Genomic DNA, 112,380 nt, shown 5'->3' with positions numbered 1-112,380 from the left:
GCAAGCTGGTCTGCGACGCCTACGGCATTCCGGTGCCGAAGGAGGGCGTGGCCAGGTCGGCGGGTGAGGCCGGCAAAATGGCCTCCTCGATGGGCTTCCCGGTGGTGATGAAGATCGTCTCGCCGGACATTCTCCACAAGACCGAAGCTGGCGGCGTCATCGTCGGCCTCAAGACGGCCGAGGATGCCGAGAAGGCCTACGAGACCATTCTCTCCAACGCCAAGAAGCACAAGTCCGATGCCAAGATCGAGGGCGTCCAGGTGCAGCAGATGCTGGCCGGCGGCACCGAAGTCATCGTCGGCTCGATCACCGACGGCTCGTTCGGCAAGCTGGTCGCCTTCGGCCTCGGCGGCGTGCTGGTCGAAGTCTTGAAGGACATCACCTTCCGCCTCGCACCCGCGACCAAGGAAGACGCGCTCTCGATGCTCGACGGCATCCAGGCGCATGAGATTTTGAAGGGCGTTCGCGGCGGCGAGGCGGTGAACCGTACTGCGCTCGCCGATGTCATCGTCAAGGTTTCGCAGCTCGTCACCGATTTCCCTGAAATCGTCGAGCTCGATCTCAACCCGGTGTTCGCGACGGCCAAGGACGCGATCGCCGCCGACGTGCGTATCGTCGTCGACTTCGCCTATGTGCCCAAGCCGAAGCCGCGCCCGACCGAAGAGATCGTCGCGGCCATGAGCCGCATCATGCAGCCGAAGGCGGTCGCCGTGGTCGGCGCCTCCGCCGAGGACGGCAAGATCGGCAACTCCGTGATGAAGAACCTCATCAACGGCGGCTACAAGGGCGACATCTATCCGATCCATCCCAAGGCCGCCGAGATCCTCGGCTACAAGGCCTACAAGAGCGTCAAGGACGTTTCGGGTGTGATCGACACGGCCGTGTTCGCGATCCCCGCGAAGTTCGTGGCGGCGGCGCTCACCGAATGCGGCGAGAAGAAAATCCCGGGTGCGGTGCTGATTCCGTCGGGCTTCGCTGAAGCCGGCGCGCCGGAGCTTCAGGCCGAGATCGTCGAGGTCGGCAAGAAGTACGACATCCGCCTGATGGGGCCGAACATTTACGGCTTCTATTATACGCCGGCCAATCTCTGCGCGACCTTCTGCACGGCTTACGACGTCAAGGGCCACGCGGCGCTGTCGTCGCAGTCGGGCGGCATCGGCATGGCCATCATCGGCTTCTCGCGCTCGGCGAAGATGGGCGTCTCGGCGATCGTCGGCCTCGGCAACAAGTCCGATATCGACGAGGACGATCTGCTCGCCTTTTTCGAGCAGGATCCGAACACGAACCTGATCGCCCAGCACTGCGAAGACCTCAAGGACGGCCGCGCCTTCGCGGAAGCCGCCAAGCGCGTCTCCAAGAAGAAGCCGGTCATCGTGCTCAAGGCCGGCCGCACCTCGGCCGGCGCAAAGGCGGCCTCGTCGCATACCGGCGCGCTCGCCGGTAACGACAAGATCTACGAGGACGTCCTGGCGCAGTCCGGCGTGATCCGGGCCCGCTCGCTGCGGCAGCTGCTCGAATTCGCCCGTGGCGTGCCGGTGCTGCCGACGCCGAAGGGCGAGAACGTACTGATCATCACCGGCGCCGGCGGCTCTGGCGTGCTGCTGTCGGACTCCTGCGTCGACAACGGCCTGTCGCTGATGTCGATGCCGCCGGATCTGGATGCGGCCTTCCGCAAGTTCATCCCGCCGTTCGGTGCGGCCGGAAATCCTGTGGATATCACCGGCGGCGAGCCGCCGATCACCTACGTCAACACGGTGAAGCTTGGCCTGTCGGATGAGCGGATCCATTCGCTGATCCTCGGCTACTGGCACACCATCGTCACGCCGCCGATGGTGTTCGCCCGCAACATGGTCGAGGTGAAGAAGGAGATGGAGGCCAAGGGCTTCGTGAAGCCGATCGTCGCCTCGCTCGCCGGCGACGTCGAGGTCGAGGAAGCGGCCGAATATCTCTACCAGAACGGCATCCCGGCCTACGCCTATTCCACCGAGCTGCCGGTCGAGGTGCTCGGCGCCAAGTACAAGTGGGCGCGCGGGGCAGGGCTGCTCTGAGACGACGAAGACGCTTCGGTATGATCCGGAGCGGGTGGTTATTCACCTCTCCCCGCGCGCGGGGAGAGGTCGAATTGCGAAGCAATTCGGGTGAGGGGACTCTCCCCGAGTCTAACTGTCACCGTCCTTGCGGAGACTCCCCCTCACCCTGACCCTCTCCCCGCAAGCGGGAGAGGGAAATAAGAATAGGGCGAGGGAGAACGGTCAGGTCGCGATGAGCAAGAACGTGATCCGGCGCAAATCGCTCGAGCCTCGATCGCCATCGGAGGCCGACCACGACGCGCGCGATGGTGGCGTGCAGTCCGTCGACCGCGCGCTGTCGATCCTCGAAACGCTGGCCGAAGACGACGAAGGCTACCGCCTCAGCGACCTCGCCGTGCGCACCGGCCTGTCGGCCTCGACCGTGCACCGCCTGCTGGCGACGCTGGAGAGCCGCCGCTTCGTGCAGTTCGACCGCGCCCAGTCCAAATGGCATGTCGGCGTGCGCAGCTTCACGGTCGGCGCGAGCTTTGCCCGGCGGCGTAATTTCTCCACGCAGGCGATTCCTTACTTGCGCAAGCTGCGCGATCTCACCCGCGAGACCGCCAATCTCGCTGTCGTCGACGACGAGTTCATCATCGTGCTGACCCGCATGGAGAGCCGCGAGATCATGCGCTCGCTGACCCAGGTCGGCGGCCGCGTCGCCATGGTGACGTCAGGCGTCGGCAAGGCAGTGCTCGCGACTTATTCGGACGAGGACGTCGGCGCGGTCATCCGCCATCACGGCATGCCTCGCCTGACCGAGAAGTCGATCGTGCGGCCGGGCGATCTGTTCAAGGAGCTCGAGAAGATCCGCAAGCAGGGTTTTGCGCTCGACGATGAAGAAGCTTGTATGGGCCTGCGCTGTATTGCCGCAGTGGTCTACAACGACTGCGCCGAGCCGCTCGCGGCGATTTCCGTCTCGGGCATGACCAGCCGCCTGACCGACGACAGATTGCCGGAAATCGGCCAAATCGTGCGCGAAGTCGCCGGCGAATTGACCGTCGCGCTCGGCGGGGTGATGCCGAAGTCTGGCTAACAAGGAACCGGGCCTGTCGCTGGACAGCATCGGCCGTTTTGGCTGATATGCGACCAAACGACACAATGCGGCAACCGATCAACGACGTCCGCACGAGCCCGGAGAATACCCTCATGTTTCAATTTCCCGCGCGCCTTGTCGGCGCAGCCGTCGCGTTGACCCTTGCGGCAGCTACGCCGGCCTTCGCCCAGCCGCTGGAGCTCAAGCTGATGGCGCCGGCGGCCCCGGGCGGGGGCTGGGACCAGACCGCGCGCTCGATGCAGCAGGCGCTGGTTGCCGCGGGCGTCGCGCGCAGCGTGCAGGTCACCAACGTTCCCGGCGCCGGCGGCAGCATCGGCATCGCGCAGTTCGTCAACGGCGCCAAGGGCGATGGCAACCAGCTGATGGTCAACGGCTTCGTCATGGTGGGCGCGCTCGCCATGAACAAATCGCCTGTCACGCTCGAGCAGGTGACGCCGATCGCACGCCTCACCGAGGAAATCCAGGTGATCGTGGTGCCGGCGAATTCGCCGATCAAGACCGCGCAGGATCTCGCCGCCGCGGTGAAAGCCGATATCGCCAAGGTGACCTTCGCCGGCGGCTCGGCCGGCGGCGTCGACCATGTCATGGCCGCGTTGTTCGCGGGCGCAGTCGGCGCCGACGCGAAGAAGATCAACTACATCCCGTTCTCCGGCGGCGGCGAATCGCTGGCGGCAATCCTCGGCGGCAAGGTCACCGCGGGCATTTCGGGGCTGAGCGAATATGACGGGCAGATCAAGTCCGGCAAGCTGCGCGCGATCGGCGTGACCTCGGAGAAGCGCATCGCGGGCAGCGACATCCCGACCTTTAGGGAGCAAGGCATCGACCTCGTGATCGCCAATTGGCGTTCGGTGGTCGCGCCTCCCGGCATCACGCCGGAGCAGCGCAAGACGCTGAGCGATGCGGTCGAGAAGATGGTGAAGTCGGACGCCTGGAAGGAGATCCTCAAGCAGAAGGGCTGGGAGGATGCCTATCTCGGCGGCGACGCCTTCGCCGACTTCCTGAAGAAGGAAACCGTGCGCGTCACCGACGTGCTGAAATCGGTCGGCCTGGTCAAGTCATGACCTCAGGCGATCCCGCCCAGCCGCGGCGCGTCGATCGCGCCGGCATCGTCATCGCTGTATTGCTCGCAGGTCTCGCCGCGGTGCTGGTCTGGGACGCGCGCGGGCTGCAATCCACTGCGATGTACGGGATGGGACCGGAGGCGATGCCGGTCGTGGTCGCCACCGGCCTTGGGCTGCTCGCGATCGGAAATTTCATCGACGCGCTACGCGGCAATCTGCCGGTGCGCGAGAGCGCCGATCCCGTGCCTGTGATTCTGATCCTGGTTGGCCTTGCGCTCCTCATTGCCATCATCGGCTTCGGCGGCGGCTTCATCCTGGCGACGTCAGCGCTGTTCGTGACGACGTCGGCAGCTTTCGGGCGCCGTGCCATCCTCGTCGACAGCATCATTGCCCTCGTGATGTCGACCCTCATCTATCTCGCGTTCGACCGGCTGTTGACGCTGAGCCTTCCGACCGGCCCGCTGGAGCGACTGCTGTGATGGACACCTTTGCCGCGCTGGCCCACGGCATGGCGGTCGCCGTCCAGCCGATGAACCTGCTCTATGCGCTGATCGGCGTGTTCCTCGGTACGGCCGTCGGCGTGCTACCCGGCATCGGCCCGGCCCTGACGGTCGCGCTGCTGCTGCCGGTGACCTACAAGCTCGACCCCGGCGGCTCGCTGATCATGTTTGCCGGCATCTATTATGGCGGCATGTATGGCGGATCGACCACCGCGATCCTGATCAACACGCCCGGCGAGAGTGCCTCGATGGCGACCGCGCTCGAAGGCAACAAGATGGCCAAGGCCGGCCGCGGCGGGCCGGCGCTTGCGACATCCGCGATCGGCTCCTTCGTCGCCGGCACCATCGCCACCATCGGGCTCGCGTTCCTCGCGCCGTGGCTGGTCGATTTCGCCGTGCGCTTCGGCCCCGAGGACTATTTCGCGCTGATGTGCGTCGCCTTCGTCACTGTGTCGGCGACCTTCGGCGATTCTCCGATCCGCGGCCTGACCAGCTTGTTCATCGGCCTGACGCTCGGCCTCGTCGGCATCGACAAGCTGACGGGGCAGGCGCGGCTTGCCTTCGGCGTCCCCGAGCTGCTCGACGGCGTCGAGGTGACCACGCTTGCGGTCGGTCTGTTCGCGGTGGGCGAGGCGCTCTACGTCGCATCGCGCCGCCACCACACCGAGGAAAAGCTCGAGCCGGTGCGCGGCTCGCTGTGGATGACCAAGGAAGACTGGAGGCGCTCGTGGAAGCCGTGGCTGCGCGGCACCATGTTCGGCTTCCCGATCGGCGCGCTGCCCGCGGGCGGCGCGGAGATTCCGACCTTTCTGTCCTATTCCACCGAGAAGCGGCTCACAAAACATCCGGAAGAATTCGGCAAGGGCGCGATCGAAGGCGTCGCGGGACCGGAGGCCGCCAACAACGCCTCCGCCGCCGGCACGCTGGTGCCGCTGCTCACGCTGGGATTGCCGACCTCGGCGACGGCCGCGATGATGCTGGCGGGGTTCCAGCAGTACGGCCTCAACCCGGGGCCGCTACTGTTTGCCGAGCGGCCTGACCTCGTGTGGGGCCTGATCGCCAGTCTCTTCATCGCCAATTGCATGTTGCTGGTGCTCAATCTGCCGCTGGTCGGACTGTGGGTGCGGTTGCTCGCGATCCCGCAGCCTTGGCTTTATGCCGGCATTCTCGTGTTCGCGACCATGGGCACCATCGCCGCAAAGCCCTCGGTGGTCGAATTGTCGATGCTGGCCGGCTTCGGCGTGCTCGGTTTCCTGATGCGCCGGTTCGACTTTCCGATCGCGCCCGTCGTCGTCGGCCTGATCCTCGGTCCGATCGCCGAGAGCCAGCTGCGCCGTGCGCTCGCGATCAGCCTCGGCGATCCCATGACGTTGCTCCAGAGCCCGATCTCGGCGACGCTGCTCGGCATCGCGCTGGTTGCGCTGCTGGCCCCGTTCGTGCTGAAGGGGATGGGGCGCTTCAAGGCGAACGAGGACTAGCCGTCCCGGCGCGAGCGTCCTCTAATGCTGCGTCCAGCTCGTTGAGGAAACGCCATGCCGTCGGAACTTCGCTCGCCCCGTCTCGCCGTCCTGATCGATGCCGACAACGCCTCTGCGAAGATCGCGGATGGGCTGTTCGAGGAGATTGCCAAGATCGGCGAGGCCAGCGTCCGCCGCATCTATGGCGACTTCTCCAATGCACGGTCCAGGGGCTGGGCCGACATTCTGTCGAAGCACGCCATCATCCCGCAGCAGCAATTCGCCTATACGACGGGAAAGAATGCCTCCGACATAACCCTGGTGATCGACGCCATGGACCTGCTTCACAGCGGCCGGTTCGACGGCTTCTGCCTGGTCTCCTCCGACAGCGACTTTACCCGTCTGGCCGCCCGCATCCGTGAGCAGGGCGTCGACGTGTTCGGGTTCGGCGAGCAGAAGACGCCGGAGAGCTTCAGGCAGGCCTGCCGAAGGTTCGTCTACACCGAGAACCTGGTCTCCGTCCCGGCGACCACCCAGGATGCCGCCTCAAGATCGACGTCGCTTCAGCCGCCCGATGCAGCCACGCCCATCATCAAGAAGGTCATCACCCAGATGGAGAGCGAAGACGGCTGGGTCGCGCTCGGCGAAGTCGGCCGGCAGCTCGCCAATCTGGCGTCCGATTTCGATCCGAGAACGTTCGGGTTCCGCAAGCTGAGTGACCTCGTACGCAAGACGAATTCGTTTGAGATCGATGAGCCAAAGGGCCGGTCGATGCGAATTCGCGTGAAGCCCGCTGCCGCCGCACCGCCGAGAAGGCGGAACCCGCGCAGGCCCGCAAGGGCGGGGACGACGGGCAGTTCGGCGCCTAAGGCGTAAGCAGGGTCTGCCGTTATATTTGCGCTTGCCCGCTATAGCGCAGGGCGTAACCATCGCTGGGCCGTAACGCCACGCGAGGGTCCCGATGACCAGACTTACCCGCTTCGCCGTCGCACCGCTGCATTCGATGACCCGGTGTCTGGCCGATGTCGCCTCCGCGCGCGTCGCACCGGATCTCGTGGTCACGGGGGCCCGGGTGCTTTCGACCTATTCCGAGCGCATCCATCCCGGTCGGGAGGTCTGGATCACCGGTGGCCGCGTCGCAGCGGTGAAACCGGCCGGGGCGGCGAAGAAGGTCTGGGGCGGGGTGCCACTTTACGACGCCGCCGGCGGCATCATCGCGCCGGGGCTGGTCGATCCGCACATCCACATCGAATCCTCCATGGTGACGGCCTGCGCCTATGCCGAGGCTGCGCTCCTCAACGGCACCACCACGATCTTCTGCGACAGCCACGAGATCGGCAACGTCATGGATGTCGCCGGTGTCGAGGCGATGCTGGAGGACGCGCGCGAGGCGCCGCTCTCGATCTTTTTGACGGTGCCGAGCACGGTGCCGGCCACGTCGGCGGAACTGGAGACCGCGGGCGGCGACCTCACGCCGGACAAGATCGCCGGCCTGTTCGACCGCTGGCCCGAAGCGGTCGCGCTCGGCGAGAAGATGGATTTCGTGCCTGTCACGATGGGCGACGAGCGCAGTCATGCCATCCTTGCCGCTGCCTTGAAGCGGGGACGGCCGGTGTCCGGACACGTTTACGGCCGTGAATTCGTCGCGGCCTATGCGGCGTCCGGCGTCACCGACACCCATGAGGCGATCGATCGCGACATCGCCGACGATCTGCTCGACGCCGGCGTCTGGGTTTTTCTGCGCGGCGGTCCGCCGACCACGCCCTGGCACTCGCTGCCGCAGGCGATCCGCACCATCACCGAGCTCGGTGCGTCGCACAAGCGTACGGCCGTGTGCACCGACGACCGTGATGCCGACGATCTTCTGCTGTTCGGTCTCGACTGGGTGGTGCGCGAGGCCGTAAAGGCCGGCATGTCGCCCGAACAGGCCTGGTCGATGGGCTCGCTGCATGGCGCCACACGCTTCGGCATGGAGGGCGATATCGGCGGGCTCGGCGGCGGCCGCCGCGCCGATCTCGTGCTGATGGACGATCAGCTCAGACCGCAATGCACCTGGTATGGCGGCGAGCTGGTGGTCGAGCACGGCAAGATTACGCCGCGGCTCGATCAGGCGCTGTCGCAACGCTATCAATATCCGAAGGCGGCCTATGCGACCGTAAAGCTTCCGGAGAAGGTCAAGCTGACGCCGGAATTGCCGGCGAAGGCGTGTACCGTCAATGCCATCAAGACCGCGCTGCCGGGCATTACGCTGATCCATGAGAAGGTCGCGATCGAGCCGACAAAGGATTGGCCGTCGCTGTTTGAGCGCTACGGCCTGTGCTTCGTCACGGTGGTCGAGCGCCACGGCAAGTCGGCCGGCAATGTCGCTTACGGCGTGCTGAAGGATTTCGGCCTGAAGCGCGGGGCGGTCGCCTCCAGCGTCGGGCACGACAGCCACAACATCATCGTCGCCGGCACCAACGAGGGCGACATGCAGGCGGCGATATCAGCCATCAAGGCGGAGCAGGGCGGTGTTTGCGTCGTCGCCGACGGCAAGGTGAGGGCGCTGGTTCCGCTGCCGATCGCCGGCCTGCTCTCCGACAGACGGGTCACCGAGGTCGCCGAAGCGGTCAAGGTGCTGAAGAAGGAATGGGCGGAAGCCGGCTGCACCATCCCCTACATGGGCTTCAATTTGATTCCGCTATCGGTCATTCCGGAAATTCGCATCACCGACAAGGGTCTCGTGCTGGTGCCGCAGATGGAGCTGGCGCCGCTGTTCGAGTGAGCGGCTTTCACGCCGATGTCGATCTAACCGTTTGAGACCGCCACGGTTTTTCCGCGGCTGCCGCATCGTGGAAAATAAAATCGATCTCGTTGAGATCGCATCTTGCACGCCTGATGATCGCACTCGCTGACGCAACTCAAGCGAGGTCCGATATGGCGAAGATGCGAGCCGTCGATGCTGCCGTGCGAATTCTGGAAAAGGAAGGCATCTCGACTGCCTTCGGCGTTCCCGGGGCCGCGATCAATCCGCTGTACTCGGCGCTGAAGAAGCGCGGGTCGATCCGCCACATTCTCGCGCGCCATGTCGAGGGCGCCTCGCATATGGCCGAGGGCTATACGCGGGCGAAGGCCGGCAATATCGGCGTCTGCATCGGCACGTCGGGTCCGGCCGGCACCGACATGATTACCGGGCTATATTCGGCGATCGCCGATTCCATTCCGATCCTCTGTATCACCGGGCAGGCGCCGCGCGCACGGCTCTACAAGGAGGACTTCCAGGCCGTCGACATCGAGTCGATTGCAAAGCCCGTGACCAAATGGGCTGTGACCGTGCGCGAGCCGGCGCTGGTGCCGCGTGTGTTCAGCCAGGCCTTTCACATCATGCGCTCGGGCCGGCCGGGTCCGGTGCTGATCGACATGCCGCTCGACGTGCAGGTCGCCGAGATCGAGTTCGACGACGAGACCTATGAGCCGCTGTCGGTCTACAAGCCCACCGCGACGCGCAAGCAGGTCGAGAAGGCGCTGGAGATGCTCAATGCCGCCGAGCGCCCGCTGATCGTCGCCGGTGGTGGTATCATCAACGCCGACGCCTCGGACCTGCTGGTGGAATTCGCCGAGATCGCCAACGTGCCGGTCGTGCCGACGCTGATGGCGTGGGGTGCGATCCCCGACGACCACGTGCTGATGGCCGGCATGGTCGGCCTTCAGACCAGCCACCGCTATGGCAATGCGACCATGCTGGAATCCGACTTCGTACTCGGCATCGGCAACCGCTGGGCCAACCGTCACACCGGCTCGGTCGAGACCTACACCAAGGGCCGCACCTTCGTGCATGTCGACATCGAGCCGACCCAGATCGGGCGCGTTTTCAATCCCGATCTCGGCATCGTCTCGGACGCCAAGGCCGCGCTCGAGCTCTTCGTCACCGTCGCCAGGGAGTGGCGTCGGTCAGGCAGGCTCCGCGAGCGCCAGGCGTGGCCCGCGGCCTGCCGCGATCGCAAGAAGACGATGCTGCGCAAGAGCCATTTCGACAACGTCCCGATCAAGCCGCAGCGCGTCTATGAGGAGATGAACAAGGCCTTCGGCCGCGACACCACCTATGTCACCGTGATCGGCTTGTCGCAGATCGCAGGCGCGCAGTTCTTGGGCGTCTACAAGCCGCGCAACTGGATCAATGCCGGGCAAGCCGGCCCGCTCGGCTGGACGCTGCCTGCCGCGCTCGGGGTGCGTGCGGCATGCCCGGATCGCGAGATCGTCGCGCTGTCCGGCGATTACGACTTCCAGTTCCTGATCGAGGAGCTCGCGGTCGGCGCGCAGTTCAATCTGCCCTACATCCACGTCGTCGTGAACAATTCCTATCTCGGCCTGATCCGCCAGGCCCAGCGCGGCTTCGACATGGATTATCACGTCCAGCTCTCCTTCGAGAACGTCAACGCACCGGAGCTCGGTGGCTACGGCGTCGACCATGTCGCGGTCGCCGAAGGCCTCGGCTGCAAGGCGATCCGCGTCACCGATCCCAAGGATACGCAGGCGGCGTTTGCGACCGCGCGTGAACTGATGGCGAAGCACCGCGTGCCCGTCGTGGTCGAGTTCATTCTCGAACGCGTCACCAACATCGCGATGGGCACGGAGATCGACAACATCGTCGAGTTCGAGGAGGTGCTGGATCTGCCGCTCGACGAGGTCGAGACCAAGCGGCCCGGCGTGCTGCAGCCGGCGGAATAGGGGAGAGCATCATGCCGAAATTTGCCGCCAACCTCACCATGCTCTTCAACGAGATGCCGTTTCCCGACCGCTTTGCCGCGGCGAAAGCGGCGGGCTTCTCCGGGGTCGAGTATCTCTTCCCGTACGATTTCGACAAGGCGCTGCTGCGCGAGCAGCTCGAAGCTCACGGGCTGACGCAGGTGCTGCACAACCTTCCCGCGGGCAACTGGGCAGCGGGCGAGCGCGGCATCGCGATCCTGCCCGATCGCGTCAGTGAATTTCGCGACGGCGTGTTCCGGGCCATCGACTACGCCAAGGCGCTCGATTGCGAGCAGCTCAACTGCCTCGTCGGCATCGCGCCTGCCGATGCCGACCCGCGCGAGCTCAACGAAACGCTGGTTGGCAACCTTCGCTTTGCCGCCTCGACGCTGGCGCGCGAGAACATCAAGCTCCTGGTCGAGCCGATCAACACGCTCGACATTCCCGGCTTCTACCTCAACGGCACCGAGCAGGCGGTTCAGCTGATCTCCGAGGTGCGGTCGAACAATCTGTTCATCCAGTACGACATCTACCACATGCAGATCATGGAGGGCGATCTCGCCCGGACCATGCAGGAATATCTCCCGCAGATCGCCCATATCCAGCTCGCCGACAATCCCGGTCGCCATGAGCCCGGCACCGGTGAGATCAACTACCCCTTCCTGTTCCGCCACCTCGACGCGATCGGCTATCGCGGCTGGATCGGCTGCGAATACAAGCCGCGCACCACGACGCTGGAAGGCCTGTCCTGGCACGCCGCGCAGACATTTGAGACCTGAGGAAACGTAGACATGATCGACATCGGCTTCATCGGACTTGGCACCATGGGACGGCCGATGGCCGGCCACCTTCTGGCCGCGGGCCATCGCGTGCTCCTGCATGACGTCGCGCCGGTCGCGCCTGAGCTGATTTCCGCGGGCGGCATCGCCTGCAAATCGGCGAAGGAAGTCGCGGAGGAGGCGGATGCGGTCATCATCATGGTGCCCGACACCCCGCACGTGGAGGCGGTGCTGTTCGGCAAGGACGGCGTCGCGAGCGGCATCTCCAAGGGCAAGATCGTCGTCGACATGAGCTCGATCTCGCCGCTGGCGACCAAGGAGTTCGCGAAGAAGATCGAGGCGCTCGGCGCGGACTATCTCGACGCGCCGGTGTCGGGCGGGGAGGTCGGGGCGAAAGCAGCGAGCCTCACCATCATGGTCGGCGGCCCGGAGCGGGCCTTTGGCACCATGAAGGCGATCTTCGACAAGATGGGCAAGAACGTCACGCATGTCGGCGCCAATGGCGATGGCCAGACGACGAAGGTCGCCAACCAGATCATCGTCGCACTGACGATTGAGGCGGTGAGCGAAGCGCTGCTGTTCGCATCCAAGGCGGGGGCCAATCCCGTTCTCGTGCGCAAGGCGTTGATGGGCGGTTTTGCATCGTCGCGGATTCTCGAAGTGCATGGCGAGCGCATGGTGAAGCGCAATTTCGAGCCGGGTTTCCGCATCGAGCTGCACCAGAAGGATCTCAACCTCGCGCTGGAAGGTGCGCGCGCGCTCGGCCTGTCGCTGCCGAGCACGGCATTGGCGCAGCAATTGTTCTCGTCCTGCGCCGCGCATGGCGGCAAGGCCTGGGATCATTCCGCGATGGTGCGGGCACTGGAACTGATGGCGGGACACGAGATCGCCGCAGCGTAAGTGTTACGCAGTAACACTCTCCAGATTTGGCCTGTCTTTCGTCGTGCGGGAACCGGAACAATGGTCCGACCCCGCGGTTGAAGGCGCAGAACAATCACTGGAGAGTGTGGACATGAAGACCCGTCTTGCGATTTCGCTGGCTGCCGTGTCGCTGCTGGCGTCGAGTGCAGCCTTGGCCCAGTCGACGACCGAACAGGGCGCTAGGGACGGCGCGCGTGCGGGTGGCGACATCGGCGGACCGATCGGCGCGATGGTCGGCGGCACCGTTGGTGCGGCCGTCGGCGCCGGTCTCGAAATTCCGAATGCCGTGCTCGGCGGAATCCCGCGCGACGATTCCGTCGTGATCCACGAGCGCGTCATCGTCGGCGAGCCGCTGCCCCCGACCGTGGTGCTGCGCCCCGTGCCGAACTACACCGAGTATCGCTACGCGGTCGTGAACGATCGCCGCGTCATCGTCGAACCGCGCACGCGCCGCGTCGTCAAGATCATCGACTGATCGATCAGAGCGTGAAGGCTTTGAAGAGCCGGGCCCTGCGGAGCGTCACTCCGCGGGGCCCTAGTTCGTCAGGGCCGAATTGGCGCGGAAGCGCGCCATGATCCAATCGGTGACGGCGGCGAGCGCAAAGCCGATGCAGGCGGTGCCGGCATCGACAAGAAAATCGTCCAGCCGTGCATGCCGTCCCGGTGCCCAGAACTGCATCAGCTCGAGCACGCCGATCAGGACCACCGCGACGGCCGCGACAGCCCAGCGGCGATTCCGGTAGGCGAGGCCGAAGGCCAGTCCGACCAGGATGAAGGCGAGGGCGTGCTCGCCGTCCTGGCCGAGATCGGAATGGGGCCGCAGGCCGGGCGGGCCGAGGGTTGCGAAAGTGACGGCGGCCGCGAGCAGCCAGGCAAAAAAGCGAATAAAAATGGGCATCCGGTGCCGATAGCACGGATTTGCAACGGCCTGTTGCGGGGCAGGGATCAGATCGCCGTGTAGTTAATGACGAAACGTTAAAGTGGCTCGCGCACGCCGAGGCCGTGCATGAAGCGTTCCCGGATCTGAACGGGATCCCTGCGGGTGGTACCCACGCCCGGCTTGTCGTCGATGCGGACCGCGATCAGGCTCGGCTCGGAGGCGGACAGGGCCTCGTCGACCAGCCGCTCGAAATCCTCCTCGTCCGCGGCCCAGGCGCTGTTGGCAAGTCCCGAGCCGGAGGCGATCGCGACGATGTCAGCCACACTCGCGGCCGGCGTCGGCTGCGCACCGGTGATCTGGTAGATGCCGTTGTCCATCACGATCATGATGAGGTTCTTCGGCCTCAACGCCGCAATCGTCGCGAGCGCGCCGAGCTGCATCAGCAGCGAGCCGTCGCCTTCGAGCGCGAAGACTCGGCGATCGGGCTGGGCCAGCGCGACGCCTAATGCGATCGGGAAAGCCAGCCCCATGCTGCCGAGCATGTAGAAGTTCTGCGGGCGATGGCCGGCGGCCCAGAGATCGAAATTGGTGTTGCCGATGCCGCCGATCACCGCTTCCTCGTGCTTGAGCCTGGCGATCAGGCGCGAGGTGACATCGAAGCGGTTCATGACCTTGGTGTTGCGGTTGTCCAAATCTGTGCTCATTCTGGCCGGCCTCACTTGTCGAAAACCTTGCCGCCGGTGAGCAGCGGGTTGAGGATCAGCGCCACCGGCGCCTGCGTGGTCACGGCCTGCTTGATCGAGCGGTCGGCGATGAATTCGAGCTCGTCGAGCCGGGTGATGGTGTGGTGCTCCAGCGCGAGTGAATCCAGCACCGGGCGCATGGTCCGGCAGACCAGCGATTGCCCGTAATTGAACTCGCCAAGCGTGCCGCGCTCGGAGACGAACATGATCAGCGGGATCTGGTAGGGCACCGCGAGCGAGGCCAGCACGTTGGCGAGCGTGGCGAAGCCGGAGGTCTGCATCAGCACCGCGCCGCGCCGTCCGCCCATCCAGGCGCCGGAGACGATGCCGACGGCCTCTTCCTCGCGGGCGGTGGCAAAGGTGGTGAAGAAGGGGTCGGCGTGCAGGTTCTTGATCAGCGGCGTCAGCACGCGGTCGGGCACGTAAGGGATCAGGCTGATCTCGTTCCGCTTCAGGGTCTGCAGGACGATGCCGTGCCAGCTCCTGTCGCTGACGCCTTGTGCCGCCTGGGGCGAGGTCTGCTGTTCCGCAAGCGCCATTGCGTTCTCCCTTGAGCCGCGCATGCTTCTTGGTTCTGGTCGTCGCGGCGGTCTGCCGAACTTGACGCAGGCAGCGGGATTGTCAACATGTCCGGGCCAGCACCGTGATCTGCGCCAGACGGCCTGCCGTGGCCGGCACCGCCATGTCATAAGCGGCGATAATGCAAAAACGGGAGGAACGCATGGACGGAGCGCGGGGTGCGCTGGCCTTGCGGGTCTCCTTGAGAGAGCCGGAAGGGTCCTGATGTCCGTCAATAGCAAGCGCGTCTTCTACGTCAAATACCTGGCCAATCCGATCTATATCGACATCCTGAAGGCGCGGTCCGACGTCCGGCTCGATCGCATCGAGAACGAGAGCCCCGAAGATTTCTACGCCCCGATCCTGAACGCGGCGCATGTTTACCAGATCGGCGCCGCCCGCGACGAGCTTGCTCCGCATTTCCATGTCGATGCCGCCTTCCTGAAGCGCACGCCGAACCTGTTGCTGGTCTCCAGCAATGGCGCGGGCTTCGACCCTGTCGACGTCGAGGCCTGCACCGATGCGGGCGTGCTGGTCGTCAACCAGTCCGGTGGCAACGCGCATTCCGTCGCCGAGCATGCGCTGGCGATGATGCTGACGCTGTCCAAGCGCATCATCCAGTCCGACCGCAAGCTCCGCAGGGAGGCCAACGTCAACCGCAACGAGCTCGTCGGCAACGAGGTCGAGCACAAGACCGTGGGCATCATCGGCCTCGGCAATGTCGGCCGCCGCATTGCCGCGCTGTGCAAGGGCCTGCTCGGCATGACGGTGCTGGCCTATGACCCGTATTTGTCGGCCGAGGTGATGGCCGAGCGGGGCGGGGAGAAGGTCGAGCTCGACGAGCTGCTGCGCCGCGCCGATTTCGTCTCGATCTCCTGTCCGCTCGACAAGAAAAGCCGCAACATGATCAGCACGCGCGAATTCGCGCTGATGCAGCCGCACGCCTATTTCATCACCACGGCGCGCGGCTTCATCCACGACGAGGATGCGCTGCTCCAGGCGCTCCGCGACAAGCGCATTGCCGGTGCCGGCCTCGACGTCTGGTCGAAGGAGCCGCCGCCGCCCGAGCATCCGCTGCTCCAGTTCGACAACGTGCTGGCGAGCCCGCACACCGCAGGCGTGACGATCGAGGCGCGCCAGAACATGGGCCGCATCGCCGCCGAGCAGGTGCTGGACACGCTCGACGGCAAACGCCCGCCGCGCATCATCAATCCCGAGGTCTGGCCGCGCTACGCCGAGCGCTTCAAGCAGGCGTTCGGCGTGACGCCGGGGTAGGAACGTGCGAACCCCGATCGCGCTCCGATCGTTGGTTACGAGGATGCAAATAGAAAGCTGCGGATTTTACTGATGGCGTGAATGAACGCGTATCACTTGTCCTGTAGTTGAAAGTCCATGAGCATATTTTCGATTGCGACATCAGGACTTTCCGCGGCGAGTTTGCGTGTGAACGTGGCCGCGAGCAACATCGCCAATGTGCGCACGACCGGCCCGCTACCCGCTTCAAGCGGATCGAGCACATCGGCCGGTGCGGGCGGCTCGAGCATTGGCCCGACATTTCCAGCGGCCTATGTGCCGTTGCGCGTCGATCAGGTCTCCCAATCGAGCGGCTCGACGCCAGGCGGTACGGTCGCGACCGTGTCGACGGTTTCGCCGAGCTATGCCGCACAATCCGACCCCAGCGCTCCCTTCGCAAACGAGGACGGCCTGGTCGCCGCGCCGAACGTCGATCTCGCCAGCGAGTTCGTTCAAATGGCGGCCGCCAAGTACAGCTTCATCGCCAATGCGAAGGTCATTCAAGCCTACGCCGAGACAGAACAGACCCTCCTCGATATCAAGACGTGATCGCTGACGGATTGTATCGACGCCTGCGTTGGCGACGGGAACCGTCACCGATCTTGATCCGCGTCAAAATCTCCTTTCCCGGTTCAGGCTAAATGGGATTAAAGTGCCGCCGGGGCACGCTGGCGCAGGCAGGAGGTCCCATGTCAACTTATGTCGTCAGGTTCATGAAGGACGTGCTCGGCCAGTACGGCCGGCAGATCGAGGTTTGCCAGGGCACGCTCGAAATCGACGCCACCGACGAGGACGAAGCAAGGGAGCGGGCGAAGGCGCGGTTTTGCAAGGACCAGGCGCTGCATCACTGGTCGCTGCATGCCGACCGGATCCAGGTCAAGCCGGCTGACTTTCCCTCGTAAGGTTTAACGGCCCGGTGCCGGTAGCGTCGGCGGAGCGGTGACGCCCGCGCCGAGCGATCGCTGCACCATGACGGTGTCCGACCAGCGGCCGTGGCGATAGGCGACGCCGCAGAGCAGGCCGGCGCGCGCGAAGCCGAATTTTTCGTGCAGCGCCAGCGAGGGCGCGTTGTCGGCATCGATATAGCCGATCATCTGGCGGAAGCCGGCCGCCGCGCACGCATCGATCATTCCCTGGAGCAGCAGCCGTCCGACGCCGCGACCAAGATGCTCGTGGTGGACGTAGATCGAGTGCTTGGCGGTGTAGCGGTAGGCCGGGCGCTTGCGGAACAGCACGGCATAGGCATAGCCGACCACCTCGCCGCGATAGGTCGCGACCAGATGCGGCAGGCGGGTCTGCTTCAGGTTCTTGCGGCGGTCGCGCAGATCGTCCGGTTCGGGCGCGCCGGTTCCCTCGACATCGCGCGGCACCCCATTGCGGACGTGATGGCGGTAGATCGCCAGCATCGCCTCGACATCGCTCTCCCGTGAGGGGCGGACCAGAACCGGTTCGTCATCTGTACGCGCAATCGCTGTTTCGTTCATCGGCACCTACTCGGCAACGACGTAAGTATAGAGGCCGATGCGGCCCTGTGCATCGATCTCCTTGTAGACGCCTTGGATTTCCACATCGAACCCCGGGAACGTGTTGAAGCAGGTTTCGAACATCTTGAGATAATCCACCATGGGCTTGGCCCGCTCCGTCAGCCGTTCGCCGGGCACGATGGTGGCGATGCCGGGCGGGTAGACCACGAAGGGCGTGGTGGCGATGCGGCCCGCGATCGCCTCGATCGGCAAATAGTCGACGTCGTTCTTGAACAGATAGCGCGCGGCATCGCGGGGCGACATCGCGATCTCGGGCATGTGCTCGGGCATGAACTGCCGGGCCTGGAGGGCGCTGACATCGGCGGCGCGGAAGAAGCGGTGCATCTCGCCGCAGAGATCGCGCAGCCGCACACCGGCATAGCGCGCCTGACGCCGCTGGTAAAATTCGGGGATGACGTCGGCCAGCAACGCGTTGTCGTCATGCAGCCTTTTGAATGCGACAAGCCCGGAGATCAGCGTGCCGGCCTTGCTCGCCTCGACGCCGGGGGTGAGCAGGAAGAGCAGGGAGTTGAGGTCGTTCTTCTCAGGGACGATGCGGTTTTCGCGCAAATACTGCGCGACCACAGGCGCGGGAATGCCGTGCTCGGCATAGGCGCCGGTGGTGCGATCGAAGCCGGGCGTCAGCAGCGTCAGCTTGTTCGGGTCGGTCATGGCAAAGCCTTCCGCAAGGTCCGGGAAGCCGTGCCAGTTGGTATCCGGCGAGAGCTGCCACAGCGCGGGGTTGGTGGCGAGCTCGTCGGTGGAGAGGGTCTCCCAGGCGACGTTGTGCGCGGCGCCGGGGCGGCTGACGTCGGGAATGGTGACGCGATCGGGAACAAAGGGCTCGAAGAACCAGCGGCGATCCGGATTTTGCTCCTTCTCCTCGAACTCCCGGCGCATGGCGCGGATCTTCTTGCGCAGCTCGATGCCGAGCCGGATCGTGTCGTCCCACAGCACCTCGCCCGAGCGGCCCTTCATCATCTGCGCGCCGACGTCGAGGGAGGCGAACAGCGGGTAGAACGGCGAGGTCGAGGCGTGCTGCATGAAGCTCTCGTTGAAGCGGCGGTGTTCGACGCGCCGCTTCTGGCCGCGGATATGGCGGTCCTTGATGTGGATTTGGGAGGCCTGCGAGAAGCTTGCGAGCTGCTTGTGGGTGGATTGCGTCGCGATGATGCCGGGCGCTTCGGGAGAAAGGTTCGCCAGCCCCATGGCAAAGCGGCCGGCATAGAGCGGGTGGAACTTCATGAAGCCGGCCCAGGCCTCGTCGAACAGGATGTATTCGCAGAGATGGCCGATGCGCTTCAGGATCATCTCGGCGCTGTGGATCGAGCCGTCATAGGTGCACTGCTCGACGACGGCGACGCGGAACGGCCGCTCCTTGCGCCAGGCGTCCTTGTCCGTCACCAGCGGATGGTTCCGGATCGCCTCGCGCAGGGCCTTTTCGTCGAGCATGTCCCAGCGCATCGGGCCGATCAGGCCCCAGGCATTGCGGATGGTCGGCACGTAGATCGGGATGCCGCCATTGATCATCAGCGCGCCGTGATGGGCGGCCTTGTGATTGTTGCGGTCGAACAGCACGAGGTCGCCGTCGGTGACGAGGGCGCCGAGCGCGACCTTGTTCGAGGTCGAGGTGCCGTTGAGCACGAAATAGGTCTTTTCCGCACCAAAAATCTGGGCGGCTTCCTTCTGCGCCCTCAGCGCGGGACCCTCATGGGTGAGGAGGTCGCCGAGGTCGAGCACGGAATTGTCGAGGTCGTCGCGGAACACGGATTCGCCGAGATGCTCGACGAAGACCCGGCCGATCGGACTGCGGTTGTAGAACACGCCGCCATTGTGACCCGGACAGGTCCAGAGCTGGTTGCCTTCCTCGGCGTAGTCGACCAGCGCGCCGAAGAACGGCGTCTTCAGCGTCTCGGCATATTGCTTGAGCCGGCTGATCAAATTCTTGGCGATGAAGGTCGGCGTCTCCTCGGAGAGGAAGACATAGCCGTCGATGAAGTCGAGCACCTCGACCGGCAAATCCTCGAAGCGCTTGCGCCGGATCAGGAGGATGATCGGGAAGTCGAGGCCGCGGCGCCGCATCAGGTTGATCAGCGCCGAGGTCTTCCCCTCGAGGCCCTTCTTGCCCCAGTCCACCACCATGCAGCCGATCGCGGCGTCGGTCTGTACCGCGATCTCCGCGTCCTCCAGTCTGCGGGCCCTCACGACCTCGAAGCCGGAGCGCTGGATCTCCTCGATAATCTGGTTGAAGCGGATGCCTTCCAGATCGTCGGCGTCGAACACAGGTGCGGCGAACAGGAAGTTGAAGCGCTTGAAATAATCCATGGTGTGTCCCGAATCTACAGAGACTGGCAGGTCTCTGCACTTTCGATGACAGTTCTATGACAATCGCCCGATCCAGCGGGGATCGTGTGACGGGCGATCAATCCAGCAACTTGTCCAGCGTGATCGGGAAGCGCCGGATGCGCTTACCGGTGGCGTGATAGACTGCGTTCGCGATTGCCGCAGGCACGCCGACGATGCCGATTTCACCGATGCCCTTGACGCCCAGCTTGTTGATCCGGTCGTCGGGTTCGTCGACGAAGATGACGTCGATGTCGTGAACGTCGGCATTCACGGGAATGTGGTACTCGGCGATGTTCGCGTTCATGATCCGGCCGAAGCGGTGATCCATCACCGTCTCCTCGTGCAGTGCCATTCCGATGCCCCAGACCACGCCGCCCATGATCTGGCTGCGGCCGGTCTTGGTATTGAGGATCCGTCCGGCTGCGACCGCGCTCACGACGCGCGTGACGCGGATGACGCCTAGTTCTTCGTCAACCTTGACCTCGGCGAAGACCGCCGAATGGGTGTTGCGCGCGTGCGACTTGTCCTGCGCGAAATGATTGAGCTTCTGCTTCTCGATCCGCTCGAGCTTGCCGTGGCGCATCGCATCGGCGATCGAGACGGCACAAGCCTTGTCGCCGGCCTTGGCGATCGTGCCGTCGACAAGGATCACGTCGGGCGCATCGACGCCGCCGAGGGGCGAGGCGGGCATCGCCTTGGCGAGCCGTGCGAGCTCCTGGCGAATGTCTTCGGCCGCGCCCAGCACGGCGTGCGCGGCCGACGCCGCCATCCAGGAACCGCCTTCGACAGGGGCCTGCGGCAAGGTCGAGTCGGCAAGCTTCACGTCGATATTCTCGATCGGCAGCCCGAGGGCGTCGGCGGCCACCTGTGCCACGATGGTGTAGGTGCCGGTGCCGATATCGGAGGCGGCGCAGGATACTTCGGCATGGCCGTTCGACGTCAGCACGATGCGGACGGCGGCCGGCATCTGAAGCGCCTCCCACACCCCCGTCGCCATGCCCCAGCCGACCAGCTCCTTGCCGTCGCGCGTGGAGCGCGGCGCAGGATTGCGCCGGCCCCAGCCGAACGCTTCCGCGCCGCGGGCGTAGCATTCGCGCAGCTGCTTGCTGGTGTAGGGCAGGTCTTCGCTCTGGTCGCGGTCCGAATAGCACTTCAATCGCAGCTCGATCGGATCGAGCTTGAGCGCGACGGCCAATTCGTCCATGGCGCATTCGAGCGCGCAGACGCCGGAGGCGGCGCCGGGTGCGCGCATGTCGCAGGGTGTGGAGAGGTCGAGATCGACGAGCTTGTGGGAGAAGAGGCTGTTCGGGCTCTTGTACAGCTGTTCCGCCCAGCCGGTGTCATTGCGCGAAAAATCCTCGTAGCGCGAAGTCACGGCAGTGGCCTCGTGCGTGACGGCATCGAGCGTGCCGTCGGGCCTTGCGCCGAGCGCGACACGCTCAATGGTCATCGGCCGGTAGCCGAGCCCGTACATCTGCTGCCGTGTCAGCACGACACGGACGGATCGCTTGAGTTCGAGCGCGGCAAGCGTCGCCAGCACCACCTGGTATTGCGGCCGCAATCCGGAGCCGAAGGCACCGCCGACATAGGGCGAGACCACGCGGAGATCATCGTGCCTCTTGTTGAACACACTGCATAGATATTTGTGGACGTTCTGGACACCTTGCGTCTTGTCATAGACGGTAAGCCTGCCGCTGCCGTCGCGGACCACCGTGGTCGCATAGAGCTCCATCGGGTTATGGTGCTCGGTCGGCAGGACATAATCCGCCTGGTGCCGCACAGCGGCCCCAGCCAGCGCCGCGGCGGCGTCGCCGCGCGGCCTGTGCGGCCGATCCACTTTGCCGGCTTTGCCATGTTCGGATTCGAGATCGGTTGCAAATGCCTCCCGGTCGTATTCAACGCGCACGCGGGTCGCAGCGAATTTAGCGGTTTCCCAGTCATCCGCCACGACGAGCGCGATGGGCTGGCCGTTGAACCAGATCCTGTCGTCATAGAGCGGGCGGAAGGGCGAGCCTTTCTCCGGCGCCACCTCGTCCTTCCAGGCATCGTCATTGTCGGCGAGGGGCGGACGATGCGCATGCGTGAGCACGTCGACCACGCCCTTCACTTGCAGCGCGTCGCTGGCGTCGAGGCGAGCGATACGTCCGCGCGGAATCGTGGCCTCGACAACGAAGCCATGGAGGAGGCCGTCTGCCGGGAATTCGCCGGCATATTTGGCGGCTCCGGTGACCTTGGCGCGGCCATCGACGCGGGACGTTGGCGTTCCGACATAGGCGTTCATCGGTCCCTCACGCGATTTTCTTGTGAGCCTGTGATTGTGGCGTGGCGCTCGCGGCCTGTATCAGCGTACGCACGATGGCGCGGCGTGCGAGCTCGATCTTGAAGCGGTTATGTGCGCGGGCCGTTGCCCCGTGCAGCAGCAGATCGGCCGCGCGCGAGAAGTGGTCCGGCGTCGCTGCCTGGCCGCGCAACGCCGCTTCGACCTCAAGGCTGCGCCAGGGCTTGTGAGCCACGCCGCCGAGCGCCAGGCGGGCTTCGCTGATCGCGTTGCCATCCAGTTCGAGCGCGGCCGCGACCGAGACCAAAGCAAAAGCATAGGACAGCCGGTCGCGGATTTTCAGATAGCTGTAGTTACGGGCAAAGCCATGCTTGGGAAGTTCGACGGCCGCGATGATCTCGCCGGTGCCGAGATTTGTGTCGACATGGGGCTTGTCCTCCGGGAGCCGATGGAAATCGGTCAATGCGATTGTGCGCCGGCCGGAGGGACCTGCGATGTGCACGAGCGCACCGAGCGCGGCAAGTGCTACGCTCATGTCGGACGGGTTGGTCGCGATGCAGGACGCGCTCGTACCGAGGATTGCGTGGTTGCGGTTGAGGCCGTCGATTGCCGAGCAGCCGCTGCCGGGCTCTCGCTTGTTGCAGGGCGTCGCCGTGTCATAAAAGTAGGCGCAGCGCGTGCGCTGCATCAGGTTGCCGCCAACGGAGGCCATATTGCGCAATTGAGCGGAAGCGCCGGCGAGGATGGCGGCGGCGAGCAGGGGATAACGCTGCTCGACAAGCGGATGGTAAGCGAGGTCTGAATTCGGTACCAAGGCGCCGATGCGCAGGCCTCCGTCGGCCGTCTCCTCGATGTCGCGGAGCGGCAGGCGGGAGATGTCGATCAGCCGGGAGGGCCGCTCGACATTTTCTTTCATCAGGTCGATCAGATTGGTGCCGCCGGCAATCAGCTTGGCGCCGGGATCGGCGGCCAGCAAGCGGATCGCATCGGCGATGTCGGTGGCGCGGGAATATTGGAAGTTGTTCATGGCCGGCCCATTGCCTGCTGGATCGCAGCGACGATGTTCGGATAGGCGCCGCAACGGCAGAGATTTCCGCTCATCAGCTCTCTGATCTCGTCGGCATCCCGGGCGCGGCCTTCGGCCAGAAGGCCCGCGGCCGAGCAAATCTGTCCCGGCGTGCAATAGCCGCACTGAAAGGCGTCGTGGTCGATGAACGCCTGCTGCACAGGATGAAGCGTTCCGTCCTTGGCAAGGCCTTCGATCGTCGTGATCTCGGCGCCGTCCTTCATGACGGCGAGCGTCAGGCAGGAATTGACGCGCCGACCGTCAACCAGCACGGTGCAGGCGCCGCATTGGCCGTGATCGCAGCCTTTCTTGGTGCCGGTCAGCGCAAGATGGTCACGCAGGGCATCCAGAAGCGTGGTCCAGGGCACGAGATCGAGCGTGTGGCCGACGCCATTGACGACGATATGAACTGGAATGCGTTCGGGAATCTCGTGCGTGACATCGCTCATGTCCTGCTCCCTGCGACGGCGACCGAGCCGAGACGTCAGCCGAACTGACGCGGAGGCACCGTCGCCTCCGCTTGCCAATGGCGTCCAACTTACAACCGGCCGCTTGGTTCCCTGCCGGGAATTATGGCGCCCGCGACACAGTGTCAGCGCTTGGCTTCGCCGAAAACCACCGTCGGCACCGCGCGGTTGACGATCTCGCGCAGCGCGAAGCTCGATTGGACCCGCGCCACGCGCGGCAGGCGCGACAACTCGGTACGGTGGATGCGCTCGAAATCCTGGATGTCGCGGGCGAGCACGATCAGGATGTAGTCGTCGGTGCCGGACATCAGAAAGCAGCGCACGACGGACGGGCATTTCACCACCTCGGCCTCGAACGCCTTCAGTGCCTCGTCGCTCTGGCTCTCCAGCGCAATGCGGACCAGCACCGTCGTGGTGAGGCCGAATTGCGCGAGATCGAGCGCAGCCTGGTAGGCCTGGATGTAGCCGTCGTCCTCCAGCGCCTTCTGCCGCCGCGCCAGCGCCGTGCTTGATAGCCCGACCTTCGTGGCGAGCTCGGTGTGGCTGGCCCGCGCATTGGTGGTGAGTTCCGCGAGGATGGCGAGATCTTTCCGGTCGAGGGCCAAGGTTTCGTTTCCAGCGTGAAAGGGCGTTTGCACGCCGGAAACCGGCGCGGGGAGGTCGAAGCTAGCGGATATTTGCACGAAACCAAACTGGCCCGATCGCTACGATGACGGGGTGAATCAGGACGTTGGAAGGAGCCCAAAATGCGCGTCGGTGTGCCCAAGGAGATCAAGGTGCAGGAATATCGCGTCGGGCTCACCCCGGGCGCCGTACGCGAATATGTCGCGGCTGGGCACCAGGTGACGGTCGAGACCGGCGCCGGCAGCGGCATCGGCGCTTCCGACGAGGTGTACCAGCGGGCAGGGGCCGCGATTGCCGAGAGCGCCCGCGACATCTTCGCCAGCTCCGACATGATCGTGAAGGTGAAGGAGCCGCAGAAAAGCGAATGGGCCCAGCTCCGCGAGAGCCAGATCCTTTTTACCTACCTCCATCTTGCGCCGGATCCCGAACAGGCCAAGGGCCTGCTCGCTTCCGGTTGCACTGCGGTCGCCTATGAGACCGTCACCGACGCGGCCGGTCACCTCCCCCTGCTTGCGCCGATGAGCGAAGTCGCCGGCCGCCTCGCCGTCGAAGCCGCCGGCGCCGCGCTCAAGCGATCGGTCGGCGGCCGCGGGGTGCTGCTCGGCGGTGTGCCCGGCGTGCAGCCGGCGCGCGTCGTCGTGCTCGGCGGCGGCGTGGTGGGAACGCAGGCGGCGCGCATGGCGGCGGGCCTCGGTGCGGAAGTCACTGTGATCGACCGCTCGATTCCCCGTCTACGCGAGCTGGACGATGTGTTTCTCGGGCGGGTGCGCACCCGCTTCTCGACCATCGAAGCGGTCGAGGACGAGGTGTTCGCCGCCGACGTCGTGATCGGGGCGGTGCTGGTGCCGGGCGCCAGCGCACCAAAGCTCGTCACGCGCGCGATGCTCAAGTCGATGCGGCCGGGCGCCGTGCTGGTCGACGTCGCGATCGACCAGGGCGGCTGCTTCGAGACATCGCATCCGACCACGCACGCCGATCCGACCTATCAGGTCGACGGCATCGTGCATTATTGCGTCGCCAACATGCCGGGCGCGGTGCCGGTGACGTCGAGCCAGGGGCTGAACAACGCAACGCTGCCATTCGGCCTGATGCTCGCCAACAAGGGCTTTGCCGCGGTCCTGGAAAATCCGCATTTGCGCAACGGACTGAACGTGCATCGTGGCCGCATAACCAACAAGGCGGTTGCCGAGAGCCTCGGGCTGGAATTTGCTCCGGTCGAGAGCGGCCTCGCCGCGTAACGGCTACACTGATTTGCGGTGGCGGCTGCCGAGCGCGGCCTCGATCGTTTCCGGACGCTCGATCCGTTCGATCGGCATGTCGATGCGATCACCGCCCCAGAACAGCTCGCCGTTGAACACCATGGTCGGCACGCCGAACACGCCGAGTGCTTCGGCCTCGTCGATGATGCGGTCGTGCTCGGCGCGGGCAGGGCCGTTGACGTAGGCTTCGAACTCGGGCGCCTTGCCACCGCAAGATTTGATGACGTCCGTGATTGCGGCGAGATCGTCGATCTCCAGCTCATGGCTCCAGAATTTGCGGAACACCGTGTCGTGATAAGGGCGGAAGAAGCCGTGCCGCTGTACGAACAGCATTCCAACGCTGGAATAGAAGGCGTCGTAGATGCGACGCGGCCCCTTCATGACGAGCCCTTGCGCATTGGCATAGCGCCGCGCGTCCATATAGGCGTAACGCACCTTGCGCCAGAAATGCGGCGTGCGCTCCTCGACCGTCCCCATGAATTCGGCGACGCGCAGCGTATAGGGCAGCCATTCGAGCTCGACGCCGTGCGCCTCCTCGAGCGAAAATAGCCGCTTGTTGGCCACGAACGCGTAAGGGCTCTTGTAGTCGGTGTAGACGCGGACAATTGGCCTGGGCATTGGCGGCTTCCTCTTTCTTCCTTCTCCCCTTGTGGGAGAATGGGGTTCTATGTACCGCATTGAAGCAACTAAAGAAACCGACGCTTGCGTCCGGCCTGCGTCCCTTGCAGCCAGTTCCGCGCGCTGAGGTCTGCGACCACGCTGCAGTCCTGTGAATAAGCGGGAGAAACGCCGTAATCCTCGCGTCGCAACCCACCATTGTGCCACCGTGTCGGCTCCCGATTCGCTTGGCAGTAGGGGCTTTGGATGATTTCAGACGAAGAGATGTTTCGCAATGTCGCCGCAGACAGCATGGCGCAGGGGTTTATCGTGGAGATTTTGCTAGCCCGCTACCTTGGTGAATTGTTGCCCGCTGACCGAATAGAAATCGTTGAGACGCTTACCAAACAGGGCAAGAGAACGGACCAGTTTGCCGGACTGATTAAGGATGATGACAAGGCCGCCGAGAAGTTTGCGGACGTAGTCGTAAAGATGCACCAAGCCCTTGACGATTTGATCTATCGCGCCGTGAGGCGAGTGGTTGCGGGCTCGAAGGGGTCATCCTAACTCCACACGCTTCTCGCAGGGGTCCTTTTCTCAATGGGCGGAAGCAAACAGAAGCGCCGCGCGCATGCAGCCGTACTGGACGGTTGTCCGTGGTGCATCTACTGCGGCGGCGACATGCCTGCGACGACTGTCGATCATGTCCCGCCGATTATAATGTTCGCGCAGCGCCGACGTCCGAAAGGCCTTGAATTTGGAAGTTGCGAACCGTGCAACGGCGGCACCAAGCACGCTGATCTGGTCGCGGCTATGATCGGCCGTTCGATGCCGGATTCGGAAACGGAAGCGGGCCGCGCGGAGATCAAGGGCATCTTTTCGGCCGTCAATAATAACATTCCCGGACTTCTGCAGGAAATGCACATCCCTCGCGAGCAGCAGTCGGCTGCAGGATGGCGTGAGGAAAATGGCGGCCTGCTTCGGGCCAATGGGCCGCTGGTTGCATCTCACATGCAAACCTTCGCGTTCAAGATCGGGTTTGCCCTCTACTACGAACTGACCAAGACAATTCTGCCGAAGACCGGCGGCATTGTTGCGCGGTGGTTTTCGAATGTTGACCGTCTCGATGGCACGTTTCCCCAGTCCGCTTTTGAACACCTGCTGCCGCCGACCACGTTGCGTCAAGGAAAGTTCGAGGTCTCGGATCAGTTCGAATATCAGTGGCGGCTCGCGGAGGGTGAGCGCATGGCGATGTTTCTCGCCACCTTTCGTCATTCGTTCGCGGTGCTCGCTTTCGCGGCGGTCGATAGAGGCATGTTGGACGTCGAGACCAAGCATCCGTTTGAGATCTGCGCGCCCGGTGAACTGACGACCATTCTCCGCCGCGAAACGAAGACCGGCAGCACGGAGCGGTTATGACTATCTCTGTAGGATCGCCAGAACTCGACGCCATCGCTGATCGTGTCGCGGCCGAATACGCCGCCGAAAAAGCGGCGGCGGCGCGCTTCGAAGCCGAGATCGCAGAAGCCAAGCGAGGACAAGTCGAGATCGTCAAGAACAGGGGCGCGGCCAAGATTGCGCTCGGCATATGCTTGGCGGCCGTGGCCGGGGGTTTTCTGGCTCCGTCAAACTATTGGGGCTCAATGATCGGCAGCGCAGCGCTGGTGATCGGAGCAATCATTGCAATCTGGATTTATGACAGTCTTGGACGCGAAGGGCGATGGCTCCGGCAAGAAGAGTTGGCGCGAGAAGGTTTGAGACGGTGGCAGCAAACTTTAGCTGCGCGCGAGATTTCAAACTGAAGCGCTATCAATCAGCCAACAGTCCCGCCCTCTGCTATCATCCCGGCATGACGCCGCACGATCAGGAACGATTCGCCAAGCTGATCACCGACTTTGTCGAGTCGTGTGAATTCGAAAAGCCCTTCCATCTCGTGGTGATCGACGGACGCGGCACGGCCTCTGTCACCCGCTACGGTCCGCACGGCGTCGAACAGGTCTGCAGCGGCCCGGCGAAGGCGAACCGGCTGCGCATGATCCCGCCGCTGGTCGTATCCGTGATCTCGTCGGACGGCTGCGGCAAGGCGGCCAAGATCGAGGTCGTGGCGGCGGCAAGGCCGACGATGCAATAGGCAGCGGGATTGCTCGCCGCACCTTTAGCTGTTCATGGCCAAAGTTACCTTCTTGTTTCCACCATCACCAGTCCCCAAAGTTGCGCCCGGCGATTCACACGTTGGGGGCAGGAATGGAAGTTGTTCAATGGATTGTTGCGGCTGCCACTGCGGTCTTCGTTGCGCTGGTTGGCTTCTTCCAGTGGCGCACGGCTCAAGACAAAGCCGCTCTCGACCTTTTCGAGAGACGCCACGAGATTTTTTTAATCGTCCGAAAGGCTGTCGGCCAGATGGTCAGTTCGTCGCCGGGGTTCGATCAGGCACGCGAAATGGAGTTTCTAGAAATGATGGAGCGAGCCTATTTTTTCTTCGGTGGCGACGTTCAGGACTATCTCAAAAAGCTGTGGGACGACATTTTGAACGTTCGGACCGCAGACACTGAAATGCAGGGCAATCTTTCGCAGGGAGATCGGCAGCGGGTGATTGCCAGTCGACGGGAGGCGCTAGACCGCATCGCCGAATTCTACAAGACCGGTCAGCCGCTGTTCGCGCGCTACATGCGGTTCTCTCGCAGAATCTGGTGACCGCCGCCGGATATTCATCGCGCCATCACCGCCAACGCCACCATCACGATGATCGTCCTGTCAACTCGCGTCTTGGCAGCGCTGCCAAGACGGGACCGAAAGGAAGCGAACGTCCTTGGGAACGTCCGTCTTCCTAGCGCTAGGAAGATGGCTGACAGGAGCGGCTTCCCACCTGTCAATTCGCGTCTTGCTAACGTTAGCAAGGCAGGCTGACAGGAGCGGCACGCATCACTTCACGGTCGCGCGCTGCTCGGCCTTCTCAATCGCCGCCAGCGGATCGGGCTCGTATTTTGACAAACCGGCGGCCTTCAACCGCCCCAGCAGCGCAAGGGCCTCGGGCGAATCGGCGTAGACCACGGCCGATTCCCATGGTTGCAGATTCAGCGAATCGATTTGCGCGCAGAAGGCGGCGTAGCGGCCAACAGCCTCCCACGGCTGACGGACGAGCTTGCCGTCGATCTGCTTTTTGCGGGCGGGACTCTCGCGGCGGGCGGCTACAATGGCGCGCGTCATCGCATCGCGGTCGGTGTCAGTGATCATCGCGGGCCTCCAGCAGACGCTGGCGTTCGTAGTAGGAGCGGGGCGGCTCCGGCTCGACCGGCTTCGTCGCCACGCGGCCGGCGGGGTTGATGTTCAACCGTCGCGCCAGTGTCGTGCAGGCGCGCAGTTGTCCCAGCCAGATCGGCAGCCACGGGCTCGGCTTGTCGCCGGTCGGGCTGCTGATGACGGGCGTGGCATCCAGTTCGCCGGCTGCGCGGCGCTCGGCGACCACGGCACGGGCATAGGCGGCAATGGTGGCGATGTCGGCCGGCAGGAAGTGGGACGGCGGGGAGCCCAAGACGACGTTGACGAACTCGGCCTTCTCCAGCTCATTGAGATCGGCCGGCGGCGGGATTTGGGACCGCGTCGAGCCGTTGGCGGCGAAACCGGCGGAGGCGGCGGCTTGGCGGGGCATTGACGTTCTTCCTTCAGAAATTCTGACTCGCCGGGCGGGCTCCATAAACAGGTGCGGATTGAGCTGGGGAATCAGGTGGGGAATCGGCGACGGATTCTTTGGATTGCCGATTGTTCAATAGGTGCCGGGCTTTAGATAAACTTCGACGCGCCGGGGGCGATGTTACACCCATGTTACACCTGATGTGCCACGTGAGAGGATGGCCTCGGTCATCACGATGATCGCCCCGGTTGAATTTCGGTTCCATCACAGTTCCAAGAAATTGTACCTCAATTGGAAGAATTTACTATGGAGCCGATTCAAGGTTCCAGCTTCAACCGCAACGCCTACTACGGGTGGTAGCAAGTTCCGTGCGCCGCCGCGCGGGAATTGGCTGCCTCCGTAAAAAACGGGAGGTCCCCCCCGGCCCCGTTGTTTGCCAAACGGGCCAGCCAGCCCCGCCGGCCTGTTTTGCAGGGCCTGCAGCTCCTCCGCATCATCGAGCCTCGATCCAACGCACGGGCGGCCTTCCTAGAGCCTCGGCCTCCCGCGGCTGTAAGTCGCTGATCCCATTGGGCGATTTCCAACACTGTCTCACATCCCTAACTGTTTGATCGGATTGAACTATTTGCCATCGGCGATAGGTCCGAACCACGACACAAGAGAGGGGAACTCCGGAGAATAATCTACTGGCTTTTTGTTAGCGGTTCCATTTGGGCCGCGAACCGGCTTACGCCATTTGATAGGACAATCGCGTAATACAACCTAAAGTGCGTTTTCCTATTGTAGGAAAACGGACTTCCGTTTTCGCATCATGAGAAAACGGGCCGCCTGTTTCTGTTTCCTATCATAGGAAACAGCGAGCGATCACTCGCGCGGCAAATCCGGAAACAGCAAATCGAGCAGCCGTTCGCGCTGGTCGTCGCTCAACTGATCGAACAGCGCGGCCAGCTCGGTGCAGTCCTGCTTGAGCTGCACGATGGTCGCCGCGCCCATGATCGCCATCGCTTCGGCATCGAGCCTGTCCGCTCGCTCACCCATGCCGGCCTCGCAGCGGCAGCGCCGGCAGATCGATGACGCGCGCTGACCGTGCCCGCTTGGCCCGCTGTTCCGCGAGGTACTTCGCCCGGTGCTTGGCCCTGATCGGCCCCATGATCTTCTCGTCAATCGGGTAATCGACTGCTCGCAGGATCGGGTTATGCAAATCGGCGTCTCGCTTCACGCCGTCGGCGCTGTCGTCGTCGGTATAGAAAAATTCCTCGGCGGGTCGGATCTGAGCCTTCGCGATCTCGTCGCGCAATTGCTTGCGAATCTGAGCGACGAATTGCGCCGTGGCATCTCGACGCGCGTCGGCGATCACCTTGTGCTCGGTGAGCGCGTTGGCAACGCTGTCAATCCGCGCATGGCACTTCGCCAGTTCATCACGGACGATCTGCTTCACCTCTTCGATGGTGGGCGGTGCTGGCTTGGCCGGCATACCGCGCGACCATGCCGTTAGGAATCCATCGTCGTCATGGATGCGGCGCTCGACCTTGACGTCAGCGGTTCGCGCCAGCGTCTCGCGGGCTTCATCGAAGATTGCTCGGGCTCGATCATCCATCACGTCACCATGCCGCGTTCTCGATCCACGCCACCGCACCCGGTGCCACGGACCACGTCAATCGCGCGATGCACTTCAGCGCGAAACTGTCGGTCTGAAACATCGAGACCACGGGCGCAGCGATGGTGGCCGGCGCGCCCGGCATTGCGATCTGCTCGGCGGGGTCGGCCATGTGCAACACCGCCGACTTGCTGGTCTCGATCACCGGCACGCCTTCGCCCGCGACGACAAAGCCATCGGGCGCAATGGCGATCACGGTGCCAGCCGTGAGGGTCTTGGCCTCGATCACCCTGTGCTTGAAGTTCGGCCACGGCTGCGTCTGCAGCGCCAGTGCCTGCTCGGGCGCGGCAATGAAAGCGACGTTCTTGGTGTCGATGCCGGCGGCGGCAATCGCGCCGATCAGTGCGCCCAGATCGTCGGAGATCGACGCGCCTGCGGGGATCGACGCGACGCCGTTCAACAGGCCGGCGGGCGCTGCGGCGGTCGCCGGATCTGCGCTAAGCAACACCTTCGCGCCACCATCGCCCACCGCGATCTTAATGACGTGCGAGATCACCACGCTGGCAATTGGCGCAGAATAGTTTTCCAATTCGTTCGACAGCGCGCTGATCAGCGCGACTTTCTTGATCGGACCGATGAGCAGACCTTCGAACGCGCCTTGCCCGACCGGGATCGGGAAACCCTCTTCGACAAACACTGCATTGCTGAAACTGCCCGGCAGCGGAAACGAGAACTGCGACACGCCGGTGAGATCGATCTTGACCGCCAGATCGAGGATCTCGGTGAGTGCGCTGTCCGGTGCCAGCGTCATCAGCGCGGCGACGGTATCGCCCGAAAAGTCGGCGGCCTTCATCGGCTCGACCGCACTGCGCAGCTCCAGCCGGATCTCGTCGGCACTGGTCTTGCGCATCCGCGCCAGCGTCTTGATGGTCGCATCGTTGACGAACGATCTGCGCCATTCGCGCGCGGCGGCGGTCACGTCGGGTCGAAGCGGGATGGGGCGCTGTGTGTTCATGCCGGCAGGATGGCACGGCTTTCGGGCGGTCGATGAAGTAGGGTCACGGATTATTCTTTGGGCCGTCCAGATCCGTAAAGTTTACGGATTCACCGCTTCTCCGCCTCCGCCGCTTCCGTCAGGCCGCGCGTGATGGCCTCGCCGATCTTGCGCTCATCGTCGGCGTCGACGTCATCAAGCCAGTGGACGCCGCGCACCAGATAATCCAGCAGCACCGGCCCGACCTTCACCGGCGCGATCACGACATGGTCGGCGACATTCTGCCGGTAGCGACGCTGCGCCAGCCGTCGCCGTTCGCGCTGGTCGGCGCGTGTTCGGCGGCGGGATGGTGGGCGGTCGTGCATCAGCGGACAGCGCCACCAACAAGCGGAGCCGGGGCGTCGTCGGCTTCGTCGTCGTTTTCGCCACCATCCTGCACTTCCACGATGTGAAAGGTCATGTCCGAGATCAGCGCGCCACTGACCCTGTATTGGTCGCTGAACGTGTCATGCAGCCGTTGATGTTCCTCGTCCGATGCGGCGCGCCCATCGGCTTCCAGAGCGTCCAAGGCGTCGTCAAGATCATTGGCGGCGGCATAGAACCTGTAGCTATACGCGGCAGCGTACTCTTGCAGCTTCTCCTTCGAGGAATTGATCTTGACGACTTGGACATACTCGGCGTGCGAAACAGTCCATTCGTCGTCGTCTCTCTCGCCACCGCATTGAACGAATTGCAGTAGAGCAAACATCGGTCGTCTCCCTCTCGTGCCGCCGGCATCCGGCCGGCGCGGTTGTCGCGGCCCACCCCCCTGCATGCATGCCCCTGCAGGCTGCATGCAGGGGGTATGGGGGGGCGCGTACAGGGGTGCGTGCAGCATGCGTGCAGGGAGCGTGCAGGGGCGAAAACCCTTGTGCCGCAGCGGTTTCTTTGAATTTGAGCTGCATCGCGATCTCGATCCCGCGTGTGCAGCATGCGTGCAGGCGTGCAGGGCGCGAAAAATTGCTGACAGGCCAGACACTTATTGCCTGCACGCTTATTTTGTGTGCAGGGACGACGCGCTGATGCGTGCAGGGAGCGTGCAGGGTCATTGGACCCCCCGGCGCACGATGCGGATGGTGCTACGCGAAGCCGCGCCATACGGCTCCACCGCGATCTTGACGGCGGCGATCAGCCGGTCGAGCGCGTCGGCGAAATGGTCGCGTCCGAAGTGCGCCTTCTTGGCTTCCGCCATCTTCGCGAACACGCTCGGCGCATAGTTGTTGGCGGTCTGCTTCGGACTCACGTTCTCGCCCTTCGCCGTGAACCTGTCGAGTAATTGCAGGAAGAGCGCATCGGCCGCCGCATTGCGGGCCGCCTGTTCCGGCGCGCTCGGAGCCCGCACCGGCACGTACAGGCCGTTCGACCATTGCAGTTCGACCCGCTCCGACAGCGCGGAGTAATTGCTCTTCATGAATTCCAGCACGCGGGTGCCGCTCTGGTCGCCATTCTCGGCGATATGCACGAAGGCACGCGCCCGCACGCTGTTGTGCCACTGCGTCGAGCCCGACAACCCGGTCTTGCTGGCGATACCAGCCAGCGAGGGATGGCTCGACATGATGACGTAGCCGCCCGACGCGATAGCGATCTGCCGCATCAGGGCGACAAATTGTCGAACCTGACTGCGGTCGATCTCGCTGCCGCCGTAAACGTCGGCGACGTTGTCGATCACCGTGCAGATCGGCTGCACCTCTTTCACCCGCTCCAGCAGGTTGGCGTAGAGCGGGGTCGGCACGATGCGCCCGCTGCTGCGATCAACCACGGCCAGCAACGGGTCTTGGTTGGCCAGTGAGAATGTGTGTAGGTCGGCCGCAACGTCGCTGAATTTGGCATGATAGTTTTTGAGGATTGGTTCGAGCCGCCGCACCAGCTCATCGCCTTCGTCTTCGCAGTTGACGAGCAGCACCGGCCCCGGCTCGGGCATCGAGCGCAGCCAATCTCGGCCGAGTACGTGGGCGACTGATAGTTGCAGCAGCAACATGCTCTTGCCAACTGCGCCTTCACCCGACAGCAGCGCGACAGTGCGTCGCGGAAAGCGGTCGCGCACGCCCCACTCGCGTTCTGGGATAGGCTCGGTGTCGTACTTGGCGAGATCGAGCCGCAGCAATTCAGGCGGCGGATCGGTCGGCGGTGGCGTCGCCCGGGCTCTGGTCGCTTGTTGTGGCGGTGCTTGGTATCCGTCGTTGTCGTTTGAGCGGCGCAGCGGGGCCGCAGCCTCGGCATTGCGGCGCGCGAGCTGCTTTTCCAGCGCCTCGCACTCGCGAATTTCGGGCAAATACAGGCCACTCAAAGTGAGCCGTCTATTGCGGAAGAGGTACAGATTCCGCGCCTTGTCGAAGGTAAGGCTTTCGGCTCGCTGCAGATTTGCGATCTGGCCCAAGTCGTAATTGGTGAGTTCGAATCTGTCGTCGGCGCTGTTGGTCGGCATTGAATGTATCCGGTTTCCCGGCTACACCGTCACCGCCTGTCCAAGGCGTACAGTGACGATGCAAGCCCATTGCGAATTAAGCGCCGCCTCCGGTCAGTCCCCCTTCCGGAGGTGGTTCGCTTTTTCATTCGCGCGGTGCCTGATCGATTCCTTCCTCAGGTCCGCAGTGTCCGCAGTGGGACGTTCGGCTTGCCCGCCGGGTTCAGCCCGGACTCGGTCCGGGGTCCTATGTGTCAGGCCTCCGCGCTGGCGGCCTTGATGCTGGCACTCTTCGTGCGCGCGGGCTTGTCGCTTGCGGCCTTGGTGACCTTGGCCTTCTCGGCTTTGTCTTTGCGCTTCAGGTTTTTCTTCAGCCATTTGTTTTCGGCTTCGACGGTGATGAGGATGCGGTCGAGCACCTCGGTCTCGTCCGGTCCCAGTCCGCGCTTTTGCAGCTCTCTGTACGCGCCCTCCGAGAGGTCGTTCCTCGCGCAGAATTCGAGCTTCGACCACGACTTGCGCGGGATGCCCTTGGCCCGCAGCGCTTCAGCGTTTATCTCTTTCTTTATGCTGGCCATGCGTTGGACTCCCTCCCTACAAACCTCTCCTCGCCTCATTGAAGGCAGGCACGCAGCCGCGCGCAATGGTTTTCAAAAAGCCAGCCCGCTGGCTTTAGGAAAGGATGATTGAATCGCCTGATGATTTTCCGCGCGTCGCCTTCGAAAAATTCCGCGCGCGTCGCACCGTGCCTCACCGCGCGTCGAAACAGCGGCGCGAATCAGGGGAACTGGCAAAAGCAAAACCCGGCGCGCCCGAGCGCCGGGTTGAGAGTTCGTATGATACGAGGTCTCGCGTCAGCGCGCGAGCCGGATCACGTTGTCCACGACCGGCGCTGCGTCGTCGAGCAGCCCGCTGCGTGTGTCGTCGGCCGCGACGTTGAGATAGCGCGCATAGGTGCGTTCGATCTCGGACGTCGAGGTGTCGTGCGCGAAGGCAACCATGCGCAGATGCGTACCCTTGCGGATCTGGCGGATGATCGACGAATGCCGCAGCACGTAAGGCGTCAGGGTCAGGTCGAGCCCTAGCCGCTGCAGCACGACGCGGAAGCGCGCCGACACATTCCAGATCCGGTCGAACAGCGGACGCCTCGACCCACGCGCTAACGCGCGAGCGCGCAGCATCTGCGCGAGCTTCGGTGTGATCGACAGCGCACGTTGCTCGGGATCGCGATCAGACGTGCCCTTGTTCGAACACCACATCATCAAGCGCGGCGCGTCGGTATCGTCGTCGAGAATGTCGTCGGGCCACAGCTTCAGCGCCTGCGATTCACGGACGCCTGTCCCGGCCAGTGTCTCGATCAGCGCGCCGAAATCAGCGTCCTCGCTCGCGCACGCGCGGACGAGGGCGAGGATGGTGGCATCGGGCAGATAGTAGTTGTCGCGCGGCGGCAACGTGCCGCCCTTGCCCTTCAACGGCTTCAAGCCATCGCGCCATGCGCCCGTGTTGCTGATGCGCTTCCTGTCGCGCTTGGCGGCCAGCGCCAGCGCAGCCTTGAACGACTTGCCGATCCTGTTGGCGCTCGACAGCTTGAGGCCCTTCGCGATCAGCCCATTGCGCCAGTCGCGCAGCTCGGTCTCGGTCAGCAACATGACCACCTTCGCCAGCATCACGGGCGGGACGTGCTTGCGCAGTGAGGTCGCGTTGTATTTCGCGCCGCCGCGCGCTGCCAGATCGGTCTCGTAGGCGTCGATGGCTTCGCCGACCGTCACCGGCTTATCGCTGTCGCCTTCACTGCCGCGCGCCAGCTTCAGCGCGCGCTGCTGCGCCTGATGGTAGGACATGACGCTGATGCCGTTGGCCTCCTCGAAATCGTCAGCGAGCGCGAACCGCTTCAACCATCCCGCTTCGACGCTCCATGTGCCGGGCGCGTCGCGGCGTGCTTCGCCTTCCACGACTCGTCCCGCGTTGCGCCGATAGGCGAGGAAGATGCCCGGCGCGATCAGCACCTTGTACGGCTTGCGCTTCGCCGGCAGCTTGAGTCGGTTGGTTCGGTTCTTCAGCTTTTCGGAATAGATGCTGCGTGCCATGTGCGGCGGTGCCCCTTCGTGCCCGTCAAAATGTCCCTAAACCGTAGGTGAGGCCCCTTGGGGCTCAGTGAGGTTATATGGGGAAGACCTCAGACATCTCAAGCAGTTAGGTGTGGACAATAGCACGACGTGAGGCATAATGGGGTGCAATTTCTCCCCTTGCGGGAGAAGGTGGCGCGAAGCGCCGGATGAGGGGTATCTATCCACTCGCGCTACCGTTCGTGGGGATAGAACCCCTCACCCGGCTTCGCTTCGCGAAGCCACCCTCTCCCACAAGGTGCGAGGGTGCAGTGCCGTCGTGGCGCAATCAACGCCTCAATGCCTCAACCTCTTACCCCTTCGTCAGCCGATACTGCCCCAGATCCGGATCATGCGTCATGCGCCAGTAGTCCACGAACCGCCAGGGCATCGCCGAAAACACGCGGCCGCTCGAATTGCGATAATAGGTGCTCATGCCAGGATGGGTCCAGATCATCGCCTCGTGCTCGGCATCGACCTTGCGGACGTAGTCGTCGAGCACGTCGGGACGGACGTCGATGGCGGCGACGTCTTGCTCGATCATGTCGGCGAGGCAGGCGGAGATATAGCGGCTCTGGCATTCTGACTGGAAGATGACGCTGCCGCCATGGGCGGGGCCGGAGTTTGGGCCGAGCATGCAGAAGAAGTTCGGAAAGTCCGGGACGGTGAGGCCGAGGAACGCCGTCGGGTTGTCGTTGGCCCAGGCCTCGCGCAGATCCTTGCCGCCGCGGCCGCTGATGTTGAGGCGCGCCGCCATCTCCGTGACCTTGAAGCCGGTGGCGACCACGACGATGTCGGCGGGGCGGTGCTCGCCGTCTGCGGTGACGATGCCGTCGCGATCGAAATGATCGATCGTGTCGGTGACGAGCTCGACATTGTCCCGCGTGAGCGTCCTGAACCAGTTGTTGTCGAGCAGGATGCGCTTGCCATAGGGCGGATAGGTCGGCACGCATTTGGCGATCAGGTCGGGCCGATCCTTCAGCTCGGTGAGGATGAAATCGGTCAGCTCCTGGCGATGCCGGTCGTTGCCCTTGTTGACGGCGCGCTCCGGATGCGGCCAGGCCGGGTCCTTGCGCAGGAACGGCAACAGGCCGTCGCCATAGCGCCAGAACATGTTGAAGCGGTACCACTGCACATAGAACGGCAGATGCGCGAGCAGCCAGCGCGCGCCGTCGCTGATCGGATCGGAATAGCCCTTAACGGGCCGCGCCCATTGCGCGCTACGCTGATAGACTGTGACGGAGGCGACGCGGCCGGCGATTGACGGCACCAGCTGCATCGATGTCGCGCCGGTGCCGATCACGGCAACATGCTTGCCGTCGAGGTCGATATCGCCTGACCACAGCGCCGAATGCAGGATCGTTCCCTTGAAACTGTCTTCGCCCTTGAAATGCGCGCGCGAGGGATCGTTGAGCTGGCCGATAGCCGAGACCAGCGCGGTGGATTCAAAAATCTCTTCGCCGCTCTTCGTCTTCAGCGTTGAGATCCAGCGTCGCTTGCCTTCGTCCCAGCGCGACGCTGTCAGCTCGGTATTGACCCGCAGATGCTCGCGGATGCCGTATTCCTCGGCGACCTTCAGCAGATAGGCAAGCAGCTCCTCGCGCTGGCAGAAATAGCGCGTCCATGCATTGCCCGAGCCGAACGAGTAGGAATAGGAATGGTTCGGCGTATCGACGCCGCAGCCGGGATAGCGGTTGATCCACCAGGTGCCGCCGAGCTCGTCGTTCTTCTCGACGATGGTGTAGGGGATGCCGAGATGGCCGAGTGCCACGCCGAGCGCGATGGCGCAGACGCCGGCGCCGACGATCAGGACGTGCTGGCCGGCAAGCTTCTCGTCGGAAGGGCGCTGCGTCCACTGCGGCTCGCGCGCCACAAACCCCATCTCCTCGCGCATCAGGGGCGCATACTCCGGCGCGACGTTCTCGCCGAGGCAGGCGCGCATCATCTTCAAGAGCAGCGCTTCGCCGGGGTCGGTGATGACAAGTTTTGGCGTGCCGTCGGCAAACAGCCTGACCACCGCGGCGCGGATCTCGTCCTGGACCTCCCGGGGCACGCCGGCTTCCGGATCGGGAATGAGGCGGATGTCGCGCTTGGGCAAATACGGCGGCTCGAGCCAGCGCTCATCGCCGGTCATGTGCACCAGCACCATCAGCAGGCAGCGGATATCGCCTTCGGCGATCGCGGAGACGAGATCGAGCGGCTTTTGTGGAGATGCGATGTTCATGGCGTGTCCTGATCTCCGGATGCACTGAAGAGGCCGCGCGTCATCAGCTTGCGATAGGCGGAGATGACGTGGTCGGGCACGGCGGTGACGCCGCCTGCCGAATAGGAGTAACGGCGGCTGAGATAGCCGCGCGCGCCCATCAGCATGTGGACGATCGCCTCGAATTCCTCGTCGCTGTAATTCTCGATCGCACCTGCCGCTCGTGCGCGGCGCAAGATGCGGACATAGGCGACCGAGATGTTGTCGAGATGTTTCTGGTAGCCGATGGGCGCGAAGAATTCGGCCTCGTTGAGGATGCGCAGGAACTCCGGCACCTCGCGGATAAAGTCGAAGAAGGCGGAGAAGCGGGCGATCTCCTGCCGCGCGGCATCGGCGGTGCCGGTGCGGGCGCGAATGAATTCCACCATGTCGAGGCCGATCTTCGGCAGGAGCTGGTCGAGCAGCTCCTGCCGGTTCTCGAAATGATTGTAGAAGGTGCCTTGCGCGACGCCGGCTTCTTCCGTGATGCGGGCGACGGAGGCTTCGGCATAGCCATGCTTGCCGACGACCTTGGTCGCGGCGTCAAAGATCTTCTGCTTGGTCCAGGCGTTGCGCTCGACGCGGTTGAGCTTTGTGACCTTGGCATTCGCTTGCGTCATTCAGAGGTCTCCAGCTCGGCGCGCAGCACGCGCTTGAGGATCTTTCCGCTCGGATTACGCGGCAGGCTGTTGCGGATGACGAGCTGCTTCGGCACCTTGAAGCTCGCCAGGCGCGCGCGGCAGTGCTCGGCGAGGGCAGGGAGTTCAAGGCTCGCGCCTTCGGCCAGCACGACGATCGCGACCGGCCGCTCGCCCCAGCGCGCATCGCGCAGCCCGATCACCGCGACTTCGCGCACCTCGGGCAAATCGTAGATCACGCGCTCGACCTCGGAGGAAGCGATGTTCTCGCCGCCCGAGATGATCATGTCCTTCTTGCGGTCGGTCAGGTACAGGAAGCCTTCTTCGTCGAGATAGCCGACATCGCCGCTGCGGAACCAGTCGCCGAAGAAGGCCGCCGCCGTCTTCTCCGGATCCTTCCAATAGCCGCGCGTGATTTTCGGTCCGCGCAGGCAGATCTCGCCATTGACGTTCGGCGGCAGCGTCTTGCCGTCCTCGTCACGGATCTCGATCTCGACGTGGGCGATGGCGCGCCCGGTTGAACCGATCTTCTCGATCTCGCGGCCGGCTTCCATGAAGGTGTCGCCGCCGACGGTCTCGGTGAGGCCATAGGCATCGATGTAGCGCGCATTGCGGAAGAACTCGGAGAAGGCGCGGATGCGGAGCTCCGGCGTCTTCTCGCCGCCGCCGATCACCCATCTCAGGCTGGAGACGTCGTGGCGATCGCGGGTGGGGCAGGTGAGCATCGCGGTGGTCATCACGGGCGCGAACCATGCCGCGTTGAGCTTGTCCTCCGCGATTGCCGCAAGCGCGGTCTCCGGCTCGAAATTGCGTTCGACGCGGATGAAGCCGCCATGCCAGAGCACGGCGATGCCGGGCAGGTCGAGCGCGCCGACGTGATAGAGCGGGCCGACAACGAGCAGTCGCGTCTCGGCACCGATGCCGAGCGCGATCGTCTGGTCGGCGGACTTCCAGTAAAAATTATCGTAAGTGAGCATCACGCCTTTGGGGCGGTCGGTCGTACCCGAGGTGTACATCAACCGCATCAGGTCGGACGGTGCGCGGACGTGCATCGGCGCGGGCACGGCCTCGCCCGCGAGGTGCGTGATGCTTTGCTGCGCAACTTCGTTCAGCACGACAACCTTCGCGCCCGCTGCATTCGCGGCGAGTTCCTCATCGACGATCAACAACCGCGCGCCGGCATTGCCCGCGATGTAGCCGACCTCGTCGCGCGACAGTCGAAAATTGATCGGCAAGAACACCGCGCCGAGATGACTGGTGGCGAAGACGAGCTCCAGGAACGCCGCGCTGTTCTTCATCAGCACGGCCACGACGTCGCCCGCGCCGATGCCCTGCGCGGCGAGCCAGCCGGCCGCTTGCCGGATGCGCGCATCGAAATCGGCGTAGGAGATCTCCTCGCCGCGATATTTCAGCGCGGGCCGGTCCGGCGTGCGCCGGGCATGAAAGGTGATGAAGCTCGAAAGATTGATCATTTTGCGGGTTTTGGGCCGATTACCGGCCTCGTTTCCTCCTTTGATGAATTATGACTCGTAATTCATCTTTGGCTTGACGTCACCCCCCTGCCTCTGAAATTGTTGGGAACACGGAGACGAGACGATCTCCGGCAAGGGACCAGGAAACGCCGACCCGAAAGAGGGAGGGGAAAATGACGAGAACCCGCATGCCGGGCATCAGCCGCCGTTCAACGCTGGCGCTGATGGGCGCCGGTGCGATGAGTGTTGCCGCACCGTGGGTGGCGCGCGCGCAAGCCAAGACCATCAAGATCGGCATGCCGACGATTCTGTCGGGCCGCGTCGCGCAGCTCGGCACGTCGTCGCGCAATGCGGTGATGCTCGAGGTCGACAAGGTCAACGCCGCCGGCGGACTTGCCGGCCGCCAGATCGAGATGGTGATCCGTGACTCCAAGGGCCAGCCGCAGGAAGCCGCGCGCGTCGCGCGCGAGCTCGTCAACACCGATGGTTGCGAGTGGTTGATCGACGGCGAGGCGTCGTCCGGATCGTTTGCGGTTCACGAAGTCGCGCGCGATCTCGGTGTGCTCTGCGTCCACACCTGTTCGGAGGCGTCCTCGCTCACGGCCGATCCGAAGCAGCACATCCCGAACGCGTTCCGTTGCGTCCGCCAGGGCATCCACGATTCCATCGTCGGCGGCAGCTATGCCGCCTCGATCGCGAAAGCCAAGGGCCTGAAGAAATGGGCGACCTGCTCGCCGGATTATGCCTATGGCCGCGACACGACCGGCGAGTTCACGCTGTACCTGAAGCGTTTTGCGCCCGACGTCGAAATCATCAGCGAGTCCTGGCCTAAGCTGTTCCAGCCCGACTACACCGAAGTGGTAACCAAGATCCTCCAGGCCAAGCCGCATGCGCTGTATTCCTGCCTCTGGGGCGGCGATCTCACCTCCTATATCGACCAGGCCAACATCTACGCGATGTTCGGCCAGATGGAGGTCTTCGCGGTCAACATGGCCGACTACACCGCGCTTACCGTGGTGAAGAACCTGCCGAAAGGCATCCACTCCGGCAACCGCTACATCAAGACCTTCCCGACCACGCCGGAGAATGCGGCCTGGGGCGATGCCTACAAGGCGAAGTACAACGAATATCCGACCAACTGGTCGTGGCAGAACGCGACGGCCGTGATGTTCCTCGCTGAGGCCGCGAAGAAAGCCAACTCCACCGACGGCAAGAAGATCGCGGAGGTGCTGAAGGGCCTCACCATCAAGTGCCCGTTCGGCGCCGACGGCACCGTGACGATGCGCGGCGACGACCACACGCTGGTCGGCTACGCCATCGGCTGGGGCACCACGATCCCGCAGGAGCCCTACGTGCCCGAGGTCAAGGCCGGCGACTGGAAGACCATCTTCGAGCTCGAGGCCGAGTGGAAGAAGAGCAAGGGCTACACCTGATGTGACGCGCGGCGGGGACGGGCGACCGTCTCCGCCGTTTTGATTTGGCTCTCCGCGCCAATGTCGGCGCGTCGCAATGAAAGTGCTCCCGTGGATCTCGACGCGCTCGCCGGCTGCCTCTCCAGTTCCGCCTGCCTGGTGACGCAAACCACCAGCGGCCTCATCATCGGCATGCTCCTGTTCCTGGTTGCAGTCGGGCTGACGCTGATCTTCGGCGTGCTCAAGGTCGTCAATTTCAGCCACGGCGCCTTCTACATGTTCGGCGCCTATTTCGCGATGACGGCCTATCAGCTCACCGGGAGCTTCGCGCTGGCGATGTTCGCGGGCGCGGCCGGGACCGCGATTCTTGGTCTGATCTTCGAGCGCGTCTTCATGAGCCGCGTCTATGGCGCCGACGTGCTGATGCAGCTGCTCGTCTGCTACGCCTTCGTGCTCATCTTCGACGATGTCGTGCGCATCATCTGGGGGCCGGAATTCAAGTCGATGGGCATGCCCGCGGCGTTCCAGGTGATGCCGCTGTTCATCGCCGGCGGCGTGGTGCCGCCTTACTACCTGCTGCTGATCGGCGTCGCGCTCGTTGTGGCGATCGTGCTCGGCATCGGATTGTCGCGCAGCCGGATCGGCAAGGTGATCCGGGCGGCGGCACATAATCCCGGCATGGTCTCGGCGCTCGGCATCAACACCGGTCTGATCTATGGGGGCGTGTTCGCGCTCGGCGGCATGCTGGCGGGCCTTGCCGGCGCGCTCGCGGCGCCCGTTCGTTCGCTCACCCCCGGCATGGGATTTTCGGTGCTGATCGAATCCTTCATCGTCACCGTGATCGGCGGCATGGGCTCGATCCTAGGCGCTCTGATCGGCGCGCTGTTGCTCGGGCTTATCAGGTCCTTCGGCTCGCTCGGCTTTCCCCTATTCACGGAAGGCCTGATGTACCTGTTCATGGTGATCGTGCTGGTCTCCAAGCCCACCGGCCTGTTCGGCAAGGAGGCGGCATGACCGAGCTCGAGGCCGGACGTGCCGAAACGCTGGCGCCGGTGCGCAGCGGTGCGGCACTGCAACGCTATCGCGACGTCCTGATCGCGCTCGTCGCCTTTGCCGTGCTGGCGAGCCTGCCGCTGTTCACGGGCAGCAAGGCGCTGCTCGATTTCGTCATCCGCTGCTCCGCCTATGGCCTGTTCGCGACCTCGCTGAACCTGCTGGTCGGCTACACCGGCCTGACTTCGTTCGGCCACGGCATGTTCTTCGGCCTTGGCGCCTACAGTTTTGGCCTGATCATGCAGAAGCTGGGCGTGCCGATTCCCGTGGCCTTCGTCGCGACGCTGGCGATCACGGCGGTAATCGCCGCCGTCATCGGCGCGATCTGCGTGCGGCTGAAGGATATCTATTTCGCCTTCGTCACGCTCGCGTTTCAGATGCTGATCCACTCGACCATCCTGTCCTGGGCCTCCTTCACCGGCGGCGACCAGGGCCTGCGTGGCGGCATTCCGCGCCCCACATTCCTCGGCATCAATCTTGCGAATCACATTCATCTCTATGTCGCGAGCTGCGCGCTTCTCATCCTCGGCCTGCTCGCGATGCGCCAGATCGCGCAATCGCCGTTCGGTTACACGTTGCGCATGATCCGCGACAATGCCGCGCGCGCAAGCTTCCTCGGCATCGACGTCTGGCGGGCCAAGCTGACTGTCTTCGTGCTGGCGGCATTGTTTGCGTCGATGGGGGGCATGGTGATGGCGCTGTTCGTCTCCGGTGCCTATCCGGAATTCGCCTATTGGACGATCTCGGGCGAGGGCATCTTTATCAACATGCTCGGCGGCGTCTCGACCTTCCTGGGGCCGATGGTCGGCACCGTGCTGCTGCTTCTGCTCAACGACACCGTCACGCGCTTCACCGAGTACCACGGCATCGTGCTCGGCGTGGTCATCCTGTTCTTCGCGCTGGGCCTGCGCAAAGGCCTGCTGGATTTCGTCGCCGACTGGTTCGCGCACCGGCGTGATGCGGGCGAGGGGCGCTAGCGATGCTCGAGATCCGCAACCTCGCAAAATCCTTCGGCGGCGTGAAGGCGACCAACGACGTCACGCTGGACTTCCCCGACGGTTCGCTCACGGCGGTGATCGGACCGAACGGCGCAGGCAAGAGCACGTTCTTCAACCTGATCACCGGCGCCTTGAGGCCGGATTCCGGCCAGGTGCTGCTCGACGGCGTCGATCTCGCCGGCCGCTCGCCGCCGGAGATCGTGCGTCACGGCATCGGCCGCGCCTTCCAGGTCGCGAGCATCTTCAAATCGCTGACGGTGCAGGAGACCATGCTTGCCGCAGTCAGCGCCGACCAGCGCTCGTCCGCGGTGCTGCACAAGCGCTTTCCTTTGCCCGAGACGCGCGACCGCGCCGAGCATGTGATGGAGCTGCTGGGCTTGGCGAGCAAGCGCAACCGTACCGCCGCGACGCTGTCGCATGGCGACCAGAAGCTGCTCGACATTGCGCTCGCTCTGGTGCTCGAGCCAAAGGTTCTGCTGCTGGACGAGCCAACTGCCGGCATGGGCCCGGAAGAGCGCTGGCGCATGATCGACAAGGTGCGCGAGCTCTGGGAGACGCAGAAAATCACCGTCGTCTTCATCGAGCACGACATGGACATCGTGTTCAAGATCGCCCCAAAGATCGTCGTGCTCTGCTACGGCCGCATCCTGGCAACCGGAACGCCTGACGAAATCCGAAGCAACAGCGCCGTGATCGAGGCCTATCTCGGCACCGAACATGCGGGGGCCACCGCATGAGCGCGACCATTATCGAAGTCGCCGATCTCGACGTCTACTACGGCACGAGCCAGATCCTGTTCGGCGTCGGCCTCTCGGTGCGGCAGGGCGAGACCATGGCGCTGCTCGGGCGCAACGGCGCGGGTAAATCGACGACCATGAAAGCGATCATGGGGCTGGCGCCGCCGCGGCGGGGCAGGATCAGCCTGCGCGGCGCGGTGATCTCGGGCCAGAAGCCGCACCATATCGCGCGCGCCGGTCTCGGCTTCGTGCCGGAGGATCGCCAGATCTTTCCGGAGCACACGGTCGAGGACAATCTCGTCATCGGTCGCAAGAAGGGGCCGGAAGGCCAGGACGAGTGGCCGATCAAGCGCATCTACGACGTCTTCCCGCTGCTGGAGCCGCTGCGCCATCGCATTGCTGGACGTCTCTCGGGCGGGGAGCAGCAGATGCTCGCCATCGCGCGCACGCTGATGGGCAACCCGGCGCTGTTGCTGCTCGATGAGCCGAGCGAGGGCCTCGCGCCGATCATCGTGCAGCGGATCGGCGAGCTGTTGCGGCAGCTCCGCCAGCTCGGATCGACCGTCCTGATCGCCGAGCAGAACATGCATTTCTGCCTGGGGCTGGCGAGCCACGCCACTGTCATCGACAAGGGCCAGATCGTCTATGCTGCCGGGATCGACGAGCTGAAGGCCAACGACGCGATCCGTCGCCGTTATCTGGCGCTGTAACCGGGTTCCGGACCGCCAAACCGGCCCAAAGAAGAAAACTGTTGTCTCGGGTTCGTCAGACGGAAGGAGTTTCCCCGTCGACGGCCAAAAACGCCAATCGCTTCCATTGCCGTTTGGGGCCGAAACGACGACATTCCATTCAGAATTTGATGGATTGACGGTCATGGAACGCACCGGATTTGAGCCCTTCGGCGAGCAGCTGGTGTCCGCAACGGACACGCAGCCGCGATCGCGCGCGTCAAAGCTCCTGCTGCGGGCCGGCACCACGGTGTTCTGGTCGCTGGTCGCGGGCATCGTGCTCGCGCGTGCGGCCTTCTTCGAGCCGGGCGTCTATGACAGCTTCAGCCGCGTCGCCTCGCTCGCCAAAAGCCTGATCTTCTGAGCCGATTATTCCGGGCTGAGCATAGAACTTCGCTCGGCCCTGATATGCCGAAAACTTATTCCCCAATCGGACGGCACTGCGTATAAATATTTCTCCTCTGGGAGAGATTTGTGTCGCAGAATCAAGCATCCAACCCGGCCGACGCCAAGCCAACCACTGTCGTGAGCCGTATCGCGGCGCTGATTCCGGGAATCCTCCTGTGCATCGCCGTGGCCGGTATCTCGGCTTTGCTCGAACGGGCCGAGCTGGGTGTCTTCGAGCACCCCTATGTCGAAGCGCTGGTGATGGCGATCCTGCTCGGGATGGCGCTGCGCAGCTTCTGGAAACCGGCGCCGCGCTGGCAGGCCGGTATCGCCTTCAGCGCCAAACAGCTGCTCGAAGTTGCGGTCATGCTGCTGGGGGCCTCGATCAGCTTCGCCGCCATCGCGGCTTCCGGCGTGGCGCTGCTGGCATCGATCGCCGCGGTCGTTGTGATCGCGCTCTGCGTCTCCTTCGGCCTCAGTCGCATGCTGGGGCTGTCGACGCGGCTCTCGATCCTGATCGCCTGCGGCAATTCCATCTGCGGCAATTCCGCGATCGCCGCCGTGGCGCCGATCATCGGCGCCAACAACGACGAGATCGCGTCCTCGATTTCCTTTACGGCGATCCTTGGCGTGATGATGGTGCTGGGTCTGCCGCTGCTGATTCCGCTGCTGCAATTGTCGGCCACGCAATATGGCATCCTCGCAGGCCTGACCGTCTATGCGGTGCCGCAGGTGCTTGCGGCAACGGTCCCGGCCGGGCTCGTCTCGACGCAGATCGGCACGCTCGTGAAGCTGATGCGCGTGTTGATGCTCGGGCCCGTCGTCGTCGGTCTCTCCCTGGTCGCCTCGCGCTGGCAGACCGGCGCCAAGAAATCCAATGTCGGCTTCTTCCGCCTGGTCCCCTGGTTCATCCTCGGCTTCCTTGCGCTGGCGACCCTGCGCTCGCTGGAGATCGTGCCGGGCACAGTGGTCGGGCCGGTGACGAAGATCACGAGCTTCCTGACCGTGGTCTCGATGGCGGCGCTCGGCCTCGGCGTCGACGTGAAGGTGCTGGCGAATGTCGGGGGCCGGGTGACGGCCGCCGTGACACTGTCGCTGATGCTGCTGCTCGGCATCAGCATCGCGCTGGTGCACTGGTTCAAGTAAGGGGGGCGCAGCGGCTGCGAACTCCTCTTCCTTCTCCCCTTGTGGGAGAAGGTGGCGCGAAGCGCCGGATGAGGGGTTCTATCCGCGAGTCCGAACTGAGAGGGGAGTTTGCCGAAGCAGACCCCTCATCCGCCTTGCCTTCGGCAAGACACCTTCTCCCACAAGGGGAGAAGGGAAGTAAGAGCGCAATCGTCGAGATGGGGCGCTAGATCACATCCGCCAGCGAATGCCCATGCAGCTCGATGTTCAGCCCCTGCATGCCCATGTCGCTGATCTCGCCGCCCATCGCCTTCAGGCTCTCCTCACGGATCAGCGACATCAGCCCGCGGCGGAGCGCCAAAAACTCCGACGACATCATCATCGACTGCTGCCGCGGCCGCTCCAGGGGGATCGGGATTTCCGCCTTGATCGAGCCGGGGCGGGCGGTCATGCAATAGACGCGGTCGGAGAGGAAGATGGCCTCATCGATGTCGTGGGTGACGAACAGCACCGAGATCTTCAGCCGTTGCCACATGTTGGTGAGGATCTGCTGCATGATCACGCGCGTCTGCGCGTCTAGTGCGCCGAACGGCTCGTCGAGCAGCAGCACCTTCGGGCCCGTGGCGAGCGCGCGGACGATGCCGACGCGCTGCTTCATGCCGCCGGAGAGTTTTTCCGGATAATGTTTTTCGAACGCCTCGAGCCCCGCGAGCCCGAGCAGCGTGCGCGCCGCGCGCTCGCGCTGGGAGCGCGGCATGCCGCGCATCTTCAGGCCGAACTCGACGTTTTCCCGCACCGTCTTCCACGGAAACAGCGAATATTGCTGAAACACCATGCCGCGCTCGGCGCTGGGGCCGTTGACCCGCTCGCCGTCGACCGTGACTACACCGGTGGTCGGCTTGAGAAAGCCGGCGACCGCATTGAGCAGCGTCGACTTTCCACAGCCGGAGGGCCCGACGATCGAGACGAACTCGCCGGGCCTCACATGAATCTGCGTGTCGGTGACGGCCTGCACAGGTCCCTCGATGCTCTCATAGCTGAGGGAGAAATTCCTGACCTCGATATGGCCCTGCGGTGCTTTGGTTAGGATTTCGTTCATTTTAGCCTCCACGGCATCACCAACTGCCCGGCGCCCCTGATAAGCAGGCTCGATCCAAGGCCAAGCACGCCGATCGCGATCATGCCGAGCGCGATGTCGGCATATTGGACAAGGGAATAGGCCTCCCAGGTGAAGTAGCCGATGCCGTATTGACCCGAGATCATCTCGGCGGCGATCAGCGACACCCAGGCCACGCCCATACCGACGGTGAGGCCGGTGAAGATGTGCGGCATCGAAGCCGGAAAATACACCTCGCGGAAGATCGACCGTTCTCGCGCGCCGAGACATTGCGCGGCGCGCACCAGCACGGGATCGACCAGCGACATGCCATGCAGCGTGTTGACCAGGATCGGGAAGAACGCACCGAGGAAGGTGATGAAGACGATGCTCTGCTCGTTGGTCGGCCAAAGCATGATCGCCATCGGCACCCAGGCGATTGCCGGGATCGGCCGCAGCACCTCGGCCACCGGGAAGATGATTTCGTGCACCAGCTTGAAGCGGCCCATGATCAGGCCGAGCGGCACGCCGACCACCGCCGCGAGCGAGAAGCCGAACAAGATGCGCCGGCAGCTCAAGAGGATGTGCAGCAGGAATTTGGGATCGTGGATCGCCTTGGTGAAGCTGGCATAGACCGCGAGCGGCGAGGGCACGTTGGTGAAGCGCACGAAGAACACAACACGATAGGTCGTGAGCAGGTGCCACACCAGCAGGAAGGCGAGCAGCGATATGATGCCGATCGCCGTCGCGCGTAGTCCCGCTCGATTGAGCCGGTACCAGCGCAGCGCAAGCGTGCCGAAGGAAGGCGGTGTCGCGGGCGGGAAGGGGGCGGGCACGGGGCCCGCCTCGGCGATTGCGGTTGCTGCCGGCATGCTGTCCTCGGGATGTCTGGCGAGGGCGGGACTGCTCACGTCTTGCCTCCGCCGACCGCAGCCTTCACCGCGTCGTCGAAGCCGAGCACCTTGCCATTGATCTTGGCGGCATAGGCTTCGGCGTCCTTCTTCAGCAGGAACGGCGCGACCTCGCCGTTGCCGACCGCGAAGAAGGCCTGGTCGGCGAACAGCTTGATGCCGCGCGTGGTGTCGAAGACGTAGGCGACGTTGATCTTCTTGCCCTTGGCCTTGTAGTCGGCATAGGCCCCTAACGTGCACGCTGCGGACGCAAACGGCAGGATGCCGGCTTCGTCGACCCAGACCTCGCCGGCCTTGCGCGGGTCGGTGATCGGCTTCTTGCAGAAGGAATCTTCGCCCGCGATCTCGTAATTCCTGGTGCTCGCAAGCTGGGTGTCATAGTCGAGCTTCATCTCGGCATAGGCCTTGCGGATATAGGAATCGTCGACCCACTTCTTCGGATCGAACTCCTTCATGCGGCCGAGATTCTGCAAAACCTTGACGTCAATCGCGGCCGCGTCGATCAGCGCCGGCTTCACCGTGGGATCGGTGGTCATGTTGCCGCTGGGACCGAGGAAGATATAGACGACTTCCTTGTTGATGCCGGTCCACTCCTGGATCTTTTCGGCCGCGAGCTTCGGATCGTCGCGCAGCCACTGGTTGGCGGCGATCAGCGCCTTGAAGTAGGCAACGACGACCTCGGGGTATTTCTCGGCGAAATCGGTGCGGACCACGATGCCGTGGAAGGTCGGCAGGTTGGTCTCAACGCCGTCAAAGATTTTTCGCGCAAAGCCGCGGAACGGCAACAGCTCGGCGAAGGGGACGAAGTCGGCATGCGCGTCGATCTTCTTCTCCTGGAGATTGGTCGAGCCGACCTCCGGGCTCTGGCTGACGAGCTGGAAGAAATCGGAGGCGTAACCGCGGTCCTGCATCGCCTTCAGCACCATGCCGTGCGCGGCCGAGCCGAACGGCACGCTGACGAGCTTGCCCTTGAGATCGGCGAGATCGTAATAGGGCGAGTCCTTGTGGACGACGAGCCCGTTGCCGGAGCCGGACAGGCTGTAGGCGGCCACGCCGATCAGGCGGCTCTTGCTCTCCGGATTGCTCTCGAAGGTGAAGCCGTTCACGATCAGCGGATAGTCGCCCATCATGCCGATCTGGAGCTTGTTCGCCATCATCGCGTTGGTGACGGGCGGGCCTGAGGTGAAATTCTGCCACTCCAGCTCGAACTTGATGTTGGCGTATTTGCCGTCCTTCGGCAGATATTTCTCGAGGAGATGCAACTGCCGGATGACGACGCCGGCGGTCACCGTGTTGGTCGTGGTGTCCTGCGTTCCAATGCCGAGAGTGACGGTTTCCGCCAAGGCCGGCTGCGCAAGGAGTAGCGCCAGCGAGGTCACCGACATCGCGATCGAGAGCGTGGGAAGATGGCGGACCATTCTCATCCTCATTCGGTTGGATGTGCTGTGGTTGCCATGATTGGGTGAGGCCGCGGGCAGGGCAAATCCGGAGTGACCGTCGCAGTCGATTAGTTGCCGGGAAAAGCTGATTGCATACTCCTTGAGCAGTCCTGCACTATAAAGCCGCTTGCCTGTGCATCGACCCTAGTCGCCGCTCTGGCCGCGCATCTCCTCGAGAGCGTCGGCCCGGCACACCACGATCTGCGAGCGCTTGGTGACGACGATTCCCTTCTCCTGCATCCGTTTCAGGCTGATCGTGACCCATTGCCTGGTAGCACCGACCATGTGGGCGATGTCGGCATGGGTGAAGGCCGCCGCGATCACCCGGCCGTCGGCATCCTCGACGCCGTAGAGCTCGACCAGATGCAGCAGAAGATGCGCGAGGCGCTGGGTGATCGAGCGCGTTCCCAGCATCTGCGCCAGTGCCGAATAGCATTTGCCCTTGAAGGTGAGGCCTTCAATGAGGCCGATGGCGAGGTTCGGGATCTCCACGGCAAGGGACCGCAGCTCCTTTCCGGGCAGGTGCACGACGCTGCAATTGCTGGATGCGACGCCGGACCATTGATGCACGGTGCCCTCGAACACTTCGGGCCCCCCGACGAAATTGCCGACATGCCAATAGGCCAGCGTGATCTCGCGTCCGAGCGGCGAAGTGTAGAACACGCGGATGCGGCCGCTCTCGATCAGCCAGATGCCGTCATGCTTGCCGCCCTGGCTGAACAGCGTCTGGCCGCGGTTGAGCACCTTTCGCCGGCCCTGCTTCAGCACCAGCTCCCGCTCGCGTGGCGTGAGCTTGTCCATCAGCGGTGGCGGTCCGCCGATCCATTGCTGGTTCTCGGTCAGCAGCAGCGAGGAGCCGCCGGCAGGCCGAACCGTTGCGGGAACCGCCCCGCGAACCACATTGGTCGCCTGCAACATAAGCCGCCTCCGGAACGTTCAAATCGTTCTAAAGAGGAGCAATGTCCGTGCCAGCTTTACTCCGCTGTCGTCGCCCGGCTTGACCGGGCGACCCAGTATTCCAGAGGCAGCAATGGGTTACGGATAGGCCGCGGCGTACTGGATTCCCCGCTTTCGCGGGGAATGACAACGGAGCAAGGGGAACGGTCGAGGCCCTACCGCCCCGCCAAGCTCAGCAGATACGGCTTCGGGTAAATCCCCCTGTTATGCCCATCCGAAAACGAGATGTTCAGCCCGTAGCCGAGATCGCCGATCTCGGTGATGGCGATGCCGGCAAAGCGTTCGGGGAAGCGATCGTCGAAGCGGGCGCGAGTGCAGTGAGCGCATTTGCAGGAGAGACGGAGCTGCTCGGCGGTGATTCCGACCACGTCGTCCTGCGTGGTGCGCACGACGAGCGTCGCGAGATCGGCGCTCGCTTCGTAGTCGGCCACCGTCGGTGCCACCAAGGTCATGGTCATGACGAACCTCCAGCTTCTTTCTATGTCGACGCGGGCGAGCGTGAATAGCAACTAATTGCCGGCGCGGATGCGTGGCAGGGGCCGTCGTCTGCCTCCTCTTCAGTCATCACCTGCGAAATGTGAAACTAATCGACCGGGAATTTCACTTCCGAATTGCCGGACTCTGCTCTCTCCGAAACCTTGTGCGCCAACGACGGCTGAGGAGAGAGCATGAGCGCATTTCAGAAGGAAACGGTTTTGTCGGTCCGGCACTGGACCGATAGCCTGTTCAGCTTCACGGCGACGCGCGATCCGGGCTTCCGTTTCCTGAACGGCCAGTTCGCGATGATCGGGCTGGAAGTCGAGGGCAAGCCGTTGATGCGCGCCTACAGCATGGCGAGCGCCAATCACGAGGAGGCGCTCGAATTCTTCTCGATCAAGGTGCAGGACGGTCCGCTGACCTCGCGTCTCCAGAAGATCCGGGAGGGCGACATCATCCTGGTCGGCCGCAAGGCGACGGGCACGCTGATCACCGGCAACCTCATCCCGGGAAAGCGCCTGCTGCTGCTCTCGACCGGCACGGGCCTCGCGCCCTTCGCCAGCCTGATCAAGGACCCCGACGTCTACGAAAATTACGAGACCATCGTGCTCGCCCATGGCTGCCGCCAGGTTTCGGAACTCGCTTATGGCGAGCACCTCGTCAACGGCCTGCGCAATCACGAGTTCTTCGGGCCCCTGATCCGCGACAAGCTCGTCTACTACCCGACCGTGACCCGCGAACCGTTCAAAAACCGCGGCCGCATCACCGACCTGATCGCCTCCAATCAGCTGTTCGACGACATCGGCCAGTCCGGTCTCGATATCGAGACCGACCGCATCATGCTGTGCGGCAGCCCGGCGATGCTCGAGGAACTCCCCGCGATGTTTGCCGCGCGCGGCTTTGTCGAGGGTAACCACAGCCAGCCCGGCCATTTCGTCATCGAAAAGGCTTTTGTCGAGCGCTGAGGCGCAAATCGCGGCCCGGCGACAACTAATTGCTATCGCCGGAACGTCCCCTGAACAAATCTGATGCAAAGGCGCCGGACCTGCCGGCGAACCAGGAGCAAGCGATGGCACTAGATGAGATCGTCGACGGACTTTCGGAGGTTTCCTGCGATGTGCTGGTGATCGGCGGCGGCACGGCCGGCCCGATGGCGGCGCTGAAGGCGAAGCTGAAGAACCCGAAGGCCAATGTCGTCCTGCTCGAAAAGGCCAACGTCAAGCGCTCCGGCGCGATCTCGATGGGCATGGACGGGCTCAACAACGCCGTCATCCCCGGCTACGCGACGCCGGAGCAGTACACCAAGGAAATCACCATCGCCAACGACGGCATCGTCGACCAGAAGGCGGTCTATAAATATGCGCAAAACTGCTACAAGATCATCGAAGAGCTCGACAGTTTCGGCATCCGCTTCCTCAAGAACGAGAACGGCGACTACGCGGTCAAGAAGGTGCACCACATCGGCACCTATGTCCTGCCGATGCCGAACGGCGAGACCGTGAAGAAGGCGCTCTACCGCCAGCTCCGCCGCGCCCGCATCCTGATCTCCAACCGCTACATGGCGACGCGGCTGCTGAAATCCGCCGACGGCCGCATCGCCGGCGCGATAAGCGTCAACACCCGCACCGCCGAAATCCTGGTGATCAAGGCCAAGGCCGTGATCCTCTGTATGGGCGCCGCCGGCCGCCTCGGTCTGCCGACCTCCGGCTACATGTTCGGCACCTACGAGAACGCCGCCAATTCCGGCGACGGCTATGCCATGGCCTATCACGCCGGTGCAGCGCTGGCGAACCTCGAATGTTACCAGATCAATCCGCTGATCAAGGATTATAACGGCCCGGCCTGTGCTTATGTCGCCGGTCCGTTTGGTGCCTTCACCGCCAACAACGAGGGATCGCGCTTCATTGAATGCGACTACTGGTCCGGCCAGATGATGCTGGAGTTCTACAACGAGCTGCTGTCAGGCAAGGGCCCGGTGTTCCTCCAGCTCAAGCATCTCCATCCCGACACCATCTCGGAGATCGAATCCACGCTGCACAAGGTCGAGCGTCCCACGCGCGGCCTGTTCCAGCAGGGGCGCGGGGTCGATTACCGCAGCGAGTCGATCGAGATGCACATCTCCGAGATCGGCTTCTGCTCCGGCCACAGCGCCTCCGGCGTGTTCGTGGACGACAACGCCCGCACGACGGTGCCCGGCCTTTACGCCGCCGGCGACATGGCGAGCGTCCCGCACAATTACATGCTCGGCGCCTTCACCAACGGTTCGGTTGCCGGCATCGATGCCATGGAGTTCGCCGACAACCACGACTTCGCGGAATTCGACGCGGCCGATGTCGCCAGGGAGCGCGACCGCGTGCTGGCGCCAACGAGGCGCGAGGACGGCATTCCGCCGAACCAGGTCGAGTACAAGACCCGCCGCCTCGTCAATGACTATCTCCAGCCGCCGAAGGTCACCTGCAAATACGAGCTCGGCATGCGCCGCCTCGCCGAGACGCGGGAGGACATGCAGGAACGCATGATCGCGCGCAATGCGCACGAGCTGCTTCGTGCGCTCGAAGTGCAGTCGATCATGGACTGCGCCGACATGGCGGTGCATGCCTCGCTCTACCGCGAGGAAAGCCGCTGGGGCCTCTATCACTGGCGCACGGATTTCCCGGAGAAGGACAACGAGAACTGGTTCTGCCACACGCTGCTCTCGAAGCAAAACGGCAAGATGACCAGCGAGAAGCGCGCCGTGGAGCCCTATGTCGTCCCGATCGCCGACGACGAGAAGGACCTCTACGACAAGCAGCGCATCCGCGCCTCCGCCTGATCCACCGCAACATCGCAACAGGAGACATAAAATGCCTCTCGCGTCCTATCAGACATCGGTTCCGGTGGTCGTCGACGACGCCAAATGCATCGCCGACAAGGGCTGCACCGTCTGCGTCGACGTCTGTCCGCTCGACGTGCTTCGCATCAGCGACATGACCGGCAAGGCCTACATGGCCTACGACGAGTGCTGGTACTGCATGCCCTGCGAGGCCGACTGCCCGACCGGCGCCGTCACCGTCAATATTCCCTATCTGTTGAGGTGATCATGTCGAGCCCGTTCGAATCCTACGACGATCTCGAAGACGCCGACGAGCGGCTTCAGGCCGCCGATCCGGCCGAACGCCGCGTCGCCATCATCGCGCTCGGCCATTCCGGCGATCCCGCCGCCGTCGCGCTTCTCGCCAACATGGTCGCCGATCCCGATGCCGGCGTGCGCCAGCAGGTGGCGATGGCGCTTGGCGAGTTCGACGGGCCGGAGGCTGCGAATGGGCTGGTCAAGCTGCTGGTCGATCCCGAAAGAATCGTGGCGGCTGCCGCGGCCGACAGCATGGCCGAATTCAAGGATCCCGCCTGCGCTGAAGTCATTCTTCCGCTGGTCAAGCACGCCCACGCCTTCGTCCGCATGGGCGCGCTGCGCGCGCTGAAGGAGCTGCGCTGCAAGGACACGCTGAAGCCGGCGCTGGAAGCGCTCCTGGATCAAGATGCGGCCGTTCGCGTGCAGGCGATCGGCGTGATCGGCTTCCTCAAGCTGGAGGAATCCATCCCCGCGCTGACCGCGCTGATCAACGATCCTGACGCCCATGTCCGCCGCGCCGCAGTGAGCGCGCTGGCCTTCTCGCAGCTGAAGCCCGCGGCCGAGACGATCACACGCGGGCTGAAGGATTCGGACTGGATGGTGCGCGAGATGGCCGCGGAAACGCTGGGCCTCAACGTCAACGGTTCGCTCGCGGCCGATCAGCTTGTCGGCGCGCTCGCCGACGAGTTCTGGCAGGTGCGGCTGAAGGCGATCCGCAGCCTCGGCAAGATGAAGATCGAGCGCGCGGTACGCCCGATCGGCAATTGCATCAAACACGACCAGGCCAATTTGCGGAAGGAGGCGGCCGCCGCGCTCGGCGAGATCGCCCATCCCGACGGCGAGGCGTTTCTGGCCGTCATCGCCGACGATGCCGACCCTGACGTCCGCAAGAACGCGCGCTGGGCGCTCCAGCAGATCGCGGCGCGCAAAGCGCGAGCAGGCGCATAAAGGCCCGGGCAGGGGCATAGCGGCTCTTCGCTGCCGGTCTGGACTTCCCCTGCCAGACGTTTATTGGTCTTCGCCAATGGGATCGGCTGCTATTTCAGCGTGGCCGATCCGAGAAAGAGCGAGGACGCGGCCATGACGACACTGTCTGTAAAAGATCTTCTCCCCGAGGATGGAACGAAGGGGACGCTGGTCGGCCGCGTCTGGCTGCCGCAGGCGAACGGCCCGGCCGTTGTCGCCGTCCGTGGAGACGGCGTCTTCGACGTCACCGCCAAGTTTCCGACCGTCAGCGCGCTCTGCGAGGAAGACAATCCGGCCAAGGCGCTCGCCGCGGTCAAGGGCGAGCGCATCGGCGATCTCGAAGCGATCGTGGCCAACACGGCGCCAGATGGGCGCGATTCGAAAAAGCCGTGGCTGCTTGCGCCCCTCGATCTCCAGACCCTGAAGGCCGCCGGCGTCACCTTCGCCATCTCGATGCTGGAGCGCGTCATCGAAGAGCGCGCCAAGGGCAATCCGGCCTCGGCCGAAGCGATCCGGAAAGAAGTGACGCGGCTGATCGGCGACGATTTGTCGAAGCTCAAGCCGGGCTCCGACCAGGCGATGCATTTGAAGCAGGTGCTGATCGATCAGAACGCCTGGAGCCAATATCTCGAAGTCGGTATCGGTCCGGATGCCGAGGTCTTCACCAAGGCGCCGACGCTGTCGTCAGTCGGCACCGGCATGGATGCCGGCCTGCATCCGAAGTCGACCTGGAACAATCCTGAGCCCGAGCTCGTGCTGTTCGTCTCGAGCCGCGGCAAGATCGTCGGCGGCGCGCTCGGCAACGACGTCAATCTGCGCGACTTCGAGGGGCGTTCAGCGCTGCTGTTGTCGAAGGCCAAGGACAACAACGCCTCCTGCGCGATCGGGCCGCTGCTGCGCCTGTTCGACGACACCTTCACACTCGACGACGCCCGCAAGCTCGACATCAGCCTGAACGTGAAGGGCGCGGACGGTTTCGTTCTCGACGGCCATTCCTCGATCAGCATGATCAGTCGCGATCCCACGGACCTCGTCGAGCAGACGATCGGCAAGGTGCATCAATATCCCGATGGCTTCGTGCTGTTCCTCGGCACGATGTTCGCACCCGTCAAGGATCGCGATGCGCCGGGGCAGGGGTTCACCCACAAGCGCGACGACATCGTCACGATCGCAGCACCCCAGCTCGGCAAGCTCATCAACCGCATGCGCACCAGCGACGAGTGCGAGCCCTGGACGTTTGGAATCGGCGCGCTGATGAAGAACCTCGCGCAACGGAAGCTGATTTAGCTCCGCTACCCTTCGCCTCTCCCCGCACCCGGGGAGAGCCGGATTGCATCGAAGATGCAATCCGGGTGACGCGGACTCTCCGCGAGTCGATTTGGTCGACCTACGCCGAACTCTATCCACACCGTCATTGCGAGCGCAGCGAAGCAATCCAGAGTCCCTGCGTGGACAGTTTCTGGATTGCTTCGCTGCGCTCGCAATGACGCGGAGGAGAGATTGCGGGCCGCACATATTCCTTCATCTCCCCGTTGCATCCACGGAACAAAATCGCGCTGGGCGTGTCATTGAACCGTCCATCCCGCCAAATCGAAGTTTCGCGCGAATAGTCAAATAATATGACTAGTCGGAACTCATCTTCCGTGAAATAGTCCCTCCCGCCGCCTCAAAGGCCGGCCTGCGGGTGCCATGCTACCGATCGGCGCTCGAGATAACACAAGATGACTTCTTGGGAGATACGCCTGATGACCCTCAAAGCCCTCTTTGCGGCCAGCGCCACGGCCGCGTTGCTGCTCGCGCTGCCGGCCAGCGCCGCCGAGCTCACCATCGGCTTCTCGCAGATCGGATCGGAATCCGGCTGGCGCGCGGCCGAGACGTCGGTCTCCAAGCAGGAGGCTGCCAAGCGAAAGGTCAATCTCAAGATCGCCGACGCGCAGCAGAAGCAGGAGAACCAGATCAAGGCGATCCGCTCCTTCATCGCGCAGAATGTCGACGCGATCTTCCTTGCACCTGTGGTCTCGACCGGTTGGGACTCGGTGCTGAAGGAAGCCAAGGAGGCCAAGATCCCGGTCGTGCTGCTCGACCGCGACATCGATCCCTCCGGCAAGGAGCTCTATCTCACCGCCGTGACCTCGGACAGCGTGCATGAAGGCGAGGTTGCCGGCGACTGGCTGGCCAAGACCGTTGGCGGCAAGGCCTGCAACGTCGTCGAATTGCAGGGCACGGTCGGCGCCAGCGTCGCCGCCAACCGCAAGAAGGGCTTTGACACCGCCATCGCCAAGCATGCGAACCTCAAGGTGGTGCGCAGCCAGACCGGCGACTTCACCCGCGCCAAGGGCAAGGAGGTGATGGAGAGCTTCATCAAGGCCGAAGGCGGCGGCAAGTCGATCTGCGCCGTCTATGCGCACAATGACGACATGATGGTCGGCGCGATCCAGGCGATGAAGGAAGCCGGCCTCAAGCCGGGCAAGGAGATCCTCACCGTCTCGATCGATGCGGTCCCCGACATCTTCAAGGCTATGGCCGCCGGCGAAGCCAACGCCACCGTCGAGCTGACGCCGAACATGGCCGGCCCCGCGCTCGATGCCGTCGCGGCCTTCAAGGACAAGGGCACGGTGCCGCCCAAGTGGATCCAGACCGACTCCAAGCTCTATACAGCGGCCGACGATCCGCAGAAGATCTACGACAGCAAGAAGGGCCTCGGTTACTGAGGCGGCGCCGCGCTGGACCGCTCCCCCGTGGTCCGGCGCTCCCCCTTCGAAACCGCTGCGCGAACGAATAGGCTGGGTGTCCGCGGCATAAGCGGACGCCGGTGGGAGTGACGTCGTTATGGAGAACAGCCCCGATCCTGCTCCTTCCCTGCTGGAGGTGCGTGGGATCAGCAAAAGCTTCGGTGCTGTGCGTGCGTTGCAGGAGGTCGACTTCACGCTTCGTGCCGGCGAGATTCATGCGTTGCTCGGTGAGAACGGCGCCGGAAAATCCACGATGATCAAGGTGATCACCGGCGTATTCCCTCGCGATGCCGGCATTGTCCGGCTCGGCGGCGAGGAGGTCGCGCCGCGCTCGGCCAAGGCCGCGCTCCAGGCCGGTATCGCCACCGTCTACCAAGAGGTCAATCTGCTGCCGAATCTCTCGGTCGCGCAGAACCTGTTCCTCGACCGACAGCCGATGCGCTTCGGCATCGTACGTGAAGGCGAGATGCGGCGTCGCGCCAAGGCGCTTCTCACGGACTTCGGCCTCGATATCGACGTCGCCGCGCCGCTCGGCAGCTATTCCGTCGCCATCCAGCACGTCACCGCGATTGCGCGGGCCGTCGATCTCTCCGCGCGCGTGCTGATCCTGGACGAGCCGACCGCGAGCCTCGACCGTCACGAGGTCGAGATTCTCTTCGGCATCATGCGCCAGCTCGCCAAGCGCGGCATCGGCATCGTGTTCGTCAGCCACTTCCTCGATCAGGTCTACGAGATCTCCGACCGCATCACGGTGTTGCGCAACGGCCGCCTGGTCGGTGAGCGCGAGACCGCCTCGCTGCCGCGGCTCGAGCTGATCCGGATGATGCTCGGCCGCGAGCTGGCCGAGACCACCAGCGCCCGCGCGTCGGCGGGAGAGCATCAGGCGCGCGAGGTCTGCGCGAGTTTCGAGAACTACGGCAAGGCCGGCTATGTCGCGCCGTTCAATCTCGAGCTGCGCCATGGCGAGGTCGTGGGTCTCGCCGGCCTGCTCGGCTCGGGCCGGACCGAGACGGCGCGGCTGGTGTTCGGCGCCGAGCGCGCCGATGGCGGGCAGGCGAGGGTGGAGGGGGCGCCCGTGCGGCTGCAGTCGCCGCGCGACGGCGTGCGCCACGGCTTTGGCTATTGCCCGGAGGAACGCAAGACCGACGGCATCGTCGCCGAGCTCACCGTGCGCGAGAACATCGTGCTCGCGCTCCAGGCCAAGCGCGGCCTGCACCGGCCGCTGTCGCGCCGCGAGCAGGACGAGATCGCAAGCCGCTACGTCAAGATGCTCGACATCCGCCCGCCCGATCCGGAGCGCGCCGTGGGGCTGCTGTCCGGCGGCAATCAGCAGAAGGTGCTGCTGGCGCGCTGGCTCGCGACCTCGCCGCGCCTCCTGGTGCTGGACGAGCCGACCCGCGGCATAGACGTCGGCGCGCATGCCGAGATCATCCGCCTGATCCGCGAGCTCTGCGACGACGGGCTGGCGCTGCTCGTGATCTCCTCCGAGCTGGATGAGATCGTGACCTATTCCGACCGCGTCGTCGTGCTGCGCGACCGCGCCCATGTCGAGGACCTCGCGGGCGAGGCGATCGACGTCGGCAACATTCTCGCGGCCATTGCCGCCGATGGAGCCGCTGTCGCGCATGAGGGCCGGGCATGACAGCGCTGTTGCCGCGCCGCGGCCTTGCCCAGATCCTCGCGTTGATCGTCATCCTGGCGGTTGATCGCATCGTGTCGCCGCAATTCTTCGATCTGCGCCTTCAGGACGGCCGGCTGTTCGGCAGCCTGATCGACGTGCTCAACCGCGGCACGCCGGTGGCGCTGCTTTCGCTCGGCATGGTGCTGGTGATCGCGACGCGCGGCATCGATCTGTCGGTCGGTGCGATCATGGCCATTTCCGGCGCGATCGCGGCGAGCCTTGCCGACACTCACAGTCTGGCCGTGGTCCTCGCGGCCGCGCTCGGCGCTGGCCTGATCTGCGGGTTGTGGAACGGATTTCTCGTCGCGGTGCTCGGCATGCAGCCGATCGTGGCGACGCTGATCCTGATGGTGGCAGGACGCGGCATCGCGCAGCTCATTACCGAGGGGCGTATCGTGACCTTCTCCTCGCCGGATCTGGTCTGGCTTGGCAATGGCGCGGTGCTCGGCGTGCCGATGCCGGTCGTGATCGCCTTGGGCATGCTGATTCTCACTGGCGCGGTGGTACGCGGCTCGGCGCTCGGATTGCTGATCGAGGCAACCGGCGGCAACGCGCGGGCGAGCGAGCTTGCTGGCGTCGGCACGCGTGCGATGATCCTGGCTGTCTACGTCTGGTGCGGCATCTGCGCCGCGCTCGCCGGCGTGATCGCGGCGGCCGACATCATGGGCGCCGATGCCAACAATGCCGGCCTCTGGCTCGAGCTCGACGCCATCCTCGCGGTGGTGATCGGCGGCACCTCCCTGTTCGGCGGCCGTTTCAGCCTCGTGCTGGCCGTGCTCGGTGCGTTGATCATCCAGACCATGAACACCGGCATTCTGCTGTCCGGCTACCCGCCCGAATTCAATCTGCTGGTCAAAGCGGTGGTGGTGATGACGGTGCTGCTGCTGCAATCGCCGAAATTTTCAGGGGTTGCCGGCATCGCCGCGCGGCTGCGGAGGTCCAAAGCATGAAAGGCCTGCCGCCCGTCCTCATCACCGCCATCGTGCTCGTTGCCGGCTTTGCGCTCTGCGCCGTGCAATTCCCCAACATCGCCTCGACCCGCGTGGTCGGCAATCTCCTCACCGACAACGCCTTTCTCGGCATCGTCGCGACCGGCATGACCTTCGTCATCATCTCCGGCGGCATCGACCTCTCGGTCGGCTCGGTGATCGGTTTCACCACGGTGTTCGTCGCGCTTGCGATCGAGCGCTGGGGCGTGCCGCCGCTGCTTGCCTTCGTCGCGATCCTCGCGCTCTCGGCGGCCTTCGGAGCGGCGATGGGCGCGGTGATCCATGTCTTCGACCTGCCGCCGTTCATCGTGACGCTGGCGGGGATGTTCCTGGCCCGCGGCGCGAGCTTCCTGCTCTCGACGGAATCGGTGCCGATCACCGCGCCGGTCTATTCCACCGTGTCGGATTTCGCGCTGCGGATGCCCGGCGGAGGGCGATTGACGGCGATTGCCATCATCATGCTCGTGATCGTGATCGGCGGCGCCTTGCTGCTGCATCTCACCCGGTTCGGCGCCAATGTCTATGCGCTCGGCGGCAGCCGGGCGACCGCGAGCCTGATGGGCGTTGCCGTCGGCAAGATGACGGTGAGGATCTACATGCTGTCGAGCCTGCTCGCGGGCATCGCCGGCATCGTGTTCTCCTTCTACACTAGCGCCGGCTATTCGCTCTCCGCCGTCGGCGTCGAACTCGACACCATCGCGGCCGTCGTGATCGGCGGCACGCTGCTCACGGGCGGGCAGGGCTCGGTGATCGGCACCTTCCTCGGCGTGCTGATCCAGGGCCTGATCCAGACCTACATCAATTTCGACGGAACGCTGTCGAGCTGGTGGACCAAGATCGCAACCGGCGTGCTACTGTTCGCCTTCATCGCCTTGCAGCAGGGGCTGGTCGCGCTCGCGCGGCGGCCGGCGGCGAAGCGCGCAGGAGCAGCCACATGACGTCGCGCATCGTCGTCATCCCGACGCGCCGGGCTCACTCCAACCATGCGGAAGTGGCCCGCTCGATCGGCGTCGACATCATCGCCGGCCGCTACGCCGAGGGAACGCGCCTGCCTGGTGATGCCGAGATGATTGCGATGTTCGGCGTGTCGCGGCCGGTGCTGCGCGAGAGCGTGAAGACTCTGGTCGCCAAGGGGCTGCTCACCACCAAGGCCCGCGTCGGCACAGTCGTACGCGAGCGCGCCGCCTGGAACATGTTCGACGCCGACGTGCTGGCCTGGCATCTGGATGCCGGCATCGACAAGCGTTTCCTCAACGACCTCGCCGAGATTCGCCTCGCGGTCGAGCCGCGTGCGGCCATGCTGGCGGCGGCGCAGCGGTCCGAGGACGACCTCGCCGAGCTCCGTCGTTGCATGGACCGCATGCGGTTTGAGGCTTCCGATTCCGTCGGCTTTGCCGACGCCGACCTCGCGCTCCATGTTGCGGTGGCGCGTGCTTCGGGCAATCTGTTCATGCGTTCGATCGGCCACGTCATCGAGGCCGCCCTGCGCGCCTCCTTCCTGCTCAGCGCACCGGTCGAGCCGGAGGACCGCGACACCGTGCTGCTCTGGCACCAGAAGATCGTCGATGGCATCGCCGCCGGCGACGCCCAGACCGCCTCGGAAGCGATGGTTTATGTCATTCACAACGGTATGCGCCGCCACGAGGCCGAGGCGCTGCCGTCCGCGGATATTGGAGAAAAAGCGTGACCGAACTTCGCATTGCCATCGTCGGCTTCGGCAAGATCGCGCGCGACCAGCATGTCGGTGCGATTGCTGCGACGGCGGGCGCGACGCTCGCGGCCGTCGCGAGCCGCAACGCATCGCTGCCGGGCGTGCCGCATTTTGCGACCATCGAGGAACTGCTGGAAAAGGGACCGCCGATCGATGCCGTCTCGCTCTGCACGCCGCCGCAGGTACGGCGCGCCCAGGCCGCCGCGGCGCTCGCTGCCGGCAAGCACGTGATGCTGGAGAAGCCGCCCGGCACCGGCGTCGCCGAGCTCGACCCGCTGATCGCGATGGCGGAGGAAGCCAAGCGAACGCTGTTTGCGACCTGGCATTCGCGCTATGCTCCCGCGGTCGAGCCGGCGCGCGAGTGGCTTCTCACGCGGCAGATCAAGTCTGTGCACATCAACTGGAAGGAAGACGTTCGCGTCTGGCATCCCGGGCAGGGCTGGATCTGGGAGCCGGGCGGGCTCGGCGTGTTCGATCCTGGCATCAACGCGCTCTCGATCCTGACCCGTATTCTGCCCCGGCCGGTGTTCGTCACCGCGGCCGAGCTGGCCTTTCCAGCCAATTGCCAGGCCCCGATCGCCGCGAACCTGACGCTGACCGACATTGGCGGCCTGCCTGTGACCGCCGAGTTCGATTTCCGCCAGACCGGACCGCAGAGTTGGGATATCCTCGTCGAAACGGACCAGGGCCAAATGACGTTGTCCGGCGGCGGCCGGCGCATGGCGATCGACGGCAAGACCGTTGCCGAGGCGCCGGACCAGGAATATCGCGAGCTGTACGGGCGCTTCGTCAAGCTCACCGCGACCGGCGCGCGCGACGTCGACCTGGCGCCGCTGCGTCTCGTTGCCGATGCCTTCCTGCTCGGCAAGCGTAACATCGTCGAACCGTTTGTGGACTGAACATGGCTGGCTCAAAAATAACAAAAGACATCTTCGGAACGCTGCCGGACGGCCGCAACGTCGAGCGCATCGTGCTGCGCGGGGAGGGCGGGTTCGAAGCCCGCATCATCACCCATGGCGCGGTGATCCAGGCGCTCATCGCACCGGACGCCAAAGGCGGTTACGACGACGTCGTGCTCGGCCATGACGCGTTCGCCGGTTATCTCGCCGAACGAAAGTTCTTCGGTGCCACCGTCGGCCGCTACGCCAACCGCATTGCCAACGGACGATTTTCGCTGGACGGCGAAACGGTGCAGCTTCCGGTCAACAACGGTCCGAATGCGCTGCACGGCGGCCTCGACGGGTTCGATCGCAAGCTCTGGGAGATAGCCGCCATCGATGACGGCGCGGAGCCGGGCGTCACGCTCACCTATTCGAGCCCGCATGGCGAAGAAAACTATCCCGGCCGGCTCGACGTGCGCCTGACCTATCGCGTCACCGGCCCGGCCGAGCTGTCGTTGACGATGGAGGCGCGAACCGACCGTCCGACCATCGTCAACCTGACCAATCACAGCTTCTTCAATCTGGAAGGCGCGACCTCAGGCACGCCCATTCTCGACCACAAGCTGACGGTCGCCGCCGAGCATTTCCTCGCCATCGATCCCACCGCCATTCCGTTGCCTGAGCCGCCGCGCGCGGTGGCCGGAACGCCGTTCGACTTCCGCGACGGCGAGGCCGTCGGCGCGCGCATCCGCGAGAGCGATCAGCAGTTGCGGAACGGCAAGGGCTACGACCATACCTACTGCCTCGGGCGTGACGGCAAGCTTGCTTTCGCGGCCCGGCTGGAGGCGCCGCGTTCGGGGCGCATCATGGAGCTCCTGACCAATCAGCCCGGCCTTCAGGTCTATTCCGGCAACTATCTCGACGGCACGATTTCGGGCAAGGGCGGTAAGCTCATCCGGCAGTCGGATGCCATGTGTCTCGAGCCGCACATCTGGCCGGATGCGCCGAACCGGCCGGATTTCCCGAGCCCGCGCCTCAATCCCGGCGAGGTCTACCGCCATCACACGGTCTATCGCTTTGGAGTGAGGACGCCATGATGGAAGAGGTGCCGACCTCGGTTCTCTCGGACGATCCATGCCATCTCGGCGAGGGGCCGACCTATGATTTGAGCAGCGACACGGCCTGGTGGTTCGATATCCGTGAGGGGCGGCTGTTCGAGGCCCATCTCGGCAGCGGCAGCATTCGCGTCCACGCGCTCGGCCGGATGGCGAGCGGTCTCGGGCGCATCGACGCCGAGCGCCAGTTGATCGTCGCCGAAGACGGCCTCTACGTCCGCAAGCTCGCTGACGGCGCGTTGACGCTGGTCTGTCCGCTTGAAGCCGACAATCCCGGGACGCGCTCCAACGATGCCCGTGTGCATCAGTCCGGCACGTTCTGGATCGGCACCATGGGCCGCAATGCGGAAGCAGGAGCCGGCGCGATCTACGCGTTCCATCGCGACAAGATCTCGATGCTGTTCCCCCGCATCACCATTCCCAATTCGATCTGTTTTTCACCTGATGGTGCGACCGGCTACTTCGCCGACACCGCGCGCGCCGTGCTCTACGCCGTTCCGCTTGATCCGGCGACCGGCTTGCCGCGAGGCGAGCCGGACGTTCTGTTGCGCCACACCGGCATCGGGGGCCTCGACGGCTCGGTGTGCGACGCCGACGGGCAGATCTGGAACGCCTGCTGGGGTGCGGGCCGGGTCGATGTCTACTCTCCGCAAGGCGAGCGCCTGCGCTCGCTGCGCGTGCCGGCAAAGCAGTCGAGCTGCCCGGCCTTCGTCGGCCCTGATCTGTCACGCCTCCTCGTCACCTCGGCCTGGCAGGATATGGACGCGGCGGCGCGCGCTGCCGATCCGCAAGCCGGCTGCACTTTCCTGTTGCAGGCATCTGCGCGTGGCCGCGCGGAGCCTGACGTCAAGCTCGCATAGGAGGCTCGAAGCCGCACACGACCAACGTTCTCGACGAAACGAAGAAACAGTCTGACACCCAAGGGAGTAAAACATGCTGAAACTGAAGACGACATTCCTCGCGCTGGCGCTGGCCGGCGCAGCGACGATGGCCTCAGGCGTCACCGCCTCCGCCCAGGATAAGGCGACGGTCGGCATAGCCATGCCGACGAAATCGTCGGCGCGCTGGATCGACGACGGCAACAACATGGTCAAGGTGCTGAAGGAGCGCGGCTACAACACCGATCTGCAATATGCCGAGGACGACATCCCGAACCAGCTCTCGCAGGTCGAGAACATGGTAACCAAGGGTGCGAAAGCGCTGGTGATCGCCGCGATCGACGGCACCACGCTGTCCGACGTGCTCAAGCAGGCGAAAGCAAAAGGCATCACCGTGATCGCCTATGACCGCCTGATCCGCGGCACGCCGAATGTCGACTATTACGCGACCTTTGACAATTTCCAGGTCGGCGTGCTGCAGGCGGAATCGCTCGTGCAGGGGCTCGGCCTCAAGGACGGCAAGGGCCCATTCAACATCGAGCTGTTCGGCGGCTCGCCCGACGACAACAACGCCTACTTCTTCTACAACGGCGCGATGAGCGTGCTGAAGCCGTACATCGACAGCGGCAAGCTCGTCGTCGTCTCCGGCCAGATGGGCATGGACAAGGTCGCGACGCTCCGCTGGGACGGCGCCACCGCACAGGCGCGCATGGACAATCTGCTCAGCGCCTACTACGGCAACAAGAAGGTCAACGCGGTGCTGTCGCCCTATGACGGCCTCTCGATCGGCATCATCTCATCGCTGAAGGGCGTGGGCTATGGCAGCGCCGGCCAGCCGATGCCTCTTATCTCGGGTCAGGATGCCGAGGTGCCCTCGATCAAGGCGATGCTGCGCGGCGATCAGTACTCGACCATCTTCAAGGACACCCGCGACCTCGCCAAGGTGACCGCCGACATGGTCGACGCCGCACTCGCCGGCAAGCAGGTCACCGTCAACGACACCAAGACCTACGAGAACGGCGCCAAGACGGTGCCGTCCTATCTCTTGAAGCCGGTCGTGGTCTACAAGGACAATTGGGAGAAGACTCTGGTCGACAGCGGCTACTACAAGAAGTCGCAGTTCCAGTAAGCTTCTTTCTTTCCCCTCTCCCCGCTTGCGGGGAGAGCCTCTTCTCCCTCTCCCCGCAAGCGGGGAGAGGTGAACTAGCAGCGATCGAGGGATGTGAAATCATGACCGTCATGCTGGAGATGCGCAACGTCAGCAAGAGCTTTTCAGGCGTGCAGGCTCTGCGTGACGTGAACTTCTCGGTCGAGGCCGGGCAGATCCACGCGCTTGTCGGCGAGAACGGTGCCGGCAAATCCACACTGATGAAAGTGCTCAGCGGCGTCTACCCGGCCGGCAGCTACGAGGGCACCATCGTCTTCGAGGGCGAGGAGCGCCGCTTCCGCGACATCAACGATTCCGAGGCGCTCGGCATCATCATCATCCACCAGGAGCTGGCGCTGATCCCGCTGATGTCGATCGCGGAGAACATCTTCCTGTCGCATCCGCCGTCAAAATTCGGCGTCATCGATCGCGACGAGGTCTACCGGCGCACGCGCGAGCTGCTCGCGCAGGTCGGCCTGAAGGAATCGCCGGATACGCTGATCACCGACCTCGGCGTCGGCAAGCAGCAGCTGGTAGAGATCGCGAAGGCGCTGTCCAAGCGGGTGCGGATGCTGATCCTGGACGAGCCGACCGCGAGCCTCAACGAGGCCGACAGCGCCGCGCTGCTCGAACGCCTGATGGCCTTCCGCGAGCAGGGCATCGGCTCGATCCTGATCTCGCACAAGCTCAACGAGGTGGCCAAGGTCGCCGACCACATCACCGTGCTGCGCGACGGCCGCACCGTCGACAGCATCGACTGCCGCAGCGAGCCGATCCAGGAAGACCGCATCATCCGCAGCATGGTCAACCGCGATCTCGCCCATCGCTTTCCCGAGCGCAGCGCGAAGATCGGCGCGCCTGTCCTGACCGTCGAGAACTGGTCGGTCTATCACCCCATTCATCCCGAGCGGCAGGTGATCAAGAACGTCAATTTCGGCGTGAAGCGCGGCGAGGTCGTCGGCATTGCCGGGCTGATGGGCGCCGGCCGCACCGAGTTTGCCATGAGCCTGTTCGGCCGCTCCTGGGGCACCACTATCAGCGGCCGGATCCGGCTCGAGGGCAGGGAGATCGTGCTGCCGAGCGTCGCGGCTGCGATCGACGCCGGCCTTGCCTATGTCACCGAGGACCGCAAGCAGCTGGGCTTGATCCTGGCCGATGACGTCCGCAAGAACATCACGCTCGCCAGCCTCGACCAGGTCGCACCCGGCCGGGTGATCGACGACATCGCCGAGCTGAAGGTTGCCAGCGACTACCGGAGCCGCATGCGCATCCGCTGCTCCGACGTGTACCAGGAGACCGGCCAGCTCTCCGGCGGCAACCAGCAGAAAGTGGTGCTGTCGAAATGGCTGATGACCGATCCCAAGGTCCTGATCCTGGACGAGCCGACCCGGGGCATCGATGTCGGTGCCAAATACGAGATTTACTGTATCATCAACGAGCTTGCGGAGGCCGGGCGCGGCGTCGTGGTGATCTCCTCGGAGATGCCCGAGCTGCTCGGTATCTGCGATCGCATCTGCGTCATGAACGACGGCGCCTTCGTCGGGGAGTTCAAGGGCGCAGAGGCGACGCAGGAGAAGATCATGCGCGCCATCATGCGCAACGAACGAAGCAACGGAAACGGCGTGCCTGAGGCCGCGGAGATGGGAGGATTGCAGCCATGACCGACAAGACGGTGTCGCTGCCCGAGGAGCGCCGGACCGGCAGCTTCATCAAGAACAATTTGCGCAATTACGGCATGCTGATGTCGCTGATCGCGATCATGCTGTTCTTCCAGGTCATGACCGGCGGCACGCTGCTCCAGCCGCTCAACCTGACCAATCTGGTGCTCCAGAACAGCTACATCGTCATCATGGCGCTCGGCATGCTGCTCGTGATCGTCACCGGCCATATCGACCTCTCGGTGGGGTCGGTCGCGGGCTTCGTCGGCGCGGTCGCCGCCCTGCTGATGGTGACGTACAAGGTCGACTATACGCTCGCCTTCATCGCCTGCCTCGTGGTCGGCGCTGCGATCGGCGCGGCGCAGGGCTATTGGGTCGCGTATTTCAAGATACCATCTTTCATCGTGACCCTGGCCGGCATGCTCGTGTTCAAGGGACTTGCGCTGGCGGTGTTGCAGGGGCAGTCGCTCGGGCCGTTTCCGCCGACTTTCCAGAAACTGTCATCGGGCTTCATTCCGGAGTTCCTGCCCGAAGCGGGCACGCTGCATCCGACCTCGATGCTGATCGGCGCCGTGCTGGCGCTGGGGCTGGTCTATGCCAGCGCCAAGAGCCGCGCGCGCGAGCAGTCGCACGGCATCGAGGTTGAGCCTTACGCGTTCTTCCTCGGCAAGAGCGTGGTGCTGGCCTGCGCCGTGCTCTACTTCACCTACCTGATCGCGACCTATCGCGGCCTGCCGAACGTGCTGGTGATCATGAGCGCCTTGATCGCGCTCTACGGCTTCGTCACCCGCCGCACCGTGATCGGCCGGCAGATCTATGCGGTCGGCGGCAACGCCAAGGCGGCAAGCCTGTCGGGCATCAAGACCGAACGGTTGACCTTCCTCACCTTCGTCAACATGGGCGTGCTCGCGGCTCTCGCCGGCCTCGTCTTTGCCGCGCGCCTCAACACCGCGACGCCGAAAGCGGGCCTCGGCTTCGAGCTCGACGTCATCGCTGCCTGCTTCATCGGTGGCGCCTCGGCCTATGGCGGCGTCGGCCGCGTCGGCGGCGCGGTGGTCGGCGCCATGATCATGGGCGTGATGAACAACGGCATGTCCATCCTCGGCATCGGCATCGACTATCAGCAGGTCATCAAGGGCCTGGTGCTGTTGGGCGCGGTGTGCATCGACGTGTATAATCAGCGGCGGTAAGCGCAAAATCACGTCGCGGGGGAGGCTCTGGCGCCGCCCCGCCAGGCGACTACAATTTTCGTCAATTTCGATCATGGCATCGCGACCGGAACCGATGCCTCGCGATGACCATGATTTGGGGGCTAGATCCGGGGGTGCCGAGCAGGGCACGGGCAGGGCAGCACCAGTGGCGGCTCATATCCACGAGATGACAGACGATGAATTTGAGGGCCGGCTTCGCATCCTCTTGCGCATCGTTTCCGCCTGCACCCTCGGGCTAGGCTCCTTTGCTGCAGGTTTATTGATCGGCGCCTTTGTTCTGTTTTGAACGAGGCGATTCACTCCAGAGCCTCGGAGCGAGAGGCGCCGGCGCGTCTTGTTGATCTAGATCAACCGATCGCCAATTCCGTGCTAATCTCATGTGGTCGACGCAAGGGACCACGGGGAACCTGAGTGACGAGTACAGTGAGGTCATCGCCGGCTTCGGAAGTGATGCTGGTCTCGACTTTGCCGGCGTTGCAGCTGATCTACGACACCGCCCCGATCGGGTTGGCCTGTCTGTCGCCGGACTGCCGCTATTTGCTGATCAACCAGCGTCTGACCGAGATCTGCGGCATATCCATCGAAGGCCATCTTGGACATACGGTCAGGGACTGCGTGCCGGCCCTGGCGGGTTCCGTCGAGCAGATTGTGCGCTCGATCGTCGCGACGGGCGAGCCCGTGATCGGTATCGAGGTGGCGGGGCAGCGGGCCGATCAGGTCGAGGAGCGTTCCTGGGTTACTTATTGGCACCCGCTGCGAATGCCGGATGGCGAGATTGTCGCGGTCAACGTGGCGGCGGAGGAGATCACCGAACGCAAGCGCGCCGAGCGGGAGATTCACAGCGCCAGGGACGCCGCCGAGACCGCGCTTCGCCATCTGCGCGATATCCAGGACACCCTGATCGAGGCGGAAAAGCTGGCGGCGCTCGGGCGCATGGTTGCCGGTGTCGCGCACGAGATCAACACGCCGCTCGGCAGCAGTCTGACGGTGGCATCGACGCTCCAGCGCAAGGCGGAGCAGTTCGCGGCGGAGGTCGCGCGGGGTAATCTCAAGCGCTCGACACTGACGGGGTTTCTGGAACTGGTCAGCGATGCGTCGGCGCAGCTGGTCACGAATCTCGGTCGCGCCGCCGAGCGGGTGCAATCCTTCAAGCAGGTGGCGGCTGACCAGACCGAGTCACTTCGGCGCAGCTTCGACGCAGGCGAGCTGACCGGCCAGGTTCTGTCGCAGTTCGAGCGGCAGTTGCGGGTGCGCGACATCGCGTTCAGCCTCCACTGCGAAACGAATCTCGCCATGGACAGCTATCCCGGGCCTTTCGGCCAAGTGCTCACCAACCTCGCAGTCAATGCGATGACGCACGCGTTCTCCGATGGTGAGACCGGGACGATCAACGTCTCGCTCCGTGCGGTCAATGATGACCACGTTGAGCTGCTGTTTGCTGATGACGGCTGCGGCATGGCTCCCGATGTGGAACGGCGGGCCTTCGACCCATTCTTCACCACGCGCCGGCACGACGGCGCCAGCGGCCTCGGTCTGCATATCGTGCACAGCATCGTCGTCGACCGGCTGGGTGGGCAGCTCCGGCTCGAGAGCCTGCCCGGCGCGGGGACGCGGTTTCAGCTCATCCTGCCGAGAATAGCGCCCGACCGGCGATAGCTGATCGTCTCCTCATCGGTAGTGCCCGGCTACTGCGTCGTGAACAGCACCGTCGCGATCGCGACGGAGAGGCTCACCGCCGATACCGTCGCCACCGTCGACAGCACGCCCATGCGCCGGAGCGCGATGGCGAAGGCGATGATGATGGGTGTCGCGGTCATTAGCCCGATCTGTGCATCGCTCATGTCATTGCTCACCGCTCTTTGCGAACCCTGAGTCTGTTCGTACCGCGCTCCGGCGAGCGGGACGTTGCGTCGGCGCAAACATCTCCGCCGGTGGCCCCCCAGTTTGTCCTGCGACAAATTCCGAACTGGACGGTTGAGCTAAGTCTGGCCGGTGTCCTGATCCGGAAAGACGATGTCTGCGGCCGATTGCGAACAACAGGGAACCGGCTGGGGAATCTTGGAAGATCTCCCCGGCGATCCCATGATCTGGGTGCTGATCTTCAGCGAGCTCGTCGCCTTCGGCCTGTTCCTCGGCGCCTTCGTCGTTGCCCGGGCGATCCATCCCGTTGTGTTCGCGGCTGGGCAGGCGGCGCTCAACGCGAATCTCGCCGGCCTCAACACAATCGTGCTGGTGACCAGCGGCTGGGCCGCGGCGAGGGCGACCAGATCTGCGCGCGCCAGTGAAAAGCGGGCATCGCGCCGCTGGCTACTGATTGCCATGGCGCTCGGCGGCTTCTTCATCGCCATCAAGCTCGCCGAATATGCCGAGGAGATCGGTCGCGGCGTTGGCCTCGAGACCAGCCCGTTCTTCACGCTCTACTTCCTCCTGACCGGCTTCCATCTCCTGCACGTCTGCCTCGGCATCATCATCCTTGCCGTGGTCTGCCGCCGCGCCGAGATCTCGGGCGTCGAGACCGGCGCCGCCTTCTGGCACATGGTCGATCTGGTCTGGATCGTCATGTTCCCGATCCTCTATCTGGTGCGCTGATCATGCCCGGCCGTCTCGACATCACCTGGCTCGTGCTGATCGGCCTCGCGCTGGCGACGGTGCTGCTGCCACAGCTGGTGCCGAGACCGCTGCTCGGCGACGCTTTGTTGCTGACCTTCGCCGCCATCAAGGGCCGCCGCATTGCGCTTGATTTCATGGATCTCCGCGCGGCGCCGGCGCTCTGGCGCGGTCTGGTGAGCGCATGGATCCTCATCGTGGTGTTGTTTGCCTGGCTCGCCTCCGCCGTCATCGCATTGATCTGACGCCGTCAACGCAGCGCTCATTGCGCCCGGACAAAGACCCGTCGGCACCAATCGGCAAGATACAGCATCACTGCTTCCTCACGACTGGACTCACAACGGAAAGGACTGGCAATGGCTGAACGCCTGACCAAGTCGGCGGCTCGAAACGTCTTCTACGGCGGCTCGGCCTTCTTCTTCGCCATCTTCTTGGGGCTGACGGCGCACAGCCACTATTACATGGCCACGACTTCGACGGACGCGGCCACGCTGACGTCGTCGGTCGCGCGCGGCAAGCATGTCTGGGAGAAGAACTCCTGCATCAACTGCCACACCTTGCTGGGCGAGGGCGCCTATTTCGCCCCCGAAGTCGGCAATGTCTGGGATCGTTGGGGCGGCAATGAGGATCCGGCCGGTGCGCGCGAGACCTTGAAGGCCTGGATGCAATCGCAGCCCTCGGGCGCGGAGGGCCGGCGCCAGATGCCGCAGTTCAACCTCACTGACCAGGAACTGAACGATCTCGCCGACTTCCTGCAATGGACCAGCAAGATCAAGCGCCAGGAGTGGCCGCCGAACAAGGCCGGCTGACGCCTTCCTCTTTCAGGGCCTTGCCTCTTTCAAGACCTTGCCTCTTTCAAGACAGAGAGAACCCGAAATGAAATATCAGACCCAGAAAGTCGCGATGCTGTATTTCTACGGCGCGCTGACGCTGTTCCTGGCGCAGGTCCTGTTTGGCCTGCTTGCTGGAACCATCTACGTACTGCCCAACACGCTGTCGGTGCTGCTGCCGTTCAACATTGTCAGGATGATTCATACCAACGCGCTGATCGTGTGGTCGCTGATCGGCTTCATGGGCGCGACCTACTTCCTGCTGCCTGAGGAAACCGAGACCGAGCTTTACAGCCCGCTGCTCGCAAAGATCCAGTTCTGGATGTTCTTCGGCGCAGCCGGTGTGGCCGTGGTCGGCTATCTCTTCCACTACCACGAAGGCCGCGAATTCCTCGAGCAGCCCTTCATCATCAAGATCGGCATCGTGGTCGTCTGCCTGATGTTCCTGTTCAACGTGACGATGACGGCGCTTAGGGGACGCAAGACGACGGTCACTAACATCCTGTTGTTCGGCCTGTGGGGCGTTGCGATCTTCTTCCTGTTCGCCTTCTACAATCCGGCCAATCTCGCGGTCGACAAGATGTACTGGTGGTATGTCGTTCATCTCTGGGTCGAGGGCGTCTGGGAGCTGATCATGGCGTCCGTGCTCGCCTATCTGATGATCAAGCTCAACGGCATCGACCGCGAGGTGGTCGAGAAGTGGCTCTACGTCATCATCGGCCTTGCGCTGTTCTCGGGCATTCTCGGCACCGGCCACCATTTCTACTGGATCGGCGCGCCAGGTTACTGGCAGTGGATCGGCTCGCTGTTCTCCACGCTGGAGGTCGCGCCCTTCTTCACCATGGTGATCTTCACGGTGCAGATGACCTGGAAGGCCGGCCGCAAGCATCCGAACCGCGCCGCGCTGCTGTGGTCGGTCGGCTGCTCGGTGATGGCATTCCTCGGCGCCGGCGTCTGGGGCTTCCTGCACACGCTGTCGTCGGTGAACTACTACACCCACGGCACGCAGGTCACCGCCGCACATGGCCATCTCGCCTTCTTCGGCGCCTATGTGATGCTGAACCTGTCGGTGATGGCTTATGCGATCCCGCAAATCAAGGGACGTGCGCCCTATAACCAGTGGCTCAGCATGACCAGCTTCTGGATCATGTGCACGGCGATGATGACCATGACCTTCGCGCTGACCTTTGCCGGCGTGATTCAAGTCCATCTCCAGCGCGTGCTTGGCCAGAGTTACATGGACGTGCAGGACCAGCTTGCCTTCTTCTACTGGGTGCGGCTCGGCTCCGGCGTGTTCGTCGCGATCTCGGCATTGATGTTCGTCTGGGCGGTGCTGGTGCCCGGCCGCGAGAAGCAGGCGACTATCTCGGGCGCCCTGCAACCGGCCGAATAAACGCAAGGCGGCCGCGCAGTCGCGGCCGCCTTTCCAGAATGATTTCCGGAGAAGAACCATGACAGCAGCACTTCACGCCCTGGCGGCACCCGCGCTCGTGCTCCCGGCTTACGTTCCGAGCGGCAACGAATGCGCGCTGTTCGAGCACGCCTGGCGGCACCAGCTCCCGGTCCTGCTGAAGGGGCCGACCGGCTGCGGCAAGACGCGCTTCGTCGCCCACATGGCGGCGCGGCTAGGACTGCCGCTTCACACCGTCGCGTGCCACGACGATCTCACCGCCGCCGATCTTACCGGCCGCTACCTGCTAAGGGGCGGCGACACCGTATGGACCGACGGTCCGCTGACACGGGCGGTGAGGGAAGGCGGCATCTGCTATCTCGACGAAGTCGTGGAGGCGCGCAAGGACGTCACGGTGGTGCTGCATCCGCTCACCGACGACCGCCGTATCCTGCCGCTGGAGCGGACCGGTGAGGAGCTGGTCGCGCCGAAGAGCTTCATGCTGGTGGTCTCCTACAATCCCGGTTACCAGACGCTGCTGAAGGCGTTGAAGCCGTCGACGCGTCAGCGCTTCGTCGCCGTCGAGTTCGGCTTCTTAGCCCCGGAGCAGGAGATCGCGGTGGTCGCGGCCGAGAGCGGGCTCGCACCCGACTATGTGCGGCCGCTGGTCCTGCTGGCCGGCCGGCTGCGCGCGCTGAAGGGGCACGACCTGGAGGAGGGCGTTTCGACCCGTCTCGTGGTCTATTGCGCCACCCTGATTGCGGCGGGAGCCTCAATTACGGATGCGGTGCTGGCCGGCATGATCGAACCGCTCACCGATGACGCAGACGTCAAGGCGGCGCTGCTCGACGTCGCACGCGCCGTGATGTCCTGAGGGGGATGCGATGCTCGATTTCCTCGAGCTTGAAGAAACCGTCGGCCGAGCCTGGCATCGCCTGGTCGGCGGCACCGCGAGCTATCAGGCCCATGCCGAACACGCGGTGTCGCTCGCGGAGGTGCGCAGCCGGATCGCAATCATGTTCCGCGCGCTTGGCGGAGAGACGGGCGTGCAGATCGCGAGCGCGAGTGCCCGTCGGACCGGGCATCGGCTTGGATGGCGTCAGCGCATCGGGCTCGGCGACGAGCGGCTCGCGCAACCCGGGCGTGACGCCGCGACGATCTTCCTGCCCGACAACATCGCGATCTTCGCCGATCGCGGGCTGAATGCTGCGCTGTACCGGTGGCTGGCCGCGTGGTTTGCCTTTGCACCGGTCGACGTGATCGCGGAGGCCGATCCGCTGCGGCGCGATCTGCTGACGCTGCGCCGGACCAGCGAAGTCGCGGTGCTTGTGCTCACGGAATGTCCCGGCCTTGCCGAAGACTACGCCCGGCTGGCCGCGGCCACGGCCATGGCGCGGCCGCACCGGCCATTGCCGCGCATCGAGCAGGACATGGAGCAGATCGTGCTTGCTCTGCTCGGCGCCGATACGCCGCCGGTGGGAAAGCTGTGGCCGGCGATGATGGGGACGGGGCCGCTGCCGGACAAGGCGCCGCCCGGCTATCGTTCGATCCTGCCATGCCCGCTCTGGGGCGATTGCTGGACACGGGCGCTGTCGCCCGCACATGCGGGTGACGACGCGTGCGTGCCGACCGCTGCACCAGTGCCATCGGACGATCGCAAGCGTTTTGCCGTCCGCGAGCGCGAAGACGGTACCGATCGCCGCGATCCTTTCGTGCTCAATCGCTTTGAAAAGATCCTCGCGATGGCCGAGATGATCAATGTCGACCGCCCGGCTGACGACAGTGAGGACGAGGATGCGCGGAAGGCAGCCGACGACCTCGAGGAGATCACGCTCAGCCGCCGCAGCGGCAAGCCGGCGAGCCGGCTCAAATTCGATCTCGACCTGCCGCCGGAAGCCCTCGATGTATCGCCATTGAACGCCGACCTGAGCTATCCCGAATGGGACTATCGCAGCAGCTCCTATCTGCCCGATCATTGCCGTGTGCTCGCGGGTGCGGCCTCCGAGCTGGGTGAGGGCTGGACGCCTGATGACGCCATGCGTCGGCACATCCGCCAGGTGCGCCGCCGCTTCGAGGTGTTGCGGCCGCGTCATGAATTGATGCGCGCCCAGGCCGATGGGCACGACCTCGATCTCGACGCGCTCGTGCGCGCGCGGTGCGATCTCCGCGCCGGAAGTGGCGGGGGCGGTCTCGATCGGGTCCATGTGGCGATGCGACCGCGAGGGGACGATCTTGCCGTCACGCTGCTCGTGGACGTCTCGCTTTCGACGGATGCGTGGGTCGACGGTTATCGGGTGCTCGACGTCGAGAAGGAGGCGCTGCTGGTGCTTGCGCACGGCCTGTCGGCCTGCGGCGATCACCACAGCATCCTCACCTTCACCTCGCGCCGGCGTTCCTGGGTGCGGCTCGAAACGGTCAAGGCCTTCGGCGAGCCGATGAGTGGCGCGATCGAGCGCCGGATCGGCGCGCTGAAGCCTGGCTATTACACACGGATCGGTGCGGCGGTACGCCACGCCTCGGCCGAGCTGGCGCGCCAGCCGCAGCGCAAGAAGTTGCTGCTCGTTCTCACCGACGGCAAGCCGAACGACGTCGATCATTATGAGGGGCGCTTTGCGGTCGAGGACACCCGCAAATCCGTGCAGGAGGCGCGGCGGCTCGGCATCGCGGTCTTCGGCGTGACGGTCGATGCGACGGCGCAATCCTACGTCCCGACGTTGTTCGGCCGCAGCGGCTACGCCATCGTCGGCAACATCCGTCGACTGCCTGCGGCGCTGCCGGCGATCTATCGACAGGTCGCCCATTGACCCCGGAGAACCCGCATATGTCCTCCACCGGGTGAACTATTGCTCAAAGTGTGGGTATATGATCGAATGGCCGGATGGACCGAAGCCGGCAAAGGCCCGATCTGGTCATTTTCGACTGCGACGGCGTGCTCGTCGACAGCGAGCTCGTGAGCTGCCAGTGCCTTGTGGACGAGCTGTCCGGATTTGGGATATCGCTGACACTTGCGCAGGCGCTCGAGCTGTTTCTCGGACGAAGCACGAGCGCGATCACGCAGCACTATCGCGAACTCGGCCAGGCGGTGCCGGCCGATTTTCCCGTCCGGCTGAAGTCGCGCGTACTGACCGCCTTCGAGAAAGCGCTCCATCCGATTCCCGATGCGGATACCGTCCTGTCCGGACTGCGCGTGCCGTGTTGCGTGGCCTCGTCGAGTGATCTCGACCGCGTCGCGCTGTCGCTGAGGGTGACCGGTCTCGCGCCCCATTTCGGCGACCGGATCTACACGGCGCAGATGGTCACGCACGGCAAGCCCGCGCCGGATCTCTTTCTCCACGCGGCGGAGAAAATGGGCGCGCTCCCTGCGCGCACACTGGTGATCGAGGACAGCGTCAGTGGCGTGCTGGCCGCGAAGGCTGCCGGCATGACCGTCTGGGGATTTGTCGGCGGCAGCCATTATCGCGGACGCGACGGCCAGGCTATATTGTCCGGCGCCGGGGCCGATCGGGTCTTCGCGCACATGAGCGAATTCTGGGAGGCATAGGCCGCCATGGCCGTCGAGAACGAAAGGTCCAGACTCGACGATGCCGCGCGTGCCGGCTGGCTCTATTTCATTGCCGGTCACACCCAGGACGAGATCGCAAAGATGCTCCAGGTCTCGCGGGCCTCCGCGCAGCGGCTGGTCTCGCTGTGCCTCGCCGAACGTCTCATCACCTTCCGTCTCGAACATCCCATCGCCGCCTGCATGGAACTGGCGGCACGCTTGAAGGAGCGCTTCGACCTCAGCCATTGCGAGGTGGTGCCGGCCGATCCTGCCGCGCCGCAGGCCACGGCAGGCATCGCCGAACGCTGCGCCAATCTGCTGGATTCGACGTTGCGTTCGGAAACGCCCGTCATCGTCGCGCTCGGCACGGGCAGGGCGGTGCGCGCCGCGGTCGAGCGCGTGACGCCGATCGACCGGCCCAACCACCAGATCGTCTCGCTGGTCGGCAACATCTCCGCCGATGGTTCGGCGAGCTTCTACGACACCGTCGGCCGGCTCGCCGACCGCACCGGTGCGCGGCACTATCCGATGCCGCTGCCGTTCCTGATGTCGTCGGAAGACGAGCGCAACAAGATGGTGCGGATCGAGCCGATCGCGAAGGTTAAGGCGGTCGCGGCCAAGGCTGACTTGCGCCTCGTCGGCATCGGTCAGATGGACCAGAAGGCGCAAATCCACGTCGACGGCTTCGTCACCCGCGACGAATTGTTCGAGATGATGCGGCAGGGGGCGATCGGCGAAATCACCGGTTGGGCCTATGATTCCAAGGGCCGCCTGCTCAAGGCCGGCACCAACAGGCGCCTCACCAGCATTCCGCCGGAAGTGCCGGCCAAGACCACGACGATCGGCGCCGCGGTCGGTGCAGCCAAGGTGCCGGCGATCGCGGCCGCGCTGAACGGGCACCTGATCAACGGCCTGATCACGGACGAGGCGACGGCAAGGGCGATTCTGGAGCGGTAGGGCGGGCGCTACAGCCACTTGCGCCAATGTCATCATCCGCGAAAGCGGATGATCCAGTACGCCGCGGCCTATCCGGTGCGAAACCAACTCACGACACGTCGTACTGGATGCCCCGCTTTCGCGGGGCATGACAGCGAAGGCGGAGGAAAAGCTCCGGCCCTCCCGCACCGCAGCACTCATAAGTTGCGGGAACGTCCGCGCGCCTGCTTGACAAGCGCCGCACCTCGTCCGAACATACGCCCAACGCGTGGGCATATGCTCAGAAGCGCGATCCTAGGGAGGTCACCGTGAAACACGTCCTCGGCGCCGTCTGCGGCGCGTCTTGCCTGTTGCTGGCCGTCCCTGTGATGGCCGAAACGACCCTGACCATCGCCACCGTCAACAATGGCGACATGATCCGCATGCAGGGGCTGACCAGCGAATTCACCAAGAAAAATCCGGACATCACCGTCAAATGGGTGACGCTGGAGGAGAACGTGCTGCGCCAGCGCGTCACCACGGACATCGCCACCAAGGGCGGCCAGTTCGACGTCCTCACCATCGGCACTTACGAGGTGCCAATCTGGGCCAAGAAGGGCTGGCTGGTGCCGCTCGCCAATCTCGGCGCCGATTACGACGTCGCCGACCTGCTGCCGAAGATCAGGGACGCGGTCTCCGTCGACGGCAAGCTCTACGCCGCGCCGTTTTATGGCGAGAGCTCGATGGTGATGTATCGCACCGACCTGTTCGAGAAGGCCGGCCTGAAGATGCCGGAAAAGCCGACCTGGGATTTCGTCATCGACGCCGCCAAGAAGCTCACTGACAAGAGCGCCGGCACCTACGGCATCTGTCTCCGCGGCAAGGCCGGGTGGGGCGAGAACATGGCGTTCCTGTCGGCCATGGCCAATTCCTACGGCGCGCGCTGGTTCGACGAGAAGTGGGAGCCGCAGTTCAACACGCCGGAATGGAAGACGACGCTTACGACCTACGTCAATCTGATGAAGGAGGCCGGCCCGCCCGGCGCGAGCTCGAACGGCTTCAACGAGAATCTGGCGCTGTTCAACGCCGGCAAGTGCGCGATGTGGATCGATGCCACGGTCGCGGCGTCCTTCGTCACCAATCCGAAGGAGTCCAAGGTCGCCGACAAGGTCGGCTTTGCGCTGGCGCCGAACACTGGGCTCGGCAAGAACGCCAACTGGCTGTGGGCCTGGAGCCTCGCAATCCCCGCCGGCTCCAAGAAGACGGAAGCCGCCGAAAAGTTCATCGCCTGGGCCACCAGCAAGGACTACACCAAGCTCGTGGCGTCGAAGGAGGGCTGGGCCAACGTGCCGCCGGGCACACGGACCTCGCTCTACCAGAACGAGGACTATCTGAAAGTCGCGCCGTTCGCGAAGCTGACGCTGGCCTCGATTGATGCGGCCGACCCGAACAAGCCCACCGTGAAGCCGGTGCCTTACGTCGGCGTGCAATACGCGGCGATCCCCGAATTCCAGGGCATCGGCACGCAGGTGGGCCAGCAATTCTCCGCCGCGCTCGCGGGATCGATGACGGTCGATGCCGCGCTCACCGCCGCGCAATCCGCGACCGAGCGCGAGATGAAGCGCGCCGGCTATATCAAGTAGACCCGAGCTCTCCCTGAGCTCACACTTGCGGCCATCCACCAGCCAGCCCCGGACGGATGGCCGCCTTCTTTCTCCAGCGGAGAGGCCAAGAATGGCAACCCGGCAGACGCAGTTCCTTGCGCGGTCGCTTCTGACCCCGGCCGTCGGGCTCCTGTTCATCTGGATGATCGTCCCGCTGGCGCTGACGATCTATTTCTCGACCCTGCATTACAGCCTGCTCGATCCCGGCTCCGAGGCGTTCGTCGGCCTGGAGAATTTCCGCTACTTCCTCACCGATCCCGCCTTCCTCGCTTCGCTCCGGAACACGCTGGTGCTGGTCGGCTCGGTGCTGGCGCTGACCATCCTGCTCGGCATTCCCCTGGCGGTGCTGCTCGATCAACCCGTGATCGGCCTCAACATCGTGCGGCTGATGGTGATCGCACCGTTCTTCGTGATGCCGACGGTGAGCGCGCTGGTCTGGAAGAACCTCTTGATGCATCCGGTGTCCGGCCTGTTCGCCTGGCTCGCCAAGGTATTCGGGCTGACGCCGATCGACTGGTTCACTGACGCGCCGCTGCTCGCGGTGATCCTGATCGTCGCCTGGCAATGGCTGCCGTTCGCGACGCTGATCCTGCTCACCGCGCTGCAATCGCTTGACGAGGAGCAGAAGGAGGCGGCCGAGATGGACGGCGCCAGCGCGCTCTCGGCCTTCATCTACATCACGCTGCCGCATCTGGCGCGTCCCATCACAGTGGTGATCTTGATCGAGACCATCTTCCTGCTCACGGTGTTCGCCGAGATCTACGTCACCACCGGCGGTGGTCCCGGACTGTCGACCACCAACATCGCGTTCCTGATCTATTCGCAGGCGCTGATCCAGTTCGATGTCGGCAGTGCCTCCGCCGGCGGCCTCGTTGCTGTCGTGATCGCCAACATCGTCGCTTTCTTCCTCGTCCGCATCGTCGGCCGCAACCTGGAGGCATGAGAGCATGGCGCGGATGGCGACGACGCAGCGGGTGGTGGTATCGACGATCGGGGCGTGGTTCTTCGGCTTCCTGATCTTCTTCCCGATCCTCTGGATGGTACTGGCGAGCTTCAAGACCGAGTTAGAGGCCTTCGCGATTCCGCCGTCCTTCCTGTTCTTCCACTGGACCACGGAAAACTACGCCACCGTACAGGAGCGCAGCGACTATCTGCATCACGCGCTGAACTCGATCATCATCGCCGGCGGCTCGACCTTGATCGCGCTGCTGATCGCAATCCCCGCGGCCTGGTCGATGGCGTTCTCCCCGACCAAACGCACCAAGGACATCCTGCTCTGGATGCTCTCGACCAAGATGATGCCGCCGGTAGGCGTGCTGGTGCCGATCTATCTGATCTTCAAGACCTTCGGCCTGCTCGATTCCCGCGCTGGACTGATCTTCATCCTCTGCCTCGGTAACTTACCGATCGTGATCTGGATGCTCTTTACCTATTTCAAGGAGATCCCGCGCGACATCCTCGAAGCCGCGCGCATGGACGGCGCTACCATCGGCCGCGAGCTCGTCTATGTGCTGACGCCAATGGCGATCCCGGGCCTCGCCTCGACCATGCTGCTCAATCTGATCCTCGCCTGGAACGAGGCGTTCTGGACGCTCAACCTGACGACCTCGAACGCCGCGCCGCTCACCACGTTCATCGCCTCCTATTCGAGCCCGGAAGGGCTGTTCTGGGCAAAGCTGTCGGCGGCCTCGACGCTGGCGATCGCGCCCATTCTCGTCCTCGGTTGGTTCAGCCAGAAGCAGCTCGTGCGCGGGCTCACCTTCGGCGCGGTGAAGTAAAGGGGCTGGCGGATCATGGGTCAGATCACACTTCAGGACGTACAGAAATCCTTCGGGCCCGTGCACATCATCAAGGGCGCCGATCTCGAGATCGCGGACGGCTCCTTCGTGGTGTTCGTCGGCCCGTCCGGTTGCGGCAAGACCACGCTGCTGCGGCTGATCGCCGGGCTCGAGGACGTCTCAGGCGGCAAGATCCTGATCGACGGCAAGAACGTCGTCGACACGCCGCCGGCCAAGCGCGGGCTGTCGATGGTGTTTCAGTCCTATGCGCTCTATCCGCATATGAGTGTGCGCGGCAATATCGGCTTCGGCCTCAAGATGGCGGGTCTTTCCAAGGACGAGACCAACCGCAAGGTCGAGGCGGCGGCGGCGACGCTGAACCTGACGCCTTATCTCGACCGCAAGCCGCGCGAGCTCTCTGGCGGCCAGCGCCAGCGCGTCGCGATCGGCCGCGCCATCGTCCGCGAGCCCAAGGCGTTCCTGTTCGACGAGCCGCTGTCCAACCTGGATGCGGCCTTGCGCGTGCAGATGCGGATAGAGGTCACGCGGCTCCAGAAGCAGCTCGGCACCACCGCGATCTACGTCACCCACGATCAGGTCGAGGCCATGACCATGGCCGACAAGATCGTCGTGCTCAATGGCGGCAAGATCGAGCAATATGGCTCGCCGCTGGAGCTCTACGAGCGGCCCGCCAATCTCTTCGTCGCCGGCTTCATCGGCTCGCCGAAGATGAACTTCGTCACTGGCGAGCACGCCTTGCAGAAGGGCGCGGCGACGATCGGCGTGCGGCCGGAGCATCTCAAGATCGAGCGCGACGGCGCCGGCGGCTGGCAGGGAACGATCGCGGTCGCCGAGCATCTGGGCAGCGACACCTTCCTTTATGTCGATGCCGGACCGCTCGGCATGCTGACGGCGCGCTACATCGGCGAATTGAGCCTGCATGCCGGCGACCGCGTGTCGCTGGTGCCGGATCCCGCGCGCATCCATCGCTTCGACGACAGCGGCAACGCGCTTCGGGGCTGACAAGAAACGGCAAGAGACGGCAAGAGACGGCAAGAAACGGAAAGACCACCATGTACCTCGAAAAATTCAAGCTGAGCGGCAAGACCGCGTTCATCACCGGCGGCGGGCAAGGCATTGGCCTCGCCTGCGCGGAAGCGCTGGCCGAAGCCGGCGCGAAGGTCATCATCGGCGACCGCGACAGCAAGGTTGCCGACAGCGCGAAGGCCAGCCTGAAGGCGAAGGGTTTTGACATCGAGACGGCGATCATGGACGTCACCGACACGAAGCGCGTGGCGGAGGTCGCGGCCGACCTCGTCGCCCGCCACGGCAAGGTCGACATCCTCGTCAACAATGCCGGCATCGCCCGCAGCGAGACGCCGGCCGAGACCGTCACCGACGAGCACTGGCTCAACGTCATCGACGTCAATCTCAACGGCACCTTCTGGTGCTGCCGCGAATTCGGCAAGCACATGCTGAAGGCCAGGAGCGGCGCCATCGTCAATGTCGGCTCGATGTCGGGCTTCATCGTCAACAAGCCGCAGGAGCAGTGCTTCTACAACGCCTCCAAGGCCGGCGTGCACCATTTGACCAAGTCGCTGGCCGCCGAATGGGGCGCGCGCGGCGTCCGCGTCAACGCGGTGGCGCCGACCTATATCGACACGCCGCTCAATGCTTTCGTGAAAAGCACCCCGAAAATGTATGACGCCTGGATCGGCGGAACCCCGATGGCGCGGATGGGGCAGGTCGAGGAGATCGCCTCCGTCGTGCTGTTCCTGGCCTCGGAGGCCGCGAGCCTGATGACCGGCAGCATCGTGCTGGTGGATGGCGGCTACACTTGCTGGTAGGCTTGCGTCAAAACTGACGAGAGCGACCGGGAGCGACAATGCCGCGAGCGTATATCGGCGTCGACGTGGGGACCACGAGCACGCGGGCGGGGGTGTTTGACGAGGCGGGCACCCTCCTTGCCACCGCCAAGCATCCGATCCGGATCTGGCACGAGGCCGGCGACATCGTCGAGCAATCGTCGTCCGACATCTGGGACGCCTGCGTAAAGTCGGTGCGGGCGGCGATGGCGGAAGCTGCCATCGCGCCCGACAGCGTCGGCGGCATCGGTTTCGACGCCACCTGTTCGCTGGTCGTCCTCGATCGGCAAGGCGAGCCGGTCACCGTCAGTGCCTCCGGCGACCGCCAGCGCAATGTCATCGTCTGGATGGACCATCGCGCCACGGCCGAGGCACGGCTGATCAACGAGACCGGGGACGCGGTGCTGCGTTATGTCGGCGGTTCGATCTCGCCCGAGATGGAGATGCCGAAGCTGCTGTGGCTGAAGCGGCACATGCGCGCGAGCTTCGATGCCGCCGGTCATTTCTTCGATCTGGCAGATTATCTGACCTGGCGCGCGACCGGGTCGCTGCAGCGCTCGACCTGCACGGTCACCTGCAAATGGAACTACCTCGCACACGACGGCGGCGGCTGGAGCGCGCCGTTCTTCAAGCGCATCGGTCTCTCCGATTTCGTCAGCGAGAAATACGCCCGCATCGGCACCGAGATCGTCGCGCCCGGCACGCGGCTCGGCGAAGGCCTCACCCGAACTGCGGCTGCGGAGCTCGGCCTGTCGCCGGGCACGCCGGTCGGCGCCTCGCTGATCGATGCCCATGCCGGCGGCATCGGCGCGATCGGCGGACGCGACGGATCGGGCGGAACGAGCGATGTCAGCGACCGTCTCGCCTACATCATGGGGACGTCGGCCTGCATCATGGCGACGACGATGGAGCCGTGCTTCGTGCCCGGCGTATGGGGCCCTTATTATTCCGGCATGGTGCCGGACTTCTGGCTCAACGAAGGCGGCCAGTCGGCTGCGGGCGCGGCGATAGACCATCTCCTCAAGTCGCATCCCGGCCATGCCGAGGCGAGCGCGGCGGCGCGCAACGAGGGTGTCGACCTCATCGAGTACCTCGAGCGGCGCATCATCGCGCGCGCCGGTGACGTCAGCCGTGCCGCGCTGCTCGCCCGCGACGTCCATGTGCTTCCCGAATTCATCGGCAACCGCTCTCCCTACGCCGACCCCGACACCCGCGCGGTGATCGCGGGCCTCGACCTCGACAGCGACGTTGGTGCGATGGAGCGGCTGTTCGTCGCCGGCCTCTGCGGTCTGGCTTATGGCCTCGCCGAGGTGATCGAGGCCTTTGCCGCGCATGGCGTCCATTCCAGCATCATGATCATGGGCGGCGGCGCGAGCCGCAGTCCGCTGGTGCGGCAGATCATGGCGGATACCACCGGGCTCACCGTCGCGCTGCCGCAAACCAAAGAACCCGTGCTGCTGGGCGCCGCGATGCTCGGCGCGGTGGCCGGCGGTGCCTATGCCTCGATCGGCGAGACCATGGCGAAGATGTCGGCGCTGGGACGGAAGAGCGAACCGACCGCGCCCGGCATGGCCGCGTTTCATGCCCGCAAGCGCGAGGTCTACAAGCTGCTCCGCGAGGTCGATCGCGGCAGCCGTGAAGCGATGCGCGAGGGTGCCGGAGGTTGAAACGGATGTTGATTGCCTGCGGCGATGCGCTGATCGATTTCGTCCCGACGCGAAACACCGAGGGGCGAGAGGCGGTGATGCCTGCGGTCGGCGGCTCCTGCCTCAACGTCGCGATCGGCATGGCGCGGCTGGGCGCGCCGACAGGATTTGTCGGCGGCGTCTCGACCGACATGTTCGGACGAATGATCGCAGATCATGCGACGGCGTCGAACGTCGAGCTGGGGCTGGCCACCCGCAGCGACCGCCAGACCACGCTCGCCTTCGTGCGCATCGTCGCGGGCGAGTCGCACTACGCCTTCTACGATGCCGAAACCGCGACACGGAACTGGACCTACCGGCGCGGCACAATTCCGTTCGCGAATATCGAGGCCGTCCATGTCGGCTCGACCACGCTGGTGAACGACCAGGGCGCGGCCGAGACGAAAGCCCTGATCGCGGACGCGCGCGCGTCGTCGACGATCTCCTTCGATCCGAACTGCCGCCCCAATCTGGTCAAGAACAAGCCGGCCTATCTCGCGCGCATGGCCGAGTTCGCAGGCCAAGCCGATCTCATCAAGATGTCGGATGTCGATTTCGCGTATCTCTTCGGCGAGGAGCCCCACGAGCAGCGCGCGAAGCTGCTGTTGGGGCAGGGCACGAGCCTCGTCGTCATCACCCGCGGCAACAACGGGGCTATTGCCTGGCACGCGGGAGCAGGGCAGATCGAAGTTCAGGCGCCGAAGGTCGAGATCGCCGACACCATTGGCGCCGGCGACAGTTTTCAGGCTGCGCTCCTGTTCGCCCTGCACAAGCAGGGCCGCATCAGCCGGCAGCAGCTGAAAGACATCGGTGCGGACGAGCTTCGCCGCGCGCTGTCCTTTGCCGCCAATTGCGCCGGCATGACCTGTACCCGCCCGGGCGCCGATCCGCCGTGGAGCCATGAAGTCACGTGGGGCGTCTAGCGCGGCTGCGCATCACAGCCGTGCGACGACCTTCTCGGCGCATTTGAGGAAGGTGCGGATCAGCGGGCTCTGCGAATCCCGCCGCCAGCACACGGCGATATCGATGGAGTCGGCGGCATCCCGCAGCGGCCTGAACACGATGCCCTGCGGCGCGCCGAGCTTCGCGCAGGCCGGCAGGATCGCAAGCCCCTCGCCGGCGAGAACGAGGCTCATCGCCGAATGCACCGTCTCCACCCGGCTCGCGATCGGCATCACGATCTGATGCCGCCGCAGCAAGGCTGCGACCGCGGAGGAGGCGGGGTCTTGCTCCGGCGGCGGCAGCGCGATCAGCGGGCGGCCCTGGAGTCGCGCCATCGGCACTGCGCTCAGGCGCGCAAGCGGCGAGCGCTTCAGCATCGCCAGCATGAACGGCTGCGCGCCAATCCGCGCCACCTGGATCTCGGGATGGTGGATCGCCGGCATGCACAGCGCGACGGTGACGCTGCGGTCGAGCAGCCGCGCCTCGCGCGTCGAGGCGCTGAGCTCGGCGAAGTCGAGGTCGACGCCGGGAATGGATCGCCGCAGCTCGGGGATCAGGCGCGGCAGCATGGCGTTCGCGAGCACGAACATGTATCCGACCGAAATCCGCCCGCGGCTGCCGGCCGCGACCGCCCGCGCGGCTTCGACCCCGTCGGCCGCGAGCGCCAGCGCCTCGCCGGCGCGCACCAGCAGGGCCTGGCCCGCTTCGGTCAGGTCCATGCCGCGCGTGCCGCGGCGGAACAGCGGCGCGCCAACCTCGGCCTCTAACTTGCGGATCTGGACCGACAGCGGCGGCTGGGCCATCCGCAGCCGTTCGGCGGCCTTGCCGACGCTGCGCGCCTCGGCCACGGCGACGAAATAGCGAAGCCGGTGAAGATCCATTGGCATACCGAAAACGTATGGGTTGACCATCAAAATGGTATTGGACGCTGAGTTAACAGAAGTGTCATTCTCGCTGTCAATGCCTTGTCAATGCTTGGGCCAACGAGGGCCGGCTTCGGAGCGATGATTTGACGATGAACGGCGATCCCTGCCTGCTGTCCGCAACCAAGCTGCGCGGCCTCGTTGCCACGAAGAAGATTTCGCCCGTCGAGATCACCCGTGCCGTGCTCGCGCGCGCCGAGGCGCTTCAGCCCGAGCTGAACTGTTTCATCACGCTCTGCGGCGACGAGGCGATGACGCAGGCGCTTGCGGCCGAGCGCAAGGTGATGGCGGGCGAGCCGCTTGGCCTGCTGCATGGCCTTCCCGTCACCGTCAAGGACATCGTCAACACTGGCGGCGTGAAGACCACGTTCGGCGCCGTTCCCTACAAAGACAACGTGCCGGCCGAGGATGCTGTTGCGGTGGCAAAGCTCCGTGCGGAAGGCGCGATCCTGATCGGCAAGACCACGACGCCCGAATTCGGCAGCAAATGCCTGACCGACTCGCCCTTGTTCGGCCGCACCCGCAATGCGTGGAGTGCGGAGCGGTCCTCCGGTGGCTCCAGTGGCGGCGCGGCCGTGGCGGTGGCGAGCGGCATCGCGCCGCTTGCGATTGCGACCGATGGCGGCGGATCGACGCGAATTCCCGCCGCTTGCAACGGCGTGGTGGGGCTGAAGCAGAGCAACGGCGTGATCGCGCACAGCCAGGCGCTCGACGCCTTCGGCAACCAGACCTATGTCACGCCGACCACGCGCACGGTCGCCGACACCGCGCTGATGATGCAGGCGATGGCCGGCGAGGACTCCTGCGATCCCTGGTCGATCGGCGTGCCCGTGCCCGATTTCATCGGCACCGCCGCGCCGCGCGGCGATCTGCGCGGGCAAAGGATCCTGTTCTGCGAGTCGCCTCCCGGCCGCCCGGTGTCGTCAGATGTCGCGGCCAGCTTCAAGGCGAGCCTCGACCGGCTGGCCGGTCTCGGTGCCGAGCTCGAGGAGTTCTCCGGCGAGGGGTTTGACATCGAGCCGATCTGGCGCGCCATCAACCACACCGTCTGGCGTACGCGTTTCGCCAAGCTGGTGGCCGAGCATGGCGACGTCCTCAGCGAAGCCTTCGTCAAGCAGGTCGCGCTCGCGACCAATGTCAGCGGCGTCGCCTATCAGGAGGCGATGTTCGCGCGCACCGCGCTGTTCCGCCGCGTGCAATCCCTGCTTGCGCGCGGGCATCTTTTGGCGATGCCGACCATCACCCGCACCGCGCTGCCGATCGACCAGGACCTGTTCGGCACCATCGAGATCGACGGCAAGCACTTCGACAGCGTCCGGCCGCACTGGTTCCCCTGGACCATGCCGTTCAACATGACCGGGCACCCCGCGATCAGTCTTCCCTGCGGCTTCGGCCGCGACGGCCTGCCGATCGGGCTTCAACTCGTCGGGCGCTTCCGTGCCGATGCCGAATTGCTGCGCGTGAGCGCGCTGTTCGAGGCCTCGCACGATCTTCTGTCCCGCCGGCCCGGCTGAGGTGAGGCACATGCCGCAAAGGACTTGCCTCCGGCGCCCGGACATGTTGATCGTGCGGCGGATGAGCCCTGAAGCCGAGCGCGCATGAGCGTATTCTTTCTTCGACGTCTGTTGACCTTGCTGGCGACGCTGGTCGGCGCATCCGTGATCATTTTCCTGGTGCTGGATGCGCTGCCTGGCAATGCCGCGCAGATGCTGATGGGCGCGGATGCCTCGGCCGACGCGGTGCGCGCGCTTACGGTCAAGCTCGGGCTCGACCAGCCGCTGGCGGTTCGCTATCTGCAATGGATCAAGGGCCTCCTCGTCGGCGATCTCGGCAACAGCTATGTCTATGGCACGCCGGTCGCGAGCCTGATCGCGGAGCGGCTCGTGCTGACCGTTCCGCTCGCGATCATGTCGATGCTGATCACGGTGACGCTGGCGCTCTCGGCCGGCATCTACACCGCGGCCAACCACAACAAGCTCGGCGACGTCGGCGTGATGTCGTTGACGCAAGTGGGCATCGCGCTGCCGAATTTCTGGTTCGCGATCCTGCTGGTCCTCCTGTTCTCGGTGCGGCTGCAATGGCTCTCGGCGGGCGGCTTTCCCGGCTGGGAGGACGGCATCTGGCTCGGCATCAAGTCGCTGCTGCTGCCGGCGGTCTCGCTCGCCGTGGTGCAGGCCGCGATCCTCGCGCGCGTCACGCGCTCGGCGATGCTCGAAGTGCTGCGCGAAGATTTCGTCCGCACGGCGCGCGCGAAGGGGCTCGGCAAGCGCGAAGTGCTGTGGAGCCACGTGCTGCGCAACGCCATGATCCCCGTGATGACGGTGATGGGGCTGCAATTCGCCAATCTGCTCGCCGGCACCATCGTGATCGAGAACGTGTTCTACCTGCCGGGCCTCGGCCGCCTGATCTTCCAGTCGATCGCCAACCGCGACCTGATCGTGGTGCGCAATTGCGTGATGCTGCTTGCGGCCATGGTCGTCATCGTGAATTTCGTGGTCGACGTGCTCTACGCCTTCATCGATCCCCGCATCAAGGTCCACGATTTGTGAGCGCGCCCCTGACCACTTCGGTCGACGCCCCGATCGCAACGCGTCCGCTGCCGGCCCGCACCTTCTGGGCCCGCGCGCTGCGTCACCGCAGCTTTGTGCTGGGCGGAGCGCTGAGCCTGCTGGTACTCGCCTCGGCGCTACTGTCGCTGGTGTGGACGCCGTGGTCGCCCTATGAGATCGACATCGCCTCGAAGCTCCGACCGCCGTCGGCGGCGCACTGGCTCGGCACCGATTCCTTCGGCCGCGACATCGTCTCGCTGCTACTCGCGGGCGCGCGCTCGACCATTCTGGTCGGCATCATCGCCGTGAGTATCGGTCTCACCTTCGGCGTTTGCCTCGGCCTGATCGCTTCTGCCAAGCGCGGCTGGACCGAAGAAATCATCATGCGCTTCTCCGATTTCACCTTTGCCTTTCCGGCGGTGCTCTCCGCGATCATGCTCGCCGCGGTCGTCGGGCCGGGCATGGTGACCTCGATCATCGCGATCGGAATTTTCCAGATCCCGACGCTGACCCGGCTGACGCGCGGCTCGGCCAACGCGATCTGGGCGCGCGAATTCGTGCTGGCCGCGCGCGCGTCGGGCAAGGGCAAATTCCGCATCACCATCGAGCATGTGCTGCCCAACATCCTGTCGATCCTGATCGTGCAGGTCACCATCCAGTTCGCGCTCGCGATCCTTGCCGAAGCCGCGCTATCCTATCTCGGTCTCGGCACGCAGCCGCCGCAGCCGTCCTGGGGGCGGATGCTGAACGATGCGCAGACGCTGCTGTTCCAGTCGCCGATGCTCGCGGTCTATCCGGGCGCGGCGATTGCCATCGCGGTGCTCGGGCTCAATCTGCTCGGCGACGGACTGCGCGATCTGCTCGATCCGCGACTGGCGCGGGAGCGATGACGATGGGGGAGCGCTCAACCCTGCCGCTGATCGAGGTCGCCAATCTCGGCGTTCGCCTCAACACCAGCCGCGGACCGGCGCAGGCCGTGCGCGGCGTCAGCTTCGCCCTCAAGCGCGGCGAGACGCTGGGTCTCGTCGGCGAATCCGGCTGCGGCAAGTCGGTGACGGCGCTGTCGCTGATGGGCCTCTTGCCGGACAGTGCTGTCGTGACCGGCAGCATCAAGCTTGATGGCAGCGAGCTCGCCGGTCTGTCGGATGCGGATTATTGCAAGCTGCGCGGCAACCGCATCAGCATGATCTTCCAGGAGCCGATGACGGCGCTCAACCCGATGCACACGATCGGGCATCAGGTTGCCGAGCCGCTGCGGCGTCACAAGAAATATTCGGCGGCGCAGGCGCGCAAGGAAGCGATCGCCTTGCTCGACCGCGTCGGATTGCCCGATCCCGCAGGGCGGATCGACGCCTATCCGCATCAGTTCTCCGGCGGTCAGCGCCAGCGCGTCACCATCGCGATGGCGCTCGCCTGCGAGCCCGACCTCCTGATCGCGGACGAACCGACCACGGCGCTCGACGTCACCATCCAGGGCCAGATCCTCGACCTCATCGCCGATCTCGTCGAGGAGCGCGGCATGTCGATGATCCTGATCTCGCACGATCTCGGCGTTATCGCCGAGAACGTGCAACGCATGATGGTGATGTATGGCGGCACGGTCGTCGAGAGCGGGCCGACCGACGAGGTGTTCCGCCGGATGGGCCATCCCTACACGCAGGGCCTGTTCCGCGCCCGGCCGAAGCTCGGCGCGCGCAAGGGGACGCGGCTGACGACGATCTCGGGGACGGTGCCCGAACTTGCGGACTTGCCTGCCGGCTGCACGTTCGGCGACCGCTGTCCGCTGGTCGAGGACAAGTGCCGCGTGGCGCTGCCGCCGATGATCGAAGTCGGTCCCGGTCACGGCGTGCGCTGTGTGCGCACCGATGTCTCCATGGCCGCGAATGTCGGAGCGCTGCCCGCATGACCGCAGCGCCGCTTCTCGACGTCAAGAATCTTGAGCAGCGTTACACGCTGCCGCGCGAAAGCCTGTTCCGCCCGCCGGGCCAGGTGCGCGCGCTCAACGGCGTCAGCGTGCGGGTCGATGCCGGCAAGAGCCTCGGCGTCGTCGGCGAGTCCGGTTCGGGCAAGTCGACCTTCGCGCGGGTGGTGATGGCGCTGGAGCGGCCGACGTCGGGGCAGGTCGCGCTGCTCGGGCGAGATCTCAACCGCATCTCACCCGACGAGCTGCGCCGTGCGCGCCGCGATTTCCAGATGGTGTTCCAGGATCCTTACGGATCGCTCGATCCGCGCCAGACCATCGCGCGCATCGTCGCCGAGCCGCTCACCGTGCTGGAAGATGCCGACCGCACCACGTTCCGCGCCCGCGTCTCCGCGGTGCTGCGGCAGGTCGGCCTGCGCGATGCCGACATGGACAAATATCCGCACGAATTTTCCGGCGGCCAGCGCCAGCGCATCGCGATCGCGCGCGCGCTGATCACCCAGCCGAAGCTGATCGTCGCCGACGAGCCGGTTTCCGCGCTCGACGTCTCCGTGCAGGCGCAGGTGCTCAATTTGATGCAGGACCTCCAGGAGCAGTTCGGCCTGAGCTACATCCTGATCAGCCACGACCTCGCCGTGGTCGACTATCTCTGCGACGAGGTCGCGGTGATGTATCTCGGCCGGATCGTCGAGCAGGGCAGGCCGGAGGACCTGTTCGAGCGCTGTGCCCATCCCTATACGCGGGCGCTATTGGATGCCGTGCCGCGGGCGCGCGCTGGCGGCGGCCGGCGCCGGCGCGGGGCCCAGGCGATCGCCTCGCAATCGGTGACTGCTGCCGGATGCCCCTATGTCGCGCGCTGTCCGCTCGCCGACCAGCATTGCCGCGAGGTTCCGCCCTTGCTACGCAAGGTCGGCGAAGCCCATCTCGCCGCCTGCCACAAGGCGGAGGCGGTGATGGCATTGCCGCACGCGGTCATGGAAGGTTAGTGTCCCCCATGGAATTGGCGTAGGCTGAGACAAGAGAAGGCCGGGGAGTTACGCATGTTCAGGAAATTATCGATCGTCGCATTTGCCGCCGCGCTTGTCGCAGCACCGCTGCCGGTGCTGGCGCAGGGCAAGAAGGACAGCGTCGTCATGGCGATGGCGCTGGAGCCGCCGGGGCTCGATCCCACCATCGCCGCCGCGGCCGCGATCGCCGAAGTGACGCTCTACAACATCTATGAGACGCTGACCAAGATCAACGAGGACGGCTCCGTCTCGCCCTTGCTGGCGGAGAGCTGGACCGCCTCGCCCGACCTGAAGACATACACGTTCAAGCTGCGCAAGGGCGTCAAATTCCAGAACGGCGAGCCGTTCGATTCCGCGGCGGTGAAGTTCTCGTTCGAGCGCAACGCGATCGCGACCAGCACCAACAAGGACAAGAGCCTGTTCCAGGCCTTCGAGAAGGTCGACGCGCCCGACGGTGACACGGTCGTGATCACGGTGAAATATTCCGAGCCGAACCTGCCGTTCCTGCTCGGGCAGGCGAGCGGTTCGATCGTCGAGCCGAAGAGTGCAGCCACCAACGGCACGCAGCCGGTCGGGACCGGGCCCTATCAGCTCGGGGCCTGGGCCAAGGGCTCCTCGATCACCCTGACCAAATGGGCCGACTATCGCAACGCCGCCGCGATCAAGCTGTCGAAGGTGACGATCCGCTTCATCTCCGATCCGGCGGCGCAGACCGCGGCGCTGCTCTCGGGCGACGTCGATGCGTTCCCGCGCGTTGCGGCTGCGCGCGCCATCGGACAGTTCAAGGCTGATCCGCGCTTCAACGTCATGGTCGGCGGCTCCCGTGCCAAGACCATCGTCGGCATCAACGAGCGCAAGAAGCCGCTCGACGACGTCCGCGTGCGCCGTGCCATCCTCGCCGCGATCGACCGCAAGGCGATGGTCGACGGCGCGGCTGATGGTTTCGGCACGCCGATCGGCAGCTTCTACGTGCCCGGCGCGCTCGGCTTCGTCGACACCACCGGCATCAACCCCTACGATTCCGAGAAGGCGAAGAAGCTGCTGGCGGAAGCCGGGGTCACCACGCCGCTCGAACTGTCGCTGAAGCTGCCGCCGCCGTCCTATGCGCGGCAGGGCGGCGAGATCCTCGCGGCCCAGCTCGCCAAGGTCGGCATCATCGCCAAGATCGAGAATGTCGAATGGGCGCAGTGGCTGTCGCAGGTGTTCGCCGGCAACGGCCCGCACAATTTCGACCTCACCATCGTCAGCCATGTCGAGCCGTTCGACCTCGTCAAGATCACCGAGCCGGACTACTATCTCGGCTACAACAACGAGGCCTTCAACGCGCTCTACAAGCAGATCGTGTCGACGCCTGACGAGGCTGGCCGCGCAAAGCTGCTCGGCGATGCCCAGCGGATGCTGGCCACCGACGCGGTCGCAGGCTTCCTGTACCAGCCCCAGCTCATCACCATCACCAACAAGAAGCTGAAGGGCGTCTGGAAGGACGTCCCGCAATACGAGAACGATTTCTCGACCTGGTCCTGGGAGTAGGGGCCGTTCGATCAGGTCGAACCTGCTGCAACGTTGACCTCTCCCCATCGGGAGAGGTCAATCTTTTTGGGCACCCCAAAAACAAAAACCTGAAAAACAACCCCATGCACAGTAGCCGGGGTTAGATATTTCAATGGCTTGCACCGTCCGCTCGATGGCTTGCTGAGCCATGCGATGCGGTTGACCCGTCGGGCAAAACACCGGCAATATACGATCATCGCGGCGTCATGGTTCGGGACGCGCCGTCAGGCGAGGCACGCCATGAAGAAGCCATCCCGCCGCGATGCCGGCATCGCCGCGGCTGTCGTCAACGCTGAAGCACCGATCACCCTGAAGCTCGACAATGCGCCGATGAGCGATATCGCTCATGCGCTGGCCAGCGGGCAGGTCACTGCCACGGCGCTGACCAAAACCTATCTCGCGCGCATCGAAGCCTATGACCGCAACGGGCCCGCGCTCAACTCCGTGCGCGCGATTAATCCCGACGCGCTTGGGATCGCGGGCAAGCTGGACGACGCCAGGCCGTCGGCCAAGCGGCCGCTGGCGGGCATCCCGATCCTGGTGAAGGACAACATCGCGACCGGCGACAAGCAGCCGACGACGGCGGGCTCGCTGGCGCTGGAGGGCGCGCGCGCCAGGAGAGACGCCACAATCGTCAAGCTGCTGCGAAAGGCCGGTGCGGTGATCCTGGGCAAGGCGAACCTGACGGAGTTCGCCAACATTCTCGCGGCCGACATGCCCGCGGGCTATTCGTCGCTCGGCGGTCAGGTGAAGAACCCTTACGTGCCGGCGCTGATGGATGATCGCGGCATCCCGGTCGTGCCGCCGGGCGGATCGAGCGCGGGCTCGGCCGTCGCCGTAGCGGCCGGCCTCTGCGCAGCCTCGATCGGCACCGAGACGTCGGGCTCGCTGCTGTATCCCGCGAGCCAAAACGGCCTCGTCACCGTGAAGCCGACTGTTGGGCTGGTCAGTCGGGCCGGGATCGTGCCGATCGCGCACAGCCAGGACACTGCAGGGCCGATGACGCGCACGGTGCGCGACGCGGCGATGCTATTGAACGTGCTCGCGGCCGAAGACCCACTCGACCCCGCGACCGAGCGGCAGCGGCGGCCGGTCGACTACAGCGCCGACCTCGCAACCGACGCGATGAGGGGCGCACGCATCGGCGTGCCGAGCGACCCGGCCGATCCGCTGAACGATCGCTACTACGGCAAGCTGCCGCCCAGGTCGGCCAAGGTGATGGCCGACGCGATCAAGGTGCTGGAGGATCTGGGCGCCGTCATCGTTCGTGCCAACATGCCAACATCTGGCTGGATCGGCGGGCCGGGCACGAGCATGAACGTGCTCAACCGCAATCCCCTAAGTCGCAACAAGGGTAATCTGGCGACGCCGCCGATCGTCTTCCTCTACGAGCTGAAGCGCGATCTCAACCTCTACCTCAGCGATTGGGCGACGAACACAGAGATGAAGACCATGGCCGATATCGTGGCCTTCAACGAGGCGAACGCGGAGACGGCGCTGCGGTTCGGCCAGGACCTGTTCCTGGCCGCCAACATGACCAGGGGCGATCTGAGCGAGCGCGAGTACAAATCGGCACGGGCCATGGACCTGCTCTCCGCCAAGACGCGCGGCATGGACGCCTACATGAACCAGCACAAGCTCGACGCGGTGCTGTTTCCCGGCGCCGCAGGCTGCGTGATATCAGCGAAGGCGGGCTATCCCAGCGTCATGGTGCCGGGCGGTTTCATTTCGGGAGCAGACGACAAGGACACGCCTGACTATCCGCTCGGCGTTACCTTCGCAGGCCGTGCCTGGAGCGAGCACAAGCTGCTGCGTCTGGCCTACGCCTATGAGCAGGCGACCAACATGCGCAAGCCGCCGCCCGGCTTGCCCGCGCTTTAGATTTCGCCGGCCGAGAGGATCAGGCGGAAATCCCTGCTCGCGCGTCGGACCACGTTTCTGGCCAGTTCCGAAAGTTCAGAGTGACAAATTGCGCGACACGCCCAAAGCGTCGACAAGAAAATCGATGAACAGGCGGGCACGCAGGGGGAGTTGTCGTCCGAATGCGTGCAGGACGTAGACCGGTGTGGTGAACATCGGTATGCCCGGCAGCACGACATTCAATCGCCCGGCGGCGAGCTCGTCCTCGATTGCGATGCGCATGAACTGCGTGATGCCAACGCCTTTTATGACCGCCTCAATCAACGACTGAGCATCGTCGCTATCGAAGGGGCCATTGGGGATGACCCGTGTGCCGTCCGCAAAAGTAAATGCTTGCGGCCGGCCACCAAGCAGATGGCGAAGGCAGGCATGCTGCGTGAGATCGTCGATCGACTGCGGGATTCCTCGTCGCTGAAGGTATTCCGGCGATGCGCCCAGAACATATTGCAGGACACCTAACGAGCGGCCGATCAGGTTTGTGTCTTCCAATTCGCCAATTCTGACAGCGAGGTCGAAACCCTCGCGGATGAGATCGACACGGCGGTCCGTGACGCTGAGATCAAGCTTGATGTCCGGATAGCGCTCCAGGAACGAGCCCGCCCATGCGGAAATCAACGGGCGTCCAAATGTACTCGGCACAGTGACCCGAAGCACGCCACGGACGTTTCCCGGAACCTGCACGACGTCGTCGGCTTCCTCTATCGCGCGCAGATGGGGAGCGACGTGCTCGTAGTAAGCGGCGCCTTCGGACGTTGGGCTGAGTGTGCGCGTTGAGCGCTGCAGCAAGCGCACGCCGAGGCGTTGTTCGAGGCGCGAAACGCTTTTCGATACCGCCGAGGGGCTGGCGCCGATCGATCGTGCGGCGCCGGCGAAAGAACCCGCGTCAACCGTCCGCACGAAGGCCAGCAGACCGGCCGTTCTTTCTAGAATCGTTGTCATTCAGGACTTTGGATCGCGAAAGAACCGAACGAAAGACGGCTAATCGGCCATTTATGAACGAATAGTCTGACTTTCGCAATGGGGGCCCCGACAACCGAGTTGGTCTTCCAATGCCCTTCATCGCTGAAGCTCGTGCAAAAAAGGAAAAGCAGTATGTCTGCGCAAATCAAGCCAACGATCGTTTTCTGTCACGGCATTTGGGCCGATGGCTCCTGTTTCAGCAAAGTCATTCCAGCATTGCAGGCCGACGGGTACGAAGTGATCGCCGTTCAATATGGCCTGGACTCCTTTGAGGAGGACCTGGCGACGGTGAGGCGCACACTCAATCGTGTTGGCAGCCCGGTCCTTCTCGTCGGCCATTCGTATGGCGGCGCCACCATCACGGGCTCGGGCACCGATGAACGCGTGGTCGGTCTCGTCTACATTGCAGCGGTCGCTCCGGATGCCGGCGAGACCGTACAGGACCAGCTCGACAAGTATCCGTCGGATATCTTCTCACGCGTCGAGGTCGCCGATGGGCGTGCCTGGATGCTTCCGAGCGGCACCGAGTTCTTCGCAGGAGACCTCTCCGCGGAAGACCAGAAGCTGGTTTGGGCCACCCAATATGCGCCCGTCTACAATCTGTTCCAGCAACAGAAGCTCAGCGCCGACAAGATCGCGTGGCGGTCGAAGCCGAGCTGGTACATTCTGGCCACGCAAGACCATACCGTGCATCCGGATCTGCAACGCTGGGTGTCGAAGCGCATGGGAGCGACGGTCACCGAAGTGGCGAGCAGCCACGTGCCGATGCTCTCCCAGCCAAATGTGGTTATCGACGTGATACGCAAAGCCGCGGCCGCCGTTCAAAAAAGCTGATCGCAAATAAGATACATTGCCGGACATGAAGGAGAGGTCGTTCGCGAGGCGACCTCTCTTATTCATGGGCTGGCGTGCGACGGCCGCTCTTGGCCCTTCGCAGACGTGGCGTTGCTCGATGCAGATTTCGGCTTGTGACCCCAAGCTGGCGTGTTGGGGCATTGGCGCGGTGTCGGCTTTTGACCCGAAGCGGACATTTTCCGAACGAATGAGCATCAACGTATTGGAAAATGCTCATGAAATCGGATTTCGATTGTAGTTCAGCGCGATTTGGCCTGACAGCTGCAAGCTGTTCGTTTTTCCGTAGTCCGCTGAGACTATTTCGTGAAATGATGACCCAGCTTCCCGGGTGTCTATTTGGCGCCCTTTCGCGCGTGGGTGGTTCACATGAACATTCGATCAAGTGTATTGGCCGCCGCTCTGACGGGCTCGATATTCGCACTGACGCCAAGTGTGTCGCAGGCGGAATGGCCTGACATCCGCGAGGCCAAGGCCATCGCCGAGGAAGGCTTCATCTACGGGCTGCCGATCGTGATGAACTACGCCGTCATGTACGAATATGCCGTCGACAGGAACTCTGGGCAATTCAAGGCGCCGTTCAACCAGATCAAAAACGAGGCGCGTGTCTATACATACAAAGACATGGCCGTAACAACTCCCAATAGCGACACGCCCTATTCGCTGTTATGGCTCGATCTGCGCGCCGAGCCGATCGTTCTTTCCGTGCCGGCTGTTGACAAGAGTCGCTACTATTCAGTGATGCTTTGCGACGGCAACACGTTCAATTACGGATATATCGGTAGCCGCGCGACCGGAAGCGAGGCCGGAGATTATATGGTGGTTGGGCCGAACTGGCAGGGTGCCACTCCGCCTGGCATCAAGAAGATGTTTCGCTCCTCGACACAATTTTCCGCCGCCGCCTACCGCACCCAGCTCTTCCATCCGGCAGATATGCCGAACGTTGAGAAGGTCCAGGCCGGCTATAAGGTGCAGCCCCTGTCGGCCTATCTCAAGCAGCCCGCGCCCCCCGCCGCAGCGGCCGTCGACTTTCCCAAGGCTAATGCGGAGTTGGTGAAGAAGAACTTCTTCGAGTATCTCGACTTCGCTCTCCAATTTGCGCCGGCCGGGCCGGAGGAAAAGGAAATCCGCGCCAAGCTCACGCGCATCGGCGTCGGCCCCGGAAAGACCTTCGACTTCAAGGATCTTCCGCTGACCCACAAGATTGAAATCGGGCTGGGGATGAAGGACGGCGAAGAGAAAGTTGAAAAGTATCTTGCTAGTGGACAGAAAGACGTAAATGGCTGGAAAATCGGATCGCTGTTCGGAGACCGGCAATTCTACAGCGGCGACTGGCTGAAGCGCGCTGCCGCAGCCAAGGGCGGCATCTATGGCAACGACGCAATCGAGGCCGTCTATCCAATGACGAAGGCGCTTGCTGATGGCGAGGTGCTCGATGGTTCCAAGTACAAGTACACAATCACTTTTTCCGCCGGACAATTCCCGCCGGTAGAGGCTTTCTGGTCGGTGACGATGTATGATGGCAAGAGCCAATTGCTGATCGAGAATCCGATCAACCGCTACCTGATCAACTCGCCGATGCTGCCGGACATGAAGAAGAATGCCGACGGCTCTCTCACGTTGTATATCCAAAAAGATTCGCCCGGCGTCGACAAGGAATCCAATTGGTTGCCGGCGCCGAATGACGAAATCTACCTCGTGATGCGTTTACATTGGCCGAAGACAACGGCGCCTTCGATCCTGCCGGCCGGTGGGGGCTCATGGCAGCCACCGGCCGTTGTGCGCGCAGCCAACTAAGCAATCTGAGGTGATCGAGTGATGCTGGCCAAGGTCCGCTTGTGGCCCTTCGCAGACGTGGCGTTGCTCGATGCTGATTTCGGCTTGTGACCCCAAGCTGGCGTGTTGGGGCGTTGGCGCGGTGTCGGCCTTTGACCCTAAGCGCAAGCCGGTATCCCTGCCGCTAAGCGGCTCGCGTCGACCAATTTCCGACGTTCCGTCCACCGCTGCCGGAGGCCGTCATCATCCGACCGATCGGATGCCTCGCGGGTCAGTATGTCGGTTCGAGGCCACGTAGTCGATCTCGCCATACGTAATCCCGATATCCTTCAGCTCCTGATCACTCAGGTTGCAAAGATCGCGCCTCAGCCGCTCCCATTTCCGCCACTCTTGAAAAGCGTTCCAGCAATTCCTGAAAACGCTGACATTGCGTCGCTGAGAGTCCGTCGTCTGGACCAAGCCCGTTGTCTGATAAATCATGCTCATCGCAGCATCCTCGGGCACCTTGTTTCCACCCTGGCATGCTGCCAAAATCCGGCCCAGCGCGCTTGATCTGCTGCTTACATTTTCCTTACGGACAGCTTATTCTTTATTTTCCAAGTGGTTGCCGGGCCTGACCGGAGACCGTCCAAGGGATTTCGCGTCTTGCGCTATCTCTTCGAAGACTACGAACTGGATTCCGGCCGCCGCGAGCTGTACCGCGACACAAACGTCGTTGCCCTGGCGCCACAGACGTTTGACTTTCTGGATTACCTCATCCGCAACCGCGAGCGCGTAGTTTGCAAGGATGAGCTCATCACAACCATTTGGAAGGGGCGGTGCGTATCGGATGCCGCGCTGACGACCCGCCTGAATGCCGCTCGGTCCGCAATTGGCGATTCCGGGGAGAAACAGCGGTTGATCAAGACGCTGCCAAGAAAGGGCTATCGCTTTATCGGTATGGTGCAGGAGGCTGACGGCGCCCCCACTGTGGCAGTCACAGAAATCCAGAGGGAGACGGCTAAACCCACCCTCACACTTCCCGACAAACCGTCGCTGGCCGTTCTGCCATTCACCAACCTGAGCTCCGATCCAGAGCAGGAGTATTTCGCCGACGGCATGGTCGAGGACATCATCACCGGCCTTTCACGGTCCAAATCGCTGTTCGTCATCGCGCGACAGTCCACTTTTACCTACAAAGGCAAGGCTATCGACATCAGGCAGGTCGGGCGCGAGCTGGGCGTTCGGTATGTGCTCGAAGGCAGTGTGCGCAAATCCGGCGATCGGGTTCGCATTGCCGGGCAGTTGATCGAGGCCACGACGGGTGCTCATCTTTGGGCGGACCGGTTCGACAGCCAGCTCAAAGATATCTTCGATCTGCAGGACCAAGTGACGAGTAGCGTGATTAGCGCACTCTTTCCTCAATTGGAGCGCGCCGAGATAGAGCGCGCAAAGCGCAAGCCAACCGAAAATCTTCAGGCCTACGATTACTATCTGCGTGCACTCTCGAGCTTCTATGAATTCACCCGCGAACAAAACATTGAAGCCCTCAGACTGATCCGGCTTGCTGTCGAGATCGATCCCGGATTGGCCTCAGCATACGCGCTTGGTGCTTATTGCTATCTGCAACGAAAGATCTTCGGCTGGACGATCGACGCGGATCAGGAACTGAACGACACCCGACGGTTGGCAAGGCGTGCGATCGAGCTCGATAAGGATGATCCAACCGTACTCGTGAGAGCCGGGCAGGCAATTGGCGCCGTACTATATGAGATCGACGATGGCGTGGCCCTCGTCTCCCGAGCTCATGAGCTTAACCCGAACCTGGCTGTTGCACGGTATACGATCGGCTGGGAACACATACGGCGCGGTGACATAGAGGCGGCGCTCAAGCAGTTCCACGCCGGGGGGCGTCTAAGCCCGATGGATCCGTTTCTTTTTCTGCTGCAGACCGGCATAGCGTTTGCGCATTTCTTGACGGATCGATACGAGGACGGGTCATCATGGGCCAAGTCGGCTGTGCTGCATCGGCCCAACTATCTCAACGCACAATTTATTCTGGCGGCATGCCACGCGATGTCTGGAAGGGTCGAGGAAGCCCGGATGATCGGTGCACGCCTGGTGGAAGCGAGGCCGGCTCTGCGCGTCTCCACACTCGTTCCAAAGCTCGCTCGATTTTACAGGCCGGAACACCTCGAAAGGATAGCGCGAGCTTGCCCCATCATGGGTCTCCCCCCATGAGTGCTGCGGTTGCCGGGAAATACTGGTCTCATTCCAATTCCCATCAACGGCGCAGTATGCAATGTCGGCTTGTGGCCCTTCGCAGACGTGGCGTTGCTCGATGCTGATTTCGGCTTGTGACCCTAAGCTGACGTGTTTGGGCGTTGGCGCGGTGTCGGCTTTTGACCCATAGCGGACCTTGCCATTTCGAGCGGCGGTCAGTTAGCTGCGCTATCAGATCAGAGCGTTCCCGCAGAAAGGATGAATTAAATTGCACCCGGCGCGCGCGCCCGAGCACGGATGATCTTGTTGAGAGCCATCAGGACCGAGGGGCGCAGGATTTGGATTGCGTCACGGATCGTTGCGCCGAGTGGCTGCCGGCCGATCCGTCCGCGTAGTCGAGCAACCCGCAACGCACGCACGACCGTTTCAGGATCGGGAAGTTCTCCTTTATCTTCCAAAAGGCTCCAAGTGAGGCGTTTGAGATCGACTGTCTCTTGGTCAATGTGAGTGAACGACCCGTCTGCCGTGATGCAGGGGTGGTTGGTCATGTCGTAAAAGATAAGACCATCGTCTATCGCTACCATGTCACCATGGCAGGCCAGATCAATGAAGAACAGTTGGTCGACCCCCCAACTTATCGACTTGTAGTTTCGCATCAGGCAGCCGGCTTTGACGACGTTGCTATTGACCAACAGCGTCGATGGGACAATTCCGAGCGACCGCGTTTTGCCCACCAAATAGAGATCAGTCAGGCACTGTTGGCCCGAATACACGTAAATCTCACCCCCTTGCCGGTACTTTATGCCTTTGTCTTGCACCAGATGGCTTGTGGAGGTGATGACTGCCGCGGCGGGGTAGGCCAACGCAAGTCTCGCGAAAGACGTAAGCGCCCCTGGCGCGAGCCAGTCGTCGTCATGCAACAATTTGATCCAGGGACCGCGACACGCAAGCATCGCATTGTTCGTGTTCTCGACCTGACCACGGCCTCTGCGGTTCTCGACGACTCGGATGCGCGGTTCTGTGCTGACATATTCGGACAAGAGGCGACAACTCTCGCCCACTAACCCTTCGTCGTCGCTGATCACCATTTCCCAATCGGAGAAGTCCTGCTGCAGCACGCTTTCGATCGCGCGTTGCAGCCCAAAAGGACGTCGAAAGGTTGGGATCGCGACCGAAATGAACGACCGGAGTTCCGCCTCGCTGCTCGACAGTTCTGCTGGAGACACAATCATCATCCCCTAGACGCAAGACCGCTCAACAATAACAGTTCTCGGGGAGCGGCAACATCCTAGATGTCCGGATGTGGCCCTTAGCGGACAAATCCGCGTCCTGAACTGTTGGACCGCTTTTGCCGCTTAGCGAACCTGGCCATCAGCTCAAATGTCCGCTTGGCCCATAAGCGGCCTTCCTCTCCTTACAGCTGTAACCATCTCCCTCCGGGGAGACATCGTTCGGTAGCGCGCGCCGCTTCATTCTTGGCGTGGCCGCGCGGACACAAGCGCGGCCACGCGTCCGTCCGGAAGCCTGCATTGGGTCGCGCAGGATGGCTTGCGACAGCGCATTCGCAACCGTGACGAAAGGGTTCTACGATGTCTTATAATTTTCTGCTGGCGTCGTGGGGAACCCTCGGGAATTTGAGCCCGCTGCTGACTGCGGCGCGGAGGCTGCACCGGAATGGACATCATATCCGGGTGATGGCGGATCCGGCGATGCGCGCTGAAGTCGAGGCCTCCGGCTTTGCATTTGTAGCATGGCGCCGCGCCCCGACCGGAAAGGCTGCGGATCCGGTGGACGTCTCGGATGTGAAAGACTTTCTACGCCAGGCCGTCTTTGATCCTGCCGCGCTCTATGCGGCCGATGTCCGGGATGAGATCGGCCGTATGCCGACGGATGCCGTTCTCGTGCTTGACGTGCTGTTTGGTGCTGCGCTCGGGGCGGAGGCGTCAGGCGTGCCTTTCGCTCTGCTGTCCCCTCATGTCAGCATTCGGCCCCTGCCGGGAATGCCGCCGGCTGTCAGCGGGTTGAGCCAACCGAAAACGCCGGAAGAGCGCGCCGAAGTCGACGCCGCCAATGCCAGGCTGGCCGAAACACTCAATCTGTTTCTGCCAAGTCTCAACCGCGCGCGTGCTGATCTGGGTCTTCCGCTTCTGGCAGATGTCTACGATCTGTTCGATCGGGCCAACCGGCTTTTGCTCGCGACCAGTCGAGCGTTCGACTTTCACGCTGACTCGCTGCCCGACAATTTTCGCTACGTCGGACCGCTGCTCGATGTACCGAATTGGTCCAAGTCTTCGCAGATGGAGGCGTGGCGAGCGCCATGGTCGGCTCAGTCGGGTCGTCCTCGCGGGCTGATCGCATGCAGCACGGGTGCGCAAGGTCAGCGCGAACTGTTTCAGCGCATTATCACAGCGATGGAGGCGGTCGAGATCGATGCCCTTGCAACAGCCGGTCCCAATGTCGACGTCGCCGATCTCAGGGCTCCGAACAATGTGCATTTGGTCCGGGGCGCTCCCCATGACCTCGTCATGAAGGATGTTTCCGTGGTGATCTCGCAAGGCGGTCACGGAACGACCACGCGTTCACTCATCAACGGACTGCCGCTGCTCATCCTGCCGATGGGTCGGGACCAGGCTGCCAATGCCGCGCGCGTCGAAGCGAAGGGGGCAGGGCTTCAATTGCCTCCAACCGCCTCCGAAGCGGAAATTGCAGCGGCGGTGAACCGATTGATTGCGGAGCCGCAATTCAGGATGGCAGCCCGTCTGCTCGGCGAGGCCATGAAAGTCGATATCGATCGGTCCGGCCTCGTCGACGAGATGGAGGCGATCGCCGCCATTGGCCGCGCGGCGAGACCGCAACCGAAGAATCAACCGCTTCGAAAATCTGCCTGACGGTTCGCAAGGCGAATTGGCGGCACACCGTTCGTGAAACGATGCGCCGCTCGTTGGTTCATGCCGCTTTGGCGTCGACGCTGCCGATCCAGTTGCGGGCCAGCGTCACGTCGGCCTGCGACAATTGATGGCCTGCCGGCAGGACCTTGTGGTCGACACGCGCGCCGGCTTCCGACAACAGCGCCGCAAGCTTTGCCGAATTGCTCGCTGGCACGATCGGATCAGCCTGCCCGGACAGCAGCAGAATCGGCTTGCCGCCAAGCTCCGCCTTCGGCGGATCCGACAGCGGCACCATGGCACGCAGCAGGATCGCGCCGGCCAGGACGTCCGGCTTCAGCAGCAACAGCGCGGCTGCGATGTTGGCGCCGTTGGAGAAGCCGACCGCAACAGGCGCGGCGATGCCGTATTGCTTCCGCGCATCCGCGATGAAGTCGCCGAGCTCCAGCGCGCGCCGGCGCACGTCGTCCTCGTCGAACACGCCCTCGGCGAGACGGCGGAAGAAGCGCGGCATGCCGTGCTCGAGCACGCGGCCACGCGGCGAGAGCAGCGCGGAGCCGGGCGAGATCATCTTGCCGAGCCCGAGCAGGTCGTTCTCATCACCGCCGGTGCCGTGCAGCAGCAGCAGCGGAGGGGAGCCCGCGTTGGTCGCGGGCTCGAAACGATGGATGAATGTGCTCTCGGTCATGACGCGCTTTCTTCCAGGCTCGGCAGAACATTTTCGATCTGCTTGCGCTGCGCTTCGAGGAAACTCGGCAGCTTCAGATCACGTCCCAGGGTTGCTACGGGCTCATCGACGGCGAAGCCGGGGATATCGGTCGCGATTTCGAACAGCACCCCGCCTGGTTCGCGGAAGTAGATCGAGCGGAAGTAGTTGCGGTCCCTCTGCTCGGTCGGATGCAGGCCGTGATTGCTCACGAGCTTTTGCGCCATCCGGCCCTGCTCGGCGTCATCGGCCGCGCGGAAGGCGATGTGATGGACGGAGCCGCCGCCCTGATGTCCGCGCAAGAAGCCCTTGGCCTCGTAGATGTCGACGACGCTACCTTCGGCATCGCCCGGCGCCTTGAAGCGGATCACCGAGCCCTCGCGTCCGGTCTCCTTGAAGCCGAACACGTCGGTGAGCACGGAAGCCGTCTTCGCCGCGCTGTCGAGCAGCAAGGTCACGCCATGGAAGCCGCGGATCGCGTGCTCGGCCGGGACGTCGCCATTGCTCCAGCCGGGCTCGTCCTCGGCACCGGGGACACCCACAAGCGCGAGCGCCATGCCGTCAGGGTCGGTGAACGGCAGGACGGACTCGCCAAAACGCTTCTCCAGCGCCTCGTAGGCGATGCCCTTCTCGGTGAAGCGCTGCGTCCAGTAGCCGAGCGAGCGCTGCGGCACGCGGAAGGCGGTCTGATGGGTCTCGCCGACGCCGCGGCGGCCGGCCGGCACGCCGGCCCAGGGGAAGAAGGTTAGGATCGTGCCGGGGCGGCCGGTCTCGTCGCCGTAATAGAAGTGGTAAGTGCCGGGATCGTCGAAATTGACCGTCTTCTTGACGAAGCGCAGGCCGAGATCCCGGGTGTAGAAGCGGAAATTGCGGATGGGATCGCCGGCGATCGCGGTGACGTGGTGCAGTCCAGACATTGTCGTCCTCCAGAAGTCGGGGAGCGGTCTTGCTCTGGGTGGAAATATCGTTCCGCTTTGGATTGGAGACAATCCATGCAAATATGACGTCTATGTCTACGATTTGGAAACAATCGCCGGGGCCGGCCCTTGGATAAGGTCGCCAGCCTCCGGGCCTTCGTGAAGGTGGTCGAAAGCGGCAGTTTTGCGGAAGCCGGCCGGCAGCTGCGGCTGTCGCGCTCGGCGATCAGCAAATACATCGCCGACCTCGAAGAGAGCCTCGGCGTCCAGCTCCTGAACCGGACCACCCGCCACGCCAGCCCGACCGAGAACGGCCAGCGCTACTTCGAGCGCGCGGTCGTGATCCTCTCGGAGATCGAGGCCGCCGACCAGGCGGTGGCGCAGGCCCAGTCGGCGCCGCGGGGATTGCTGCGGGTCAACGCGCCGATGTCGTTCGGCACCATGCGGCTTGGACCGGTGCTGGCCGATTTCATGGCGCGCTATGGCGAGCTTCAGCTCCAGATCGTGCTCAGCGACGATCTGCTCGATCCCGTGCAGGACGGCTTTGACGTGACGTTGCGGATCGCGGAATTGGAATCTTCGAGTTTGATCGCACGAAAAATCATGCCGGTGGCGCGCATGATCTGCGCCTCGCCGGATTATCTCGCTTGTCACGGCACGCCAAAGCATCCGCAGGATCTGCGTGAGCACGCTTCGCTGACCTATGGCTTCCTGCTCACCGGCAACCAGTGGAAGCTCACAGGCAGCGACGGCGATCACTGGATCCAGCCGGCCTGGTCGCTCTGCGTCAACAATGCCGAAGTGCTGCGCGACGTCGCGATCAAGGGCAGGGGGCTGGCGCTGCTGCCGGAGTTCATCGCGGCGGACGCTTTAAGGAGAGGCGAGCTGCGTACGGTGCTGGACGACTATTCTGCACCGCCGCTCGCGCTGTACGCGGTCTATCCGCCGACGCGGCATCTGTCGGTGAAGGTGCGGCTGTTCATCGATTTTCTGGTGGAGCGGTTTGCGCGCGAGGAGGAGGCGGGCGTGCAGTAACCGACCGCTGCTCGGCGGGCCGAAGCAGATCGTCGAGCGCGCTCATCGACGCCTCACGAAGTGCGGCGAGATCGCGCGCGGCGCTTTGGCATTCGGGTGGCGACATCGAGGGCGCCGCCAGCTCGATCTCGCGGCTGCGCTCGAACAGGCGGACGAGGCCGAGCGCGCCGGCGGCGCTGCCGAGCTGGTGCGTGAGCCGCGCCAACTGCGCGTGATCGCCGGCCGCGGCGGCTTTGGCGATTTCTGCGATCAGCTTGCCGCTGGTCTCCCCCAGCAAATGATGGAGCTTTTCGATTTGCGCGGGGCCGAGCAGCTCGCGCTGGTCGTCGAGGAAATGCCGGTCGATCAATGCGCCTGCAGCGAGTTGCGCGGCGGCCGGCTCATCCGGGGCGTCCTCGATCGCCTCGCGCAGCGCGTTGATCAGGATCGGCTTGCTGACGACCTTGGCGATGCCGGCACCTGCGAGCCGCTCGCGGGCGCTGGAGGAGACGTCGGCGGTCACGGCGATGATGCGCGGCATCCGCGGCAGATTGAGCTTGCCGATCCGCGACGCCGCCTCGACGCCGTCCATGTCGGGCATGTGCAGGTCCATCAGGATGATGTCGAACGCCTGATCGCGGGCGAGCGCAATGGCCGAAGCGCCGTCTCTCGCGATCGTCGCGCGATGGCCGAGCCGGTTCAGAATGGCTTCGCCGACCTCGCAATTGACGGGATCGTCGTCGACCAGCAGCACGCGGAGCTGCCGCGACGGCGGCGGGACCGCGCCTTGCGCCACGCCGCTTGCGGCGCGGCCGAGCGGCACCTGAAGCGTGAACGTGCTGCCCGCGCCCGGCGTGCTCTCCACCGTCAGCTCGCCGCGCATCAGGCGCGTGAGCCGGCGCGCGATCGCGAGTCCGAGGCCGGTGCCGCCGAACCGCCGCGCGATGCTGTCGTCGGCCTGGACGAAATCGTCGAAGATGCGCTCGTGCATGTCGGGCGCAATGCCGATGCCGGTATCGCGAACGGTGATGCGCAGCAGGACATGATCGTCGCGTTGCTCGGCGGCCGCCGCGAGCGCAATTCCGCCGTGCGGGGTGAACTTGATGGCATTGCCGATCAGATTGAGCAGGATGCGGTTGAGCCTGACCGGATCGCCGTGCACCGATGTGTCGACCGTCGCATCGCAGGCGAGGTCGAAGGTCAGGCCCTTGCCGAAGGCTTGCGGACACATCAGCTCCGCGGCGGTCTCGATCAGCTGGTGAAGGCGGAAGTCGCGCGTCTCCAGCGTTTCGGTGCTGGCCTCGAGGCGGGCATATTCCAGGATGGCATCGACCAGCGCGATCAGCGTTTCGCCCGATGCCTCCGCGGTCGCGAGGTGGCGGCGCTGGGCCTCGCCGAGGCTGCCGTCGTCGAGCAGCTGCAGCACGCCCATGACGCCGTTCAGCGGCGTGCGCAGTTCGTGGCTGACGACGGCGAGGAAGCGCGACTTGGTCTCGTTGGCCAGCACGGCGGCCCTGCGCGCGCGCTCGGCCGGCCGCGTCATGCTCGGCCAGGGCCTGATCGCGGGTCTTTTCGAGTTCGGCGGTCCGCTCGACGACCTTGCGCTCGAGCGTCGCATAGGAGTCGCGCAAGTGAGCGGCCATCCGGTTGAACTGGTCGCCGAGCGCTTCCAGCTCGTCGCCGGTCTTGATCGCGAGCCGCAGGCCGAGATCGCCGCTGCCGATCCGCCGCGCGCCCTGCGTCAGGATCTGGATCGGCACGGTCATGCGCCGGCTCAGCCAGAGGGACACCAGGATCGCGCAGGCGAGCAGGACGACCAGGAGAAACGTCGCGCGTCCGATCGATGCATAGATCGGAGCGTAGGCCTCGCTGAGCGGAAGCTCGACGAACACCAGCCAGCCGAGCGAGGGGACCGTCGCATAGGTCGAGAGCACGCGCTGGCCTGACAGATCCCCCTTGACCAGGCCGCCCGAAGGCGGCCCCACGCCGTCGAGTGCGGCGCGCACGTCGGCATGCCCGGAGAGATCGGTCCGTTGCAGCGCCGGCCACAGATCGGGATGCGCGATCAGGACTCCCATGCGGTCGACCACATAGGCCTTGCCGGTGTTGCCGACCCTGATCCCGGCGACGAGGTCCCAGATGAAGCGCAGATTGACGTCGGCCACGATCACATTGGGATTCCGCCCGGTCCCGCGCGTGGCGAGCGTCATGAACGGCTCGGTGTCGCCGAGGAAGTACACTGGCCCGTAATAGGCCCGGCTTTCATTGGCACCGCGGAAGGCCGGCGAGGCCGAGAGATCGGCCTTGCTGCCGACCCTGTCCGCGACGCGGCGCGACACGCGCACCTGCTCGCGGCCCTGCGAATCGAGCTCGGCAATTTCCGCGATCGCCGGCGAGAGGCGCAGGAGCCGGATGGCGTTCAGGCGGTCGTCTTCGTTGCTCGACAGCTCCGGAGGCAGCCGCGAGAGCCATCTGATCTGGCTTTCGATCTGGCCGATGAACTGGCCGATCTGGATGGCCGCGCTTGCTGCCTGCTCGCGCTGGGTCGCCGCGAGAAGCTGCTTCTGCTCGCGATAGGAGAACCAGACGTCGAAGCCGGTGTTGATGGCGAGCGCGGCAAAGGCGAGGGCGACGATCGAGTAGAGATATTTTCGGAACAACCGGCCCGGGGGCGTCCGCAAATGTCCCTGGTCGATCGCCTCGTTCACTCGCGGATCTCGTCGGCGCGCGCCAGCAGCGTGAAGGGAATGTTCAATCCGAGCGAGCGGGCGACCGTGCGGTTGATCAGGAGTTCGTATTTCCGCGGCGATTGCACCGGAAGATCCCCGGCCTTGGTGCCGCGCAGGATGAGATCGACGTAATCGGCCGAGCGCACCTCCAGCGTCGGCCCGTAGCTCATCAGTCCGCCCGCATCCATGAAATAATGGAACGGATAGATCGTGGGGACGCGATGCTTGGCCGCCGCCGCCACGACCGCCTGACGGTGGACCACGAGGAAGCTGTCGACCAGCGCAACCAGCGCCGCCTTGGGCGGTTCGGAAAAGCGCCTGATGGTTTCGTCGATGTCCGTTGGCGCGTTGACGGGCGCGGGGGTCACGGACACCCCTGAGGTCGCGGCCTCCCGCTCGATCGAGTCGAGGAAGAAGCGCCCGGCGCGAGGCGTGGTCGTCGGGTTGAAGAGGACGCCGACGCGCGCGAGATCCGGCACCGCCTCGCGGATGAGCTGAAGCCATTTGCCGCCCATTTCGGCGGTGCTG

107 protein-coding genes and 1 pseudogene (2 of these 108 only partly in view) are annotated in these 112,380 nt (G+C 64.2%); 71 read left to right on the top strand and 37 right to left on the bottom strand.

Annotated elements, in window-relative coordinates:
- From ACVJ5M_RS34210 to ACVJ5M_RS34160, 11 genes are all read left to right on the top strand, one after another.
- Window positions 1–2,048, top strand: partial view of an acetate--CoA ligase family protein gene (locus ACVJ5M_RS34210; RefSeq protein WP_063984518.1) — the 3' portion only. The gene continues 82 nt to the left of window position 1, outside the view; the window shows 2,048 of its 2,130 coding nt (coding positions 83–2,130); its start codon lies beyond the left edge, outside the window; it ends in the stop codon at window positions 2,046–2,048.
- Between the two features lie 214 nt (window positions 2,049–2,262).
- A complete protein-coding gene (locus ACVJ5M_RS34205) occupies window positions 2,263–3,105 on the top strand; it encodes an IclR family transcriptional regulator (RefSeq protein ID WP_063984517.1) in 843 nt (280 codons plus the stop codon).
- 113 nt (window positions 3,106–3,218) lie between these two features.
- Window positions 3,219–4,187 carry a Bug family tripartite tricarboxylate transporter substrate binding protein gene (locus ACVJ5M_RS34200; RefSeq protein ID WP_063986542.1) on the top strand — a complete coding sequence of 323 codons (969 nt, stop codon included), beginning with the start codon at window positions 3,219–3,221 and terminating at the stop codon, window positions 4,185–4,187.
- Complete coding sequence (locus ACVJ5M_RS34195; RefSeq protein WP_063984516.1) at window positions 4,184–4,666, top strand: tripartite tricarboxylate transporter TctB family protein; 483 nt, start codon at window positions 4,184–4,186, stop codon at window positions 4,664–4,666. Before ACVJ5M_RS34200 ends, ACVJ5M_RS34195 begins: the two co-directional genes overlap by 4 nt.
- A complete protein-coding gene (locus tag ACVJ5M_RS34190) occupies window positions 4,666–6,165 on the top strand; it encodes a tripartite tricarboxylate transporter permease (RefSeq protein WP_063984515.1) in 1,500 nt (499 codons plus the stop codon). The genes ACVJ5M_RS34195 and ACVJ5M_RS34190 overlap by 1 nt, the downstream gene beginning before the upstream one ends.
- Window positions 6,166–6,219: 54 nt before the next feature.
- Window positions 6,220–7,020 (top strand): NYN domain-containing protein, encoded by an 801-nt coding sequence (locus tag ACVJ5M_RS34185; protein WP_028150272.1) that lies wholly within the window; start codon window positions 6,220–6,222, stop codon window positions 7,018–7,020.
- An 85-nt stretch (window positions 7,021–7,105) separates the two neighbouring features.
- Entirely contained in the window at window positions 7,106–8,908 is a 1,803-nt protein-coding gene (locus ACVJ5M_RS34180) for an adenine deaminase C-terminal domain-containing protein (protein WP_063984514.1), read from the top strand.
- 152 nt (window positions 8,909–9,060) lie between these two features.
- Window positions 9,061–10,851, top strand: coding sequence for a glyoxylate carboligase (gene gcl, locus ACVJ5M_RS34175; RefSeq protein WP_063984513.1), 1,791 nt, complete (start codon window positions 9,061–9,063; stop codon window positions 10,849–10,851).
- Window positions 10,852–10,862: 11 nt separating this feature from the next.
- Window positions 10,863–11,648, top strand: coding sequence for a hydroxypyruvate isomerase (hyi, locus tag ACVJ5M_RS34170; RefSeq protein ID WP_063984512.1), 786 nt, complete (start codon window positions 10,863–10,865; stop codon window positions 11,646–11,648).
- A 12-nt stretch (window positions 11,649–11,660) separates the two neighbouring features.
- A complete protein-coding gene (locus ACVJ5M_RS34165; RefSeq protein ID WP_063984511.1) occupies window positions 11,661–12,548 on the top strand; it encodes a 2-hydroxy-3-oxopropionate reductase in 888 nt (295 codons plus the stop codon).
- Window positions 12,549–12,660: 112 nt separating this feature from the next.
- Window positions 12,661–13,044 carry a DUF1236 domain-containing protein gene (locus ACVJ5M_RS34160; RefSeq protein ID WP_063984510.1) on the top strand — a complete coding sequence of 128 codons (384 nt, stop codon included), beginning with the start codon at window positions 12,661–12,663 and terminating at the stop codon, window positions 13,042–13,044.
- Window positions 13,045–13,104: 60 nt separating this feature from the next.
- Here ACVJ5M_RS34160 and ACVJ5M_RS34155 read toward each other — a convergent pair whose 3' ends face one another.
- The 3 genes from ACVJ5M_RS34155 to ACVJ5M_RS34145 form a co-directional block, all read right to left on the bottom strand.
- The gene (locus ACVJ5M_RS34155; RefSeq protein ID WP_063984509.1) at window positions 13,105–13,467 is read right to left on the bottom strand and encodes a VanZ family protein; all 363 of its coding nucleotides are present in this window, start codon (window positions 13,465–13,467) and stop codon (window positions 13,105–13,107) included.
- A 77-nt stretch (window positions 13,468–13,544) separates the two neighbouring features.
- Window positions 13,545–14,153, bottom strand: a complete 609-nt coding sequence (locus tag ACVJ5M_RS34150) for a thiamine pyrophosphate-dependent enzyme (protein ID WP_063984508.1) — start codon at window positions 14,151–14,153, stop codon at window positions 13,545–13,547.
- Window positions 14,154–14,164: 11 nt separating this feature from the next.
- Window positions 14,165–14,731: a decarboxylase gene (locus tag ACVJ5M_RS34145; RefSeq protein ID WP_354099357.1), complete on the bottom strand. Its 567-nt coding sequence runs from the start codon at window positions 14,729–14,731 to the stop codon at window positions 14,165–14,167.
- Window positions 14,732–14,975: 244 nt separating this feature from the next.
- Between ACVJ5M_RS34145 and ACVJ5M_RS34140 the strand changes: the two genes are divergently transcribed.
- The 3 genes from ACVJ5M_RS34140 (at window position 14,976) to ACVJ5M_RS34130 (ending at window position 16,945) form a co-directional block, all read left to right on the top strand.
- The gene (locus ACVJ5M_RS34140; RefSeq protein WP_063984507.1) at window positions 14,976–16,025 is read left to right on the top strand and encodes a hydroxyacid dehydrogenase; all 1,050 of its coding nucleotides are present in this window, start codon (window positions 14,976–14,978) and stop codon (window positions 16,023–16,025) included.
- Window positions 16,026–16,142: 117 nt separating this feature from the next.
- Window positions 16,143–16,592, top strand: coding sequence for a flagellar basal body rod protein FlgC (locus ACVJ5M_RS34135; RefSeq protein WP_063984506.1), 450 nt, complete (start codon window positions 16,143–16,145; stop codon window positions 16,590–16,592).
- A 140-nt stretch (window positions 16,593–16,732) separates the two neighbouring features.
- A complete protein-coding gene (locus tag ACVJ5M_RS34130) occupies window positions 16,733–16,945 on the top strand; it encodes a hypothetical protein (RefSeq protein ID WP_028150282.1) in 213 nt (70 codons plus the stop codon).
- Between the two features lie 3 nt (window positions 16,946–16,948).
- Here the strand turns inward: ACVJ5M_RS34130 and ACVJ5M_RS34125 are convergent, their stop codons facing one another.
- From ACVJ5M_RS34125 to ACVJ5M_RS34100, 6 genes are all read right to left on the bottom strand, one after another.
- Window positions 16,949–17,527 (bottom strand): GNAT family N-acetyltransferase, encoded by a 579-nt coding sequence (locus ACVJ5M_RS34125; RefSeq protein WP_014496638.1) that lies wholly within the window; start codon window positions 17,525–17,527, stop codon window positions 16,949–16,951.
- A 6-nt stretch (window positions 17,528–17,533) separates the two neighbouring features.
- Window positions 17,534–19,891, bottom strand: coding sequence for an Orn/Lys/Arg family decarboxylase (locus tag ACVJ5M_RS34120; protein WP_283018566.1), 2,358 nt, complete (start codon window positions 19,889–19,891; stop codon window positions 17,534–17,536).
- Window positions 19,892–19,988: 97 nt separating this feature from the next.
- Complete coding sequence (locus ACVJ5M_RS34115; protein WP_063984505.1) at window positions 19,989–22,193, bottom strand: xanthine dehydrogenase family protein molybdopterin-binding subunit; 2,205 nt, start codon at window positions 22,191–22,193, stop codon at window positions 19,989–19,991.
- A gap of 7 nt (window positions 22,194–22,200) precedes the next feature.
- Window positions 22,201–23,217: an FAD binding domain-containing protein gene (locus tag ACVJ5M_RS34110; RefSeq protein ID WP_231144477.1), complete on the bottom strand. Its 1,017-nt coding sequence runs from the start codon at window positions 23,215–23,217 to the stop codon at window positions 22,201–22,203.
- Complete coding sequence (locus tag ACVJ5M_RS34105) at window positions 23,214–23,705, bottom strand: (2Fe-2S)-binding protein (RefSeq protein ID WP_063984503.1); 492 nt, start codon at window positions 23,703–23,705, stop codon at window positions 23,214–23,216. Before ACVJ5M_RS34105 ends, ACVJ5M_RS34110 begins: the two co-directional genes overlap by 4 nt.
- 143 nt (window positions 23,706–23,848) lie before the next feature.
- Window positions 23,849–24,328: an Lrp/AsnC family transcriptional regulator gene (locus ACVJ5M_RS34100; RefSeq protein ID WP_028150288.1), complete on the bottom strand. Its 480-nt coding sequence runs from the start codon at window positions 24,326–24,328 to the stop codon at window positions 23,849–23,851.
- 141 nt (window positions 24,329–24,469) lie between these two features.
- On the opposite strand from ACVJ5M_RS34100, the gene ald reads away from it, so the two are divergent.
- Complete coding sequence (gene ald, locus ACVJ5M_RS34095) at window positions 24,470–25,585, top strand: alanine dehydrogenase (protein ID WP_063984502.1); 1,116 nt, start codon at window positions 24,470–24,472, stop codon at window positions 25,583–25,585.
- A gap of 3 nt (window positions 25,586–25,588) precedes the next feature.
- On the opposite strand, the gene ACVJ5M_RS34090 is transcribed toward ald, so the two are convergent.
- Window positions 25,589–26,224 carry a 2-hydroxychromene-2-carboxylate isomerase gene (locus ACVJ5M_RS34090; protein ID WP_063984501.1) on the bottom strand — a complete coding sequence of 212 codons (636 nt, stop codon included), beginning with the start codon at window positions 26,222–26,224 and terminating at the stop codon, window positions 25,589–25,591.
- Between the two features lie 246 nt (window positions 26,225–26,470).
- On the opposite strand from ACVJ5M_RS34090, the gene ACVJ5M_RS34085 reads away from it, so the two are divergent.
- The 5 genes from ACVJ5M_RS34085 (at window position 26,471) to ACVJ5M_RS34065 (ending at window position 28,897) form a co-directional block, all read left to right on the top strand.
- A complete protein-coding gene (locus ACVJ5M_RS34085; protein ID WP_354099356.1) occupies window positions 26,471–26,770 on the top strand; it encodes a hypothetical protein in 300 nt (99 codons plus the stop codon).
- Between the two features lie 33 nt (window positions 26,771–26,803).
- Window positions 26,804–27,622: a hypothetical protein gene (locus ACVJ5M_RS34080; protein ID WP_354099355.1), complete on the top strand. Its 819-nt coding sequence runs from the start codon at window positions 26,804–26,806 to the stop codon at window positions 27,620–27,622.
- Window positions 27,619–28,005, top strand: a complete 387-nt coding sequence (locus ACVJ5M_RS34075; protein WP_354099354.1) for a hypothetical protein — start codon at window positions 27,619–27,621, stop codon at window positions 28,003–28,005. Before ACVJ5M_RS34080 ends, ACVJ5M_RS34075 begins: the two co-directional genes overlap by 4 nt.
- Window positions 28,006–28,052: 47 nt before the next feature.
- On the top strand, window positions 28,053–28,334 hold the full coding sequence (locus tag ACVJ5M_RS34070) for a hypothetical protein (protein WP_354099353.1): 282 nt from the start codon (window positions 28,053–28,055) through the stop codon (window positions 28,332–28,334).
- Window positions 28,335–28,447: 113 nt separating this feature from the next.
- A complete protein-coding gene (locus ACVJ5M_RS34065; protein WP_354099352.1) occupies window positions 28,448–28,897 on the top strand; it encodes a hypothetical protein in 450 nt (149 codons plus the stop codon).
- A 228-nt stretch (window positions 28,898–29,125) separates the two neighbouring features.
- Here the strand turns inward: ACVJ5M_RS34065 and ACVJ5M_RS34060 are convergent, their stop codons facing one another.
- The 13 genes from ACVJ5M_RS34060 to ACVJ5M_RS34000 form a co-directional block, all read right to left on the bottom strand.
- Window positions 29,126–29,437, bottom strand: a complete 312-nt coding sequence (locus tag ACVJ5M_RS34060; protein ID WP_354099351.1) for a hypothetical protein — start codon at window positions 29,435–29,437, stop codon at window positions 29,126–29,128.
- Entirely contained in the window at window positions 29,427–29,852 is a 426-nt protein-coding gene (locus ACVJ5M_RS34055) for a hypothetical protein (RefSeq protein ID WP_354099350.1), read from the bottom strand. Before ACVJ5M_RS34055 ends, ACVJ5M_RS34060 begins: the two co-directional genes overlap by 11 nt.
- Before the next feature lie 846 nt (window positions 29,853–30,698).
- Window positions 30,699–30,872 carry a hypothetical protein gene (locus ACVJ5M_RS34050; RefSeq protein ID WP_354099349.1) on the bottom strand — a complete coding sequence of 58 codons (174 nt, stop codon included), beginning with the start codon at window positions 30,870–30,872 and terminating at the stop codon, window positions 30,699–30,701.
- Window positions 30,865–31,431, bottom strand: a complete 567-nt coding sequence (locus ACVJ5M_RS34045; protein ID WP_354099348.1) for a hypothetical protein — start codon at window positions 31,429–31,431, stop codon at window positions 30,865–30,867. Before ACVJ5M_RS34045 ends, ACVJ5M_RS34050 begins: the two co-directional genes overlap by 8 nt.
- A gap of 4 nt (window positions 31,432–31,435) precedes the next feature.
- A complete protein-coding gene (locus ACVJ5M_RS34040) occupies window positions 31,436–32,446 on the bottom strand; it encodes a hypothetical protein (RefSeq protein WP_456679576.1) in 1,011 nt (336 codons plus the stop codon).
- 89 nt (window positions 32,447–32,535) lie between these two features.
- Window positions 32,536–32,790 (bottom strand): hypothetical protein, encoded by a 255-nt coding sequence (locus ACVJ5M_RS34035; protein ID WP_354099346.1) that lies wholly within the window; start codon window positions 32,788–32,790, stop codon window positions 32,536–32,538.
- A complete protein-coding gene (locus tag ACVJ5M_RS34030) occupies window positions 32,790–33,173 on the bottom strand; it encodes a hypothetical protein (RefSeq protein WP_354099345.1) in 384 nt (127 codons plus the stop codon). Before ACVJ5M_RS34030 ends, ACVJ5M_RS34035 begins: the two co-directional genes overlap by 1 nt.
- Before the next feature lie 336 nt (window positions 33,174–33,509).
- Window positions 33,510–34,889: an AAA family ATPase gene (locus tag ACVJ5M_RS34025; protein WP_354099344.1), complete on the bottom strand. Its 1,380-nt coding sequence runs from the start codon at window positions 34,887–34,889 to the stop codon at window positions 33,510–33,512.
- A 233-nt stretch (window positions 34,890–35,122) separates the two neighbouring features.
- Window positions 35,123–35,446, bottom strand: coding sequence for a hypothetical protein (locus ACVJ5M_RS34020; protein WP_354099343.1), 324 nt, complete (start codon window positions 35,444–35,446; stop codon window positions 35,123–35,125).
- A gap of 276 nt (window positions 35,447–35,722) precedes the next feature.
- Window positions 35,723–36,955, bottom strand: coding sequence for a hypothetical protein (locus ACVJ5M_RS34015; protein WP_354099342.1), 1,233 nt, complete (start codon window positions 36,953–36,955; stop codon window positions 35,723–35,725).
- A 331-nt stretch (window positions 36,956–37,286) separates the two neighbouring features.
- Window positions 37,287–39,197, bottom strand: coding sequence for a flavin-containing monooxygenase (locus ACVJ5M_RS34010; protein WP_231144478.1), 1,911 nt, complete (start codon window positions 39,195–39,197; stop codon window positions 37,287–37,289).
- On the bottom strand, window positions 39,194–39,835 hold the full coding sequence (locus tag ACVJ5M_RS34005; RefSeq protein ID WP_063984499.1) for a TetR/AcrR family transcriptional regulator: 642 nt from the start codon (window positions 39,833–39,835) through the stop codon (window positions 39,194–39,196). Before ACVJ5M_RS34005 ends, ACVJ5M_RS34010 begins: the two co-directional genes overlap by 4 nt.
- Window positions 39,832–41,325, bottom strand: coding sequence for an AMP-binding protein (locus ACVJ5M_RS34000; protein WP_063984498.1), 1,494 nt, complete (start codon window positions 41,323–41,325; stop codon window positions 39,832–39,834). The genes ACVJ5M_RS34005 and ACVJ5M_RS34000 overlap by 4 nt, the downstream gene beginning before the upstream one ends.
- A gap of 173 nt (window positions 41,326–41,498) precedes the next feature.
- Between ACVJ5M_RS34000 and ACVJ5M_RS33995 the strand changes: the two genes are divergently transcribed.
- From ACVJ5M_RS33995 to ACVJ5M_RS33965, 7 genes are all read left to right on the top strand, one after another.
- A complete protein-coding gene (locus ACVJ5M_RS33995) occupies window positions 41,499–42,758 on the top strand; it encodes an ABC transporter substrate-binding protein (RefSeq protein WP_063984497.1) in 1,260 nt (419 codons plus the stop codon).
- A gap of 90 nt (window positions 42,759–42,848) precedes the next feature.
- Window positions 42,849–43,751 carry a branched-chain amino acid ABC transporter permease gene (locus ACVJ5M_RS33990; protein ID WP_063984496.1) on the top strand — a complete coding sequence of 301 codons (903 nt, stop codon included), beginning with the start codon at window positions 42,849–42,851 and terminating at the stop codon, window positions 43,749–43,751.
- A complete protein-coding gene (locus ACVJ5M_RS33985) occupies window positions 43,748–44,767 on the top strand; it encodes a branched-chain amino acid ABC transporter permease (RefSeq protein WP_063984495.1) in 1,020 nt (339 codons plus the stop codon). The genes ACVJ5M_RS33990 and ACVJ5M_RS33985 overlap by 4 nt, the downstream gene beginning before the upstream one ends.
- A 2-nt stretch (window positions 44,768–44,769) precedes the next feature.
- Window positions 44,770–45,525 (top strand): ABC transporter ATP-binding protein, encoded by a 756-nt coding sequence (locus ACVJ5M_RS33980; protein WP_063984494.1) that lies wholly within the window; start codon window positions 44,770–44,772, stop codon window positions 45,523–45,525.
- Window positions 45,522–46,235, top strand: a complete 714-nt coding sequence (locus ACVJ5M_RS33975) for an ABC transporter ATP-binding protein (protein ID WP_063984493.1) — start codon at window positions 45,522–45,524, stop codon at window positions 46,233–46,235. Before ACVJ5M_RS33980 ends, ACVJ5M_RS33975 begins: the two co-directional genes overlap by 4 nt.
- 163 nt (window positions 46,236–46,398) lie before the next feature.
- Entirely contained in the window at window positions 46,399–46,617 is a 219-nt protein-coding gene (locus ACVJ5M_RS33970) for a hypothetical protein (RefSeq protein ID WP_063984492.1), read from the top strand.
- Between the two features lie 110 nt (window positions 46,618–46,727).
- Window positions 46,728–47,786, top strand: coding sequence for a YeiH family protein (locus ACVJ5M_RS33965; protein ID WP_038941923.1), 1,059 nt, complete (start codon window positions 46,728–46,730; stop codon window positions 47,784–47,786).
- A 205-nt stretch (window positions 47,787–47,991) separates the two neighbouring features.
- Here the strand turns inward: ACVJ5M_RS33965 and ACVJ5M_RS33960 are convergent, their stop codons facing one another.
- The 5 genes from ACVJ5M_RS33960 to ACVJ5M_RS33940 form a co-directional block, all read right to left on the bottom strand.
- Window positions 47,992–48,864, bottom strand: a complete 873-nt coding sequence (locus ACVJ5M_RS33960; protein WP_063984491.1) for an ABC transporter ATP-binding protein — start codon at window positions 48,862–48,864, stop codon at window positions 47,992–47,994.
- Window positions 48,861–49,772, bottom strand: coding sequence for an ABC transporter permease (locus ACVJ5M_RS33955; RefSeq protein WP_187387763.1), 912 nt, complete (start codon window positions 49,770–49,772; stop codon window positions 48,861–48,863). The genes ACVJ5M_RS33960 and ACVJ5M_RS33955 overlap by 4 nt, the downstream gene beginning before the upstream one ends.
- Window positions 49,769–51,190, bottom strand: coding sequence for an ABC transporter substrate-binding protein (locus tag ACVJ5M_RS33950; RefSeq protein WP_354099341.1), 1,422 nt, complete (start codon window positions 51,188–51,190; stop codon window positions 49,769–49,771). Before ACVJ5M_RS33950 ends, ACVJ5M_RS33955 begins: the two co-directional genes overlap by 4 nt.
- 165 nt (window positions 51,191–51,355) lie before the next feature.
- Window positions 51,356–52,129, bottom strand: coding sequence for a Crp/Fnr family transcriptional regulator (locus tag ACVJ5M_RS33945; RefSeq protein WP_063984489.1), 774 nt, complete (start codon window positions 52,127–52,129; stop codon window positions 51,356–51,358).
- 194 nt (window positions 52,130–52,323) lie between these two features.
- Entirely contained in the window at window positions 52,324–52,620 is a 297-nt protein-coding gene (locus ACVJ5M_RS33940) for a gamma-butyrobetaine hydroxylase-like domain-containing protein (RefSeq protein WP_063986540.1), read from the bottom strand.
- A 216-nt stretch (window positions 52,621–52,836) separates the two neighbouring features.
- Between ACVJ5M_RS33940 and ACVJ5M_RS33935 the strand changes: the two genes are divergently transcribed.
- The 17 genes from ACVJ5M_RS33935 (at window position 52,837) to ACVJ5M_RS33855 (ending at window position 72,379) form a co-directional block, all read left to right on the top strand.
- On the top strand, window positions 52,837–53,610 hold the full coding sequence (locus ACVJ5M_RS33935) for a ferredoxin--NADP reductase (protein WP_063984488.1): 774 nt from the start codon (window positions 52,837–52,839) through the stop codon (window positions 53,608–53,610).
- A 104-nt stretch (window positions 53,611–53,714) separates the two neighbouring features.
- A complete protein-coding gene (locus ACVJ5M_RS33930) occupies window positions 53,715–55,457 on the top strand; it encodes a fumarate reductase/succinate dehydrogenase flavoprotein subunit (RefSeq protein ID WP_063986539.1) in 1,743 nt (580 codons plus the stop codon).
- A gap of 31 nt (window positions 55,458–55,488) precedes the next feature.
- Window positions 55,489–55,722: a 4Fe-4S dicluster domain-containing protein gene (locus ACVJ5M_RS33925; protein ID WP_008141081.1), complete on the top strand. Its 234-nt coding sequence runs from the start codon at window positions 55,489–55,491 to the stop codon at window positions 55,720–55,722.
- Between the two features lie 2 nt (window positions 55,723–55,724).
- The gene (locus ACVJ5M_RS33920; protein WP_063984487.1) at window positions 55,725–56,702 is read left to right on the top strand and encodes a HEAT repeat domain-containing protein; all 978 of its coding nucleotides are present in this window, start codon (window positions 55,725–55,727) and stop codon (window positions 56,700–56,702) included.
- 132 nt (window positions 56,703–56,834) lie between these two features.
- Window positions 56,835–58,007 (top strand): fumarylacetoacetate hydrolase family protein, encoded by a 1,173-nt coding sequence (locus tag ACVJ5M_RS33915; RefSeq protein ID WP_063986538.1) that lies wholly within the window; start codon window positions 56,835–56,837, stop codon window positions 58,005–58,007.
- 458 nt (window positions 58,008–58,465) lie between these two features.
- Entirely contained in the window at window positions 58,466–59,431 is a 966-nt protein-coding gene (gene ytfQ / locus ACVJ5M_RS33910) for a galactofuranose ABC transporter, galactofuranose-binding protein YtfQ (RefSeq protein WP_063984486.1), read from the top strand.
- Between the two features lie 118 nt (window positions 59,432–59,549).
- Entirely contained in the window at window positions 59,550–61,094 is a 1,545-nt protein-coding gene (locus ACVJ5M_RS33905; RefSeq protein WP_063984485.1) for a sugar ABC transporter ATP-binding protein, read from the top strand.
- Window positions 61,091–62,083 carry an ABC transporter permease gene (locus tag ACVJ5M_RS33900; protein WP_063984484.1) on the top strand — a complete coding sequence of 331 codons (993 nt, stop codon included), beginning with the start codon at window positions 61,091–61,093 and terminating at the stop codon, window positions 62,081–62,083. The genes ACVJ5M_RS33905 and ACVJ5M_RS33900 overlap by 4 nt, the downstream gene beginning before the upstream one ends.
- Window positions 62,080–63,060, top strand: coding sequence for a galactofuranose ABC transporter, permease protein YjfF (gene yjfF / locus ACVJ5M_RS33895; protein ID WP_071915510.1), 981 nt, complete (start codon window positions 62,080–62,082; stop codon window positions 63,058–63,060). The genes ACVJ5M_RS33900 and yjfF overlap by 4 nt, the downstream gene beginning before the upstream one ends.
- A complete protein-coding gene (locus ACVJ5M_RS33890) occupies window positions 63,057–63,809 on the top strand; it encodes a FadR/GntR family transcriptional regulator (RefSeq protein WP_028150313.1) in 753 nt (250 codons plus the stop codon). Before yjfF ends, ACVJ5M_RS33890 begins: the two co-directional genes overlap by 4 nt.
- Window positions 63,806–64,732 (top strand): Gfo/Idh/MocA family protein, encoded by a 927-nt coding sequence (locus ACVJ5M_RS33885; RefSeq protein ID WP_063984482.1) that lies wholly within the window; start codon window positions 63,806–63,808, stop codon window positions 64,730–64,732. Before ACVJ5M_RS33890 ends, ACVJ5M_RS33885 begins: the two co-directional genes overlap by 4 nt.
- A 2-nt stretch (window positions 64,733–64,734) precedes the next feature.
- The gene (locus ACVJ5M_RS33880; protein WP_063984481.1) at window positions 64,735–65,811 is read left to right on the top strand and encodes an aldose epimerase family protein; all 1,077 of its coding nucleotides are present in this window, start codon (window positions 64,735–64,737) and stop codon (window positions 65,809–65,811) included.
- Complete coding sequence (locus tag ACVJ5M_RS33875) at window positions 65,811–66,689, top strand: SMP-30/gluconolactonase/LRE family protein (RefSeq protein ID WP_354099403.1); 879 nt, start codon at window positions 65,811–65,813, stop codon at window positions 66,687–66,689. Before ACVJ5M_RS33880 ends, ACVJ5M_RS33875 begins: the two co-directional genes overlap by 1 nt.
- Before the next feature lie 73 nt (window positions 66,690–66,762).
- Window positions 66,763–67,836, top strand: a complete 1,074-nt coding sequence (gene chvE, locus ACVJ5M_RS33870) for a multiple monosaccharide ABC transporter substrate-binding protein (protein WP_354099340.1) — start codon at window positions 66,763–66,765, stop codon at window positions 67,834–67,836.
- Window positions 67,837–67,937: 101 nt separating this feature from the next.
- Complete coding sequence (gene mmsA / locus ACVJ5M_RS33865; RefSeq protein ID WP_063984478.1) at window positions 67,938–69,515, top strand: multiple monosaccharide ABC transporter ATP-binding protein; 1,578 nt, start codon at window positions 67,938–67,940, stop codon at window positions 69,513–69,515.
- Window positions 69,512–70,702: a multiple monosaccharide ABC transporter permease gene (gene mmsB, locus ACVJ5M_RS33860; protein ID WP_063984477.1), complete on the top strand. Its 1,191-nt coding sequence runs from the start codon at window positions 69,512–69,514 to the stop codon at window positions 70,700–70,702. The genes mmsA and mmsB overlap by 4 nt, the downstream gene beginning before the upstream one ends.
- 471 nt (window positions 70,703–71,173) lie before the next feature.
- Window positions 71,174–72,379, top strand: a complete 1,206-nt coding sequence (locus tag ACVJ5M_RS33855) for a sensor histidine kinase (protein ID WP_084795230.1) — start codon at window positions 71,174–71,176, stop codon at window positions 72,377–72,379.
- 29 nt (window positions 72,380–72,408) lie between these two features.
- On the opposite strand, the gene ACVJ5M_RS33850 is transcribed toward ACVJ5M_RS33855, so the two are convergent.
- Window positions 72,409–72,564: a hypothetical protein gene (locus ACVJ5M_RS33850; protein WP_085965373.1), complete on the bottom strand. Its 156-nt coding sequence runs from the start codon at window positions 72,562–72,564 to the stop codon at window positions 72,409–72,411.
- Between the two features lie 172 nt (window positions 72,565–72,736).
- On the opposite strand from ACVJ5M_RS33850, the gene ACVJ5M_RS33845 reads away from it, so the two are divergent.
- The 15 genes from ACVJ5M_RS33845 (at window position 72,737) to ACVJ5M_RS33775 (ending at window position 87,921) form a co-directional block, all read left to right on the top strand.
- On the top strand, window positions 72,737–73,312 hold the full coding sequence (locus tag ACVJ5M_RS33845) for a cytochrome c oxidase subunit 3 family protein (protein WP_063984475.1): 576 nt from the start codon (window positions 72,737–72,739) through the stop codon (window positions 73,310–73,312).
- 2 nt (window positions 73,313–73,314) lie between these two features.
- Complete coding sequence (locus ACVJ5M_RS33840) at window positions 73,315–73,575, top strand: cytochrome C oxidase subunit IV family protein (RefSeq protein ID WP_063984474.1); 261 nt, start codon at window positions 73,315–73,317, stop codon at window positions 73,573–73,575.
- A gap of 111 nt (window positions 73,576–73,686) precedes the next feature.
- Window positions 73,687–74,139 carry a c-type cytochrome gene (locus tag ACVJ5M_RS33835; RefSeq protein ID WP_063984473.1) on the top strand — a complete coding sequence of 151 codons (453 nt, stop codon included), beginning with the start codon at window positions 73,687–73,689 and terminating at the stop codon, window positions 74,137–74,139.
- Window positions 74,140–74,206: 67 nt separating this feature from the next.
- Window positions 74,207–75,553 carry a cbb3-type cytochrome c oxidase subunit I gene (locus ACVJ5M_RS33830; protein WP_063984472.1) on the top strand — a complete coding sequence of 449 codons (1,347 nt, stop codon included), beginning with the start codon at window positions 74,207–74,209 and terminating at the stop codon, window positions 75,551–75,553.
- 58 nt (window positions 75,554–75,611) lie between these two features.
- Window positions 75,612–76,424: a CbbQ/NirQ/NorQ/GpvN family protein gene (locus ACVJ5M_RS33825; protein WP_063984471.1), complete on the top strand. Its 813-nt coding sequence runs from the start codon at window positions 75,612–75,614 to the stop codon at window positions 76,422–76,424.
- A gap of 10 nt (window positions 76,425–76,434) precedes the next feature.
- Window positions 76,435–78,354 carry a nitric oxide reductase activation protein NorD gene (locus tag ACVJ5M_RS33820; RefSeq protein ID WP_063984470.1) on the top strand — a complete coding sequence of 640 codons (1,920 nt, stop codon included), beginning with the start codon at window positions 76,435–76,437 and terminating at the stop codon, window positions 78,352–78,354.
- Window positions 78,355–78,428: 74 nt separating this feature from the next.
- A complete protein-coding gene (locus ACVJ5M_RS33815) occupies window positions 78,429–79,091 on the top strand; it encodes an HAD family hydrolase (RefSeq protein ID WP_063984469.1) in 663 nt (220 codons plus the stop codon).
- A gap of 6 nt (window positions 79,092–79,097) precedes the next feature.
- Window positions 79,098–80,048, top strand: a complete 951-nt coding sequence (locus ACVJ5M_RS33810) for a sugar-binding transcriptional regulator (protein WP_063984468.1) — start codon at window positions 79,098–79,100, stop codon at window positions 80,046–80,048.
- 347 nt (window positions 80,049–80,395) lie between these two features.
- Window positions 80,396–81,649 (top strand): extracellular solute-binding protein, encoded by a 1,254-nt coding sequence (locus tag ACVJ5M_RS33805; RefSeq protein ID WP_441256852.1) that lies wholly within the window; start codon window positions 80,396–80,398, stop codon window positions 81,647–81,649.
- Between the two features lie 91 nt (window positions 81,650–81,740).
- Window positions 81,741–82,613 carry a carbohydrate ABC transporter permease gene (locus ACVJ5M_RS33800; protein WP_063984466.1) on the top strand — a complete coding sequence of 291 codons (873 nt, stop codon included), beginning with the start codon at window positions 81,741–81,743 and terminating at the stop codon, window positions 82,611–82,613.
- Between the two features lie 4 nt (window positions 82,614–82,617).
- Window positions 82,618–83,448, top strand: coding sequence for a carbohydrate ABC transporter permease (locus ACVJ5M_RS33795; protein ID WP_063984465.1), 831 nt, complete (start codon window positions 82,618–82,620; stop codon window positions 83,446–83,448).
- Window positions 83,449–83,463: 15 nt separating this feature from the next.
- Window positions 83,464–84,471 carry an ABC transporter ATP-binding protein gene (locus ACVJ5M_RS33790; protein WP_063984464.1) on the top strand — a complete coding sequence of 336 codons (1,008 nt, stop codon included), beginning with the start codon at window positions 83,464–83,466 and terminating at the stop codon, window positions 84,469–84,471.
- Window positions 84,472–84,521: 50 nt separating this feature from the next.
- Window positions 84,522–85,295: an SDR family NAD(P)-dependent oxidoreductase gene (locus ACVJ5M_RS33785; RefSeq protein WP_063984463.1), complete on the top strand. Its 774-nt coding sequence runs from the start codon at window positions 84,522–84,524 to the stop codon at window positions 85,293–85,295.
- Between the two features lie 38 nt (window positions 85,296–85,333).
- Window positions 85,334–86,980: an FGGY-family carbohydrate kinase gene (locus tag ACVJ5M_RS33780; protein WP_063984462.1), complete on the top strand. Its 1,647-nt coding sequence runs from the start codon at window positions 85,334–85,336 to the stop codon at window positions 86,978–86,980.
- A 5-nt stretch (window positions 86,981–86,985) separates the two neighbouring features.
- Window positions 86,986–87,921, top strand: a complete 936-nt coding sequence (locus ACVJ5M_RS33775; RefSeq protein ID WP_063984461.1) for a carbohydrate kinase family protein — start codon at window positions 86,986–86,988, stop codon at window positions 87,919–87,921.
- 12 nt (window positions 87,922–87,933) lie between these two features.
- On the opposite strand, the gene ACVJ5M_RS33770 is transcribed toward ACVJ5M_RS33775, so the two are convergent.
- Window positions 87,934–88,821 carry a LysR family transcriptional regulator gene (locus ACVJ5M_RS33770; protein ID WP_354099339.1) on the bottom strand — a complete coding sequence of 296 codons (888 nt, stop codon included), beginning with the start codon at window positions 88,819–88,821 and terminating at the stop codon, window positions 87,934–87,936.
- Window positions 88,822–88,955: 134 nt separating this feature from the next.
- Here ACVJ5M_RS33770 and ACVJ5M_RS33765 point away from each other — a divergent pair, with 134 nt between their 5' ends.
- The 7 genes from ACVJ5M_RS33765 to ACVJ5M_RS33735 all read left to right on the top strand — a co-directional run bounded on the left by ACVJ5M_RS33765 (window position 88,956) and on the right by ACVJ5M_RS33735 (window position 97,772).
- On the top strand, window positions 88,956–90,377 hold the full coding sequence (locus ACVJ5M_RS33765; RefSeq protein WP_354097022.1) for an amidase: 1,422 nt from the start codon (window positions 88,956–88,958) through the stop codon (window positions 90,375–90,377).
- 84 nt (window positions 90,378–90,461) lie between these two features.
- On the top strand, window positions 90,462–91,412 hold the full coding sequence (locus ACVJ5M_RS33760; RefSeq protein WP_354099338.1) for an ABC transporter permease: 951 nt from the start codon (window positions 90,462–90,464) through the stop codon (window positions 91,410–91,412).
- Complete coding sequence (locus ACVJ5M_RS33755) at window positions 91,409–92,302, top strand: ABC transporter permease (RefSeq protein WP_166098018.1); 894 nt, start codon at window positions 91,409–91,411, stop codon at window positions 92,300–92,302. The genes ACVJ5M_RS33760 and ACVJ5M_RS33755 overlap by 4 nt, the downstream gene beginning before the upstream one ends.
- 2 nt (window positions 92,303–92,304) lie before the next feature.
- Entirely contained in the window at window positions 92,305–93,318 is a 1,014-nt protein-coding gene (locus ACVJ5M_RS33750) for an ABC transporter ATP-binding protein (RefSeq protein ID WP_231144481.1), read from the top strand.
- Window positions 93,315–94,319: an ABC transporter ATP-binding protein gene (locus ACVJ5M_RS33745; protein WP_063984456.1), complete on the top strand. Its 1,005-nt coding sequence runs from the start codon at window positions 93,315–93,317 to the stop codon at window positions 94,317–94,319. The genes ACVJ5M_RS33750 and ACVJ5M_RS33745 overlap by 4 nt, the downstream gene beginning before the upstream one ends.
- Window positions 94,320–94,373: 54 nt before the next feature.
- Window positions 94,374–95,870 carry an ABC transporter substrate-binding protein gene (locus ACVJ5M_RS33740; protein ID WP_063984455.1) on the top strand — a complete coding sequence of 499 codons (1,497 nt, stop codon included), beginning with the start codon at window positions 94,374–94,376 and terminating at the stop codon, window positions 95,868–95,870.
- Window positions 95,871–96,131: 261 nt separating this feature from the next.
- Complete coding sequence (locus ACVJ5M_RS33735) at window positions 96,132–97,772, top strand: amidase family protein (protein ID WP_231144482.1); 1,641 nt, start codon at window positions 96,132–96,134, stop codon at window positions 97,770–97,772.
- Between the two features lie 75 nt (window positions 97,773–97,847).
- Here ACVJ5M_RS33735 and ACVJ5M_RS33730 read toward each other — a convergent pair whose 3' ends face one another.
- The gene (locus tag ACVJ5M_RS33730) at window positions 97,848–98,750 is read right to left on the bottom strand and encodes a LysR family transcriptional regulator (protein ID WP_063984453.1); all 903 of its coding nucleotides are present in this window, start codon (window positions 98,748–98,750) and stop codon (window positions 97,848–97,850) included.
- A 153-nt stretch (window positions 98,751–98,903) separates the two neighbouring features.
- Here ACVJ5M_RS33730 and ACVJ5M_RS33725 point away from each other — a divergent pair, with 153 nt between their 5' ends.
- Window positions 98,904–99,605, top strand: coding sequence for an alpha/beta fold hydrolase (locus ACVJ5M_RS33725; protein WP_231144483.1), 702 nt, complete (start codon window positions 98,904–98,906; stop codon window positions 99,603–99,605).
- A gap of 387 nt (window positions 99,606–99,992) precedes the next feature.
- Window positions 99,993–101,420, top strand: a complete 1,428-nt coding sequence (locus ACVJ5M_RS33720; protein ID WP_456679575.1) for a DUF1254 domain-containing protein — start codon at window positions 99,993–99,995, stop codon at window positions 101,418–101,420.
- 222 nt (window positions 101,421–101,642) lie between these two features.
- On the opposite strand, the gene ACVJ5M_RS33715 is transcribed toward ACVJ5M_RS33720, so the two are convergent.
- On the bottom strand, window positions 101,643–101,879 hold the full coding sequence (locus ACVJ5M_RS33715) for a DUF1127 domain-containing protein (protein WP_224581022.1): 237 nt from the start codon (window positions 101,877–101,879) through the stop codon (window positions 101,643–101,645).
- Window positions 101,880–102,044: 165 nt separating this feature from the next.
- Here ACVJ5M_RS33715 and ACVJ5M_RS33710 point away from each other — a divergent pair, with 165 nt between their 5' ends.
- The gene (locus tag ACVJ5M_RS33710) at window positions 102,045–103,619 is read left to right on the top strand and encodes a winged helix-turn-helix domain-containing tetratricopeptide repeat protein (protein ID WP_063984451.1); all 1,575 of its coding nucleotides are present in this window, start codon (window positions 102,045–102,047) and stop codon (window positions 103,617–103,619) included.
- A 245-nt stretch (window positions 103,620–103,864) separates the two neighbouring features.
- Here ACVJ5M_RS33710 and ACVJ5M_RS33705 read toward each other — a convergent pair whose 3' ends face one another.
- Window positions 103,865–104,836 carry a glycosyltransferase family 2 protein gene (locus tag ACVJ5M_RS33705; protein ID WP_071915478.1) on the bottom strand — a complete coding sequence of 324 codons (972 nt, stop codon included), beginning with the start codon at window positions 104,834–104,836 and terminating at the stop codon, window positions 103,865–103,867.
- Between the two features lie 474 nt (window positions 104,837–105,310).
- Here ACVJ5M_RS33705 and ACVJ5M_RS33700 point away from each other — a divergent pair, with 474 nt between their 5' ends.
- Window positions 105,311–106,489, top strand: coding sequence for a glycosyltransferase (locus tag ACVJ5M_RS33700; protein WP_346283409.1), 1,179 nt, complete (start codon window positions 105,311–105,313; stop codon window positions 106,487–106,489).
- A gap of 58 nt (window positions 106,490–106,547) precedes the next feature.
- Here the strand turns inward: ACVJ5M_RS33700 and ACVJ5M_RS33695 are convergent, their stop codons facing one another.
- Window positions 106,548–107,174: an alpha/beta hydrolase gene (locus ACVJ5M_RS33695; protein ID WP_063984448.1), complete on the bottom strand. Its 627-nt coding sequence runs from the start codon at window positions 107,172–107,174 to the stop codon at window positions 106,548–106,550.
- A complete protein-coding gene (locus ACVJ5M_RS33690) occupies window positions 107,171–108,109 on the bottom strand; it encodes a ring-cleaving dioxygenase (protein WP_354099336.1) in 939 nt (312 codons plus the stop codon). Before ACVJ5M_RS33690 ends, ACVJ5M_RS33695 begins: the two co-directional genes overlap by 4 nt.
- Before the next feature lie 129 nt (window positions 108,110–108,238).
- Here ACVJ5M_RS33690 and ACVJ5M_RS33685 point away from each other — a divergent pair, with 129 nt between their 5' ends.
- Window positions 108,239–109,144: a LysR family transcriptional regulator gene (locus ACVJ5M_RS33685; RefSeq protein WP_354099335.1), complete on the top strand. Its 906-nt coding sequence runs from the start codon at window positions 108,239–108,241 to the stop codon at window positions 109,142–109,144.
- Here ACVJ5M_RS33685 and ACVJ5M_RS33680 read toward each other — a convergent pair.
- Window positions 109,089–111,831, bottom strand: a pseudogene (locus ACVJ5M_RS33680) (ATP-binding protein). The gene ACVJ5M_RS33685 and the pseudogene ACVJ5M_RS33680 sit on opposite strands and share 56 nt — an antisense overlap.
- Window positions 111,828–112,380: the 3' portion of an ABC transporter substrate-binding protein gene (locus ACVJ5M_RS33675; protein WP_063984444.1), read on the bottom strand. The gene runs 479 nt beyond the window's last position; the window shows 553 of its 1,032 coding nt (coding positions 480–1,032); its start codon lies off the right edge, out of view; the stop codon is at window positions 111,828–111,830. The pseudogene ACVJ5M_RS33680 and the gene ACVJ5M_RS33675 overlap by 4 nt, the downstream one beginning before the upstream one ends.

Source organism: Bradyrhizobium sp. S3.7.6 (genome assembly GCF_054061875.1).
The sequence above is the reverse complement of the archived record's forward strand: the minus strand, read 5'-3'. Positions and strand labels throughout refer to the sequence as shown.

Excerpts from the sequence above, each read along its gene's own strand:
- ACVJ5M_RS34160 (WP_063984510.1), top strand. The coding sequence starts at position 12,661 with ATGAAGACCCGTCTTGCGATTTCGCTGGCTGCCGTGTCGCTGCTGGCG.
- ACVJ5M_RS34015 (WP_354099342.1), bottom strand. The coding sequence starts at position 36,955 with ATGGCACGCAGCATCTATTCCGAAAAGCTGAAGAACCGAACCAACCGA.
- ACVJ5M_RS34115 (WP_063984505.1), bottom strand. The coding sequence starts at position 22,193 with ATGAACGCCTATGTCGGAACGCCAACGTCCCGCGTCGATGGCCGCGCC.
- chvE (WP_354099340.1), top strand. The coding sequence starts at position 66,763 with ATGCTGAAACTGAAGACGACATTCCTCGCGCTGGCGCTGGCCGGCGCA.
- ACVJ5M_RS33975 (WP_063984493.1), top strand. The coding sequence starts at position 45,522 with ATGAGCGCGACCATTATCGAAGTCGCCGATCTCGACGTCTACTACGGC.
- ACVJ5M_RS34130 (WP_028150282.1), top strand. The coding sequence starts at position 16,733 with ATGTCAACTTATGTCGTCAGGTTCATGAAGGACGTGCTCGGCCAGTAC.
- ACVJ5M_RS34025 (WP_354099344.1), bottom strand. The coding sequence starts at position 34,889 with ATGCCGACCAACAGCGCCGACGACAGATTCGAACTCACCAATTACGAC.
- ACVJ5M_RS33730 (WP_063984453.1), bottom strand. The coding sequence starts at position 98,750 with ATGACAACGATTCTAGAAAGAACGGCCGGTCTGCTGGCCTTCGTGCGG.
- ACVJ5M_RS33815 (WP_063984469.1), top strand. The coding sequence starts at position 78,429 with ATGGACCGAAGCCGGCAAAGGCCCGATCTGGTCATTTTCGACTGCGAC.
- ACVJ5M_RS34125 (WP_014496638.1), bottom strand. The coding sequence starts at position 17,527 with ATGAACGAAACAGCGATTGCGCGTACAGATGACGAACCGGTTCTGGTC.
- ACVJ5M_RS33945 (WP_063984489.1), bottom strand. The coding sequence starts at position 52,129 with ATGTTGCAGGCGACCAATGTGGTTCGCGGGGCGGTTCCCGCAACGGTT.
- ACVJ5M_RS34040 (WP_456679576.1), bottom strand. The coding sequence starts at position 32,446 with ATGAACACACAGCGCCCCATCCCGCTTCGACCCGACGTGACCGCCGCC.
- ACVJ5M_RS33720 (WP_456679575.1), top strand. The coding sequence starts at position 99,993 with ATGAACATTCGATCAAGTGTATTGGCCGCCGCTCTGACGGGCTCGATA.
- ACVJ5M_RS33805 (WP_441256852.1), top strand. The coding sequence starts at position 80,396 with ATGGCCGAAACGACCCTGACCATCGCCACCGTCAACAATGGCGACATG.
- ACVJ5M_RS34105 (WP_063984503.1), bottom strand. The coding sequence starts at position 23,705 with ATGAGCGATGTCACGCACGAGATTCCCGAACGCATTCCAGTTCATATC.
- ACVJ5M_RS34045 (WP_354099348.1), bottom strand. The coding sequence starts at position 31,431 with ATGGATGATCGAGCCCGAGCAATCTTCGATGAAGCCCGCGAGACGCTG.
- ACVJ5M_RS34195 (WP_063984516.1), top strand. The coding sequence starts at position 4,184 with ATGACCTCAGGCGATCCCGCCCAGCCGCGGCGCGTCGATCGCGCCGGC.
- ald (WP_063984502.1), top strand. The coding sequence starts at position 24,470 with ATGCGCGTCGGTGTGCCCAAGGAGATCAAGGTGCAGGAATATCGCGTC.
- ACVJ5M_RS34055 (WP_354099350.1), bottom strand. The coding sequence starts at position 29,852 with ATGCCCCGCCAAGCCGCCGCCTCCGCCGGTTTCGCCGCCAACGGCTCG.
- ACVJ5M_RS33695 (WP_063984448.1), bottom strand. The coding sequence starts at position 107,174 with ATGACCGAGAGCACATTCATCCATCGTTTCGAGCCCGCGACCAACGCG.
- hyi (WP_063984512.1), top strand. The coding sequence starts at position 10,863 with ATGCCGAAATTTGCCGCCAACCTCACCATGCTCTTCAACGAGATGCCG.
- ACVJ5M_RS34200 (WP_063986542.1), top strand. The coding sequence starts at position 3,219 with ATGTTTCAATTTCCCGCGCGCCTTGTCGGCGCAGCCGTCGCGTTGACC.
- ACVJ5M_RS33970 (WP_063984492.1), top strand. The coding sequence starts at position 46,399 with ATGGAACGCACCGGATTTGAGCCCTTCGGCGAGCAGCTGGTGTCCGCA.
- ACVJ5M_RS33940 (WP_063986540.1), bottom strand. The coding sequence starts at position 52,620 with ATGACCTTGGTGGCACCGACGGTGGCCGACTACGAAGCGAGCGCCGAT.
- ACVJ5M_RS33985 (WP_063984495.1), top strand. The coding sequence starts at position 43,748 with ATGACCGAGCTCGAGGCCGGACGTGCCGAAACGCTGGCGCCGGTGCGC.
- ACVJ5M_RS34005 (WP_063984499.1), bottom strand. The coding sequence starts at position 39,835 with ATGACGCAAGCGAATGCCAAGGTCACAAAGCTCAACCGCGTCGAGCGC.
- ACVJ5M_RS33775 (WP_063984461.1), top strand. The coding sequence starts at position 86,986 with ATGTTGATTGCCTGCGGCGATGCGCTGATCGATTTCGTCCCGACGCGA.
- ACVJ5M_RS34145 (WP_354099357.1), bottom strand. The coding sequence starts at position 14,731 with ATGGCGCTTGCGGAACAGCAGACCTCGCCCCAGGCGGCACAAGGCGTC.
- ACVJ5M_RS33900 (WP_063984484.1), top strand. The coding sequence starts at position 61,091 with ATGACAGCGCTGTTGCCGCGCCGCGGCCTTGCCCAGATCCTCGCGTTG.
- ACVJ5M_RS34085 (WP_354099356.1), top strand. The coding sequence starts at position 26,471 with ATGATTTCAGACGAAGAGATGTTTCGCAATGTCGCCGCAGACAGCATG.
- ACVJ5M_RS33740 (WP_063984455.1), top strand. The coding sequence starts at position 94,374 with ATGTTCAGGAAATTATCGATCGTCGCATTTGCCGCCGCGCTTGTCGCA.
- ACVJ5M_RS33690 (WP_354099336.1), bottom strand. The coding sequence starts at position 108,109 with ATGTCTGGACTGCACCACGTCACCGCGATCGCCGGCGATCCCATCCGC.
- ACVJ5M_RS33850 (WP_085965373.1), bottom strand. The coding sequence starts at position 72,564 with ATGAGCGATGCACAGATCGGGCTAATGACCGCGACACCCATCATCATC.
- ACVJ5M_RS33780 (WP_063984462.1), top strand. The coding sequence starts at position 85,334 with ATGCCGCGAGCGTATATCGGCGTCGACGTGGGGACCACGAGCACGCGG.
- ACVJ5M_RS33820 (WP_063984470.1), top strand. The coding sequence starts at position 76,435 with ATGCTCGATTTCCTCGAGCTTGAAGAAACCGTCGGCCGAGCCTGGCAT.
- ACVJ5M_RS34180 (WP_063984514.1), top strand. The coding sequence starts at position 7,106 with ATGACCAGACTTACCCGCTTCGCCGTCGCACCGCTGCATTCGATGACC.
- ACVJ5M_RS33750 (WP_231144481.1), top strand. The coding sequence starts at position 92,305 with ATGGGGGAGCGCTCAACCCTGCCGCTGATCGAGGTCGCCAATCTCGGC.
- gcl (WP_063984513.1), top strand. The coding sequence starts at position 9,061 with ATGGCGAAGATGCGAGCCGTCGATGCTGCCGTGCGAATTCTGGAAAAG.
- ACVJ5M_RS34080 (WP_354099355.1), top strand. The coding sequence starts at position 26,804 with ATGGGCGGAAGCAAACAGAAGCGCCGCGCGCATGCAGCCGTACTGGAC.
- ACVJ5M_RS34010 (WP_231144478.1), bottom strand. The coding sequence starts at position 39,197 with ATGAACATCGCATCTCCACAAAAGCCGCTCGATCTCGTCTCCGCGATC.
- ACVJ5M_RS33765 (WP_354097022.1), top strand. The coding sequence starts at position 88,956 with ATGAACGGCGATCCCTGCCTGCTGTCCGCAACCAAGCTGCGCGGCCTC.
- ACVJ5M_RS34060 (WP_354099351.1), bottom strand. The coding sequence starts at position 29,437 with ATGATCACTGACACCGACCGCGATGCGATGACGCGCGCCATTGTAGCC.
- ACVJ5M_RS33890 (WP_028150313.1), top strand. The coding sequence starts at position 63,057 with ATGACGTCGCGCATCGTCGTCATCCCGACGCGCCGGGCTCACTCCAAC.
- ACVJ5M_RS33705 (WP_071915478.1), bottom strand. The coding sequence starts at position 104,836 with ATGATGATTGTGTCTCCAGCAGAACTGTCGAGCAGCGAGGCGGAACTC.
- ACVJ5M_RS34110 (WP_231144477.1), bottom strand. The coding sequence starts at position 23,217 with ATGAACAACTTCCAATATTCCCGCGCCACCGACATCGCCGATGCGATC.
- ACVJ5M_RS34070 (WP_354099353.1), top strand. The coding sequence starts at position 28,053 with ATGACGCCGCACGATCAGGAACGATTCGCCAAGCTGATCACCGACTTT.
- ACVJ5M_RS34185 (WP_028150272.1), top strand. The coding sequence starts at position 6,220 with ATGCCGTCGGAACTTCGCTCGCCCCGTCTCGCCGTCCTGATCGATGCC.
- ACVJ5M_RS34065 (WP_354099352.1), top strand. The coding sequence starts at position 28,448 with ATGGAAGTTGTTCAATGGATTGTTGCGGCTGCCACTGCGGTCTTCGTT.
- ACVJ5M_RS33830 (WP_063984472.1), top strand. The coding sequence starts at position 74,207 with ATGAAATATCAGACCCAGAAAGTCGCGATGCTGTATTTCTACGGCGCG.
- ACVJ5M_RS34075 (WP_354099354.1), top strand. The coding sequence starts at position 27,619 with ATGACTATCTCTGTAGGATCGCCAGAACTCGACGCCATCGCTGATCGT.
- ACVJ5M_RS33920 (WP_063984487.1), top strand. The coding sequence starts at position 55,725 with ATGTCGAGCCCGTTCGAATCCTACGACGATCTCGAAGACGCCGACGAG.
- ACVJ5M_RS33770 (WP_354099339.1), bottom strand. The coding sequence starts at position 88,821 with ATGGATCTTCACCGGCTTCGCTATTTCGTCGCCGTGGCCGAGGCGCGC.
- ytfQ (WP_063984486.1), top strand. The coding sequence starts at position 58,466 with ATGACCCTCAAAGCCCTCTTTGCGGCCAGCGCCACGGCCGCGTTGCTG.
- ACVJ5M_RS33790 (WP_063984464.1), top strand. The coding sequence starts at position 83,464 with ATGGGTCAGATCACACTTCAGGACGTACAGAAATCCTTCGGGCCCGTG.
- ACVJ5M_RS33810 (WP_063984468.1), top strand. The coding sequence starts at position 79,098 with ATGGCCGTCGAGAACGAAAGGTCCAGACTCGACGATGCCGCGCGTGCC.
- ACVJ5M_RS34135 (WP_063984506.1), top strand. The coding sequence starts at position 16,143 with ATGAGCATATTTTCGATTGCGACATCAGGACTTTCCGCGGCGAGTTTG.
- ACVJ5M_RS33935 (WP_063984488.1), top strand. The coding sequence starts at position 52,837 with ATGAGCGCATTTCAGAAGGAAACGGTTTTGTCGGTCCGGCACTGGACC.
- mmsA (WP_063984478.1), top strand. The coding sequence starts at position 67,938 with ATGACCGTCATGCTGGAGATGCGCAACGTCAGCAAGAGCTTTTCAGGC.
- ACVJ5M_RS33855 (WP_084795230.1), top strand. The coding sequence starts at position 71,174 with ATGCTGGTCTCGACTTTGCCGGCGTTGCAGCTGATCTACGACACCGCC.
- ACVJ5M_RS33875 (WP_354099403.1), top strand. The coding sequence starts at position 65,811 with ATGGAAGAGGTGCCGACCTCGGTTCTCTCGGACGATCCATGCCATCTC.
- ACVJ5M_RS33785 (WP_063984463.1), top strand. The coding sequence starts at position 84,522 with ATGTACCTCGAAAAATTCAAGCTGAGCGGCAAGACCGCGTTCATCACC.
- ACVJ5M_RS34000 (WP_063984498.1), bottom strand. The coding sequence starts at position 41,325 with ATGATCAATCTTTCGAGCTTCATCACCTTTCATGCCCGGCGCACGCCG.
- ACVJ5M_RS34150 (WP_063984508.1), bottom strand. The coding sequence starts at position 14,153 with ATGAGCACAGATTTGGACAACCGCAACACCAAGGTCATGAACCGCTTC.
- ACVJ5M_RS33745 (WP_063984456.1), top strand. The coding sequence starts at position 93,315 with ATGACCGCAGCGCCGCTTCTCGACGTCAAGAATCTTGAGCAGCGTTAC.
- ACVJ5M_RS34030 (WP_354099345.1), bottom strand. The coding sequence starts at position 33,173 with ATGTTTGCTCTACTGCAATTCGTTCAATGCGGTGGCGAGAGAGACGAC.
- ACVJ5M_RS33930 (WP_063986539.1), top strand. The coding sequence starts at position 53,715 with ATGGCACTAGATGAGATCGTCGACGGACTTTCGGAGGTTTCCTGCGAT.
- ACVJ5M_RS33840 (WP_063984474.1), top strand. The coding sequence starts at position 73,315 with ATGCCCGGCCGTCTCGACATCACCTGGCTCGTGCTGATCGGCCTCGCG.
- ACVJ5M_RS34190 (WP_063984515.1), top strand. The coding sequence starts at position 4,666 with ATGGACACCTTTGCCGCGCTGGCCCACGGCATGGCGGTCGCCGTCCAG.
- ACVJ5M_RS33905 (WP_063984485.1), top strand. The coding sequence starts at position 59,550 with ATGGAGAACAGCCCCGATCCTGCTCCTTCCCTGCTGGAGGTGCGTGGG.
- ACVJ5M_RS33700 (WP_346283409.1), top strand. The coding sequence starts at position 105,311 with ATGCGCGCTGAAGTCGAGGCCTCCGGCTTTGCATTTGTAGCATGGCGC.
- ACVJ5M_RS33960 (WP_063984491.1), bottom strand. The coding sequence starts at position 48,864 with ATGAACGAAATCCTAACCAAAGCACCGCAGGGCCATATCGAGGTCAGG.
- ACVJ5M_RS33715 (WP_224581022.1), bottom strand. The coding sequence starts at position 101,879 with ATGATTTATCAGACAACGGGCTTGGTCCAGACGACGGACTCTCAGCGA.
- ACVJ5M_RS33845 (WP_063984475.1), top strand. The coding sequence starts at position 72,737 with ATGTCTGCGGCCGATTGCGAACAACAGGGAACCGGCTGGGGAATCTTG.
- ACVJ5M_RS34120 (WP_283018566.1), bottom strand. The coding sequence starts at position 19,891 with ATGGATTATTTCAAGCGCTTCAACTTCCTGTTCGCCGCACCTGTGTTC.
- ACVJ5M_RS33725 (WP_231144483.1), top strand. The coding sequence starts at position 98,904 with ATGTCTGCGCAAATCAAGCCAACGATCGTTTTCTGTCACGGCATTTGG.
- ACVJ5M_RS33950 (WP_354099341.1), bottom strand. The coding sequence starts at position 51,190 with ATGGTCCGCCATCTTCCCACGCTCTCGATCGCGATGTCGGTGACCTCG.
- ACVJ5M_RS34050 (WP_354099349.1), bottom strand. The coding sequence starts at position 30,872 with ATGGGTGAGCGAGCGGACAGGCTCGATGCCGAAGCGATGGCGATCATG.
- ACVJ5M_RS33880 (WP_063984481.1), top strand. The coding sequence starts at position 64,735 with ATGGCTGGCTCAAAAATAACAAAAGACATCTTCGGAACGCTGCCGGAC.
- ACVJ5M_RS33915 (WP_063986538.1), top strand. The coding sequence starts at position 56,835 with ATGACGACACTGTCTGTAAAAGATCTTCTCCCCGAGGATGGAACGAAG.
- mmsB (WP_063984477.1), top strand. The coding sequence starts at position 69,512 with ATGACCGACAAGACGGTGTCGCTGCCCGAGGAGCGCCGGACCGGCAGC.
- ACVJ5M_RS33835 (WP_063984473.1), top strand. The coding sequence starts at position 73,687 with ATGGCTGAACGCCTGACCAAGTCGGCGGCTCGAAACGTCTTCTACGGC.
- ACVJ5M_RS34090 (WP_063984501.1), bottom strand. The coding sequence starts at position 26,224 with ATGCCCAGGCCAATTGTCCGCGTCTACACCGACTACAAGAGCCCTTAC.
- ACVJ5M_RS34140 (WP_063984507.1), top strand. The coding sequence starts at position 14,976 with ATGTCCGTCAATAGCAAGCGCGTCTTCTACGTCAAATACCTGGCCAAT.
- ACVJ5M_RS33980 (WP_063984494.1), top strand. The coding sequence starts at position 44,770 with ATGCTCGAGATCCGCAACCTCGCAAAATCCTTCGGCGGCGTGAAGGCG.
- yjfF (WP_071915510.1), top strand. The coding sequence starts at position 62,080 with ATGAAAGGCCTGCCGCCCGTCCTCATCACCGCCATCGTGCTCGTTGCC.
- ACVJ5M_RS34020 (WP_354099343.1), bottom strand. The coding sequence starts at position 35,446 with ATGGCCAGCATAAAGAAAGAGATAAACGCTGAAGCGCTGCGGGCCAAG.
- ACVJ5M_RS33800 (WP_063984466.1), top strand. The coding sequence starts at position 81,741 with ATGGCAACCCGGCAGACGCAGTTCCTTGCGCGGTCGCTTCTGACCCCG.
- ACVJ5M_RS33795 (WP_063984465.1), top strand. The coding sequence starts at position 82,618 with ATGGCGCGGATGGCGACGACGCAGCGGGTGGTGGTATCGACGATCGGG.
- ACVJ5M_RS34165 (WP_063984511.1), top strand. The coding sequence starts at position 11,661 with ATGATCGACATCGGCTTCATCGGACTTGGCACCATGGGACGGCCGATG.
- ACVJ5M_RS33760 (WP_354099338.1), top strand. The coding sequence starts at position 90,462 with ATGAGCGTATTCTTTCTTCGACGTCTGTTGACCTTGCTGGCGACGCTG.
- ACVJ5M_RS33735 (WP_231144482.1), top strand. The coding sequence starts at position 96,132 with ATGAAGAAGCCATCCCGCCGCGATGCCGGCATCGCCGCGGCTGTCGTC.
- ACVJ5M_RS33825 (WP_063984471.1), top strand. The coding sequence starts at position 75,612 with ATGACAGCAGCACTTCACGCCCTGGCGGCACCCGCGCTCGTGCTCCCG.
- ACVJ5M_RS34035 (WP_354099346.1), bottom strand. The coding sequence starts at position 32,790 with ATGCACGACCGCCCACCATCCCGCCGCCGAACACGCGCCGACCAGCGC.
- ACVJ5M_RS33925 (WP_008141081.1), top strand. The coding sequence starts at position 55,489 with ATGCCTCTCGCGTCCTATCAGACATCGGTTCCGGTGGTCGTCGACGAC.
- ACVJ5M_RS34155 (WP_063984509.1), bottom strand. The coding sequence starts at position 13,467 with ATGCCCATTTTTATTCGCTTTTTTGCCTGGCTGCTCGCGGCCGCCGTC.
- ACVJ5M_RS33995 (WP_063984497.1), top strand. The coding sequence starts at position 41,499 with ATGACGAGAACCCGCATGCCGGGCATCAGCCGCCGTTCAACGCTGGCG.
- ACVJ5M_RS34205 (WP_063984517.1), top strand. The coding sequence starts at position 2,263 with ATGAGCAAGAACGTGATCCGGCGCAAATCGCTCGAGCCTCGATCGCCA.